General features: G+C 26.4%; 60 protein-coding genes and 2 rRNA genes. 38 read left to right on the plus strand and 24 right to left on the minus strand.

Annotation, left to right across the window (positions count from 1 at the left end; translation table 4 throughout):
* Positions 1 to 130 (minus strand): 16S ribosomal RNA (locus V2E24_RS01405); the annotation flags it as partial.
* Positions 131 to 528: 398 nt separating this feature from the next.
* Here V2E24_RS01405 and V2E24_RS01410 point away from each other — a divergent pair.
* The gene (locus V2E24_RS01410) at positions 529 to 2,622 is read left to right on the plus strand and encodes an N-6 DNA methylase (RefSeq protein ID WP_330500647.1); all 2,094 of its coding nucleotides are present in this window, start codon (positions 529 to 531) and stop codon (positions 2,620 to 2,622) included.
* A 44-nt stretch (positions 2,623 to 2,666) separates the two neighbouring features.
* Here the strand turns inward: V2E24_RS01410 and V2E24_RS01415 are convergent, their stop codons facing one another.
* The gene (locus tag V2E24_RS01415; protein ID WP_330500648.1) at positions 2,667 to 5,678 is read right to left on the minus strand and encodes an MnuA family membrane nuclease; all 3,012 of its coding nucleotides are present in this window, start codon (positions 5,676 to 5,678) and stop codon (positions 2,667 to 2,669) included.
* A 183-nt stretch (positions 5,679 to 5,861) separates the two neighbouring features.
* On the opposite strand from V2E24_RS01415, the gene V2E24_RS01420 reads away from it, so the two are divergent.
* The 3 genes from V2E24_RS01420 to V2E24_RS01430 all read left to right on the plus strand — a co-directional run bounded on the left by V2E24_RS01420 (position 5,862) and on the right by V2E24_RS01430 (position 13,459).
* Entirely contained in the window at positions 5,862 to 8,486 is a 2,625-nt protein-coding gene (locus V2E24_RS01420; RefSeq protein ID WP_330500649.1) for a type I restriction-modification system subunit M, read from the plus strand.
* Between the two features lie 73 nt (positions 8,487 to 8,559).
* On the plus strand, positions 8,560 to 11,721 hold the full coding sequence (locus V2E24_RS01425; protein WP_330500650.1) for a type I restriction endonuclease subunit R: 3,162 nt from the start codon (positions 8,560 to 8,562) through the stop codon (positions 11,719 to 11,721).
* Between the two features lie 121 nt (positions 11,722 to 11,842).
* Complete coding sequence (locus V2E24_RS01430; RefSeq protein ID WP_330500651.1) at positions 11,843 to 13,459, plus strand: ABC-F family ATP-binding cassette domain-containing protein; 1,617 nt, start codon at positions 11,843 to 11,845, stop codon at positions 13,457 to 13,459.
* 49 nt (positions 13,460 to 13,508) lie between these two features.
* On the opposite strand, the gene V2E24_RS01435 is transcribed toward V2E24_RS01430, so the two are convergent.
* Positions 13,509 to 14,930, minus strand: a complete 1,422-nt coding sequence (locus tag V2E24_RS01435; RefSeq protein ID WP_330500652.1) for an MFS transporter — start codon at positions 14,928 to 14,930, stop codon at positions 13,509 to 13,511.
* A gap of 115 nt (positions 14,931 to 15,045) precedes the next feature.
* Between V2E24_RS01435 and V2E24_RS01440 the strand changes: the two genes are divergently transcribed.
* From V2E24_RS01440 to V2E24_RS01455, 4 genes are read left to right on the plus strand one after another with little or no spacing between them, the layout of a single operon-like run.
* Positions 15,046 to 15,858, plus strand: a complete 813-nt coding sequence (locus V2E24_RS01440) for an alpha/beta fold hydrolase (RefSeq protein ID WP_330500653.1) — start codon at positions 15,046 to 15,048, stop codon at positions 15,856 to 15,858.
* Complete coding sequence (locus V2E24_RS01445) at positions 15,848 to 16,318, plus strand: MraY family glycosyltransferase (protein WP_330500654.1); 471 nt, start codon at positions 15,848 to 15,850, stop codon at positions 16,316 to 16,318. The genes V2E24_RS01440 and V2E24_RS01445 overlap by 11 nt, the downstream gene beginning before the upstream one ends.
* A 1-nt stretch (position 16,319) precedes the next feature.
* Positions 16,320 to 17,849 (plus strand): MFS transporter, encoded by a 1,530-nt coding sequence (locus V2E24_RS01450; RefSeq protein WP_330500655.1) that lies wholly within the window; start codon positions 16,320 to 16,322, stop codon positions 17,847 to 17,849.
* A complete protein-coding gene (locus V2E24_RS01455; protein ID WP_330500656.1) occupies positions 17,842 to 18,558 on the plus strand; it encodes a glycerophosphodiester phosphodiesterase family protein in 717 nt (238 codons plus the stop codon). Before V2E24_RS01450 ends, V2E24_RS01455 begins: the two co-directional genes overlap by 8 nt.
* Before the next feature lie 40 nt (positions 18,559 to 18,598).
* Here V2E24_RS01455 and V2E24_RS01460 read toward each other — a convergent pair whose 3' ends face one another.
* Positions 18,599 to 20,500 (minus strand): M13 family metallopeptidase, encoded by a 1,902-nt coding sequence (locus V2E24_RS01460; RefSeq protein ID WP_330500657.1) that lies wholly within the window; start codon positions 20,498 to 20,500, stop codon positions 18,599 to 18,601.
* 63 nt (positions 20,501 to 20,563) lie between these two features.
* Here V2E24_RS01460 and V2E24_RS01465 point away from each other — a divergent pair, with 63 nt between their 5' ends.
* From V2E24_RS01465 to rsmG, 4 genes are all read left to right on the plus strand, one after another.
* Entirely contained in the window at positions 20,564 to 21,391 is an 828-nt protein-coding gene (locus tag V2E24_RS01465; RefSeq protein ID WP_330500658.1) for a TatD family hydrolase, read from the plus strand.
* Entirely contained in the window at positions 21,391 to 22,158 is a 768-nt protein-coding gene (gene rsmA / locus V2E24_RS01470; protein ID WP_330500659.1) for a 16S rRNA (adenine(1518)-N(6)/adenine(1519)-N(6))-dimethyltransferase RsmA, read from the plus strand. Before V2E24_RS01465 ends, rsmA begins: the two co-directional genes overlap by 1 nt.
* A gap of 66 nt (positions 22,159 to 22,224) precedes the next feature.
* Entirely contained in the window at positions 22,225 to 23,196 is a 972-nt protein-coding gene (locus tag V2E24_RS01475; protein ID WP_330500660.1) for a ribose-phosphate pyrophosphokinase, read from the plus strand.
* A complete protein-coding gene (rsmG, locus tag V2E24_RS01480; RefSeq protein ID WP_330500661.1) occupies positions 23,189 to 23,869 on the plus strand; it encodes a 16S rRNA (guanine(527)-N(7))-methyltransferase RsmG in 681 nt (226 codons plus the stop codon). Before V2E24_RS01475 ends, rsmG begins: the two co-directional genes overlap by 8 nt.
* Before the next feature lie 14 nt (positions 23,870 to 23,883).
* On the opposite strand, the gene pip is transcribed toward rsmG, so the two are convergent.
* From pip to V2E24_RS01495, 3 genes are read right to left on the minus strand one after another with little or no spacing between them, the layout of a single operon-like run.
* Positions 23,884 to 24,819: a prolyl aminopeptidase gene (gene pip, locus V2E24_RS01485; RefSeq protein WP_330500662.1), complete on the minus strand. Its 936-nt coding sequence runs from the start codon at positions 24,817 to 24,819 to the stop codon at positions 23,884 to 23,886.
* The gene (locus V2E24_RS01490) at positions 24,806 to 25,636 is read right to left on the minus strand and encodes an alpha/beta hydrolase (protein WP_330500663.1); all 831 of its coding nucleotides are present in this window, start codon (positions 25,634 to 25,636) and stop codon (positions 24,806 to 24,808) included. The genes pip and V2E24_RS01490 overlap by 14 nt, the downstream gene beginning before the upstream one ends.
* The gene (locus tag V2E24_RS01495) at positions 25,636 to 26,616 is read right to left on the minus strand and encodes a lipoate--protein ligase (RefSeq protein WP_330500664.1); all 981 of its coding nucleotides are present in this window, start codon (positions 26,614 to 26,616) and stop codon (positions 25,636 to 25,638) included. The genes V2E24_RS01490 and V2E24_RS01495 overlap by 1 nt, the downstream gene beginning before the upstream one ends.
* Positions 26,617 to 26,694: 78 nt before the next feature.
* Between V2E24_RS01495 and V2E24_RS01500 the strand changes: the two genes are divergently transcribed.
* Entirely contained in the window at positions 26,695 to 28,683 is a 1,989-nt protein-coding gene (locus tag V2E24_RS01500) for a class III lanthionine synthetase LanKC N-terminal domain-containing protein (protein WP_330500665.1), read from the plus strand.
* 29 nt (positions 28,684 to 28,712) lie between these two features.
* On the opposite strand, the gene V2E24_RS01505 is transcribed toward V2E24_RS01500, so the two are convergent.
* The 15 genes from V2E24_RS01505 to V2E24_RS01575 all read right to left on the minus strand — a co-directional run bounded on the left by V2E24_RS01505 (position 28,713) and on the right by V2E24_RS01575 (position 51,380).
* Positions 28,713 to 29,885 (minus strand): trigger factor-related chaperone, encoded by a 1,173-nt coding sequence (locus V2E24_RS01505; protein ID WP_330500666.1) that lies wholly within the window; start codon positions 29,883 to 29,885, stop codon positions 28,713 to 28,715.
* On the minus strand, positions 29,869 to 30,345 hold the full coding sequence (locus V2E24_RS01510; RefSeq protein ID WP_330500667.1) for a hypothetical protein: 477 nt from the start codon (positions 30,343 to 30,345) through the stop codon (positions 29,869 to 29,871). Before V2E24_RS01510 ends, V2E24_RS01505 begins: the two co-directional genes overlap by 17 nt.
* A gap of 253 nt (positions 30,346 to 30,598) precedes the next feature.
* Complete coding sequence (locus tag V2E24_RS01515) at positions 30,599 to 31,456, minus strand: HAD-IIB family hydrolase (RefSeq protein WP_330500668.1); 858 nt, start codon at positions 31,454 to 31,456, stop codon at positions 30,599 to 30,601.
* A gap of 2 nt (positions 31,457 to 31,458) precedes the next feature.
* The gene (gene lysS, locus V2E24_RS01520; protein ID WP_330500669.1) at positions 31,459 to 32,925 is read right to left on the minus strand and encodes a lysine--tRNA ligase; all 1,467 of its coding nucleotides are present in this window, start codon (positions 32,923 to 32,925) and stop codon (positions 31,459 to 31,461) included.
* A 153-nt stretch (positions 32,926 to 33,078) separates the two neighbouring features.
* Positions 33,079 to 34,014, minus strand: a complete 936-nt coding sequence (locus tag V2E24_RS01525) for an ABC transporter ATP-binding protein (RefSeq protein WP_330500670.1) — start codon at positions 34,012 to 34,014, stop codon at positions 33,079 to 33,081.
* Entirely contained in the window at positions 34,014 to 41,849 is a 7,836-nt protein-coding gene (locus V2E24_RS01530; protein ID WP_330500671.1) for an FtsX-like permease family protein, read from the minus strand. The genes V2E24_RS01525 and V2E24_RS01530 overlap by 1 nt, the downstream gene beginning before the upstream one ends.
* Before the next feature lie 274 nt (positions 41,850 to 42,123).
* On the minus strand, positions 42,124 to 44,163 hold the full coding sequence (gene ftsH / locus V2E24_RS01535) for an ATP-dependent zinc metalloprotease FtsH (RefSeq protein WP_330500672.1): 2,040 nt from the start codon (positions 44,161 to 44,163) through the stop codon (positions 42,124 to 42,126).
* A gap of 43 nt (positions 44,164 to 44,206) precedes the next feature.
* Positions 44,207 to 45,079, minus strand: coding sequence for a tRNA lysidine(34) synthetase TilS (gene tilS / locus V2E24_RS01540; protein ID WP_330500673.1), 873 nt, complete (start codon positions 45,077 to 45,079; stop codon positions 44,207 to 44,209).
* Position 45,080: 1 nt separating this feature from the next.
* Positions 45,081 to 45,638: an aminoacyl-tRNA hydrolase gene (gene pth / locus V2E24_RS01545; protein WP_330500674.1), complete on the minus strand. Its 558-nt coding sequence runs from the start codon at positions 45,636 to 45,638 to the stop codon at positions 45,081 to 45,083.
* Between the two features lie 40 nt (positions 45,639 to 45,678).
* Positions 45,679 to 46,230, minus strand: coding sequence for a ribosome recycling factor (frr, locus tag V2E24_RS01550; RefSeq protein WP_330500675.1), 552 nt, complete (start codon positions 46,228 to 46,230; stop codon positions 45,679 to 45,681).
* Positions 46,230 to 46,949, minus strand: coding sequence for a UMP kinase (pyrH, locus tag V2E24_RS01555; RefSeq protein WP_330500705.1), 720 nt, complete (start codon positions 46,947 to 46,949; stop codon positions 46,230 to 46,232). The genes frr and pyrH overlap by 1 nt, the downstream gene beginning before the upstream one ends.
* Positions 46,950 to 47,047: 98 nt before the next feature.
* Positions 47,048 to 48,412, minus strand: a complete 1,365-nt coding sequence (mnmE, locus tag V2E24_RS01560) for a tRNA uridine-5-carboxymethylaminomethyl(34) synthesis GTPase MnmE (protein ID WP_330500676.1) — start codon at positions 48,410 to 48,412, stop codon at positions 47,048 to 47,050.
* A 26-nt stretch (positions 48,413 to 48,438) separates the two neighbouring features.
* Positions 48,439 to 48,654, minus strand: a complete 216-nt coding sequence (locus V2E24_RS01565) for an RNA-binding S4 domain-containing protein (protein WP_330500677.1) — start codon at positions 48,652 to 48,654, stop codon at positions 48,439 to 48,441.
* A gap of 13 nt (positions 48,655 to 48,667) precedes the next feature.
* Positions 48,668 to 49,771, minus strand: a complete 1,104-nt coding sequence (gene dnaN, locus V2E24_RS01570) for a DNA polymerase III subunit beta (protein ID WP_330500678.1) — start codon at positions 49,769 to 49,771, stop codon at positions 48,668 to 48,670.
* 139 nt (positions 49,772 to 49,910) lie between these two features.
* Positions 49,911 to 51,380 carry a helix-turn-helix domain-containing protein gene (locus tag V2E24_RS01575; protein ID WP_330500679.1) on the minus strand — a complete coding sequence of 490 codons (1,470 nt, stop codon included), beginning with the start codon at positions 51,378 to 51,380 and terminating at the stop codon, positions 49,911 to 49,913.
* Between the two features lie 261 nt (positions 51,381 to 51,641).
* On the opposite strand from V2E24_RS01575, the gene V2E24_RS01580 reads away from it, so the two are divergent.
* Positions 51,642 to 53,831 (plus strand): ATP-dependent DNA helicase, encoded by a 2,190-nt coding sequence (locus tag V2E24_RS01580; RefSeq protein ID WP_330500680.1) that lies wholly within the window; start codon positions 51,642 to 51,644, stop codon positions 53,829 to 53,831.
* A 45-nt stretch (positions 53,832 to 53,876) separates the two neighbouring features.
* Here V2E24_RS01580 and V2E24_RS01585 read toward each other — a convergent pair whose 3' ends face one another.
* Positions 53,877 to 54,200, minus strand: coding sequence for a hypothetical protein (locus tag V2E24_RS01585; RefSeq protein WP_330500681.1), 324 nt, complete (start codon positions 54,198 to 54,200; stop codon positions 53,877 to 53,879).
* 103 nt (positions 54,201 to 54,303) lie between these two features.
* Between V2E24_RS01585 and serS the strand changes: the two genes are divergently transcribed.
* The 6 genes from serS (at position 54,304) to rrf (ending at position 60,460) form a co-directional block, all read left to right on the plus strand.
* On the plus strand, positions 54,304 to 55,566 hold the full coding sequence (serS, locus tag V2E24_RS01590) for a serine--tRNA ligase (protein WP_330500682.1): 1,263 nt from the start codon (positions 54,304 to 54,306) through the stop codon (positions 55,564 to 55,566).
* A 261-nt stretch (positions 55,567 to 55,827) separates the two neighbouring features.
* A complete protein-coding gene (gene rpmH, locus V2E24_RS01595; RefSeq protein ID WP_330500683.1) occupies positions 55,828 to 55,974 on the plus strand; it encodes a 50S ribosomal protein L34 in 147 nt (48 codons plus the stop codon).
* Entirely contained in the window at positions 55,974 to 56,306 is a 333-nt protein-coding gene (rnpA, locus tag V2E24_RS01600) for a ribonuclease P protein component (RefSeq protein WP_330500684.1), read from the plus strand. The genes rpmH and rnpA overlap by 1 nt, the downstream gene beginning before the upstream one ends.
* Entirely contained in the window at positions 56,290 to 58,413 is a 2,124-nt protein-coding gene (gene yidC, locus V2E24_RS01605) for a membrane protein insertase YidC (RefSeq protein ID WP_330500685.1), read from the plus strand. The genes rnpA and yidC overlap by 17 nt, the downstream gene beginning before the upstream one ends.
* 110 nt (positions 58,414 to 58,523) lie before the next feature.
* On the plus strand, positions 58,524 to 60,335 hold the full coding sequence (locus tag V2E24_RS01610) for an alpha-amylase family glycosyl hydrolase (RefSeq protein WP_330500686.1): 1,812 nt from the start codon (positions 58,524 to 58,526) through the stop codon (positions 60,333 to 60,335).
* 19 nt (positions 60,336 to 60,354) lie between these two features.
* Positions 60,355 to 60,460: ribosomal RNA gene (gene rrf / locus V2E24_RS01615) — 5S ribosomal RNA — on the plus strand.
* A gap of 58 nt (positions 60,461 to 60,518) precedes the next feature.
* Here the strand turns inward: rrf and V2E24_RS01620 are convergent.
* Positions 60,519 to 61,067 (minus strand): hypothetical protein, encoded by a 549-nt coding sequence (locus V2E24_RS01620; RefSeq protein ID WP_330500687.1) that lies wholly within the window; start codon positions 61,065 to 61,067, stop codon positions 60,519 to 60,521.
* Between the two features lie 75 nt (positions 61,068 to 61,142).
* Here V2E24_RS01620 and V2E24_RS01625 point away from each other — a divergent pair, with 75 nt between their 5' ends.
* The 18 genes from V2E24_RS01625 to pgmB all read left to right on the plus strand — a co-directional run bounded on the left by V2E24_RS01625 (position 61,143) and on the right by pgmB (position 84,701).
* Positions 61,143 to 63,263, plus strand: a complete 2,121-nt coding sequence (locus tag V2E24_RS01625) for a HinT-interacting membrane complex protein P80 (RefSeq protein ID WP_330500688.1) — start codon at positions 61,143 to 61,145, stop codon at positions 63,261 to 63,263.
* Between the two features lie 5 nt (positions 63,264 to 63,268).
* Complete coding sequence (locus V2E24_RS01630) at positions 63,269 to 64,507, plus strand: HinT-interacting membrane complex lipoprotein P60 (protein ID WP_330500689.1); 1,239 nt, start codon at positions 63,269 to 63,271, stop codon at positions 64,505 to 64,507.
* Entirely contained in the window at positions 64,507 to 64,824 is a 318-nt protein-coding gene (hinT, locus tag V2E24_RS01635) for a histidine triad protein HinT (protein ID WP_330500690.1), read from the plus strand. Before V2E24_RS01630 ends, hinT begins: the two co-directional genes overlap by 1 nt.
* A gap of 92 nt (positions 64,825 to 64,916) precedes the next feature.
* Positions 64,917 to 65,231, plus strand: coding sequence for a thioredoxin family protein (locus V2E24_RS01640; RefSeq protein WP_330500691.1), 315 nt, complete (start codon positions 64,917 to 64,919; stop codon positions 65,229 to 65,231).
* Positions 65,232 to 65,524: 293 nt separating this feature from the next.
* Positions 65,525 to 65,971 (plus strand): hypothetical protein, encoded by a 447-nt coding sequence (locus V2E24_RS01645; RefSeq protein WP_330500692.1) that lies wholly within the window; start codon positions 65,525 to 65,527, stop codon positions 65,969 to 65,971.
* 19 nt (positions 65,972 to 65,990) lie between these two features.
* A complete protein-coding gene (locus V2E24_RS01650; protein WP_330500693.1) occupies positions 65,991 to 68,450 on the plus strand; it encodes a hypothetical protein in 2,460 nt (819 codons plus the stop codon).
* A gap of 6 nt (positions 68,451 to 68,456) precedes the next feature.
* Positions 68,457 to 68,963, plus strand: coding sequence for a hypothetical protein (locus tag V2E24_RS01655; protein ID WP_330500694.1), 507 nt, complete (start codon positions 68,457 to 68,459; stop codon positions 68,961 to 68,963).
* 2 nt (positions 68,964 to 68,965) lie between these two features.
* Entirely contained in the window at positions 68,966 to 72,100 is a 3,135-nt protein-coding gene (locus tag V2E24_RS01660) for an ABC transporter permease subunit (protein ID WP_330500695.1), read from the plus strand.
* 2 nt (positions 72,101 to 72,102) lie between these two features.
* Positions 72,103 to 73,041 carry a sugar ABC transporter permease gene (locus V2E24_RS01665; RefSeq protein WP_330500696.1) on the plus strand — a complete coding sequence of 313 codons (939 nt, stop codon included), beginning with the start codon at positions 72,103 to 72,105 and terminating at the stop codon, positions 73,039 to 73,041.
* A 3-nt stretch (positions 73,042 to 73,044) separates the two neighbouring features.
* The gene (locus V2E24_RS01670; RefSeq protein ID WP_407940490.1) at positions 73,045 to 74,271 is read left to right on the plus strand and encodes an ABC transporter ATP-binding protein; all 1,227 of its coding nucleotides are present in this window, start codon (positions 73,045 to 73,047) and stop codon (positions 74,269 to 74,271) included.
* Position 74,272: 1 nt separating this feature from the next.
* Positions 74,273 to 74,974 carry a hypothetical protein gene (locus V2E24_RS01675; protein ID WP_330500697.1) on the plus strand — a complete coding sequence of 234 codons (702 nt, stop codon included), beginning with the start codon at positions 74,273 to 74,275 and terminating at the stop codon, positions 74,972 to 74,974.
* 78 nt (positions 74,975 to 75,052) lie between these two features.
* The gene (locus V2E24_RS01680; protein ID WP_330500698.1) at positions 75,053 to 75,760 is read left to right on the plus strand and encodes a TIGR01906 family membrane protein; all 708 of its coding nucleotides are present in this window, start codon (positions 75,053 to 75,055) and stop codon (positions 75,758 to 75,760) included.
* 95 nt (positions 75,761 to 75,855) lie between these two features.
* Positions 75,856 to 77,199 carry a signal recognition particle protein gene (gene ffh, locus V2E24_RS01685; protein ID WP_330500699.1) on the plus strand — a complete coding sequence of 448 codons (1,344 nt, stop codon included), beginning with the start codon at positions 75,856 to 75,858 and terminating at the stop codon, positions 77,197 to 77,199.
* Between the two features lie 16 nt (positions 77,200 to 77,215).
* Entirely contained in the window at positions 77,216 to 77,890 is a 675-nt protein-coding gene (locus V2E24_RS01690; protein ID WP_330500700.1) for a winged helix-turn-helix domain-containing protein, read from the plus strand.
* Positions 77,891 to 77,982: 92 nt separating this feature from the next.
* Complete coding sequence (locus tag V2E24_RS01695; RefSeq protein WP_330500701.1) at positions 77,983 to 79,989, plus strand: alpha-amylase family glycosyl hydrolase; 2,007 nt, start codon at positions 77,983 to 77,985, stop codon at positions 79,987 to 79,989.
* An 8-nt stretch (positions 79,990 to 79,997) separates the two neighbouring features.
* Positions 79,998 to 81,647 carry an alpha-amylase family glycosyl hydrolase gene (locus tag V2E24_RS01700; RefSeq protein WP_330500702.1) on the plus strand — a complete coding sequence of 550 codons (1,650 nt, stop codon included), beginning with the start codon at positions 79,998 to 80,000 and terminating at the stop codon, positions 81,645 to 81,647.
* Between the two features lie 11 nt (positions 81,648 to 81,658).
* Positions 81,659 to 84,037, plus strand: a complete 2,379-nt coding sequence (locus V2E24_RS01705) for a glycosyl hydrolase family 65 protein (RefSeq protein WP_330500703.1) — start codon at positions 81,659 to 81,661, stop codon at positions 84,035 to 84,037.
* A complete protein-coding gene (gene pgmB, locus V2E24_RS01710; RefSeq protein ID WP_330500704.1) occupies positions 84,030 to 84,701 on the plus strand; it encodes a beta-phosphoglucomutase in 672 nt (223 codons plus the stop codon). Before V2E24_RS01705 ends, pgmB begins: the two co-directional genes overlap by 8 nt.
* Positions 84,702 to 84,960 lie beyond the last annotated feature (259 nt).

An 84,960-nucleotide genomic window follows, 5' to 3' on the forward strand; every position in this document is an offset into this window, starting at 1 on the left:
AGTCTAAAAGGTACGTTAAGTACGTGTTACTCACCCATTCGCCGCTAAGTTCCGAAGAACTCCGCTCGACATGCATGTATTAGGCACACAGCCAGCGTTCATCCTGAGCCAGGATCAAACTCTCGAAAAAATTGACTGTCATGTTTTGTATATCTAGTTTTCAAAGAACATAATGCTGTCATTATTTGCAGCTAAATTATTTTAGCACATTTTAAAAGAATTTCAAATAATTATTTTAATTTTTTTGCTATTTTATAAAGATACCTTAATTTAAAATGCTTCTTGATAAATGTGTAAAAAAATTATAGCAAAAAAATAAAAACACCAAATGAAAAAAATAAGAAACTTTGTGAGTTTGTTTCGTTCCGGAGTGTTGCTTGCTTTTAATAATAATTTCCGCTTATTAAAAATAATTTAAATTTCTGGCATTGTTTATAAAGAAATTAAAACATATGCTTACAAATTAATAAAAATTAAAAAGTATAATTTTAGTATGGTTTATATATTTATATTAATATAGGAGTATAAATGAATAAAAGTCAGTTAATATATGTAATTTCTAAACATTCACTAGAGTTTAGAAAAATTCTAAACAAAGAAGAGATAGGCGAACTTATTTTTGGTTTGATATTTTTAAAATATATTAGTGATAAGTTAGAAAACTATATTCCTGAGAAATATAAAAAAATATACAAAATAACGAAATTTAATATTGACCAAGAGCAAGAAGATGAATTTAATAATCAACAGGTAAAAACAAATATTCAAAACTTCAAAAATAAAGTTATTGAAAAAAGTGGATATTTTTTAAGTTCTAATAATCTTTTTAGCACACTTGTTTGTAAAAATAAAAATCTTGAAAACTTAGATGTGTTGCTGGTTATAAAAGAATTTAATCAAAATATTAGTCCGAACAAAAAATTTGTATACGCTAATATTTTTGACAAGTTAGATTTTGTTATTAAAAAAATTATTAATGTTGATGGATTTGAATCTAATTCGCTTAGTAACTTAATTCAAGTGATTAATAAAGTTAAGTTTGAAAAAACTGATCCATGTGATTTTGCTAAATTTGCTTGCTTATATTTATTTGATTTTTTAAAATTAGACCAAAACAAAATAAATTTAGGTTTATTGAATGCGCAATATCAAATAAGCGTGCTTATTAGTAAATTTATGCCGTTACTATTTAAGCAAGAAAATCAAAAAATCAAAGTTTGAGAAATTTTTCCAAATGCTGCTGAGCTTTCGCTTTTGTGTAATCAGGAACTTAAAAACAATGTTGAAGCAATAAATATAAATCACTTTATTAGTCCTGATGCTCAATGTAGTTTAAATATCTGCAAAATGCTTTTGATTATAAGTGGAATATATACTAACAACATTCATCAATTAGACAGTGAACATTTATTTAGTTGTGTTGTCTCACCAGATAAATTTAATATCGTAGTAAATAATAATTTTTTATGGATCAAACAACTTAATGATTCAATGCAAAATTACTCAAGCGCGGATGTTTTGGATAAATATTATGAGTTATTGAAAAATATAATTGAAAACTTAGATCAAGATGGTTATGCTTTTTTAGTAATACCAAATAATATTTTGGAAGATAAGTCATTTATATCTCAAAGCGCTAAATTTTTAATTGATAATAATTATCTAGAGGCTGTAATATCTTTAAGTGACAATATATTTGAAATTTCTTCTATACAAAATGCTCTTTTGATCTTAAACAAAAACAAACAAGAACAAAGAGTGATGTTTATTGACGCGTCCAAATATTTTATAAATCAATACGATAAAATACAATTAGGTCCTCATGATATTAAAAAAATAGTGCACACATATCAAAACAAAATCTTCGAAGAATATTTTTCAAATATTGTTCATATAAATACTATTCAATCAAATGATTACAACTTAAATCCTAATTTATATGTTTCTCAAGAAAGTTTAAATCCAACAAAAGAAATTTATAAACTTCTTAAACAATCTTTGCCGCAGCATGAATTTGAATGACATATGCAATTATTTGAAAATGTTCCTTTTATAAAACCTCAAGTTTATGCTTCATTAGACAAAAATATTGATCGCTTATTTAATGAAGATTTTTATGAATCGCTATTAACGCCTGAACAAATCAAAAATTTTATTGATAAATTTAATAAAAACAAAGGTTTTTTAAATTTTAAACTCGACCAAGAAATAAATGCACTTTTAAACGCAAAAGTTAAAAAATTAAAACTTAAGCTTGGCGACCAAAAAATAAATACCTCACGATCTTATTTTGAAGATTATGCAAGAATAAATAAAGAAATGTCGATTTTATTAGCTCACTCAAGAAAAAACCAAGAACCTATTAAAGATTATCAACCTAAGTTTTTACCTTTTGAATTAGCAAAAGATCCTGAATTTAGAAAATATATTGATCAAATTCCTGAACTTAAAGAAAAGATGAAAAATTATGATCAAGTAGAAAAAGATTTTCTTGCTAGTTACGATCCTAAAACTTTAAGAGGTTTTACTTTTGATTTTGAAACTAATTTTTTAAAAGTCGACGAAGATAAATTGCAAAAATGACTAAAAGAGCTTAAAGAATTAGAAACCAACAAAAAATAGCTATCAATCGCACAAAAAACACATCCACTAATGGATGCGTTTTTTTAGTATTTAACATCAACAAAAACTGGTGCGTGGTCAGAAATATAATTTCTAACTAAATTAATGTCGTTTATTTTTTCTTTGTTTTTAATTAATTCTATAGCTTTTTGCTTATCTAATAATGATTCATAAGCTTTTCAGATATCGTACATAAATGTAAATTTTGAATCAGCTTCGTCTTCTGAAATGATATCTACTTGGTGTTCTTTAAAAATAATTTTGTCATATGGTTGCGAATATTTGTTTAAGCTTTTAGAAAGAGAAGTTGCATGTTTTTGTTGATCGCCAAAAGCTAATGTATAACCGTTACTAATAAGCGGACTAAATATTGAAGAATTACCTTCTTTAATATTTGTATCTCCACCAAATATTAATGTTGAATCACCATCAATATTATCAAAATAATCCATTACTTTTTTTAATTCATAAGCTTCTGAGGATTCAATTTCTCCTGCTGATTGATTAAATACTACATTTTTATCTTTTATTTTTGTGTTTTTACTGATTGTTTTCTCACCACTTTTAGATCCAGGACTATCTAAATGAGCAAAAACTGTTGTTATGGTTTTTGTAGTGTTTTTAATTTTAAAATTAGCCCCGTACGGGTTTCTTTTATAAAAGATTTTTTGATTTGAGACTATATTATTAATACTTTGGTTAAAAGTATCACCAATTTTGTTGTTAGTGAATTTTTGTGGTTCAAATAAAGTAGATTTATAAAGTATACCTATGTGTTCATATGTTTTTTCGCTACTTTTGTGATTGTTAGACTCACTGGTTGGTTGATATAAGTATTCTCATTTACTTTCTGCATCTATTTCATTGAGTTTATTTCTTAAATCAATTACTGCCTGGTAAGAATTAAAATTTATTTCCGTTAAACCAATTAAATCAACATTTATATGTTTAATAATATTTGGAATTGTGTAATATTTAACATCATTTATCCCTGGTTTTAATTCAGATAGATTGAGTACATTTCAGTGACCTATTCTTAAAGTATTATTTGTTTTATTTAATGGCTTTGGCGCAGTTATATTTAATTTTTTTGGGTCTGTTAAATTATTGTTTTCTACAGAATCAACATTTATATTAGCTTTGTTTGGATTTTCATTGTTTTGTTGATCAAATTCTTCATTTTGGGCGCTCTCAAGCAAAATCTCTTTTACATCATCTTCAAGTGTTTCTTCATTATCTTCCAAAGTATTTGGACTAATAACATATTCAAATTGCTCGCTTTTTTTAGCTCTTCTAGTTGATTCATCTTCTAAATCATATATGGCATATCTTAAAACTAAATCATTATTTTTTAATTCTGCCTCAAAATAAAAACCGCCTTTTCTAGCGTATCCGCTAATAGGATAAGCACCAAAATTCTCTTTAATTTTTGCAAAATCAATTTTTTTGGAAATTCTTTTGTTAAAAGCAAAACCACTTAAAAAATAGTTACTTTTTTCAATATAAAAAGAATTTTGTTCATCAGAATAAAATATTCTGACTTTTTTGTTTGAAGAGTTTTGAGCCTGTTTTTTAAGGTTAAAAAATTCTTCTTGAGTTAATCTTAAGTCAAATAATTTATTTTTTTGTGCCAATCAAACTAAACGATCAAATTTAGAGTAAATTCTTTCAAAAGGCACATAATCAGGATCAATAATTTTTTCGATTTGCTCTTTTTGTTTTTCGCTTAATCTATTTCCTCTTTGGTTTTTTTCTATATTTTCTGTGTTTATAAATTGATTATTATCTTCTGTTCTTTTTTCGGGCTGATTTTCTTTATTTTGATTTTCGATATTTTCAATTTTTATTAATTCTTCTGTTGATTTTTTAGAATTATCTTGGGGATTATTATCTAAATTATCTTCTGCTTTTATCTCTGTTTCACTTATATTTTCGTCATTTTGTACATCTATATTTTTTTCTAAATTTGTTTCGGTATTTTCAGGTATATCAACTGATGAATTATCTTTTGGTAATTGATTGTTGTTTGTTGAAGAATCAGAAATAATAACTTCTTTTTGTGTATCCGAATCTATAGAAGTTTCTTCACTTTTGTCTGATTTTGTGTTTTGTGTGTTATTATCACTTAAGTTTTCTTTTTCTTCATGTTCTTTTATTATTTGAATATTTGTTTCATTATTTTTTGTATTATCTACGATCTCTTCACTAGTTTGAAGATTCTCTTGTTGAGTATTATTAGCTTCTTCAATAGATAAATCGTTTTCTTTTTGAGGATTAATTTCTTCTTTTGTTTGTGTATTAGGCTCTATTTTTGTATCTGGTTGATCTGTTAATTCTTGTTGATTACTATCGTATTTTAGTGTTGATTCTTCTTGTTTTTGAGTTGATTCATCGGTTTGTTTTTCTTTTTGATTATTGTCTTCCTCATTTTCATTATTTTGTACATCTAAATCTTTTTTATCTACTGAATCTTCTAAAGTATTGTTTTCTTCTGTTTGCTTTTGATTATTATTTTCATTTGACTTTTCTTGTTCATAAACTGTATCATTTGGATTATTATCACTTTTATCTTTTTCAGAAGTGTTTGATGATTCATCGTTATTTTTAATAGAAATAGAATCTACAACACTTTTATCGATAGTGCTTTCATTTTGTTCATTTTGTTTAAATTCCTCTGTTTCTTTAGAATCTTTTTTCTCTTTTTTTGTAGTTGAATTAGAATCTAAAGAACTATTTTCTTGAACCGAAATTTCATTAGTGGTTTGTGATTCACGTTCGTTTTCAGTGTTAAAATTTTGTGATTTCTCTTCTGTTTGTAGGGTATTTTCAAGATTATTATCATTCTTAGATTTGGCGTTTTGTGTTTGTGAATTTGAATCATTTTTTTGTTCGACCAAAACGTCACTATGACTGTTTTTATTTTCTTGATCAGTGTTAATATCGCTATCTTTTTTATACTCGTTTTTTGTTTGGGCGCAACCACTTATAAAAACCGATGTAGCGCACAACAATAACATAGATTTAATTAATAAAATTATTTTTTTAGAGCTCTTCATATATTAATTTTATTAACCTTAATTACTTATTCTAGAAATTTCCACATTTTGCAGTATTTGCGGAAAATTGGAAAAAATAGTTGGTCAATTTTAATTTCGTTAAACGATAGTCAATTTGCCTCTTTTTTAATGATTTATAACTTCTATTAAAGTATAATAATATTAATTTATTAAGGAGCATAAATGAATAAACAACAATTAGCTAGCAAAATTTGAACAGCCGCCAATAACCTACGTAAATATATTGAGGCTGATGAATACAAAGACTTTATTTTAGGTTTTATTTTTTATAAATTTTTGTCCGAAAAAGTTGAAAAGTTGTTTTCAGATGAAGATATAGAATTTTACAAAAATGTAGAAGATAAAAACTTTCCTGATTCCATTAAAGAATCCAGCAAATGAAATGAATTAAGCACTAAAGATAAAGAAGATTATGAGTTTATTTCTTCTGTTAGAGGTGAATTGGGATATTTTATCAGCTATCAAAATTTATTTTCTACATGAATATCTAAAGGTCAAACATTCAACATAAGTGATGTTAGGGTTGCTCTTTCAGCTTTTAACCGTAATATAAGCAAACACAAAAAGTTATTTGAAAATATTTTTGACACTTTAGAAAACTCATTATCAAATTTAGGTAAAACTGATGCAGATCAAAGTCGTGAAGCTTTATCAATTATTCAATTGATCAACGAAATACCAATGCAAAAAGTTCAAGATTATGACATGTTAGGTTTTATTTATGAATATTTAATTTCTATGTTTGCCGCTAACGCAGGAAAGAAAGCTGGGGAATTCTATACACCTCATGAAGTGTCTGTTTTAATGTCTGAAATTGTTGCTTCACACTTAAAAGATCATAATGAAACTGTTGATATTTACGATCCAACTTCAGGTTCTGGTTCTCTTTTAATAACAATTGGTAAAAGTATGTCTAAATACATAAATCCAGATAAAATTAAATATTTTGCTCAAGAAATTAAAAAGGCTACATATAACTTAACAAGAATGAACTTGATTATGCGTGGTATTTTAATAGATAATATCCACACTAGAAACGATGACACTTTAAGAGAAGATTGACCTGTTTCTAGTGATATTGATAAATCTCCTTTACATGTTGATGCAGTTGTTTCTAACCCTCCATATTCACTTGAGTGAGACAATGTCAACAAAGAAAATGACCCACGTTTTGCCGGTTATGGTGTCGCTCCTAAATCTAAGGCTGATTACGCATTTTTACTTCATGATTTATATCACACTAAGACAAGCGGAATCGTGACAATCGTTTTACCTCACGGAGTTTTATTTAGAGGAAACGAAGAAGGTAAAATTCGTAAACAACTTATCGAAAGTAATAACATTGACGCAATAATCGGATTACCAAATAATATATTTTACGGAACAGGTATTCCAACAATTATTATGGTTTTAAGAAAAAATAAACAAGATGATAAAGTCTTATTTATTGACGCTTCAAAACACTTTATAAAAGAAGCTACAAATAACAAATTACGTGCTAGTGATATTCAAAGAATAGTTGATGTTTTTACTGAAAAAGCAATTATTCCTGGGTTTTCTAATCTAGTAACAAGAGACGAAATTAGAAATAACGAATATAACTTAAATATACCTAGATATGTCGATTCTTCAGATAAAAAAGAAACTAGCGATTTATATTCTTTATTAAATGGTAACGTCCCTAATTCAGAACTTCAAAAATACCAAAATCTTTGAAATCATTTCTCTACCTTAAAGGCTGATTTGTACGAAGAAATTAATTCAAACTATTCTAAACCATTAATTAAAGATAATATTTTTGAAGTTATTTTAAATAATCAACAAATTCAAGATTACATTAATCAATTCAAAAAATCTACCGAAGATTTAGAAGATTTAATTGAAAAACAAATAATTAACAAATTAAAAGATAATATTGATCAAATAGACTTAAATAAAGATAAAAAAGATATTTTAGATAAACTTAAGAATTTACTTAAAGAGCATAATTTAATTGATTATTACGACGCTTTTGAAATATTAGAAAAACACTGAAAAGTGATTTCTACAGATGTTGAAAACATTAAACTTGAAGGCTTTGAATCAATAAAACAAGTGTCTCCAAATTGAATTTACGATTCAAGCAAAAAAATGGAAATCCAAAAAGGTTTTATCGGTAAAGTAATACCTTTTGAGTTGGTTCAAAAATTAAAAATGACTGACTTACTTGATCAGATTAAAAATCTAAATTTACAAATCGAAAATATTGATACTAAAGCCCAAGAGTTTTATGCTGATATAGATGAGGATTCAAAAGAAAAATACACTAGCTTATTTAACGAAGATTTTTCTAAATTAGACTATAAAACAGTTAAGAAAGAAATTAAAAACTTTGAAAAAGTTGCTGAAGAAAACCCAGATTCATTTGAATCAAAAGTTCTTGAAATTTACAAAAACGAAGAAAATAAAAAAGTTTTAAATAAAACCTTAAAAACAATTATTTTTGATTTAGAAAATCAAACAAATAAGCAGTATGATAGCTTAAGTGATTCAGACGCTTTAGAATTGATAAAAGATAAATGAATTACTCCTTTAATCACAGATTTAAACCAATTACCAAACAACGCTTTAGAAAATATTTCAAATGGCTTGGTTAAAATTCAAGAAAAATACGAAGACACTTTATTTAGTATTGATCAACAAATTAGACAAACACAAGATGAATTGATTGACCTTTTACAAGATTTAAATGCAGACGAATATGACAAAAAAGCAATTGATGATTTTATTGAATTATTAAAAAAATAAATTTAAAAATAACTTTTATGGCTTTATTGTAGTCATAAAAGTATTTTTATTTTTAGAGACCTTCGGAGGTTTAATGACTTTTAAAAACGAAAGAGAATTCCAAGATAAACTTATTGAAAAATTAACTCAAAGAGGTTGGGATAAGGAAGTTTTAAATTATCCAACCAAAGAAGATTTAATACAAAACTGGAAAAATATTTTATACAAAAATAATCGTGACATTGATCGTTTAGGCAATTATCCTTTGACAAATACTGAAATGGATCAAATAATCAGAAAAATTAACGAACTTAAAGAACCATGAAAAATTAACCAATTAATTAACGGTAAAACTATTTCTATAAAAAGAGATAATCCAGATGATAAATTACACTATGGTAAAGAGGTGTCGCTAAAAATTTATGATCGTAACGAAATAGCCGGTGGTAAAAGCACATATCAAATAGCTAAAGAACCTAGATTTTACTCAGCTGATGTTGGTAGAGATAAACGCGGGGATTTATTATTATTAATTAACGGTATGCCTCTTATTCATATTGAATTAAAAAAAAGTGGTGTCCCAATTTATAGAGCATATAATCAAATTGAACAATATTATCGCGATGATATTTTTAGTGGCATTTATGGTTTAGTCCAAATTTTTGTCGCAATGACACCTGAAGAAACACTTTATTTTGCTAACCCTGGTAACAAAGAAAAATTTAACAAGAATTTCTATTTTCACTGAGCTGATTCAGATAATAAAATTATGAATAAATGAGACGACATAGCTTCATTATTTTTATCAATTCCAATGGCGCACCAATTAGTTGGTTTTTATACAGTTGCTGATACACACGAAAAAACTCTTAAAGTTTTAAGAAGTTACCAATATTACGCATGCAATGCAATTAGCGATAAAGTTACTAAAATTGACATGGGGAATTTATGAGGAACATCGTCAATAAAAAATAAGGGTGGTGGTTATATTTGACATACAACAGGATCTGGAAAAACTATGACATCTTTTAAGACGGCACAATTAATTTCCAATTCTGGACGAGCTGATAAAGTTGTTTTCTTGACTGATAGAATTGAATTAGGGATCCAATCACTTAATGAATATCGTAGTTTTGCCGGTGATGAAAACGATGTACAAGGAACAGAAAACACTTATGCTTTAATCAACAAATTAAAATCTAAAAATCCAAATGACACATTAATAGTAACATCCATTCAAAAAATGTCAGAAATTAAACTTAGAGAAAATTTAAGTACAAATGAATTCAAAACAATCAATGAAAAAAGAATTGTTTTTATTGTTGATGAATGTCACCGTTCTTCATTTGGTGAAATGATGTTACATATTAAAAATTTATTTACCAAGTCGGTGTTTTTTGGTTTTACTGGAACACCTATTTTTGATGTTAATAATAACAAAGGAGCAACAACGAAAGATATTTTCGGAGAACCGCTACACAAATATTTAATAGCAAATGGAATTATCGATAAAAATGTTTTACCTTTTGATCATTACATGGTAGAAACATTTGATTATAATGATACAAGAAAAAAACTTGCAAATTATTACTCACGTTCATCAAGACCACAAAATGAAATGCCTGGCGAAAGACAACAAAAAACATATAAATATTGAGCTGAACAAGATAATATCATTATCGAAAAAACCATCAAAGATCTTTATGATGACGACCAAAATTTTGGTAAAAATCATAAAGATTGTGTTGTGCAAGATGTTTTGAATGATTGAAACAAAAATAGTTCTTTTAATACATTTCATGCAATTTTTGCTGCCAACAGCATTGATGATGCAATCACATATTATAAACTCTTTAGGGATCATTCTAAACTCGAACCAGATCAACCAAAATTAAGCGTAACTTGTGTCTTTGATTCATCTTTAGCATATGCAGATCCGAAAAAAAATGTTGAAAAAGAAAAAAACATTAACTTAATCTTAAATGATTATAATCAAAAATACGGTACTAAATTTGATTATAAAAGCTGAAACGCTTTTAGAAAAGATGTAGCCGATAGATTAGCACACAAAAATACATATGTTGGTATTGATAACCCTTCAAAGAGTCATCAGCAACTTAATATGGTTATTGTCGTTGATCAAATGCTTACTGGATATGATTCAAAATGAGTAAATACTATTTATTTAGATAAATTAATGGAATATCACACATTAATTCAAGCTTTTAGTAGGACAAACAGAATTTCGCATATATCAAGTAAAAAGCACGGAATAATAAAATACTACAGATATGTTTATAAAATGAAAGAAAACATCGAAAATGCCTTCGAAAAATATGCTTCTGATCAAAAACATAATGTTTTTGTTGATAGCATTGAGAAAAATATTCTTAAAATTAACTTAAAATACAGAGAGATTGAAGATATTTTTGATTCACAAGGTATTAAGGGCTTTTCAGAATTACCTCCAGATTCCGAAACTCAACAAAAAATATTAAGTTGTTTCAAATCATTGACATCTACGATTCAAACAGCAGTTTTACAAGGTTTAAAATTTGGTAACTATAATAAAAATATAAAAATTAAAATGTCGGCTCCAAATCAGTCACTAAAACTAGTTTTTGATGAAATAAAATACGAGACACTTAAATCAAGAGTTAGTGACATAGTCAATATCAAAACTACTGATGAACATGAAAAAGAATATTATGATTTCGAAATTATGAGAACAATACATGAAATAGACACAGGTAGAATTGATGAAGATTATTTAAATAAAATTTTTAAAGATACAATTAATGAAATTAAATCTAATAGTCAATTAATCTCACTTGAAAATAACAAGATTATTGAGGATTTAACTTCCGGTTTTTCTTTTTTAAGTTTTAAAGATCAAGAATTTGCCAAGCTAATTTTGCATGATATTATTAGTGGAAGATTTGAATATGATCCAAACAAAGAATTTAGCGAAATTTTAAATGAATACAAATACAAAAAAACTGAAAATAGAATTTCTAATTTCGCTAATACTTTTGGTTTAGATGAAACTAAACTTAGAAAAATTATCGATAGCTATCCTACAAAAGAAAATATTAATGAATACGGTAAGTTTGATGAAGTGTATAAAACAGCTAACGAAAATTCAATTGTTAACTACTACACAAACAAAGGAATAAAATCATCAGCATTCATGCTTAAAAGAAAATTTATTGAATTGCTTAAAAATTTTATTATTGATCAAGAAACAGAATTTTAAAATGTGCAAAAAGCACATTTTATTTTTTTGTGGGACTTAAATTTTTAAATTTGGTATATTTATTAATAATTATTAATTACTAAAATAATTATTTTAAGATAGATTAAAAATGGAGGTGTGAATGATTGAAGTAAATAATTTATCAAAAGTTTTTAGCGACAAAAAACTTTTTGAAAATGTTAATTTAAAATTCACAGAAGGTAATACATACGGAATTATTGGGGCTAATGGAGCTGGAAAAAGTACATTCTTAAAAATACTTTCAGGTCAAATTGAACAAACTAGCGGAAGTATCAACATCGAAAAAAACAAACGTATTTCTGTTTTGAGTCAAAATCATAATGAGTATGATGAGATTGACGTGACTGAAGTGGTTATAATGGGAAACACTGATTTGTACAAAATCAAGGAACAAAAAGATGCTATCTACGCTAATCCCGAAGCTACTATGGAAGATTACACATTAGCTGGTGAATTAGAGGAAAAATATGGGGAATTAGGTGGTTGAACTGCTGAAAACGATGCTCAAGAATTATTAAGTAACTTAAATATTCCCGCTGACAAGTGACATGTCAAAATGAAAGAATTAACAGCTAACCAAAAAATTAAAGTTCTTTTAGCTAAAGCTTTATTTGGTAATCCGGATATTTTAATCATGGATGAGCCAACTAACCACCTTGACTTAAGAAGTATTAAATGGTTAGAAAATTTTCTAATCGAATATCCTAATGTTGTTATAGTCGTTAGCCACGATAGCGAGTTTTTAGATAGTATTTGTACTCATATAGTTGATATAGATTTTAGCGAAGCTAGAATTTATACAGGAAATTATTCATTCTGAAAACAAAGTAGTGAATTAGCAAAAGAAATGATAAAAGCATCTAACGACAAAAAAGAAGCTCAAATTGAAAAATTAAAAGACTTCATTGCTCGTTTTTCAGCTAACGCTTCTAAATCTAGACAAGCCACATCAAGAAAAAAACTTTTAGATAAAATTACTTTAGATGAAATTAAACCATCAAACCGTAAATATCCATATGTTCGTTGAGATATGAATAGAGATCATGGTAAACAAATTCTTAATGTTGAGAACTTAAGTTACACAAACGAAAAAGGTCAAACATTATTCAAAAACATATCTTTTAGTTTAAACCCTGGTGAAAAAATGGTTATTATCGGAGAAGATGATATTGCTAAAACTAGATTATTACAAATTTTAGCAGGAGAATTACAACCAACTAGCGGAAGTGTCGAATGAGGACAAACTATTAAATTTAGTTACTTCCCTAACGATAATTCTAAATATTTTGAAACTAACGAAACTATTTTGGAATGAATTAGTAAATGACCACTTGAAAATCAAATAAAAGAAAATAAAGATAATAGCGACTCACGTATGCGTGGATTCTTAGGAAGAATGCTTTTCTCTAACGATAGTGTATTTAAAAAAGTTAATGTAACTAGTGGAGGAGAAAAAGCTAGATTAATGTTTTCAAGAATGATGTTACTTGAAAGTAACTTTATTATTTTAGATCAACCTCTTGATCACTTAGATAGCGAAAGCATTGACAGTGTTATCGAAGGAGTTAAATCTTACAAGGGTGGAGCTATCTTCACAACATACAATAGAGCTTTTGTTAACGAGTGTGCCGATGTTATTTTAGAGTTACAAGAACCAGGCAAAAGTTTCTTATTTAGAGGAACATTGCAAGAATACGAAGAAGCTATGGAATACTAATAAAAAATCTAATCCCACTAGGATTAGATTTTTTGTTTTAATTTTTGAATTAAAGTAATTCGTTTTCGGCTTTAATGTGGTGGTCTTTAGTAAATTTAATTTGTCTTGCCTTAAGTACAAAACTAAGTACAGTAGCCGCAATAACAAACACACCCACAATAACAGCATAGAATAAATAAGCACTTTGGAAATTAATTTTGTTAAAAATAACTGTAATAATAACTGTGAAAATAAGTCCCATTAATTGGAAAATAATCATAGTTAAAGCCGCAAAAAATGCATATTTATCGCTTGGTACTGTTCTATATGAATAATCAAAATAAACAGGTAAAAACATACTAAATACAAAGTATTGGATAAATGTAACAATTAAAAATACACTTAACATCACTGCTTTATTTTTGTGCGCTCATGTTATTACCGCTTGATCAAAAATCGCTTTATTATAATCTACACCTTTATCAGACTCTATTTTTCCAAATAAACCTACGTTTGTGCCTAATCCGCCAAAAGCAAAAACAAAGAAAATAGCTAAAGCAATTGTTATTAAAGCATAAATAACTGATGTACTAATTAAAATTTTCTTACCTAATAAGAATATCGCTAAACTTCCAAAACATAAAGCTGCACCAATTACAATTAAATAAATTGAAACTCAAAACTCAACATCAGGTGAGTTTTTGATTTCTAAAAATAGATTAATCATAAATTGTGTGTTTGTTCCAAAACGTGGGACAAAAGTAATAGATGAAAATATAGCTAATAAAACCAAAATTGATAAAGTATAAATAATGGTTTTTGAGTGTTTTTTAATTTGTGGTTTAGATGAAATTTCAACATTATGTTTATAAACAATTAAAGTTGAGTATAAAAACTGGCTAATTATGTAAAAAATACCTAAAATGACACAAATTCATGGGAATGGAACTAAACTTACAAGCCCTAAACTAACAAGAGCAGCTACTAAATAACTTATACTTGTAGCGAAGTTATTAATTCTGTTGTAAATGTTAATATTTTCTTCTTTTTCTGAAATTCTATAAACAATGTTTTTAAGAGCTAAAAATCTAGCTGAATTAAAAATGTTTCAAATAATAATAGCAATATATATAACTATAATAAGGGGAGTAATGGCTCTATCCTTATAATCAATTCCTTCAGTGCTAAAAGCTACAACTGCTACAAAAAATATTAAAATCGCGCTGACGTATTCACTCACAACAATAATAGATTTATTATTTATTTTTTTAATAATTATTGGAGCAACACCAAAAGCTATCAATGTAGGTAAATATCTAGCCGCCTGAACTAATACAGTAAGCCAAACACTACCAGTTGTTTTTAAAGTAAATAATGTAGAAGTTACATTAAAACTCTCAATCGCTGTTTGAGAAATAACCATTGCAACTGCGAATATAATCATATTTCACAAAATTGGTTTTGACTCTTTGAGCGCAAGTAATTTTTTCAAAATCACCCCTTTCTATAGGTTAATTATATTATATAAAAAGTAAATTTCGTAAATATTTCCATATTTCTTTTTATGTTGTTCTTTTTGTGTTATGATTTTCTATATTGGAGGAATGATGATTAAAAAATACGATTATGAAGGTACAACACTAGAAACACTTGAAATGCCTAACGGTTTTGATAAAACCATTTTCTTAATCCACGGTATTACAGCTGATTTTGATAACTTAAAAGATATTACACAAAAATTTAAAGATTCTTTTAATATATATTCAATTAACCTTCCAGCACATGGAAAAAGTGGTATGTCACCGCAACTTATGCATATCAAACAATTTGCTGATATTATCGTTAAATACATACAAGATAAACAGCTTACAAATATATATTTAATAGGTCACTCAATGGGTGGGGTGTTGGCGATGTTAATTAGTCAAAGAATTTATGACAGACTTAATAGAATATTATTAATTTCGCCAGCTAACTTAACAACTTTAGATATAAAAGATAAATTAGAATATGCTTTTTCTAATTCAACATTAATGTCAAAAATAACATTTATTAAATATTCATATCACAAACCATTTAAAGCTTTATTGAATAAAGAATTTAGAGCGAATTCAGCTAAATGAGCAGAAGAACACAAACAATTCTTTCCACAGTACAAAGAATTAGGAAAAGAGTTAATGGACGAATCCCTTTTAAAAGAAGAAGGTCGTTTAATTAAAAAATTTGATAAACCTCTTGGACTTTTATGTGGTAAAAGCGATAACATTATTAACCAGAAAAAAATTTACAGTTATTTCGAAACAGTAAAACCAAACACAGATATCTTAAAAGTTCCTAAATGTGGACATAATCCTTGACGCGAAAATAAAGAACAAACACTTGAAGCTATCGAAAGTTTTTTTAACAACTATGAAAAATAAAAAAAATCGTTTTTTTCTAACAAACGAAGAAATTCAACAAGACATTGATAAGATGAGAGCGCTTGAAAAAAGTGGTCAAATTCAACAAAAAATTATTCCTGATTATTGATGTAAAGGAGAAAACACTACCCTAAATAAAAAATTATTAGTTTTATTCGCGTTTTTAGGGTTTTTAGGATTAGATCGTATCTATTTAAAAAAATATGTTTCATCTGGGGTAAAAATATTTTTTACTCTTGTTGTCCCTATTATTTTTTCAGTTCTTTTGTACTGAGTATCCCAAAAAAATAATTTTTCTGGCGTTAACTCAAAAGAAACTGAATTAAGTTTTTTCTACTTAAAAGTTAACGTAATAATTTTTGCATCAATTTTTTATTTGGTGTTTATAGGTTTTTATGTGACAGACATAGTTATAGCGATCATTAAACCTAGAGATAACGAGTTTAGGTGTGTAATTTAATATGGAAAATGTAACATTAAAACAAAAAATTAAATCATTGGGTTGAAAAAAAATCGCGGCTTTAGTTATTTTGGCTTGTCTGGATTTATTTATTATTGCTCTTCCTTATTATATGAAAAGTGCAATCCCCAATTTTTATCAAAAAATGCATGTGGAAGAATCAGTTTTATTAAACGCAACAGCAATTATAGGTTGGGTTACTCTTTTAACTCAAATACCTGGTGGTTGATTAGCTGATAAATATTCAAACAAAAAATTATTATTAATCGGTGTGGCTTTAACTTTTATAGCTTCATTATGATTTGCTGCCTTAATTATAAGTGGTCACAATTATCAAGCAGAACAAAAATATTTACTTAACTACCAATATTATGCTATTTTCTTTATATGAGGAATAAGCACTACTCCATTTTTCTGAAGTCCTCTTTGAAAATTGGTTTCTCAACAAACTACAAAAGAAGAACAAGGGTTAGCTTATGGTATTCAAGGGGCTTTTGTTGGTCTTATTGGTTTTGTTTTTACAGGTATTATTGGTTTTGTGGTTTTAACATTGCTAGATACTTTTAAAGATAATGTTGTTGTATCAAGTTGAATTACAGGTTCATATATGCTATTGTTTAGTTTCAGCATGTTCATTTTATGATTTGCGTTGTTGTTTTTTGTAAAAGAAAACAAAAGTGACGTTAAGTCAGGAACATCACTAAAAAGTCTTGCTCAAGTTTTAAGTGACTGAAAAATATGAGCTTTAGCTATATTTTTACTTGGAATGTATACTTTTCAAAGTACATTTTCTTATTATTTAAATCAATTACTAGCGGCAACTGTCGCAGAAGCATTATTGATTCCTGCGTCTGTGTTAACTATAATGTTTGCTTTTAGAGTATATGGATTAAGACTACTTGTAGGTGGTTTAATATCTAAAGTTTCAGATAGATTTAAATCATTTATTTTATTATTAATCATTGCTAGCGGAGTGGGTATCATTTTAGTTTTAGTTTTCATGTTTATGCCCGGAATAGTTCAGGCAGGAAATGCAACTTTAGAAAATCCTTTTAATGCTATAGAGTATTATGGATTAGGAAAAGATGCTTCTACACAACGTAAAATTCTATTTTTCTTTTTATTTGTATTAATGAACATAATATTTTTTATGATTATTACTTGTTCTTGAATAATGGTAACACTAAGATACGCTCAACAAGGTGAAATCTATACACCAAAAAATTCATACGGAACTGTAACTGCTGTTTTTTCTTTAATAGGTTTTAGTTCTGATGCGTGATTAAGTCAAATCGGTTCTGTTGTAACAGAATCATATAAAGTTCCTACTTATCACTATATAACAAAGGAAAAAGATTACGGTATCGAAATGGTAACTGATCCATTTGCATATCAAATAATGATCATTATCGGCTGCGCTATAGCTTTAATCGGAATTTTAGCTGCCCTTGCTGTGTACATTTCAAATGTTAGATTTAACAAGAAATATAATATTCAATTCAGTCGTTGAAGAGAGGTTCAAAATGCGTAATCAACTATTTTTAGCGCACAGAGGTTATTGTGGAGTTTCTCCAGAAAATACAGAATTGGCTTTTGATTTAGCTCATCAATTTGGTTTTGATGGTGTTGAATTGGACATTCACTTAACAAAAGATAATCAATTGGTAATTATTCATGACGAAACCACAAAAAGAACTGCAGAAACTAATTTGAAAATTCAAGATTCAACACTTGCTCAATTACGAGAATTAAATTATGCTAAATGTTATAATTCAAGAATTCCTTCACAAAAAATCATGACATTAGAAGAATTTCTAGATAAATATATTAATGTTTTCAAAATGATTAATATAGAAATTAAGACAGACGATATTCATTATCAAGGAATTGAAGAACTTATTCATAAATTAATCCAATCTAAATATAAAAACCATATGAATAAATTAGTTTTTTCATCTTTTAACTTTAAAAGCTTACAAATTATGTATGAATTAGACAATAAATATATTCTAGGATTCTTATACTGAAGACAAAAAGATTTTAATTTGGTTTCAAAAGAAGAAATTTTAAAAATTTGTCAGTTTTTACACCCATCCAAAAAACTTTATAAAAAATATAAAAAAGAATATCAAAAACTAGGACTTAAATTCAACTTATGAACCATCAAAACCAAAAAATCATATGACGAATTTAAAGACGATGAACACGTACACTCTTTAATCAGCAACTATTTATATTAATAAAAAACCACTGTTTTACAGTGGTTTTTGTGTTTTTTTACTATCAAATTTCAACCATGTCTTTTTCGTCTAAAAACATTTTATCGTCTTTGGTTATATTATAAAATTCTTGAAACTCTTTACAATTCATTAAGTGAACGTTGGCTCTTAATTCTACAGGTGCGTGTACGTCTTCTTGAAGCAATCTTTCACCTCTTTCTTGAGTATAGATTCCTCTTCAAATGATTGCTCATTGTTTAAAGAAATCTTCAATATTAAAGTCATTTCTTTTTTTAGCAGCTTCTAAAGCACATTTAAAACCACCAATGTCAGCAATATTTTCTGATACAGTTAAGGTTCCGTTGCATTTTCCATAATCAGTTTCTCTACCGTCAAATAAATCAATTACTGCTTTTGTTCTTTCTTCAAAACGTTTTTTGTCTTCATCACTTCATCAATTATTTAAGTTACCGTTTTCATCAAAGTTTGCACCATTATTATCAAAAGCGTGTGATATTTCATGCGCTATAACAGCCCCAATTCCACCAAAGTTAGCTGAAGAAGAATTTTTAACTGAATACATAGGATCTTGTAAAATACCAGCAGGGAAGACAATAACATTTAACGTTGGGTTAAAATATGCATTAACTACAGCAGGAGACATACTTCATAGCTTTTTATTTTTCTTTTTACCGTATTGACTTAAGTTATATTCATAAATTATGTTTCAAAATTCCAAAATATTTTCTAAAACATCTGAACCTTGTTCATATGTTTTGGTTTTTAATTTTGAATAATATTCCTCTATAACTTCTGGATAACCAATCATAGGTTCAATGCTATTTAGTTTTATAATTGCTTTTTCAATTGTAGGCTGACTTAAAAAATTATTTTTTTGCAATCTTTCTTTGTAAACAGAAATCATTTCAAAAACCATGTTTTCAACGTCTTTTTTAGCTTTTTCACCTAAGTACTCTTTACCATATTCTAATCCTACTACCATATTAAATGGTCCAGAAGCTTCGTTAAATGTGTATTTTTCTAAATTTTGCGCTTCTTTAACACCATTATAGAAACGAGAAAATTCACCCGAAATAACTCTTAACTCATCACTTAAGTGTGCTGAATATGTAAATAAACTTCTAATGTAAGCCATTGCTTTGAATTTTTCAAAATTTTCGTCGCTAAAAATATTGTCAAAATGATCTAAAATTCTTTTATTTTCACAAATTAAATAATCAACTTTTTCATCTATAAATTGGCTTATTATGTTTTCTACATCGAAGTTTTTAACATTGTTTTGAATGTGTTCTAAAGTGTGAACATTATAAAAATTAAGAATGTTTGCTTTTTCTTCTGCTGAATAAGCACTTTCGATTAAAAGTTTATCAAACTCAATTGCCTTTTGAATCAATACTTCTATCTCTTGAGAACTTTTGTTTGTGAATGATAATAGCTTTTTAGCCACTTCACTTCATTTATCTAAATACTTTTGTAATTTTTCTTCGTCTGAGTATATATCTTTGTTCATTAATAATGAAGGTGTTGAAAATCATAACACTTGTTTGTTTGAGTCTTTTAAGTCTGAATATACACTAATCTCAAAAGGCATAAGTGCAGAAATTTTTCTTATTTCTTTATATTTTTTGTTTAAATCAGCAAAACTTTCTAAATTATCGATTTTTTCTAAAAATTTTAATGCCGGTTTAATTGATAACTCGTTTCTTTTTTCTCAGTCGTTGCACATTTTATAGAACTTGACAAACTCTTGCAATTCAGCTGATTTGACTTGTTTGGTTCCATTTGCTCAATCTTTAGTTAATTGAATTAATATTTTTTCTAAATCTAAATCTAATTCTACAAACGCACCTATCCCTGATCTATCACTTGGGATTTTAGCGTTTTTCATTCATTCTTCGTTTATGTGTTTATAAAAATTATCTTTTAATGAATACTTTTGCATGGTTCTCCTTTTCAATAAACTTATTATATTGATTTTAATTCTTTTTTATATAATAAAAAAGATATGTCAAAGAAAAATACAAAATTTATTGATGCTCATGCACATGTTACATCTAAATATTATTCATACGATGCTATGTATCATATCTTTACACAAATGTTAGAAAATGATATCGAATTCTTAATCTTAAATGGTGGACATCGACAAGAAAATAAAGAAATTATCGAACTTAAAAAAATGTTAAAAAATACCGATAACCCTTTAAACAAAGATCTTTCAAAATTAATTCAACCTTGTATTGGTATTCATCCTGAAGATTCTCAAGGGGCTGATGATTATTTACTAATAAAAGATTTAATTAATGATGATATTGTCGGAATCGGTGAAATTGGTCTTGATTATTACTACGCTGACGCGCTTTCTAGAGAAGAACAGATAGCTAGTTTTGAAAACCAAGTTAAATTGGCTAAAGAATTGAATTTACCTGTTGTGGTTCATATTAGAGATAAGGAAAATACTTGATTAGCTTATGAAGATGCTTTTGAAATACTAAAAAAATATAAAGTAAAACATATGTTGCATACTTTCGCTGGAAACACACAGATAGCTAAAAAGTTTTTAGAAATTGATTCGTACTTTAGCTTTAGTGGTGTTATAACATTTGGTTCTTCTCAACAAACAAGAGAAGTTGTTAAAATGATTCCGCTTGAAAGAATTTTAACAGAAACTGATTCGCCTTATTTAAGGCCACATCCATTCAAAAATGAAATTAACGAACCTAATAAAGTTATGTTTACAGCTTATTACATCGCTGGAGTTCTAAATATAGGTATGGATAAATTTGTTGCTAGAGTTAATAAAAACGTAAGGGAGTTGTTTAATATTAAATAATGAAGAAAAATGTTTATGCAAAGAAAAAATTTGGACAAAATTTTTTAACCGACACAAATGTTATTAACAAAATAATACAAATTAGTGATCCTACAAACAAAAATATTTTAGAGATTGGCCCAGGAAGAGGTGCGCTTACAAAAATATTAACGCAACTAGCTAAAAAAGTTGTTTGTTTTGAAATAGATCAAGATATGGTTGATGTTCTTAATAAAGAAATAATTTCGCCAAATCTACAAATCATTCACCAAGATTTTCTAGAGGCTAATATCAACGAATATCAAAATTACTCAATTATCGCAAACATTCCTTACTATATAACTTCAGACATACTTTTTAAAATTTTTGAACACAGAAATCAATTCGATAAAGCTTACTTAATGGTCCAAAAAGAAGTTGCTTTAAGATTAGTTGCACAAGTAAATTCACATGATTATTCTAAATTAACATTAACTACTAATTATGTTTGTACACCTAAAGTTGAATTTATTGTTAAAGCTAATAGCTTTAGTCCTGCTCCTAAAGTTGATTCTGCAATTATTAGCCTAACTTTCAATAAAAATCCAATTAACTATCAACAAATGAGTGAATTTTTTAAATTATGTTTTTTAGCCAGAAGAAAAAAATTATCTTTTTCGCTTAAAACTAAATATTCTCAACAAGCAATTAACGATGCATATCAAAAACTTTCTTTAGATGATAACATCAGAATTCAACAATTATCGCTTGAAAAAGTAGTTGAATTATTTAATCTTTTAAACCTATAAAATAGACTTTTTTTAAAAATAATAAGTTTATAATATTTAATATAAATACTAAAAATAAGGAATGAAATGGATAAAAAGAATGTAATAATTTTTGGTTTAGAAAATTCAAAAGAATTGGCTAATAAAATATCAAGTTTTATTGGTATACCACTTTCTAAAGTAGAAAAAACTATTTATGCAGATGGTGAAGTGATGATGACATCTCAAGAAACAGTTAGAGGTAGAGATGTTTTTATAATAGCAAATACATCTAGACCTGTTAATGATAACTTGATGGAGCTGTTACTTTTTATAGATTCACTTAAAAGAGCCAGCGCAAACTCAATAACTGTATGTTTAAGTTATTATGGATACGCAAGACAAGATCGTAAAGCAAGCGGAAGACAACCTATAGGAGCTAAATTAGTGGCTAATTTACTTCAAGTAGCAGGAGCTACAAAATTAATTTGTGTTGATTTACACAACCCTTCTATTCAAGGTTTTTTTGATATCCCTGTAGATGATTTAAGAGCTCAATACACCTTAGCTAAAGCTATAAAAGAATTAAATATGCCTTTTACAGTTGTTTCACCAGATCATGGTGGAACTGTCAGAGCTAGAAAATTAGCTGAATTAATCGCAGACACAGTAAAAATATCTATTATTGATAAAAGAAGAACAGGTGTTAATCAAACAGAAGTAATGGGATTAATTGGAGAAATTAAAGAGCAAAACGCAGTTATTGTAGACGATATTATTGATACAGGTGGAACAATTCTTAAAGCTGTTGATACATTACATAAAAACGGAGCTAAAAAAATTGTTATTGCTGCTAGCCACGGTTTATTTACTAAAGGATTTGAGCAATTTCAAAATAACCCAAATGTTCACAAAGTAATTATTACTGATTCAGTAGATAATCAGGAATTAGCTAAAAAATACGACAAATTAAAAATCGTTAGCTTGGATGATTTTTTAGGAGGAGTAATTTTGGCTTCATTAAACAATCAAAGTATTTCTGATTTATATAAAAAATTCAAAAAATCATTAAATGAATAACAAAGAATTTACCAAAAACCTTTGCATAAAGAACAATTGGGATTTTCAAGCTTTAGAAAAATACTTTAATTTAGTTAGCGAGCATAATAAATTTATTAATTTAACTGGTTTTAAAGATGATCGTTTGTGAGGTGAAGGTATATTAGAATCACTTATTTTTATGTCACAAATAACTAAAGATTTTGAATCTGCTAGTATTTTAGATATAGGTGCTGGAGCTGGGTTTCCTTCAATTCCTTATGCTATAGTTAATAAAAATTTTAAATTTACTATTTATGAACCAATTCAAAAAAGAGTTAATTTTTTGAATTTAGTAATAGATGAATTAAACTTAAATGATCGTGTATTTGTTTATTGCACCAGAAGCGAAGATGTTCAACAAAAAAATATTTTTGATATTGTCACAGCAAGAACAGTAGCTAGCGTTAGAGCCTTATTAATGAGCTCATTTCATTTGGTTAAAGTTAATGGTTTTATGAGATTAATAAAATCTAAAAATTATCAAGATGAAATAAACGAAGCTACAGATATAATTTCTAAGCTAAAAACAGAAATTAAAACTACTCCAATGCCAAATTATAATTTCGAAAAAGAAAGTTATATTGTTGAATTTAAAAAATTAAGATCTACACCTAAAGAATTTCCATATAAATGAAAAGATATTAAAAAATAAAGTTGGTAACAACTTTATTTTTTCATTAACTTTATCTCGTCCATAATATTAGTTAACTCGTCAGCAATATTAACTTCAAAGGCGCTGTGAGCTGCTATAACAAAGCGTAAATCGATATTTGGCTTCATTTTCTTAAGATCTCATGCTGCGCTCGGTAAACAAACATTATCAAATCTTCCGTGCACAACTCAAGTAGGTATATCTTTAATTGCATCAATTTTTTCTAATATTCAATTATCTGTTTCAAAAAAACAATTGTGATAGAAATAATAAGCTTCTAATAAGGCCATTTGGTAAATATCTTTATTACTTTCTTTTGTAAGTCTGGTTCTCATGTATGAAGCTGCTTTTTCAATTGAAGTAAAGTGTCTTGCAGCCGCGATTCTGTCTTTATTTGAACCATTAACAAGTGCTTTATAATATTTTTCGATATTTGAAGAACCTTTAATAGGATCGATATAATCAGAGTATTTATCATAAAGTTCTGGGTAAATTTCACCAACAGGACCTTCATATAGATAATTTATATCTTTAGGACGGCATAAGAAAATACCTCTTAATACTAATTTAGAAACGTTTTCTGGGTAAGTTATCGCATAAACTAAACTTAATGTTGAACCTCAACTACCCCCAAATAAAATAACTTTTCCTAAGTTGAATGTTTTTCTAATTGTTTCAATATCTTCAACTAACTCTCAAGTGTTGTTTTCTCATAATTCAGCATAAGGGGTGCTTTTACCACAACCTCTTTGATCAAATCTTATTATTTTATAGTACTCTGGGTCAAAAAAACTTCTTGATGCTTCGCTAGAACCAGCACCTGGACCACCATGCACAAAGATAACAGGTATTCCATTAGGGTTACCGCTAACTTCAACATAAATTTTATGAGGATGAGTAACTTCAATAAATCTCTCTTCTATTATTTTATGATTTTTATATTTTTTCATAAACATCCTTATTGGTATCATTTATTATTTTAATAATTGAATTTTTAACAATATCTTCAGCTTCATAAACTAATGCGTGACCTGCATTAGGAATGCAAACAATAGGTATATCAAAGTAATTTTGTTGTATATTTTCTAAAGAATCTAAAGTTACGTAATTGTCGTTTAAACCTGTAATTATGGTATATCTGTTTTGGTTAAAAAATTCTCTTATATATGAATGAAGATAAAACTCATTTAAAATTTCTTCATTTACCATTTTTGCAAAGTATTTACGTCTTAAAGGTTGTCTGTTCAAAATATTAGACGCTATTTTTTCTAAATTATTTTGACTCGCTTGTGGTATTTTGTAAAAAAGGTTAATATAAGATTCTTTAGCTTCTTCTAAATTATTTGGCAGTAGTCATTTTTTTAAATTTTCGTAATTTAAAAATGAATCGACTAATAAAAAATTAAATGGCGAAAGCAAAATAGCATGTTTAACTTTAAGTGAATTTTTTAGACAATATAACGCGCTAGCACTTCCTAAAGAATGACTAACAAGATAAATTTGCTTTTCATCCTTAAGAACAGTGTCTACAAATGATAATGCAACATGTTGAAAATCTTCAATTTTTATGTCAGATTTATGTGAAATACTTTTAGAACAACCTGGAAAATCTATCGCCGCACTTCTATATTCTTTAGCGTTAAATAATCTTGTAAAAGTTCTTAATGAATCATCAAAACCATGAAGAAATAAAACTAGTGGTCTGTTATCAAATTGATCTTCGTAAATATAATTTATTTCGAAATCACCAATTTTCAATTGATTCATTAACCAAAAACCAATTCTAATATTTCTCTTTTTTCAATTCCACCAAAATATTCTTCTAGTTCGAATCTTTCAAGTATTTTTGTAAATTCTTCTTTATTATACTCGCAACCAATAAGCGCCTTTTCAACATCACTAACGTCTTTTTTACTTAAAAAATCACCTTCAAAAACTATATTATCAATTATGTTATGCTCAACATTTATCTTTACGCTTAAAATTCCGCCATTAAATTTAGCTGTACTTTGAGCTGAAAAATCGGCTTTTTTATTATATATTCATTCATTACTTTTTCTTAGTTCAATAAGCTCTTTTAATTTTGATTGGTACTTATCTAAAGGTAACTCTTCATATGTTGCTTTATTATTTTCAACAAAAAATTTAATTAATTTATCTATAAATTCATTAACATCCATAGAATAGTCTAATTCTTTAGCTATATTAGTAACTCTTTGTCTTACTGATTGGATATTTTTGCTTTGGAACTTCAATTTAGAAGGATTTAATGCATTTGACAATTTAGTTAAATCAACATCAAAAAGCAATGTTCCGTGACTGACAATTCTGTTTTTATAAATAAATTGTGCGTTACCACTTATTTTAGCTCCGTTACATAAAAGGTCATTTCTACCATGAAATTCCGCTTTTAACCCAAGTGAGTTTAAAAATTCGATAATTGGGTTTAAAAATCTTTTATATCCACTTTTTTTATTGTAATCAGTTATAAAACTAAAATTAACATTACCTAAATCATGGTAAACTGCCCCACCACCACTTACTCTTCTGGCTAATTCAATGTTGTTTTGGTCAATATAATCTTTTTTAATTTCTTCGTAAGCGTTTTGGTTTTTACCGATGATAACAGCGTTATTATGTTGATAAATATATAAAATATCACCCTTCATATCAGGGTCGCTAACTAAACATTCTTCAATACTTAAAGTTACATAAGGAGATGTATTTTCACATTTAAAAATTTTCATATTGTAATTATAAAGATTATTTTTAAATAATGATAAAATTCCCGCAATTTACTATAATTTTAACTATAAAGAGGAAATATGTACACACAAACAATCGATAAAAATCAACTTTCAGACAAGAATATGTTTGAAGACCAAAACAGAATTTATTACCTTAAATCAAAAAATAAAGAGATCGGCAACAAATGAAAAATTTATATTAGTGCAAATTTAGATAATGCCCCATATATTATTAAAAGAGTGTTTGACTACATCAAAAACAAAGAGTATGATTTTAGTTTTTTTAAAAATCCGGATATTTTTAAAAAAACAATAACTGATGATTCTCCTAAAAAAAGAAATGGAGAATTAATAACAATTTACACTAACGAGCAGCAAAATACAATTAATGTGTTGTCAGATTTATACAAAATTTTACAAGGCTATGAAGGTATAAAAATAGATGATGTTCATGATTATCAAGATTCGCAAGTGATTTTTTATGAATATGCTAATCTAGGTAAAAGTTTTGATCTTTTTCCTAAAAATCCACGGATAATTTACAAAGATAAAATAAATAATGAATACGAAATTACAAAAGTTATTTCAGAAAATATCAGCACTTGTGTTTACGAAGCTAAAAAAGATGATGTAACATACATTTTAAAAAAAGCTAAAAAATTCACTTACGACTACACAGGTTATCTAGCTAGTGATTCACTCTTAAGAGGGATGAATAATTACACTCAAAACAGAAAAAAAGAACACTATCCACAATTTATTGATAATTTTTGATGAGATGATGATTATTATACAGTTTGACAAAAAATGAGTGGTTATAACTTAAAGGACTATATTTATGATGAATCAGGAAATATAGATCAGCAAAAACTTTATCAAATTGTGATGAAGTTAATCGATTTTTACGATTATAACAACACCAATTTTTCATTAAATGACCATAGTATAGATAACTTTTTATTCAATGATAAAAACAACATTATTTATTTTACTAAATTAGAAACTTGTTACACTTCAACAATGCCAGAATACATTTATTTTGAAAAAAATCCACTTAAAACAAAACCTAATTCAACATTTTTAACAATTAACAACAAAAAAGATAAAATCTGATTTCACGATGATCAAGAAAAAGTTAAATTTGGTTTATTAATAATTGATTTAATTTCTGGTATTTCTAAAACCTTGGACTACAACAAAAATATTTATTTAGTTTTAGAACAATTTAAAAATTATATTCTTGATAATGATTTAAATTATGGTTACTATGAAGTGGCAAACGATTTAACAACTGTTCAGAAAAATAGTTATTATCAATTAAGACAAAAAATAAACAAATATTTAACTAAATCACCAACCAAAGAACCAACACCAAAAATTAATTATTTACCTGTTTTACAGTCTTTTTTATCAAAAATAAATGAAGATAAAAATGATTATTCTTTATATAATTTATATCTTTGTTTAACAAAGAAAAAGACATTATTTGGGCCTAAAATAATAGTATCTAACGACAAACCAACAAATATTGATAAATTAATTATTAATAAAAATCAAGTTAATTTAATATTTGGAAATAACTTAAATAAGTTATTCAGCATCGTTTTTGACAAAACCTCTTCAATAAGTGATATAAATGAAGAAATTAAAAAAATATTACAAAATAATAGAGTAATTTACCAAGGTCAATATTTTTTAAAAGATAATAATGATAAATACGAAAATAGCTTATACAACGGTAGTGCTGGTTTAGTATTAATTCTCTTATACTTAAAATTAAAATTTTCTCTAAAAGAATATGACCAAGTAATTATCAATATCTCAAAAGCATTAATTAAATCTCAAAATACTAACTTGTCTTTTAAAAATGGAAGAATAGGAATACTTTTTGTTTTATTTATGGTTAATCAACACTTACAATTATTTACCAAATCTGATTTTATTAACTTTATTAATCAATTTAAATATTTTGTAAGCCCTGAAGAAGTACTTAATGACGAAGAAGGTAACATTTGAGAGGATAATTTATCAGTGATAACACTCAAAGACCTTTTAAGTAAAATTTAAAAACACAGCTTAGTGCTGTGTTTTTTTGGTTAATCTTTAAAGTATTTATTAAAAATTTCTGGTTTGGATTTTTTAAGATAATATAAAGCAACTTTACGATTAGTTAAAACTTCAACTATTTTACCAAGTGAAATATTAGCTTGATTTCTTTCATTTAAAGGTATAAAACTTAAAAGCATTCTATATTCGGCTTCAATCTCTGGATTTGTAACCTCAATTTTCAATTTCCGCGGAATAAAAATATTTAAGAATAATTCTTTAAAACTTTGTTCTCTTTGAGCTTTTATTTTTGGTAATTCTTCTAAATAAATTTTTTGGACAGCTTCTTCTTCAACAGGTGCTCCAATATTTTTAAAATATTGTCTAATTTGTTCTTTTAAAGCTTCGTATTCACCTAACATTAACTCTTCAGGAACGCTGGGTAATTCCATATTTTTGACAAAATATTTAATTATTAAATTTTTGTATTCTGCTAATTCCCTAAAAAATAATTGTTCTGTGACCACTTTAATAATATATTTTTTAGCATCTTCAACATTTTTAATGCTATCGATGTTTATATATTTAACAGTTTCATCATTAATAGGCATTAATTTAGTTGTTTTTACTTTTTGAATTGTGTAGTGTTTTTGATCAACTATTTTAAAATCGCCAGCTTTCATACCTTTAACAACTTCATAAAGATCAGATTGAGGATTCATTTCAATATTTAGTGTTTTTTCAACCTTTTTATTTTCGTCAAAAACATTTAAAGTTACTATATCACCATCAATAATTGGATCTGTAGAATCAATTTTAAAATTATATTCACTCATAAAAGATTCAATAAAAGGTTTCACGTTCGGATCATCTTCTAAATCATCTCTAAATGGAATGTCTAATTTTACATCGACATTAAATCTATCTAAATCATCAATATAATGAAATTTTAATAAAGCACTACATTCCTCAAGATTTACTTTTACATCTGTAACAAGCGGACTAAAGTAACATCTACTAAAATCACTAGAAAACTTTTTAAAATTTTCGGCTACTTTAGATCTAACAAATAAATCCGCAGCATGATTTAAAATATCTTTTTGATCTCATTTTTTATCTGTGGCGTTTGCCTTTAAATCGTCTAAGGCTTGTTTTTGAAATTTCATTCACTCATCTGTGTTTGAAACTACTTTTAAATCATAAAATTTATTGTCTTGATTCATTGAATCCTCCTAATACAGTGTTAAATTCGCTTTTTTGTGTACTATCGATCATTCTATATAAGACACTAACAAAAAAGAAAAAAGGTTCATTAACACTTATGCTCTCACCTGATAAATCCATAATACTATAAATACCACCGCTAAAAATTAAAGTTTTTACAAATAATTTTTCAATTATTTGTCTTGAAATATTAGGATTATTATTCATGTATGCTACATGTTGTTTAAAATACTTTAACAAATCTACAACATCTAAAGTTAAATAATTTTCTATTTTAGAGTTTGATATTTTAAAAAGAGTATTTATGTTAATCGCTTCATAGTGGCTTAAAATATTTAAATAATCCACTTTTATGCCTGTTTTCAAGGTATTTTGGTTTAAAGTTGTTATAAAAGCATATACTAAATAACCATATAAAATTAAACCAATACCTAAACTTACACTCGATGTTATTATCATCTCTTTTGAGTTAGAAAATAACGATAAAATAAATGAAGTTATCCCAAAAACTAGGTTAATAGAAAATAAAAAAATAAAATGTTTAATGAAGTATTTATAAATTATTCGAGACATTTTTGTTGTTAATTTAATTGAGAATAACTCAAAATTACGAATTATACCTTTTTGAAATTTTAATATTCACTTTACATTAATATAAAAAATGAATATTTCAAAAATTAACAAACAAGCAAAAAAGATTATTACAAAATTATTAATCATTTGAGTTTGTCATTAACTTTTCTAATGTTTTACCGATTGCGTCTGTGTTATGATCGCCAATTATTTCATCAGCTACATCTTTTGCCTCTTGGGTTGAATTACCCATTGCATAACCTCTTAAAGCTTCTTCAATCATGTGTACATCATTACCGCTATCACCAAAAGCTATTAAATCATCTTTAGTTTTGTTGAGCGATTTTAATAAATATTCTAATCCATTAAATTTTGTTGCACCCTTAGGATTTATATCTGTATAAACCCCATTTGTTAAAAATACTGAGTGCGTATCTTTTATGTTCTCTCTTACTATATCAGTGATTTTAGCGGCGATATCAATAGGATTTCTTAGTGCAATTTGTGTTATTTTCACACCTGGTGTGTAAACAATTTTTTCAATTTCTTCTAAAGTATATTTATTCAAAATGTTCATATCCATAACTTTTGAAGCTGTTAATCAATCAGGTAACTCACCATTTGATTTGTGAGGTAAAAAAGTACCGTTATATTTTGCTGTATCAACAGTTAAAACTAAATCATGTTTTAAAGCTAAATCTTTCATTAACTCAAAAACTTTTGGATTAACTGTCCCTAGTAATGTTTCTTTTTTGTTTTTAATGTCATATATTAATGCACCATTAGAACAAATAACATAATCAAAGTCATCAAAAATTCCTTCTTTAATTAAAGGTAAAACTTTTTGTAAACCTCTTCCGGTCGCTATAACATTTGTTGTATTAAATTCTTCTTTTGCTTTTTTAAGCATTTTTTGTGTGAAAGGATGAATTAAATTTTGTTGAGTTAACAATGTTCCATCTAAATCTGAAGCTATAACTTTATTTTTTAGATTCATAGTTATTTTTTACGTTTCATTGTTGGGAACAATAAAACATCTCTAATAGAACTTTTTTCAGTTAATAACATTGTTAATCTATCAATACCAATTCCACATCCACCCGCAGGAGGCATACCATATTCAAGCGCTTCCACAAAATCATAATCAATGTCACTAGCTTCGTCATTACCAGCATTTTTTTCTTCCAATTGTTTTTCAAAACGCTCTAACTGATCAATAGGATCGTTAAGCTCAGTATACATATTAGCGTATTCTTTAGTGTTAATAAATAATTCGGCACGCTCAACAAATCTAGGATCTGAACCTTTTGCTGCCAATGGTGAAATTTCAATTGGGTGCCCGTATACAAATGTTGGTTGAATTAGTGTGTGTTCAATTAATTCTTCAAATAATTCATTGACAATATGACCTAATGTAAAGTATTTTTCTACTTTAACATGGTGTTTTTTAGCAACTTCAATAGCTTCTTCTAAAGAAATCTCTCTAAAGTTAACTCCTGTAGCTTCACTTACTGAGTCTACCATATCTAAACGTTTAAAAGGTTGTGTTAAATTGATTTCAACCCCGTTATTTATAACTGTTTCTTTATTTAAGTTTTTAGCTAAACGTTTAAATAACTCTTCGGTACGATTCATCATACCTTCTAAATTTGAATAAGCTTCATAAAATTCGATAGAGGTAAATTCAGGGTTATGTGTTGTGTCAATCCCTTCATTTCTAAAAATTCTTCCTATTTCATAAACTCTATCAATACCACCAACTAATAATTTTTTAAGCGGTATTTCAGTAGCTATTCTTAAAACAAATTCTTGGTCTAGTGCATTATGATGTGTTTTAAAAGGTCTGGCACTAGCACCTGATAAATAATCATGTAAGAAAGGAGTTTCTGCCTCAAAATATCCTAAATCATCAAAATATCTTCTGATTTGTGAAATGATTTTAACCCTTGTTCAAAATACATTTCTACTGTCTTCATTCATGATTAAATCAACATATCTGTGACGATATTTTTCTTCAACATCAACTAATCCGTGGAATTTATCTGGAAGTGGTTTAAGTGATTTACTTAACATTTTTATATCATTTGCTCTAACACAAATTTCGTTTGTGTGTGTTTTCATAACAACACCGCTTGCATAAATAATGTCTCCTAAGTCAAACTGTTCAACCATTTTAGCAAGTTCTGGATGTTCTTTTTTATTAAAGTAAATTTGAATACGACTATGAAAATCTTGTATTAAAATAAATGGACCTCTCATAGTCATAATTCTTCCGGAAATAGCAACATTGGCATTTTTTTCTTCTAATTCTTCTTTAGAAAAACTTGAATATTCATTTTTAATATCATCGCTGTATGAAATATTATTTAAGCCATAAGCTAGTTTATAAGCGTCAATTTTATTATCTTCGTAAAATTGCAGCTTATTGCGTCTAATTTGTTCTTGTTCACTATATTTTTTACTCATTTTTACTCCTGTTATTAAATTATATAATTTAATACAAAAAATAAAATTAGATTAACACCTCTTTTAAGGTTGTTAAAATTTATTTTAACTTCGCATTTATTTATTGTTTTAATATTTAAAAAAGACACTTTTAGTCAAAAGTGTCTTTTTAATTTAAATTTCTATATATTTAGGATGAACTCTTTTTTGGTTAACTTCAATTTTACTGATGTTTCCTTCGTTAACATAAATAATTCTATCGGCCATCGGTTTAATTACTGGGTTGTGGCTAACCATAACGATTGTTGTGTTGTTTTTTTGGTTAATATTATATAAACTTTCTAAAACTATTTTTGTGGTGTTTTCATCTAAAGCACCTGTTGGTTCATCAGCGAAAATAATATCCGCATTTTTTGCTAGCGCACGTAAAATTGAAATACGTTGTTGCTGCCCTCCGGACATTTGGGCAGGAAATTTATCTTTAATATTTTCGATTTCGTATTCTCTAAAAAGTTCATTTATATCAATTTTTTTAGATTTGTCTTTTTGTAAATAACTACCTGTTTCGACATTATCATATCCGCTTAAGTGTTGTAAAAGGTTATAACTTTGGAAGATAAAAGAAACGTATTTTCTTCTAAATTTAGTTAATTGATCATCACTTAAATACGGCAAGTTATGATCAAAAACCACAACTTGTCCTTTACTTGGTCTATCCAGTCCGCTAATTAAATTTAATAAAATACTTTTTCCGCTTCCTGATTTACCAAAAATAATGATTATTTCACCTCTTTTAATTGATAAATTAACGTTTTTAAGAACTTTAGTTACTTTATTACCGCTTAAATAATATTTTGAAACATCTATAACATCAACTATATTTGACTCGGTATTTTTTAAAGAATAATTTTGGTCTTTTTTTCTTTTAGTATTAGTAGCTTTTTTAAGTTTACGTACAATGCTGTTTTTGTAAGTAGCTTCGTATGAGTGTTCATCGTTTTCAATATAGTCAAAAACATTTCTTGAAGTTATAATTTTAAAATTGTTTTTGTTTGCAACTTTATCGTCACTACTCTTTTTTACTAATTCTTCTAATTGATTTTTCTTCATTATTTACCTTTCAATAGGTCGATAGCTTTGATTTTATTGATATGTCATCATGAGTAAGCACTTGTTATAGCGAATACTAAAAATACTATAATAAAGGTTAATCCGACATTTAATGCAGTTAATGAAATAGGCAATGCTATACTTGCGATCGCAATAAGCAAGGCACTAAAGGCATTTATTATTAATAACGTGAATGGTATAGCTAAGAATATACTTATCAATATAAAAGGTAAGAATATTGAGAAGAATATCTTAACTTTCTCTTTTTGGGTATATCCTAAAATTGTTAAAATAGCAATATTTTTTTCGTTTTCAGCAACAATAATATTAGATAAAACAACCAAAATAATAACTGTAACTGATAAAGTTAAAATAACTATAGCCGTAACAATTTTTTCGACAGTTTGAGAAATTGTTTTAGTATAACCAATTTCAATGTCTCTTGAATCAATTTTATTAGCAGTTGGTATTAATAATTTATTATCATACACTTGCGCAAATTTATTAATATGAGTTTCAGGATTAGTTAAACCATTGCTATAAACATCTTCATAAGTGTTATTTGGGTTATTGCTTAAGAAGTTTTTGATTTCTTCTAAAGAAAAGCCTGAATTTACCATTGATCCGTTTTTACCAAAAATATTTTCATAAACTTCTCTTTTATCTTGCATATCAAAACTAGATACATCAAAACTACTTAAAGCTGGTCAGTATCCACTTATACTATATAAACTTGTACTTCCGGCTAATTGTTTAGCGTCAGCTGATGTACTTAAAATTCCGTTAAACACTTCATTATCTTTATAATTAAGTTTATTTAAGCCTGTAATTTCATCAGCAAATTTTTTCGCTGTTAAAAATTCAACATTAATATAAGTTGGATTTATTCCAATAACTTTAAATGTAACTTTGTGTTCTATATTTTTGTCTAATAATTTATTTCTATATCTATCAATGTTGTTTGTTATTTTTAATTCAAATTTAGAACCTACACCAATGTTAAATTTCTTTTGAGCAACAACATTAATAACAACTGGTATAAATTCATCTTTTGTTTGTTCATATTTAATATCATTAAGTTCTTTTAATCAATCTTGATTATCATTTCCAATTAACTTAACCATTTTTGAATCTGGTTTGTAACCGTAAATATTAATTATTTCATCTTTTTTGTTAGCTCCACTTATGTAAGTATAAACTTCATCAAATTCTTTGTTGAAGTAAATACCACCAAAACTAATAAAGAATTCACTAAAGTCGCCTCTATCGTGCATTTTTTTGTAACCATCTAATAAGAATTTTCTGTATTCATTTCTATATTTAGATGTTGTTATTTCATTGTTTTTTCACTGTTTTAAATCGTGATCATAAGTGAAATAAATAAATTTAGATTTTGTTATTTCGACTTTATTTGGTACATAAGCAAAGAAGTTTAATCCTTCTGGTATTTTGCTAAAGTCAATTTTTGTTGGATCTTCACTTGAATAAACTACACCTTCTTGTGTTTTAGTTAATTCATAACCTACTTTATCACGAATTTGATTGATTCTTGCTTTTTGCGAATCAGGCATCGAATTATATGCAATGCTTCATGGATCAATACTTATTGGCCCGTCTATTTTAACGTTGGGGCTAAATTGACTAATAATATGTGATGTAAATTCATCTGGGTAACCATTAGCACCTTCAAAAGCATTAATAACACGTGAATTACCAGGTTTAAAGTAATCATAAAAATTACGTTTGGCTTCAACAATATTTCCTAATGGGAAATATAAAGAATTTTCTAATTCACTTGCGTTATACCTGTGAATAGCTCCACCCTCATAAGTAGGAGTTTCTAAATCATATTTAAAAATATAAGATCTGTTTTCGTATGTTTTATCAACACTTTGAGTGAAAACATTAAAAGTAGAAAGTCCAAAAATTATTGTAAAGCTTGTTAAAATAATCGAAACTGAAAAACTTACTAATTTTCAAAAACTATTGAAAAATAATGATGCAGCAAATCTGGTTTTAACATTTTTCTTGTTAAACTGTTTTTGATAAATTGTTTTAAAATTACCAATCTTAATATCTGCTTGACCACTCATTAAATCAATTGACTTATGTTTAAGAGATATTAGTGAAATTAAAACTATTAATATTGACATCCCTAAGAATGGGAATAAAACAGTTAAAAAGAAACTTAAAATAGTGAAATTAACTGTTTCGATTGGTAATGTTCAATAATCGCTTAAGGCAGTCATAGCTGGTCCGTGTAATCCAAATCCAACTAAATAACCCGAAACTCCACCAATAAGCGCTGTAAAAAAGGCGAATACGGTAAATGATAATGATATCTGCAACCTTGAGTAACCTTGCGCTAGTAAAATACCTAAAACTTTGTTTTTATTACTGATATATCTTTTTACTATAAATGTAATAGACGAAGCAATTAAAACAATTAAGATTAATAAAAGTATAGTAGTAATACTAATAACAGATTTTAATAAACCTTCTATAACAGTGATTCTAAGCGATCTTTCAGGATTTAATAAATCAAGTTCATTATACCCAAAAACCCTTTCAAATCCTCCATTATCACCAGTAGCTTGGAAAACATAATCTTTTAATGTGTTTTTAATTTCAGCTGGGGTTTCAGATTTTAACGAATCTGTTTTAAGTAATAAATACTCTTTAACATTATTACCTTGGTATGAATATCTAACTCTATCAAAACCTTGTGTATTAACATAAACTATTGCTTGATCTTGTGTATTTACTTGAACATTAGCTTCATCAACGACTGGATATAAATAATCAGCTGTGATATCTTCACCAACAATAATAAATTTAATTCCATTTACATCAATTAAATATTCTTGAGGAATATTTCTTAATAATTTTTCAATTTCATAAGGATCATTTGGAATTAAACCATCATATATTTTTTTGTGATTTTTAAATAAATATGCATAATTAACTCTCGCTACATATGAACTTGGTGAGTTAATTTTAATAAAATCATCAAAGAATTTTAAATCAGTAATTTTATTTATTACCTCAATAATAAATTTGTTTAAATCTATATCAAAAAACTTATAACCATTTGGTCTTTCGCTGGCTTTCTTTGATAAAAACTCAAGAAAATTATGATCGATTGTTAGATACTTAATATTTTCTGTATTATTACTAAACTCAATAGCGTGTGATTTACTAAATGAATTAATTCATTCATAAAATAAATTATCATCACTCTTAATTAAATTTTCATAGTTAATTGTTTTATTTACAAATAAACTCGCTATATTCGCTTTATTTTTATCACCACTATTAACTCCATTAGTATCACTAACTAATCATAAAATTAAGTCAGGCATAAAACTTAAACTAATAGGATTAAGCAATAAATCAATTTGAATAAATGAATTTATTTGTTTAGAAGGTTTTAAGTTACTTGTAACAATAGAAAATAACTCAACATTATCTTTGAATGTTTGATTATTATTTAAACTATTAATAAAATTAAATGCCACTTGTGAATAAAGACCTTTAAAATCAGAATTTAAACCAAGATTATTTAATTCATTTTCAGTGAAATAATAGTATTTATTAGAATGATTTGCTAATGCTAGCATATCAGAAATAGTTTTTTTATTATCTTCAATTCAATCTTTGAAAATTGAGTGTTTTTTAACAAAATCATTCAATTCTTTATTTGTGTATTGATTATTTTCGTCTTTTTTGAAGAAATTAATCATAGCCATAAAAGGATCGGCGATTGATCTAGTTAAATAAAAATCTGTTTGTTCGTGTAAAGGTAAATTATTTGTTCTTGAATCAAATAATTTAGCATCATTGTAAAATGAAGTTACATTTTTGTTATTAGCCAATTTTAATAAATCAATTGCAAAATTATATTTTTGTTCTCAACTTACTTCAGTTTTTAAAGCAAAAATATCACTAAAAATTGATAGCAGTGGGAAAATCTGCTCACCTAATTTATAACTACTTACATCTTTGTTTACAACAAGAGTTTTTAGCACTTTGTGAATTTGATTTCAAATACTATTAGCTTGTGTGTTTTCAAAATCTAAATAAAGATCTGCTAAATTACCTAAACTTAAGTGTTCATTTAAATTATGACCTTTGTTTGGGTCAAATTTAAAAATATCAAATAAATTAATTAACTCTTGATATCTTTGGTCAATTAATTCTTTAGTACCTTTATTTTCTTCGTTAATTTTATAAAAATTATTAAGTATTAATTTATTTTCATAATTAAACGAATCATAGTCATAATAACCTAAATTATCAATTATTTGTTTGATTTTAGAGATTTTTAAAAGTGTGTTAACTATATATGAATCTGATGCTTTATTAGTATTATCGTTTGTATTAGAATCTACTTGCGTAGATTCAGTTTCATTTTGTTGATTATTTGGTGCGCTTAGTATTGATAAAAAGTCGTAAAAATCTAATTTATCTTCATCGGGTGCAGGAAGAGAAAAGTTTAAATTTTCATTAACTTTTAAAACATAACCTTTGTCTGATAAGTTTAAAATTTTTACTAATTCATTTTTTAGTGTTCTATCGCTTCCAGAATTTGAAAATAATGCAATTAATAAATTTTTAAAAATATCATTAGAATTGAAATCAAATTTATTAGTTATTTTAGCTTCTTCTAGTTGATTAATAATAGGTTTAGTAAATTCTTTGAAATCTAAATAATTAACAAAATATTTAACACCATTTAAAATATTGTCATAAGCTTTTTCTGGTTCATTTTTATAAGCATTTAGTTGTATAAATATTTGTTTAAAACCTTCTCTTAAATTATCAGGTAGTAAGTTAAAAATTAAATTTACTATGCTGTTTTTGTTATCAACGTTTAATATTATATTTTTGTCTAATAAATCAATAATATTATTGATTGATTTTTTAAATTGATTTTGATCGATATTATCAACAATTAAAATCAATATTAAATTAGGTGCAATCGAACCTTTTTTAAATATTGGCAGTTTTTGATACTCTTTGTATTTTTCGCTAAAAGTTTTAAAATCAACACTTAAAATCAAATTACCAATTTCTTTTATTGATTGTCTTGGATTTTTACTTGAATTAACTAGTAAATCTAAGTCTATAAAACCTGGAATATCTACTCCAGCAAAATCTTTTAAGAAATCAACTAAGTTTTGCAATTGATCTCTAAGTCATTTTCTCTGTTCTGTATCATCTAAAGAAACTGTCGAATATCTTTTCTCAATATTTGAGAATAATTCAGAAATAATTAAAGGTAAATAATTACCATTTTCACTATGTGTTAAGTTATAAATAACATCATAACCAATTAAAGGTAATATAGATAAATCAATTAACCCTGAACTTAAAAGTCCGCTTAAATTGTTATCTTCGCTAGCTTTTTTACCAGCTTTCATTATTTCAGAAATACTTTCTTTTGATAAGTATCCTTTTTTGTGTAAGTCACTCTCTAATAAAATTGACTCAACAGTATTCATTAAAAGATTTAAAGTATTGTAATTGATAGCTTCATTAACAATATCTGTTGAAATTTCTCTAAAACCTAATTTTAAGCTGTGTAAGTGTGAAAAATCACGATTAACTTCTGCTCAAGCTTGTGTGTTTAACGATTTAATTTTTATCGTTCAATTATTATTTAATAAAAGCTCAAAAATCTCTTTGGAATTATAATTAGGTTTATTTAAATTAGGTATTCTTAAGTTTTCTCAGTAGCTATTTGGATCATCTACCGAACCAACGCTTTTTACTAAATAGATTTCATTATCATTACGTAAATAAAGACCATATGAATTCGGAATATTTATTTTATCTAAATTATTTTCTTCATCTTCTATATAGTCGCTTAAAAGAAGAATTTTAGCATTTTTAAATACATTAACACTATTAACAGAAGGATCCTTAATATTAACTAAACCATAACGAATATCAAGTTCTAATATTTTAGAATCGGTTGTAAAGTTAAAAGAAACTTCTTTAATAATTTCTTCTAAGATTTTTGGAGGCAATTGCTTTGTTCTAAAGAACTTATTATAATCTTCGAAATTTAAATAAAGAGGGTTTTTTGTATATTCTTGATCATAATTAAATAATCTACCAACGTTAATTTCTACACCATTAACAATATTTTCTTCATTACCAGTATCAACAAAATTAAAAACATTTCTCTTTGAAGAGTTTTGGTCAAAAGAATCAACTGTTATGCTCTTTCTATAACCTATATTTTCTGGACCAATTAATTTTTTAACTTGATCAATAATCAATTGTTTTGATATTTTTAGAGAATTAATTTTTATTTCATTGAAAACATCATCTTTTAGTCTTGAATTATTATAAATATTCAAAATTTTATCATTAGCTTCTTTTCTTTTGTCTTCGTCTTCTAAGTTAGATAATGATAAACCACTTATTTGTTCAATAGTTTGAGGCTCGTCCATTTTATAATAATCATAATCAAATGCAGGAATTTGTTTTTCTTTAGCAAAAATATTAACCTTAGTTTTTAAATCTTCCTCAATTAAAGGTGAATAAACACTGTCTTTTAATTCTTCTTTTATTTTTTGACCTTGATCATCATAAATTGTTAAATAATTCGCTGACTTAATTCTTCAAAAACTAAAATCTTTAATGTTAGCAGGGATTTCACCATTTTCTCTAATTAAATTTTCAATATAAATTTTGTAAGATCCTGTTCACTTGTCTTTGTTTTTGTCATCGTAAGTGATTTTATAGTTAAATCTTTCGTACTCTTTTTCATTTCTTTTTAAAGAAACTCAAGATTTAGGTATTTTTATAATTGTATCATCACCACTTATTTCATAAAAACCTTGAGAATCATAAATAATATCTTGATCATGTATTAAACTTAAATTTATGCTTTTTTTGATAGTTGATTTTAGTGGATTTGATTCATCTAAATCTATTATTTTTGATTGCTTAATTTTTTCTAAATTAATTAAATATTCATTACTATTATTTGTTTTATCAAAATTTAAAGCGGCTGCAAATTCGTTTAAATCTAATAGATAACCATAACCTTCAGTTAATCAAACCTTACCTTTTGAAATATCAAAAGTTGCTTCTTTAGTTTTTAAATTAATATAAACTGATGAAATTTGATCAGCGAAAGTTTTATTATCAAGAAAACTTAAATTCATTAATTCATTTAGCTTATATGAATCATCAAATGTAATTAAAGCGTCTTTGTTAAATGAATCTCTATAGTATATTTTTTTAAATTCATTATTATTGTTTTTCTCGTATAAACTGAATTTAACATTGTCACTTGTAATCATATAAGGATTATTAATGTCATCTAAAACAAATCTTAGCGCAATAGATTTGTTAGTACCGCTAGGGTTAATTGAGTAAAATTTTAAAAGTTCAGATTTTAAAATGTATTTATCTTTTAAATTTATATCATCTACATTTAAACGAGAAAGTTTAATAAAATCTTTATCTGGTTCATTATTTAAATTCAGTATTTTAGTTTCGTATATATAATCTTTGGGATCAAAATATAAAATCGGTTTATTGTAGTTTTGTGATACATTCTCAATATTTTGATCTAAATTATTTATATAGAAACCACCATTATAAGCATTACCGTTTGTCGGTAAATTTAAATCAATTGTAAAGTCTTGTAATTTTGATCTTTGAGTGTATTTTTTAAATTGTGTGCTCATTGACTTACTTACATCATACATAAGTGTAAAAACACCAGAAGTTAAAAATATCAGTAAAGTTAATCCTATTACTGAAACTTTAATTTTGCTCAATGATTTAAAGACTTCTTTAAATAATTTTCACATAATAAACCTCTTATTAAATTAATATTATTAATTTTACAAAAAAACAAAACTCATAATAATTTTGCAAAGTTATAAATTTAATTTATGATTCCGCCACTATTTTGCTGTATTTGACTATAAAACAGCTAAATAGATTATTTTATAAAATCTAATTTAAACCTTTTGTTATTAGACGTTTTAAAAAAACTTCAGATTAAAAAAGAAAAAACACCATTTTTGGTGTTTTTTAGATAATTGATTTTTTTAGATATTTTTTAATAAAAAGTAAAAGATTTTATTTTTCATTTTCGTTAATTAAAGTGTCTAAATCAAATTCAGAAGAATCTTTAGATTCTGTATTTTTTTCTGATTTAAGTTCTTCAGATTTTTCTAATTCTTCTTCGTCTTTAATCATTTTTGAGTTATCTTGTGGATAAGCTAAGTTTTTGGCAATGTAATCAATTTCTTCAGAAACAATTGTTTCTTTTTCTAAAAGTCTGTTGGTAATCAATTCTAAAAGTTCTCTATTTTCTAAAATTGTTTTCTTAGCCAATTCTAAAGCATCATTAATTATTTTTCTTACTTCTAAATCAATTTCATGACCTATTTGGTTTGAATAACTTTTGTTTGTTGCTAAGGTTCTTCCTAAGAAAGGACTTCCTTCTTCAGCTTCGTATTTTACAGGACCTAAATCACTCATTCCAAATTGTGTAACCATTCTTCTTGCAATATTTGTAGCTTTTTCTATATCGTTAGCAGCACCTGTTGAAATGTTATCATCACCATAAATAATAGCTTCAGCAGCTCTACCACCCATAAAACTTGCAATAGTTGAAAGAAGTTCTTTTTTAGTCATGTTGTATTTTTCTTCTTCAGGAATAATTAAATTATAACCACCTGCATCACCACGAGGAATAATTGTAATTTTTTGAACTTTGCTTGCTCCTGGAATTTTAATACCTACAACAGCGTGACCAGCTTCATGGTAAGCAACCATTTGCAATTCTTTTTGAGTAATTGTTCTTGTTTTTTTAGCTGGACCACTCATTACACGGTCAATAGCTTCATCAATAATTTCTAATGTAATTAAATCTTTATTTTCTCTAACTGAAAGTAATGTTGATTCATTAATAACATTTTCTAATTGTGCCCCTGAATAACCTGGTGTTCTTTTAGCTATATTTTTAAAATCTACATTTTTTTCGAATCTTTTTCCTTTTGCATGTAATTTTAAAATTGCTTCACGTTCTTTAACGTTAGGTAAGGCAACTGTTATAGTTCTATCGAATCTACCTGGTCTAACTAAAGCAGGATCTAAAACATCAGTTCTATTGGTTGCGGCAAAGAATAATAATCCATTATTACCTTGAATTCCATCCATTTCCACTAAAAGTTGGTTAAGTGTTTGTTCACGTTCATCGTGACCACCACCTATACCACTACCTCTAGTTCTTCCTATGGCATCTAACTCATCGATAAAAATAATAGCTGGGGCATTTTTTCTAGCTTCGGCTACAACTTGTCTAACTCTTTTAGCACCTAGACCTACATACATTTCAACAAAACTTGAGGCTGAAATAAAGTAGAAAGGAACATTAGCTTCACCCGCAGTCGCTTTAGCTAATAAAGTTTTTCCGGTTCCTGGAGGACCACCTAATAAAATACCATGAGGCATTCTTGCACCAGAATCTTGATATTTTTTAGGATTTTTTAAATAATCTACTATTTCTTTAATTTCTTCAATAGCTTCTACGTTTCCGGCTATATCAGAAAATTTTTTGTTTGATATTATTTTTTGAGCTGGGCTTTTATCACCTAAAATTCCGCCACCTCCGCTCATTGATTTATATTGAGCTCTTTGGAATCAGAATAAGAGTAATAAAATAAGCACTAATGGCCCAAACGCGAAGAATAATCTAGTTCAAACGCTTTGAGTTTCTATTGCTGTTCCACTAACTACACCAGAAGCAAGTGTACCATCAACTGTGTATTTAATAGCTTGATCAATTAAAATTGATTGTTCTGGAAAAAGAACTCTAAATTCAGATATATTTCCTGCAGATATATAATTTTGGTTTTGGAAAGTTCATGATATTGTATTTGTATTTATATTTGTTTGAAGATTAGAAATATAAACATTATCACTTACAGATGCTGCAGATTTTGTGATGTCTTCAGCTAATTTAGATAGACTTGAGGCAATAGGTGTGCTACCGCTAAGTCTAGTTACTAAAAAATATATTGAAAGACCAAGAAGAAATATAAATAATAACAAACTAAAATAAAGTCTTTTTGATTGATATCATCTACCTGGTTGATTATTTTCGTTTTTCATGTTTCCTTTCTATTTTTTGTAATTAAATAATAAAATTATATATTTATTTTACTAATTCACCTTTATTTTTGAAAAGGTAAATATTTTCTTTTAATAGATATTTGCTTGTTCTGTTTTTTGACAAAATAAACTTCTTGAGCATTTCTAATTTGCCTTTAGTTAAGTTAATTTGATCAAAATTTTCAGTAATAAATCTATATATTAACTTTTCTTTATTTTTCAATTTTGAAAAAGTGTCTTGAGAAAAATTTTTATTTTTTCATTTTCTATAATCCATATTTAATGGAATATTTTTTATATTTTGTAATGTTTGCATCAATTTTATATGTACTAAAAAGACTAATTTAGACTTTTTTTGGACTAAAAAAGTACTTTTTCTGATCTTATTACGTAAATATTTATCATTTTGATTAGAAACATCAACAGCGTAAGGGATATTTTTCTTTATAACTAAATTTTCTATTTCTTGTTTTGTATATTTATATAAAAAAGGTCTGTAAATATTCATATTTTTGTATATATTTTTCTTTTTAATACCTAAATAATTAATTATTCTATTGTGTTGTTTTTGGATATGATAACTTTCAATAAAATCATCTAAATGATGAGCGATTAATAATTTGGAACAATTTTGTTGTTCATATATAGATTTAAAAAAGTTATATCTTTTTTCTCTTGCTCAAGCTTGAAAATTACCAATATGTTTTTCGTTTTTATCTATAATTAAGCCATAAAAAGGAATATTATTCTTTTTACAATAATCTTTAACTATATTAAAATCATAATCTGATTCTTCTCTTACGTTGTAATTAACACAAGCTACGATAGTGGAATATTTATTTTTTAGCTTATCTAACATAAACATACTATCAGGACCGCCACTAACAGCAAAAAGAGCTTTTTGTTTTTTTAACATGTTATTTTTTTCTTAGTTGATTAAAAGAATTCATTACTGTATTAATATCATTAAAAGCAAAACTAATTGCAGCTTCTGCAGCTAAATCTAAAACAGGTTCTAAAACTTTCATTTCTTCAGTTGAAAAATTTTGTAAAACATAATCTTTTAATGGAACGACATTACTTTTTCCTATTCCAATACGAATACGTTTGTAATTAGGGTTATTTAAGCACTGTGTAACACTTTTGATACCATTATGACCCGCATCACTTCCACCAATTTTGATTGACGCTTGACCAACATTAAAATCTTTTTCATCATGTATAACTAAAACATCATCTCATGATATTTTGTAAAAATTACACAAACTTTGAATAAATTCTCCTGATTTATTCATATATGTTAGTGGTTTTGCGATTATTAAATCATCTACTTTTTCAAATTCACCATTAAACTTATTTTTAGTTAAATTAATATTTAATTTTTTAGTTATTTTATCTATTACTAAAAAACCGACATTATGTCTTGTGAATTTATATTGTTCTCCTGGGTTTCCTAAACCAACTATTAATCTCATTATTTCTCCATTTTATACTTAAATAAAAAACGAACTTTTTTTAAAAGTTCATTAATTCATTTTCTTTTTCTTTTGTAAGAACGTTGATTTTTTCAACTAATTTGTCTACTTCTTTTTGAATGATATCTAAATATCTTTTTTGTTCATCTTCTGTTAATTCATCATCATTTTTGATTTGTTTATTAACGTCTTGTCTTGCGTTTCTAACACCAACTTTAGCAGCTTCTGTGTACTTAGAAAGATTTTTAACCATTTCTCTTCTTCTATCGGTTGTTAAAGGTGGGAATGTTAATCTAATTTGATGTCCTTCATCAACAGGCATAATTCCTAAATTAGCATTAGTTAAAGCTTTTACACAATCTTTAACACTTGAAATATCATATGGTTTAACTAATAATTGTTGAGGTTCTGGAACACTGATGTTTGCTAATTCTTCTAAAGGTGTTGAAATTCCATAATAATCAACTCTAACACCTTTAATTATCTGAGGATTAGCTCTTCCGGTAGAAATTTTTGATAATTCAAATTTAAAATGATTAATTGCTTTTTCACTTTGATCTTGTAACTCTAAAATATAAATATCTAATTCCATTATTTAGTAACCTCTGTATGTTTAATAGTTCCTTTTATTGCTCTTAAAATAGCATTTTCTTCAGCTATATTAAAAACAACTAACGATATATTATTATCTCTTGCCATGCTTGTGGCAGTAAGATCCATAACTTGTAATTTTCTCTCTAAAATTTCATCATAAGTTATTTTTTCAAAACGATGTGCATTAGGATTTAATTTTGGATCAGAATCATAAATTCCTTCAACTTTATTTTTACCCATCAAAATAACTTCAGCATTAATTTCTGAAGCATAAAGTGTAGCAGCTGTATCAGTTGTAAAATAAGGTCTTCCAGTACCACCAACAAATATAACTACTTCACCATCATTTAAGTATTTTATAGCTTTTTCATTAACATAATTTTCAGCAACTTTAGCATCAATATTGATTGAACTTTGAACTCTTGCTTTTAAACCTGCAGCTTCAAATCCACTTTGCAAAGCTAATCCATTCATAATTGTTGCTAACATACCTATATAATCAGCTCTATTTCTAGGTATTCCGTTTTTTTCAGCGCTAGCTCCTCTTCAGAAATTACCACCACCAATAACAATAGAAACTTGAACACCTTCGCTGACTATTTCTTTAAGTTGTCTGGCAATATTAGAAACTAATTCATAATCAATAGCTAATTTTTTTTCTTTATTTACTAACCCTTCACCTGAGAGTTTAATTAATATTCTTTTATATTTCATAATTCCAGTTAAATCCTTTTTAAAATATATAAATTATATTTATATAAATGCTAATTTATTATAACATTTTAAATTTAAATGCTTAAAAAGATGAAAATAAGTTATTTACCGAGGCAAAAATTCTTAAACATAACATCGAGTAAATCTTCTCTATTTACTTTACCTTTGATATTTTGTAATGATTCTCAAGCTTCATTAATATCAACAATAATTACATCAAAACTAAGATAATTATCTAAAGCTTCAATGGCATTTTCTAAACTATCTAACGCACTTTTAACAAGTGATATTTGTCTAGTATTTGACATTATTTTATCGTCATCAATATCGATGTTTGAATATTCTTTTATTAATTTATTTTCAAGTTCTTTAATATCATTATTTATAGCTGATGTATATATGTATTCGTCTGTTTCACAGTTTTTTTGGTCAATTATTAAATCTTTTTTATTTATAACTTTTATATATTTTTTATTATATTTTTTTGCTTCATTAGCGATTAATTCGTCGTATTCGTTGTTTTGTTGAGTAGGATCAATAACATGAATTATAAGTTGAGCTTTTTCTATTTGTTTAAGTGATTTTTCTATACCAATATTTTCAATTTTCTCGTCACTTTTTCTTAAGCCGGCTGTATCTATTAATTTAAATAAAATTCCATCTACTTGATAAGAAGCTTCAATTATATCCCTTGTAGTCCCTGCTATATCTGTAACAATAGCTTTATCATCATTTAATAACGCGTTTAATAAGCTGCTTTTTCCAACGTTAGGTTTTCCTAAAATAGCTGTATTTACGCCTTCAAAGATATATTTAGAATTTTCAGAAACTCTAATTATTTCTTTTAATTCTTTGATTAAATCTTTAATTTTAGGTTTTATATCTTCATCAGTTATAACTTCAATATCATTATATTCAGGGTAATCAATATTAACTTCACACAAACCAATTAAATATGCTAGTTTATTTGATAAATTATCAATTAAATCAGCTGTTTTTCCTTTAAAACGATTTACACTAGCTTGTGCTTGTTTATTTGTTTTGGCAAATATTAAATCATGGATAGCTTCAGCTTTTATTAAATCCATTTTTCCGTTTAAAAAAGCTCTTCTGGTAAATTCACCTGGTTGAGCTAACCTAGCACCATTTCTTAATAATAATTCTAATATTAAATTAGTTACAACAACTCCACCATGGCAATTAATTTCAACTAAAGGTTCTCCAACATAATTGTGATAAACAATTTTATTATTTTCTAAAGAACCTATAAATCACATTACTAAAACTTCATCAATTAATTTATCTTTATCGTAAATATGTCCATAACTTATGCTTCTATCTTTAGCTTTTTGTCCTTTGAATATTTTATTAACTATTTCTAAAGCATCAGGTCCACAAACTCTAACAATGCTAATAGCTTGATTTGAATTATAACCACTACTTATAGCTGCAATATTGTCATTCATATAATAAAATTAGTGCTATTTTAGCACTAATTATCTTCTCCTTCAATTTTAAATAATGAGTCATTAACTCATACAATATCACCTATTCTTATTTTGCTACTTCTACCTTCTACAAGTTTTCCATTAACTTTTACTTCATTATTTTTAATGAATTTTTTACTTTGCCCACCTGTTTCAGTTTCATTAACTTTTTTTAAGAATTGACCAACTTTAATTGAATCACCTTTAATTTTTATGATCATAAAACTCCTAATATTAATATCTTCTTAAAGCGGTAATTAATTGTTTATTATTTTTATTATTTTCACTAACAATTAACATAATAACACCTTCATTATTAATTAATAAATTAATATCATCATCACCGTATATATTTATAGCATCTTTAACAAAATTATAATTAAAATCAATTTCTATAGAATCACCTTCTAAGTGAAAATCGCTAGTTGAAGCTTGACTTATACCTACTTCACTAACTTCATAAATAAGCTTTAATTCGTTCTTATTTATCTTAAATTGTAATCTATTATTTGCTTTTTCTTGGTTAACAAAAACAACTTTATTAATTAAATTTAAAAGAACATTTTTATTTATAACTATTTTTCTTGAAAATTCTTTAGGAAATAATCCGCTTACATCTGTATAAGGAATATCAACTAATAATGATTGAATAATTGTGTCTTTATATATAACACCTAATTTATTATCATCATAAAATAATTCTACTTCTTCTTCGTTAGTTTTTTGAATCATACTTTTTAAATTTCTATTATTTATAGAAAAATTGAATTTTAAATTTTTTTCAATTTCGATAAATTCAGTGCTTAATCTATATCCATCAGAAGCGACTAAAATTATTTTATTGTCTTTACAACTTAAATTAATACATCTTAACATTAATCCTGAATTATCATCACCAGCAGCTACACAAACATCTTTTATTGCTGAATCTAACTTATCAAAATTAACTTTAAAATTATTTTCTGAAATATTGAAATTAATTAAAGGATAAACATGATTAATCTTATTTAATTTATATTCACTTGAAGAATCTTTAATTAATATTTTATTTTCATCGACAATAATATTAATAGTTTTATCTAACTTTTTAATAATATTTTTAAAATACGCACAGTTAATTAAAAATTCACCTTCTTTTTCAATTTTAGTATTTAAATCATTAACTAAAATTGTTTTTTTTGCTGATATTATCCCGTTAGATGCTGTTATTGTTATTGATTGATATGTAACATCAAATTTTAAACATCTAAAAGGAATAAAAGCATTTATTGAGTCAACATATTTACTCATAAATTCAATACTTTTATCTAAAATACTTTTTTCAATTTGCAATACCATAACAACCTCTTTTTCTTAATTAATAATAATTTTTGTGGATATGTGGATAAGTATAAAAAAGTTATATTTATACTTAAATTTTATTTATTTTTTAACTTTTTGATTAAAAGTTTTAAAAATTTAAAATGTTAATTTATGTTTATTTCATCCTATATAATTCTTCTTCAAAGAATTTAAGAGTTCTATTTATAGATGTGTCATTTTTTAATGAATCTATTTTTTTAAGGGCACTTAAAATTGTTGTGTGATCTCTATTAAAAAATGTTCCTATTTGTGTTAAGGTCATATTTAAATGATTTCTCAAAAGAACAATTGCGATGTGTCTAGATAAAACAATTTCTTTTTTTCTTGATTTTCCTAATATCTCTTTTTTAGATATTTTATAATATTTAGATATTGTTTCTATAACCATTTCAGGGGTTATATTTTTTTTATCTTTTACAACATCCTTGAAGATATTCATAACTAAATTATGTACATTTTTAGTTTCTTTTATTTCTTTTTTATAGTAACTTAACCTATTTATAGAACCTTGAAGTGTGCTTATTGATTGTTTGTGATTTCTTATGATAAAATCTTTGGTTTCTTTATCTAATAATTCATTATTTATTCCGTTAATATCTAATAAATGATTTAAAATGAATAAAAAATCATTATTATTAGGGTTTTTTATACTTGTTTGTATTCCCCCAGCTAATCTAGTTATTACGCGGTTATCAAAATAATTTTTTATTTTTTCTAATGGTAATTCACATGCGATTACTGTTGGTTTATTTTTTGTTATTCTCTCATCTATTATTTGGAAAAGAAAATCTACTGAAGATTTTTTATTACCTTTTGTAAAAATTTGAAAATCATCAATTATTAAAAGTTCAACACTTGATAAACCATTGTACATTTTAATTAACTTTTCTTGATTATTGTCAGCCAAAAGCACAACAACATCTCTAAAAAAATTATTTGAATTTAATAGATAACTTTCGTGATTGTTTTTTGTGAAATGATTTTTTAGTGCTAATAATATTTGTGTTTTACCATTTCCTGAGCTTCCTGATATATATAAAGGGTTTGCGTTTAGTAAATTTAATGATAAAGCTCTAGCCATTTCAATAGCTTCATAATTAAAATTAGATTTAATAAGATTTTCAAAAGTGATTTTTTGCGAAGAATCATTATTTTTTGTTAAAGAATCACTTAATTTTTTAGATTTTGTCGCCTTTTTGAGTTTTGGTTCATCTAAATTAATTTTAAAATCCTTTAAATTAGGAAATTCAATAATATTTATAGGAATTTCACGAATATTTTTAGTATTTTCAAAATCACTTTGATTTATTTGGTTATTTTCATCTTTATTTGTTAATTCAAAATCATATTTTTGTTCAAAAGTATTAAAAATAGCGTTTTTAATTTGAGTTTCATACTCTTTTTTATTAAAACTTTTGAATAAATTAAATGCTAAAGGTAAGTAAATAGTTAGTATATTATCTTTTAAATCAATTAATTGGCATTTATTAAAAAAAGTTTTAAAAATCATCGAATCATTAAGTTCAATATTTAATTCTTTTTTGAATTTATTTAACAGATTTTTGTTTTGTAAATCACTATACATATATGTAATTTTATTAAATTATTAACATATAAAAAATAACTATTTATAAAAATAAGTTATTAACATTTTATCCACAACTTTATTAACAACCAAATTATCTATTTTATTGATGTTTTAGTATTTATTAACATTGATAAAAAATAAATTAATTTTAATTTTTTATCCTTAGTTATCCACATCTTTTACACATGAAAATATCAAAAAAATTTAATTTAAATAAAACCTTTTATATAAAAAATTATGGTGGTATACTTTTAAAATATGATTAAGTCAGTTAGTGGTAAATTTACAAAATTAATTAAAGGTGGCGCCTCAGCTAAATGAGGTCTATATACTTTTTCTCCTAGTAGGGTAGAAACTAAAAAAGAAACATATCTTGTTTATTGTAAAATTCAACCTTTGCCTAATCTATATACTGAATATGATGTTCAATTAAAAGAAAGTACAAGCAGAAATTTTACAAGCAAAAGTTTTGAGTTAATTTCTTACGAAAAAAACAAATCAAAAAAACAAGATATTTTTGCTTTTTTAAAAAAGCAAAAACTTAATAAAGTAACAATCAATTATTTAAAAAATATTTACGAGAACGATCAAGATCAATTTTATAAAGATGTTAAAAGCAACAAAAAGTCATTGGTTGACTCAATTAGCGAAAATGATTTAAAAATAATAAAAAATAATTTGAGTTTTTTAGAAGAAGAAAAAATTGCTATTGAAAACGATTTATATCCTTTTCTTGAACAAATCAAAAAAAATAAAGACTTAAGAGATGTTTCGATTTTTGACTTTTTTAAATTGAATGATCCTTATTTATATTTTATTTACAACAGAAAAGTGAAATTTGAAGATGTTCAAAAATTGGCTGATGTTTTAGAATATAGCAGAGATAGTATTAACAGAAAATTATTTTTACTTGTTGTTAGTTTAAGAAATTTGGAAAACACACGTGAATTTTCTAACGATTCTTTATTTAGAAACAAATATGTCAGAAACGAACTAAATAAATTAATTTTAATTAGTGATGAAGAGTATTCAGATTTATTAATTTATGGAGCCAACAAAGAAGTTATCAAGTGATTTAATGATAAAAGTGGACTTTATTTATCGTTGGTAGAAATTTGAGAAAAAGAAGATTTCATTGCTAAAAAACTTATTTCAATTAAAAACTCTAAAAAAACAAAATTTACCTTAAACAACTATTTAATAGATAAATTAGACGAAGATCAAATTGAAGCTTTTCATTCGTGTTTAAAAAATAATGTTACTGTTGTATCAGGGATGCCTGGTAGTGGTAAAACTTTTTTAATCAAAACATTGGCTGAAACTTTTGATGAAAATGATTTAAAAAACGAAAAAGATTATGTTATTTTAGCTCCTACAGGTAGAGCAGCAAGTAACATAAGTATAAAAACAAACCACAACTCAAAAACTATCCACTCTTTTTTAAAAATAAATGATGATGATGGTGAATTGTTCTTTGATTATGATGCTTTTGATTCAATAAAAATATTGATTATTGACGAGTTTAGTATGGTTAATTTAAATATATTTTTTAAATTAATGTTAGTTTTAAATAAATTAGAAAAAATCATTTTAATAGGTGATTCGCACCAACTTCCATCTATTGGTGTAGGAAACCTTTTGGCTGATATCATAAAAAGTAAGCAATTCCCTGTTAATTACTTAACAAAAACGCACAGAAGTGAATTTGTTGAAATTTTTAACCATTTTAAAGCTGTTATTGAACCTAATGAAATTCCTTTCATTGACCAAAAAATAGTTGAATTTAAAAATACTGATCACACATTTTTATTAGAAAATTTAAAGGATTTATATTTAAGTAAAATTGACGAATATGGCGTTGATAATGTTGTAGTTTTATGTCCGATGTATCGTAGTTTAAATGGAATAAATAAAATTAATGAAATTATTCAAGATTCTTATAATCCTAACTCTGAATTGTTAGCAACTAAAAAAGACGGTAATAGCGAAATAAAATTCAAAATCAACGACAAAGTTATTCAAGTAGAAAACAGATACGAAGATAATGTTTTTAATGGTGATATGGGTTATTTAAGAGGTGTTTCTTGTGAAACAAATCCCAAAACAGGTGTTGCTAAAAAAAGATTTTTAGTTGAATTTGAATCACTTAATGGTGAACTTAGAAAGGTTTTATATACAGAAACGGAATTAAAAACACAACTGAATTTAGCTTATAGTATTAGTGTTCATAAATTCCAAGGTAGTGAAATTGATTGTGTCATTATGCCTTTTATTGATGAATTTAGTTTGATGTTAAATCAAAAATTAATTTATACAGCTGTAAGTAGGCCAAAAAAGAATTTATCATTAATAGGTGATAGTAATTATTATTTAACAACAATAAACTATCAAAAACAATTTAGTGAAGAAACAACAACTAATTTTTATTATTTATTAGCAAATGAATAAAAAAAGAACAAATTTAATTTGTTCTTTTTTTATTGTTTTATAGTATTATAAGTCAATCTTAATATCAAAATTCATAACTTTGTTTTCTAAAAAATCTTTTAAAATTTCAAAGTCTTTTTGTGATAAATTTAAATTTTTAGCGCTATTGAAGTGAACGTATTCAACATCTCATCTTAATTGATATTTATTAGATGCTAGAAAATCTAAAAAATCTTCAATAAATCATTCACAATAACTTTTAGAAAAGTGTAAATCTCTCAAAGTTTTTTTAATTTTGATCTCAAAATGTCTAGAAGTAAATTCCTCTATTTCAAAATCAAAAGATAAATCAATATCTTTAGAATCCACTACTTGATAATCCTTTAACATAAATTCTCCTATAATGCTTATTTACTTAATGATTATAATAATTTAATTTAATTTTTAATAAATTAATAATGTAAAATTTATAAATATAAAAACGGAGACATATATGTTAAATATTAAGTATATTTTAGAAAAACCACAAGAAATTAAAGAAGGTTTAAAAAATAGAGGTTTCGATTTACAAATTTTTGAAAAAGCTTATGAATTAGCTCAATTAAGAGGTAATTTAATGTTTGAAGCGCAAAATAAAAAAGCAGAACTTTCAAAAATGTCTAAATCTTTTGCTCAATTCAAAAATGATCCTGATAAATTACAAGAAGTTAAAAATCAAATTTCAGTAATTAAACAAGAGCAAATCTCACTCCAAAACAAAGCTGATAATGTTAATAATGAATTGAATGATTTACTTTTAAATATTCCTAATATACCTTTAAATGAAGTTCCTGTTGGACCAGATGAAAGCATGAATGTTGTTTTAAAGTATCATTCAGAATTAGGTAGAGGATTAGTTTCAAATGTTAAACCACATTATGTTGTAGGTGAAAAATTAGGTCTTTTTGATATTGAAAAAGCAGCAAAATTAAGTGGTTCAAGATTTGTTTTATATAAACAAAATGGATCAAAATTAGTTAGAGCATTAATTAATTTTATGTTAGATTTACACGAGTCAAAAGGTTATAAAGAATTTACTCCGCCAGTTTTAATTAAAAGCGAAATGCTTTATGGTACAGGTCAATTACCAAAATTTAAAGATGATTTATTTGAAATAAATAATTGAAATTTATATTTAATACCAACTGCCGAAGTTCCTTTAACAAACATTTTTAACAACGAGATAGTTGATTTAACTTCACCACAAAGAATTACAGCTTTTACTGAATGTTTTAGAAGTGAAGCTGGAAGTAGCGGTAAAGATACAAAAGGAATTTTAAGACAACATCAATTTAAAAAAGTTGAATTAGTTAAAATAACTTCTGAAGAAGATGCAATAAATGAATTTAATTTAATGCTAGAAGATGCTAAAGATGTTTTAGAAAAATTAGAAATTCCATACAGAGAAGTTTATTTATGTACAGGAGATATGGGATTTAGTTCTAGAAAAACAATCGATTTAGAATTATGATTACCATCTGAAATGCGTTTTAGAGAAGTTTCAAGTGTTAGCTACATGGGTGATTTTCAAGCTCGTAGAGCGATGATCAGATATAAAAAAGACGGTGAAACTAAATATGCGCACACTATGAATGGTTCAGGTTTAGCTATTGATAGAGTTGTTGCGGCGATTTTAGAAAACTATCAAAATGAAGATGGAAGCGTAAGTGTACCTGAAGTTTTAGTTCCATATATGGGTGGAAAAAAATTACTTTAATTTATTGAAAAATAGGTAAAAAACCTATTTTTTTGTTTAATTTAAAAGCATTTTTTTAGCACAAAAACACTTAATAAGTTCTTATATCAATAATTAATTTAAAAATTTTTTTAACTTAAATGACTGTTTAACAGTTATATTGGTAAATATTACACATTTATTTTGTCTCTTCAATAAAGCCACATAAAAATTTAAAAATAATTTATAATATAAAAGCTTATTTATTAATATTTTTATATTTAAAAGTAGAAGGAGGCAAAAATGAGCAAAAGAACATACCAACCTAATAAACGTAAACACGCTAAAGTTCACGGATTTAGAGCAAGAATGAAAACTGCTAATGGAAGAAAAGTTTTAGCAGCTAGAAGAGCAAAAGGTAGAAAATTCTTAACTGTTTCAGATAAATAATGAAAACTCAATATCGACTAAAGAAAAATTGAGAATTCGATAAGCTACTAAAATCAAATTCTCAATTAGTAAACAAATACATCATTGTTTATTACACTAAAAGCAAATCTTTTAAAGCTGGAATTACTGTTCCTAAAAAATTTGCTGGGGCTGTCGGTAGAAATTTTTACAAAAGACAAATGCGTTCTATTTTAAATGAACTGGATGTTTTTGATTTGAAATACAATTTTGTTTTCATTATCAGAAAAGAGTTTTTAAACACTGATTTTAGTGTTAAAAAGAATGCAATTGGCAAATTGATAGAAAAGTTAAAAAATGAAAAAAAACAATAACAACAGATCACATAAATTTGATTATTTCACTAAAGGTTTTGATCCAAAGGAACAAAAAAAAGAACGTTTAAAGAAAATTTGACAAAGTATTAAAATTTTCTTATACGTTGTTGTTTTTGGATTAACTTTAACAGGTTGTGTTCAGTCATTTGTAGTTACAACATCATCACACGTAGGTAATGGTTTAGAGTTATATCTTGATAAAGAAGCTATAGCACCTAAAGTTAATGTGTTTGATGAAAAAACAGAAACAATTAAAGCTGACCAACAAAGTGATGAGAAAATTGATTTGTCTACCTACGAATTAAATCCAGAAAAAAACATTTACATTGGAAATGATTACGAAAACGCTAAAAATGTTTTAAATGCACTAAGAGAACAAACCGCTTCACAAAAAGGTGAATACGGAAAATACGGTAGCTTTTCAAGTTCAATTAGTTTAAATAACATTGAAGAAAATCAAATTTTCAATGTTAATAACAACTACTTATTTAAAGCACAAAGCACTGAAGAATATATAAGTATTTACCACAACCAAAAACAAGTTTTAGAAGATCTTTTAAATTCTAAATTATATGTATTTGGTGGAGATATTTCATTTAAAGATGAAAATAAAGGGCAATTAACACTTCCTGCATTTAAAGGCGTAAGTAATACAATTTTCACTCAATTTAAATTTGATGAAGCTACAAAACAATATAAATTTAATCCAGTTATTGCAGAGGTCAAAGACTCTAACCAAGAATCTACTAGCCAAGTTAAAGAGCTTTTAGGTGGATTATACGAATTAAGTTTTGCTGATTCTATAAATTTTGCAAAAGAAGACTATGCAAATATTCAAAATCAACAAGATAAAATTAATAAAGCTAATGCTATTTACGCAAATGATTTATTAGTTACATTAATACATAATTCTGTTTATAAATGAGATGTTAAAAAATACTTTAATAATTTAAGTGTTTCAGAATTTATTAAACAAAATATTTATGATGTTTTAAAAGCTGATATTAACGCAGAAGTTACACTTACACAAGCGCAATATAATATCATTGAAAAATATTTAAATACAATTAATTCATATGCAAGCGTTACAGGTTTTGTTACACCTAGTGTGTTTTTACAATACCAACAAAAAGAAATTAACGCAAAATTTGCAAACAATAATGATGAATTAATTAAAGGTCTTAATCAACTAAAAGATCAATATTCAGGTGATGTTTCAAAAAACAGAATTCTTAAATTTGAATTCTTAGATTCACAAAATTCACCTTTTGGTTTACCTTTAAAAGGTGATTCGCCACAAAAAGCTATTACTTCATGAGGTGAATCATGAGAGTTAGGACCTTTCTATGGATTGTTAGTTTACCCACTTAACATTCTTATCCAAAGTACAAGACAAGCAATGCCTAATTTAGATGGTTGAGCTTCAATTATCTCTATTATTATTGCTGTTATCGTTACTAAAGCTATTTCTCTTGCTTTATCTTTTAAAGGGACAATGTCTCAATCTATCCAAGAGGATTTAAAAACTAAAAAAGCTGTTATTGAAGCAAAATACAAAGGTTTTGAAAATAATAAACAAATGAAAATTAAGAAACAACAAGAGATTTCTAATTTATACAAAAAACACAATATTAAACCTATAGACCAATTTGCTTCTGTTGTTTTAGCTATGCCTATATTCTTTGCTATGTGAAGAGTTATTCAAGGTGTACCCGAAATAAAATCAACAGTTTGATTAACAATTAACTTTGCCTCTGTTTCATGAAGAAGATTGTTTGCTGGTGAGTGACCATATTTCTTTGTTTTATTCTTTGCTGCTGGTTTACAGTTTGTTTCGCAGTTTTTACCAAAATTGTTGAACAAAAAACGTATGAAACAACGTACAACAATTGCTGAGTCTGAAGCACTTAAAAAATCAGAAAAAACTCAAAATATTATGATGATAGTATTCTTATTCATCACACTTATTTTTAGTGCCGGAGTTCAAATTTACTGAATTTTTGGTTCTATATGAGTAATAGGTCAAACATTAGCTCTTCATAAATTGAAGAAAACAGATTGATTTAAATATAAATATTCTAAAAAATTCGAAACAGATAATTAAAACCAAAAATACCAATTCATTTGGTATTTTTTTGTTATTTTCTTACTTGCTCGGGCAACATTATTTGATTATTAATGGATTAATAACCTAAAATAATAAAATTTAATTATATGAAGAAGAAAATTTTTAAAATTTTGGCACCCTTAAGCACAATTATGTGTACTGGATTATTAGCTGCCTCATGTAATACAAACACAAAAGTCGAAAAAAGCAATTGAAATGACCCCAAATTTGTTGATATTATCAAGAAAAATAATTTAAATAATTTATCTTATGATGATGAAGCAAAAAATGCTAAATTTATTGCACCTTTTAATGACAATATTAAATCTAATGTTATGTACCAATTAACAGTTTATAGTTTCGCTGATGGTAATGGAGATTACATCGGAGATTTTATTGGTTTAAAAAATAATTTAGATTATTTTGTTGATTTAGGAATTGATACATTATATTTATCACCAATTCATCCAGCGAGTTCTTATCATGGTTATGATGTTATAGATTATACTGACATAGCTCCTGAATTAGGAGGTATGGAAGCGTTTGATCAATTTCTCCAAGAAGCCCATAAAAAAGGTATAAAAGTAGTTATGGATATGATTTTTAATCATACTTCTTATGAACATCCATGATTCCAAAAAGCTCTTCAAGGCGTTGAGCCATATGTAAATTACTATAGATTTTTTAGCGACTCTAATTTAAATAACCTGAGCGCATATGGTAAAGATGATAAACACTTAAGAGATCTTTTTTACAATGTTGATAAAAACATACAACCCACTAATAAAACATATGTAGCAGAATTTTGAGGAGGTATGCCAGATTTAAATTTGGATAGCCCTGAATTAAATAAAGAAATAGAAAATATCCATAAATTCTGAACTAAAAAAGGTGTGGATGGCTTTAGATATGACGCTTTTTATCATTTTTACGGATCTAGAAACAAATACGAACCAACAAAAGATGCTTCAGAAACAGCTAAACTATTTGCTAATTGAAGAAACGCATCCAAGTCTGTAATTAACCCACAAGAGAAAAGAAGTTCTGATGATGTTTTAATGTTTGGTGAGTGATGAAACAACACACTTGATGCATCAGTTTATTTTAACTATAAAAACCAAAAAGCCTTAGACACAGTTATAGACGGACAATATTTTAAAAATAATAATGTTGGTTATATTAGTTATAATGTTGAGAGAAATATTATAAGTGAGTTATCAAAAGATAATCAAAACAGATTATGATTACCATTTTTAGATAATCATGATGTTGAACGTTTCATAAATAATTTAAAAGGAAGATATCGTGATGAACCTGAACATCTTTTGATGCATTATAAACAAATGTTATTAATACTTTTAAGCAAACCAGGTAAACCTATTTTATATGATGGTAATGAATTGGGAATGCATGGAGGTCCTAAATCTAAAGGTGATCATAAGGTAAGAGAAGCTTTCAATTGATCAGATAAAAATAAAATTGTAGATTTTTATGAAAGAAGAAGTGGACCAGATTCATCACATATTGTTTTAGGTGATTCACAAGACACAAAAACCATCGAAGAACAAAGAAAAGATAAAAATTCTTTATTCAACTTTACAAAAAAATTGATTCAAATAAGAAAAGATAATCCATTTTTAAGTGAAATGGACCCGGAAACTATAGTTGAACCCTTAAGTGTAGTAACACCAAAATCAGCTATGACAGACGGGCAAATTTATGTAAGAAAAAACAAAGAAGGAAAAACACTTGTTTTTGCGACATATTTAATTGGTAATGATTTTGATTTTACCCTTAAAAAAAACTATAAAAATGTTAAAATTTTAGACGAATTTAATACTCAGAAAATAGGAAATAAAAATTTTAAAATTTTAGATGAAAAAATTCCTTTTTCATATATAATATTAGAGCTTAGTTAGCAAGCCTAACAAGACATAAAATAGTGACTATAGCGAGAGGGCTCACCTGATTCCATTCCGAACTCAGTAGTTAAGCCTCTTAGTGCCGACGATAGCCGAAAGGTGAAAATAGGGAGTCGCTTTTTTTATTTTATTTAATGTTTTTTATTAATTAAAAAAGCCCTTTTCAGGCTTTTTTTTAATTTAATAAGGCAATTCGCTTCAATAATCAAACTGATATTCATCAACAATAATTTTTTTAGGATTTTTAAAATCAATGTAATTGATTCTATGCAATTCGTTTGATGGTTCATCATCTATAAGGATTCAAAATTCACCATTAGAATCATAAATTTCCTCGGCTAAAGATAAAACTTCTAACTCTTGTGTATTTTTTATATGAGTGATTTCATTTATATTTTTTACATCTTTAATAATAGATTCAAAAACTCTTAAATTACTGTTTTTTTGTGATGAACTAACAAGTAATTGGATGTATATTTTTGTGTTATTTTCAGCTAAAAAATAGGGCAAAAATGAATCACTAATATAGTCTCTTTTTAGTAAAAATTTGTCTGGATATTTATAATAAAGTCCTAAAAAATCCACGACAGAAATAGCTGTTTTTAAGGGAAAAATTTTGTCTAATTCCTTGTTTTTTAGCGATATTAGTGTCTTACCTGAAATAGAATAAGGAATACCATGTTTTTTAAAAATTTTAGTCAAATCTGAAATTATTTTAAATGGGTTCATTTAATTATTATAGATAAAAATAGTTTATAATTTAAAATATTATTTTAAATATCGTAAAAAAAGAAAAAGGTAAATATGGCAAAAAATAAACAATCATTTTTTGAAAAATTATCAGAAAAAAACGCTAAGCACGATGAAAAAAAAGTTAGCACAACTTCAAAGTCTAAAAAAAGAAATATAAAAGCTTATATTACTTTAGCAGTTTTAGCTGTTGGTGTAGCAGGAGCTATTACTATTCCTTTAGTTGTTTCAAACAAAAATGTTAAATATGTTGAACCTATTGCGGACGATCAAAAAATAATTAGCATCACTTCACCTGACTCAAATAAAAAAGATATTTCAGTTAAAGAGTTATTAGATGATTTAAATTTAAGTAAAAATCAAAATTCACAAAAAATTGAAGATGTTTATAAACAAGCGCTTTATTATCTTTATGAACAAGAAGTTAAAGCTTCTAAGAATTTTGAACTACTTTGAAACGCTTCTCTTTTACCTAGTGAAACTAAAAAAACAAATATTGCACTACCTACTTTAGATGAGGTTAAAAATAAACAAGAAAGTGTTATTTTAGATCTTGAGAGAAATCTAAAAAGTGTTTATGGTTTAGATAATTGAGAAACTAAATTCAATGAAGAATTAGCAGGTGAAAGATTTGGAAAATCTAAAACAAAAGAAGAAGCGGTTGAATTTTTAACACTTGAAGCTATTAAAAATGACGCTTTAAGAAGATTTACTTTAGAAAAAACCTCAGACTCATTTTTTAAAAATATTAACCAAATAAACAGAAGTGCTAATAATAATATCTACAAATCAGATGAAAACGATAAAATAGTCGGAAATCAATCGACTGGTCAAAGCGAAATTTTGTTTGCTAAAGGCGCAAAAGTTTTCCCTGAATTCGAATTAAACAAAAACTATTTCCTAGATCCTAATAGTGATAAGGTATATGTTTTTAAAACAAGAAGTTTTGATCCTAAATTATGAGACCAAGCTTATATTTTTAGTGATGAATACGTAAAACAAAACACACTTTTTGTTCCTGAACAATTCAAAATTGATATTAAAGCACCTTCGACAATTACAGGAGATTTTAAAGTTAACAAAAATTCTTATATTAATTACGTTTCATACACAATTAAGGATTTAAGTTTATTTAAAGTTTCTGATTATTTAAAAGAAATTAAGTCTGTGTCATCGTTAGTTATAAACGATCAAAGTATGGTTAAAGAATATAGTGATTTATACCAATCCATGTTATCTCTTTTAAGCAATTCTTCTGATAAAGTTAAAGAAAACTTAGGTTCATATGGAGTTTTAGACGCAAATTCATATGTACAAAATTCTGAAGAATCAATAAGTTTAAGTTCATATGTTAATGTTTTTGAAAATGATCAAAACAGATTGCCAAGTGTAAACTTTTTAGACTTGTTTAATTTCCCTTATAATGACGAAACACAAGCCAAAATCGATAGCTTAAAACAAAAAATATCCGAAGTTGAAAATAATTCACAAAAAGTAAATGAATTAAGTAATTTAGTTTTTGAATTAAATACTGTTATTAAAAATTACATTTCATCTTTAAGTGATCAAGAATTTGAAAAAATATTAAATACATTAATTAGAAAAATCTTTTATATTAATGTAAACGAATCTAATTACATATCTTTAGCATATAGAGCTAAAGATATTGACAATGTATATGTCATTCTTGATTCACAAGGTTTATCATTAGTTAAAAAACAACCAATTAATTCTGAAGACTTTAAAAAATTATTAATTAGTGATTTAAAAAACACAGCTAACAACGAAAAACTTAACTTTAATACTTTAAATATAATAGATAAAGCTTTTAGCTCTAAATCTTATGATTTAGATGTGTTGTTAAATGATGATGTTTTTGTAAGTTATTTAAAATATGATCAAGAAAAAATAACTGAATTAAAAAATATTAATACAAACTTTTTAGAAGCAAACAAATCACAACAAAGTATAAAAAGCTTTACAGATTTACAAAACAAAATCAATAAATGAAAATTAGATACAAGTATTTACAATTTTGCCTTTAAAGATGCCAAATTATTTATTGATTACAATAAACAAGAAAGTAATACTTTAAGTGAGAACGACGCCACTCAAACAATTTTTGATTACTTAGCTAAACTTTTAAATATTAACTATAAAACAGGAGCAAAATAATAATTATGAAAAAATGAAAATTTATTTTTAGTGCAAGTTTTGCTTCTTTAGCATTACCTATAGCATCTATTAGTTGTGCCAGAAGTGTTGAAACTCCAGCAAAAATAGCACAAGATCAACAATTTAAAGATAAAAACTTAACTCAAGTAGTTGAAAATATTTATGTAGAAAATGTTTTAGCCAATTTATACCAAAAAAATTACGCCGAATTAATAAATGACATTAATTCTAATTATTTTGAAGATGCTTACAAAGCATTCGAGATTTATTCAATTCAAGAATTAAATAAATCTCCTTTGTATTTTGTTAGTCAATTGAGTAAATTTACATCTGAAGGAATTTTTAGTGATCAACAACTTACAATTTTAAAATCTGCTGACAATATTGCAATTAATCAAATCCCTTCTAAAGAAGCATTCAAAATCTTTTTACAACAAAAACAAACAGGAATTTCAAAAAAAATTAATGAAATTTTATTAGTTTCTAAATACTTCGAAATTAACAATAAAGAATATTTAGAAAAAATCAACAGTGATTTTAAAGACAATCAAGATCAATATGATTTAAATTATTTTAACTTCATTAGTTATTTAGTTAAAAATAAACCTGTACAAAAATGAGGTTTTGAATCATCAGACAATATTGACATTTTTTCATACCCTATAAAAGTAATTCAAAAAGTCAGTGATTACCAAGATTTAGCAAGAAATTTAGCAAAAGAAAGTTTAAGTGTTGATCCTGCCTTAGTTTTTACTAATAACAAAGATTTAGAGGCTAAATTAATAGGATACCAAGGTATTTTAATCGATCAAGCATCAAAATATAATATTAACTTTAGTGTTTCTGATATTAAAGAACTTAAAAACGATGCTTTAAGTGGTTTTGTTGTCAATGACTCATCAATTTTTGATTTATCTAAAGTTGATCAAGAGGGAAATCTTGAAAAATCAATAAAAATATACAACGCTAAAGATAAAAAAGTTTCAGCTACTTATTTAAATGTTCTTTTACCATCTGTAAAAGAAATTAAAGAAACTGTAGAAGATAAAGAAGTAACTAAACAAATTCTTAGTGTCGAAAATAGTTATTTTGCAGATAAAATTCAAAGTTTAATTTTTGCTATTGCCTTAAAAGATGATAAATTATTCCAAACAGCTTTAGAGGCTTTCAAAAAATTAGGTTATTCAATTCAAGTAGATGACGAAACTCTTAAAGAAACACTAAAAGAAAGTAAATTAATATAATGAACGATATTTTTTTAAAAATTATTAATCGTGAAATTCCTGCAGATATAGTTTATGAAGATGAAAGAGTTATTGCTTTCAAAGATATCCAACCAGTTCAACCAGGTCATTTTTTAGTAGTTCCTAAAAAGCACTCTAAAAACTGTGTTGAAATGGAGCAAGAAGATTTTACATATTTATTATTAAAAGCTAGAGAGTTAGCTAATAACTTAGTTTTACAAAAACAAATCCCTGGATTTCAACTTATAATCAATACAGGCTCAAGCGCAGGTCAAACAGTTTTTCACACACATGTTCACATAATACCTTTTAAATAACTAAAATCAAAAAATGCATTTTTTACGCTTTTTTTAGCAAAAAAATGCATTTTTGCTATATAATTAAGAAAATCATAAAAGAGGTAAATAATATGATGAAAGATATTGTTAAATCACAAATAAACGAAGAAGAAATGAACAAAGGTTTAAAAGTTGTTGTTTTTTATGCAACTTGATGTGGACCATGTAGAATGTACAAAAGTTCATTAGAAATGTTATCTGAAAAAGATAGTGTTGACGTTTATCGTGTGAATATTGACGAAGATAGAGCATTTGCTCAAGAAATGGGAGTAAGCTCAATTCCTGCTACATTTGTTTATGAAGATGGAAAAATGATTAAATCATTCATGGGTTACAGACCATATGACCAATTGCGTCAAGAAATTGAAAAATTAAGCGCAAAATAAAAATTAAATCAAAACATAGTATTATGTTTTGATTTTTTAATTAACAACATTATTGTGCGTAAAATTGTGAAATATTTCCATATTTAAGAAAAATATAAAATATAATCAAAAACTAAAACAAAACATTAAAAAATGACTTTTTACACTGTTTTTAAGGTTAAAAAGTCATTTTTTATTATTTTTTATTTCTTGACTGGTCAAATGTGACGATTATTAATAAATGCAAAAAATAAAACTAAATTTTTGGCACTACAGAAACATAAAATTTAAATATTATATAATAAAATTAGTAAATGAAAAATAAAAAGTACAAACCCTTGCCTCTTAGGACTAGAATTAGGTACGTGTTTTTAGGCAAATACCCTTTAGAGAGAAAATACGCACCTAAAATAATTGAATTTATATTCATGTCTTTGACACAAGCATATATTTTGTTTGCGACAATTTTGATTTTTTATCTATTAAATAAGTATCAATTTTTCAAAGATAAAGAGGATAATCTTGAAAAATTTATACAAGAGATTAAAAGTTTTGAATATAGATTATTTTTTACTGCTTTATTTGTTTGTTATTTAGTGTTTATAGTCTTGGGAATACATGCGTTTTACATATTAGATAAAACCGAAGAAGGAAAAATTTTTACTATATTAGCTTTTGTTTTTGGTTTGCTATTCCTATCAATTTTTTCTATTTTATTTAGTTTTTTAGCTTACTGAAAAAATGAAATAGTTTATGAATAGGTTTTAAAAGGAGAAGTTTATGAAGATTAAGAAATTTTTATTACCTTTAGCTTTTGCAGGTTCAGCTGCCATAGCTGCTTTTACAGCTGCTTGTTCACCATCTAAAAGTGATACTCAAACACCCGAATCACCTAAAACACCTGAAGCACCTAAAGAAAAAACAATTATTTTAGCTGTTGATGGAGTACAAGAAAAATTCTACAACAAAGTTATTGAAGAATTTAATAAATCAGATTCTCACAAAGTTGATGGATTCGTGATTAAAACAATTAAAAAAGATGTTTGGTCAGCTAAAGACATTGGTGTTGCTGGTACAACTGACGAAAGTGTTCCAGATATTTTTTACGCACCAGAATTGGTTGATTTAGTTCAAGCTAATGCTGTTAGTGATTTAAATACTTTTGACCCTAAATTATTTGATGAAATTGCTAATATTGTTGGTGCAACAGATGAAGAAAAGAAACAAATGAAAGCATTTGGTTCTTTAAGTGGTGTTGTTAGAGCAACAAACAAAAGAGAAACAAGATTATTTGGTTTAAGACACAACAAAGAAGGAATTATTCTTGCAAGTAACAAAAGTTTAGAAGAAACCAAAAAACAATTAACTAGTCCTGACTCAGATACACTTGTTGAATTAGTTGAAAATGGTGAAGGATTTTTCAGAATCCAAGACTTATGATATGGTAATGGTGTATTAGCTGGAGCTTTCGAAAAAATTAAAAATGATTTAGTTGCAAAAGCACCAGAAGATCAAAAAGAAACAACTAAAGAAAAATATTCAAGATTAATTAACAAAATTGTATATACAGAAAACACAGATGGTAAACCAGTTGTTCAATCAGGATTTGTAGAAGATAACGAATTTAACCCACAATACAAACAAGCTGTAGACACAGTAGTTAAATTAGTTTACCCATTCTTTAAAGCTGCTTATATTGATTCTGCAGAAGAGTTTAAAACAACTATATTCCACGCTAAAAAAATATCACAAGGGGATATTCAGGCTTTATTAGATAAAGATATGGGTAACGTTCAAAACAAAATTTGAGAGTTATTAAAAGATAAAAAAATTAGCTACGCAATTATCGGAAGTTGAGATTTACAAAATACTGAAAAATCAGCTGATGCACAAACATTCTTAAATGTTATTAATGTTGATGAAGGTGTACCATACTTACAAGCTCCTGGTTCTTGATCATACATGATCAACTCAAGAAACAATGGTGCAGCACCAGAACGTAAAAAAGCTATTTCTACACTTTTAAAAGCAATCTTTAATAAAGAATCTTACGCAGCTTACTTTAAAGATGATTCTAAAATACCTTTTACAGCAAAAATGCGTTCAGATGTTCAGGCTTTTGTAGCAGCTGAGCAATTAGCAGAAAGTAAAGAATTAAATGACCAAATTAAACAAGAATTAGGTTATGAAAATATAAAAGAATTAGAAAGTGCTTACAACAATTACACTAAAAACAACCCATTAAAATCTTTATCATCATTTGAAATTAAAAAATGAAGTGTTGAAAATGATAACAATCCTTTAGATAGCAAAAACCTTCTTTCAGAGGAAATTGCTGCAATCAGCGGAATTCAAAAAGAAGAAGCGAAAGATATTAAAAATAAACTTTCAACATTAAAAACAACAGGTTTAAGAAATGTTGTTGCTGCATTATTAGGAATTCAATTAAATCAATTAGAAGGTAATGGACAAGTTTGACAAGTTGGTGTTGAAGTATTAAAAGATGGTGCAATACAACAACTTAAAGAAGCTCAACAATCAGAAAACTCATTACACGTAAGAAAAGTAGAAAAATTAATTTTTGATGTTAATGGGGATAACGCAGAAGAATGAAATGCTGTATTAAATAAATATACTCAAGCTATAAAATCTGAAAACCCAACAGAAGAAGTAAAAAAACTTGTAGATGATGCTTTAGCCAAAGCCAAAGATTTTGTTGCTAAAGCGGCTAAAAACACTGTTTCTGAAGAAGTTGTTAAGAAAGCTGTAGAAGCTTACACAAATACATTCTTACTTACTGCAGAAATAAGAGAATTTGTAAATAAATTCTTCCTTGATGAATCCTTCCCTAAAAAAGATGGTACTCCTTCTACATGAGAAGTGAAAAAAGTTTTATTTGAAATTAATGAATTTAATAAAAAATTAGCAATAAACAAATTAATGGACGTTATTAATTCAAGCGCGCCAATCACTGACTTAACAAACAATAAAGCTTTAGGTGAGTTAAAAACTCAAACATACCGTCTTGATAACTCTAACCCAGCATTCGGAAGCATTGCTTGAGTTTCATGAAATGACCAAACATTTGGAAATAAAATTAAATACGAAGAATTAGCTAAAAGCAAGCAAGTAACTAGCGAAGAAGAATTCAAAAACAAAATTGTTGAATTATTAAATGTTAACTACAGAGAAAAAGTTAATGCCGCATCAAAAGGTATTAAATCAGTTACATTTGAATAATATTTTATGAACTTAACAAAACCTAAATTAAACTTAGATAAAAATTATTTTTACACTCTATTAATAATGATTGCATTATTAACGTTTGTTAGTGTTTTGGTCATCCTAGCACCATTTACAATAGGTGTTAGACAAGATCAATTTATTAACCAAACAAATAAAGATGATTTATCTAAAATAGGTAAAGAATTAGCTCTAACGAAAATTTTTTCTTATGTTTCCAACCAATTAATATTGGTTGGTTTCGCTATCTATATAGTATTATTAAGACATAAGTTAAAAGCCGGTTTTGGCTTTTTCTTTATCTCTATTTTGATATTTGTTGCCATGGCATTTACACCTTATGTTAGAGGTGTTTCATACATGAGTGATGTGGAATATGCATTTAGTATTCTTCTGAGTATTCTCTGTGGTTTAGTTACCTTAATACTTTCTTCTCTTGCGATTAAACTATTTTTAAAGAGAAAAATATGACATTATGAAAAGTATAAAATACACAAACAAAGGAGGTAAAAATGGATAAAGAAATTAAATTATATAATTGATACGGCGAGTCGTTTGATCCCATAATTCCCGAAACTACACAAACTTTAAAAGCCTATAAACATGCTGTTAAAGTTGTAACATCAAGAAGAATTGATCAAATAAATACACGTCATAATATTGAAAAAGATCTTTATTTAAGAGCAAGAAATAAAATTGAAGAAAACCAAAAAAGAGAGCTTTCTAGCCAAAAAGTTGCTTATTTAAATAGAGTTAAAGTTTTCAAAGATTCTATTAAAAAATTAAAATATTCTGATTCGATTGAGACTTTAATTTTATTTGAGTTAAAAAAACTCAAAAAAGAGAAAAAGAAAATCCAACTATATACAAAAGATTTTCAAAATTCGCTTAAAACATCAGCGGACACACCTGAAGAAAAAGAAAAACTTCTTAGCAATCTTCAATTAAAAGTTCAAAATGAACAATCTTCTTTATTCAAAACTTACGCCATATATAACATATTATTAAAATATGTTAAATCACATAAAGATAATATAGCGAATATAACTAAAGATAATTTAGACGAACTTAAAAATTCTTTAGATAAATTCGAAATTAAAGTTATTGAAAAAAACCCAGATATTATCGAGAAATTAAACTTTATTCTTGAACAACTTAATAAAAGCGTTATTTCCTTACAAAGAAAAAGAAAAGAGTTATCAAAGGAGTTTAATGAACAAAAAAATCAAATGAAGAAAGAGTATTTAATAACAAGAAAAAATATTCGTTTGAAAAACGAACAAAATATTTTAAATCTTGAGTATTCATTTAACCAAAAAACACTAGACTCTAAAAGTGAAGTATTAGCGTACAAAAAAGAGTCAAAACAAAAAATTAATGAACATAAACAACAAATTTTATCAATTGAAAACAAAAACAAAAATAAACTAAAAAATCTTAAAAATAAAATCGAAAACACAAATAAAGCAATTAAACAATCTTATAAAAATGTTAAAAAAGAAATCGGTCATGAATCTATGAAATTATTGGTTTCAAACTTTAATAAATTTATCGAATCTAACCCTAGATTTTTTAAAGATTATAAAAAAATAGTTATACCAATTTTTAACTCTTGTGACGATTTATCAAAAAGAGCAAATAATGACACATGTGTGTGTTTTCAAAAAAACTCTAATATGAATTTTTTAGCTTTTAAAAAAGAAATATTGGACAAAATTAAAAATAGCGATAATGAAAAAATATTATTGCTAGCTTTCAAAGTATTTTTCTCATTTAATTCATATTTATCAGCTAGAAAAATAGCTTCAGATGTAGTTAAATCTAAATACAACTTAAAATTGTCAGAAAATAATTCTAAATTTTCTTACCAAGGAAAATATCAAAGAGTTGTAGCTGATGCTTTAATTGAAAAAGCTATAGCAAACCAAGAATTGCTATATAAATATAACAACGAAAAAGCAAATGCTTTAATTAGTATAGACGTTATTAAAACATCTAATTTACATATTGAACAAAAGAAAACTTATTTAGAAAAAGAAGCTTTAATAAAAAAAGAATATAAACAAAAAGTAGTCGAGTTCAAAAATAAAATTAAATCAAAAGAAATATCAAAAGCTGCTTTTAAAAATAAAATGATTGAGTTCAAAATTTTTAAAAAAGAATCTATTAATGAACTTAAATTAGATTTTGATTTAAAGAAAAACAAAAACATCTTATTTACACACTTTTTCAGAAAAATGAATGATCAAAAAATCATTAACAAAATATATGAAAGTAAGGTAAATGAAGCGCAGAAATCAATTCCAATAGAATACATTAAAAATATTAGATACTTAGCTTTATTTTTAGGAATAATTTTTCCTGGAATTCCAGAATTACTTATATTCAAGCAATATATTAAAGGAGTGGCTTTATCAGTTGTTTCTTTATTTATCTACAGTGTAATTCTTCCGTTTTGTTTTGGGGCTTATTGAGATAAAATGGGTGGAGTATTAGGTTTATATGATTTAGGATCACACCTATATAACAGTAGTTTAGGAATATTCCCTGACGCTAGATATTGACTTTTTGGTGGTGTTATATCTATCCTACTTTTATGTTTTTCACTTATATATTTTCTTGTTTCGGGTGTTGGTTCTTATAGAGTCGCAAAAGCCTTAGAAGAAGGTTCTAGACCAAGTAAATGATCACACACTAAAAGATGATTAAACACAAGTGGATTTCCATGAATGATTTCACTTGTTGGTTGAGCTTTAATGATCTTTATAGTTGCTACTCCTGTTATTACAAGTATTTTAATTTCATTTACTAACTACGGACTACAACACGAAGCACCTTCACAAACTGTTGATTGAGTAGGTTTAAAAAACTGAGGGTTATGATGAATATTTAGAGAGAACAATTTATTATTATCTTTAAGTAGAGTTATAAACTGAACAATAATTTGAACAATTTTATCAACCATAATTCCTATTTCATTAGGTATTATTATTTCCGTTTTAGTAAATAATCAAAGAATAAAAGGTAAAAAAATATTCCGTTTAATTTATATTTTACCTTGAGCTATTCCCGTGTTTGTTACTATAACATTTATTAAACAATCATTCCAAGCTGGTGACCAAGGATATATTAACCTTATTTTACTTAAATTAGGGCTTATAGATCAATCTATCGATTGATTGAATAATATAACTAGAGCTAGAGTTTTAGTTATTGTTGTGCAAACATGAGTAGCGTATGCGTGAATATTCATGTTGGTTACAGGTAATTTACAATCTATTCCAAAAGATATATATGAGGCAGGAAGTGTTGATGGTGCCAAAGGTAGACAATTATTTATTTATTTAACTTTACCTCAGTTACTTTTATCAATTGCTCCTATGTTAATTGGTCAATTCGTTTTAGCCTTTAATAACTTCACAACAATAAGTTTATTCACTAATGGTGGACCTGTTTATCCTGAAACCACAGCCTTTGGTGAGGCTTCAACTGATATTATCATTTCTTGAGTTTATAAAATAACAACAGGAACTGTAAAAGTTGAAGGACACTTATCATTTGCTGCTGCCTTAACCACATTAGCTTCATTATTCAGTATAGCGCTTGCAGCCAAAGGATTTATAAAATCAATGAGAAGGAGAGATTAGTTATGAGTTTCTATAAACGTATAGACGAAAATATTGATTTAGATATTACTAAATACACTAAAAAGAAAATTAAGTTTAATGAAACAGACTCAAAACCACCTACTCCTATGGAAATTGTTTGATTAATTTTCAATTACTTATTTTTAATTTTTTGAGCTGTAATCATTTTATTCCCGATCATTTCGTTAGTAATTTCAGCCTTTAATGTTAATAACCCACGTATTATTTCTATAACACCTTTTAAATTTGGTTTTGATAACTTTAATTACTTGTTTACAAGCGAAAGAAGTTATTTCTTAACCTGATATAAAAATACACTTGTTATTGCCTTTTTTACAATGGTTGTTGCTACTACAGCTGTTGCTTTAAATGGTTATGCATATTCAAGATTTAAATTTGCCGGAAGCAAACATTCATTATTAATTATTATGTTGTTACAAATGATCCCTGCAACATCAAGTCTTATTACTTTGTTTATTTTGGTTAGACTTGGAGGAAGTTTAGGGATTAGCCCTCAAATTATGTTAGTTATTATTTATGCTGGTGGAGCCGTGTCATCTAATACTTTCATGTTAAAAAGTTACTTAGACAGCATCTCCAACGAGTTAGACGATTCTGGTAAGGTTGATGGCTGCAACAACTGAGGTATATTCTTTAAAATTCTTTTACCCGTTTTAAAACCTGCGTTAATTATGGTTGCGCTTTGAAGTTTTTTAGTTCCTTTTACTGATGTTATTTTGCCAAAATTTATTTTGATTGAAAATACACAAAAAACATTAGCTGTTGGACTAGATTCGTTTATTTCCACAGAACCAAAACATGTAAATAACGGAGCTTACGCGGCTGGAAGTATTTTGGCTACACTACCTGCGTTTATATTATTTATGTACCTACAAAAATTCATTGTTGGTGGTTTATCTGATGGAGCTGTGAAAGGATAAAATATGTTTAAATTGAACAAAGATAAAAAAACACAAAATAAACATAATCTTGATTTAATGGAAAATGAACAAGATTATGAATTAGAGTCATTGGACTTAGATAAAATTATTTCTGAAATCGGTGAAATAAACAACACAAATGATGGCGCACACATAAAATTGGTAAATATTTCTAAAAAATACGAAGGTAACGATAAATATACTTTAGAGAATATTAATTTAGATATAAAACCAGGTACTTTCTGTATTTTCTTAGGACCAAGTGGTTGTGGTAAAACAACGCTTTTAAGAATGATCGCAGGTCTTAATTCAATTACTAAGGGTGATTTATTGTTTAACGATAAAAGATATAATAACCTTTTACCAAGCGAGAGAAATATCGCGATGGTTTTCCAATCATACGCTTTATATCCTCATATGAATGTTTATAACAATATTTCTTTTGGTTTAAGAATAGCAAAAGAAAGAAAAGATGTTATTGATAGACGTGTTAAAGACGTTGCTAAAATTTTAAAAATTGATGATTATTTATACCGTAAACCACGTGATTTAAGTGGTGGACAAAGACAAAGGGTTGCAATAGGTAGAGCTATTGCCAGAAAACCACACGTTTTCTTAATGGATGAACCTTTATCTAACTTAGACGCAAAACTTAGAGAAACAATGCGTCGTGAAATTGTCGGAATTCATAGAATGTTAAATACAACAAGTATTTATGTTACTCACGATCAGTTAGAAGCTATGACAATGGGTGATCAAATTGTTGTATTTAATGATGGTAAAATCCAGCAAAACGGAACAGGTAGAGAATTATATTTCAAACCAGCTAATATTTTTGTTGCTAAATTTATTGGTTCTCCAACTATGAATACTTTTGATGCTGTATACAAGCAAGGAAGAGTATTTGCTAAAGAATCTAATTTTAGCCTAAGTGTGGATGAAGAATTCAAAGATAAATTAGTAGAAAACCAAGAACTTGTAATTGGATTTAGAAGTGAAGATATTTATATTAATGACGCTCAAGCTTCGGAATTTATTGAAGCAAAAATTTCAAATATTGAGTTAATTGGTAAAGACCAACTTGTAGTGGCTAAAATAAATGATCAAATTGAATTTATCGTAAATGCCTCTAACTCAGTTGAATTTGAACTTTATCAAAACGTTAATTTAAGTTTTTCTTCTAAAAGAATGCATATTTTTGATGCTACATCAAAAAACAGAATAAATTAATATGATGCTAAAAAACCAAATAAATTCAGACACACAAACAAAACATAAATATTACATATCTAATTACAAATCAAGAAAAGTTTATCTTTTGATAAGCACATTATTTTTAATCATTTGTATAGTATTAATGGCAATTCATACATATAATTTCAAAATTCGTATCAATGATGAAATAAAGTTTTTAACTAGAACAGACGATATATCTTCGCTAACTCCGCAAGCGTTAGAAAAAGCATTAAAAATCAGTGAGACTTACCAGTTATTACATATTTATAGAGCCTTATATTCAGTTTTAGCTGTTTTAAACTCTTTAACTCTTATTTTTGCAGTAATTACTCAGTCTTTATTATATTTACACTATAACAACGGTAGAAAATTCTTTAAATTCATGATTGCCTTTAGTGTTATTAGTTTTGTTGTAATCTTTTTCATTGTGGCATTACAACCGCAAGCAATTCAAAGAACCGGTTCTTCATATATTGATGAAACAACAGGTGAAAAAGTATATGAAATTGAGCGTATGCAAGATTTTAGTTACATAATCCCTTGAATTACTATGTTTTTATGTTTCTTTACAATGGTATTTTTAATTATTGCTAAAGGTAAGTACGGACACATAGAAAAAGATTTTAAATTAAAAAAACAACTATACAATAACGAAAACTCAAAAGTTATTTTCAATCACTTTTTAGTTAGAAAATAAATTATAAACAAAGCGAAAGCTTTGTTTTTTTATTGCTGTTTTATAACCTCAAAAGAAAAATAAAAGTATAATAAAAATATGGTAAAAGCACAACAATTGACAACAAAACAAAGAAATATGTCTAACTTTTTAAACGTAATTTTAGGTGTGAGCATTTTCTTTTTTATTATTAGTTTTAGTATAAGCTTGGTTATATGAAGTAGAAGTTTCTTTTATGGTTATTTATCGAATATTAATTTAGATAATTTAAGTTTTAAAGTCGGTAAATTAAATTATGAACAATTAAAACAAGCTTATGATGAAGTTATGAATTATTTGATAGGTTACAAAAGTATTTTTTCAAGCGGCCTTTTAAAAACATCGCAAAACGCAATTGATCATTTTAGTGATGTTAAACGATTATTTATTATTAATTTTATTTTTTTAGCAATAACTTCAATTATCATTTTGACAATTACAATTATTAAGTTCAAATTTAAAAATTTAAAAATCCAATTTCTTTTAAGTGGTTTTATCGCAAGCATAACACTTTTAGTTTTTATTTTTGTTACCATTATTGTGTCTTCGATAAACTTTGAAAAAAGTTTTGCTGTTTTTCACAAAATATTTTTTCCTGGAAAAAGTAACTGAATTTTTAATCCAAGAGAAGATGAAATAATTCAAATTTTAACATTGGATTATTTTAAAGGTTGTGCAATTTTTATTGGTGTGTCTATTATCGCATTCACAAGCGGATTTATTTTTTCATTCCTTAGTTTTAAAGTGTTTAGGAAGTTTAAAAAGTAATTTTTTATAAAAAATCAAAATTCTTTGATTAAGCGGCGTTTATCGCTGTTTTTTAAATGACTTTAGTGTGTTAATTATTATATAATTTACACATTATGTTAAATTTTTTAGAATCTAGAATGCAAAAAGCATTAAATAAAATAAACAAAAAAACAATCATTAATGAAGAAGATTTAACTGAAGTAGCCAGAGATATAAGATTGGCTCTTTTAGAGGCTGACGTTAATCTTAAAGTTGTTAAGAAATTTGTTAATAACGTTAAACAAAAAACACTTGAATCTAACTTAATTGGTAAATTAAACCCTTCTCAACAAATGATCAAAATAGTTCATGAAGAGTTAGTTTCGGTTTTAGGTAATAAAGTTGTAGAACCTAAAATCGATTCTAAACCTTATGTAATTATGATGTGTGGTTTACAAGGTTCTGGTAAAACAACTGCAACAGCAAAAATGGCGTATTATTTCCGTAAAAAGAAATTTGTTGAAAATCCTATGGTTGTTGCCGCCGACATTTATCGTCCTGCAGCTGTTGATCAATTAGTAACATTAGCCAAAAGCATTCAAGTAGACTTTTATGAACAAGGGACACAAGCGCCAGTTGAAGAAATCGTTGAAAACGCCTTAAAACAAGCTAAAGAAAACAAAAATGACTTAATTATAATCGATACAGCTGGTCGTTTAGCTATTGATGAAAAACTTATGAATGAATTAGTTAATGTCAAGAAAGTAGCTAGACCAAATGAAATACTTTTTGTAGCTGATGCTATGTCAGGGCAAGATATCATTAATGTTGCTGAAGAATTTAATAATAAATTACATTTAAACGGAACAATAATAACAAAGCTTGATTCGGATGCCAGAGGTGGAGCTGCTTTAAGTATTAGAGAAATTTTAAACATACCAATAAAATTTATTGGAACAGGTGAAAAAGTATCTAATTTAGATTTATTCTACCCAGATAGAATGGCTGACAGAATTTTAGGAATGGGTGATGTTTTATCACTTATTGAAAAAGCTAGCGATGTTATCGATGAGAAAAAAGCATCAAAAATGATAAACAAAATGTTTTCTGGTGAGTTTTCTTTAGATGATTTAATGGAACAGTTGAATCAAGTTAAAAAGCTAGGTAAGTTTTCAAAAATATTAAAAATGCTACCTGGTAATATATCAAGCAAAATAAACGAAGAAGATTTAGATAAAGCTGAAGAAAAAATGAAGGTTTATGAGATTTTAATGTCATCAATGACCATTAAAGAAAGAAAAAACCCTAAATTATTAAAAAACGCTTCAAGAAAAGAAAGAATTATAAAAGGAAGTGGAAGAAGCGTCCAAGAATTTAACAAATTAATTAATGATTATGAAAATATGTCAAAAAGAATGAAGGAGTTATCAAGAAGTTTCAAAGGTGGCGGAGGATTCAATCCTTTTGGTGGCTTTTAACTTTTAATGAATTAATATGAATAAAATTGAATTAAAATCACCCAGAAAAACTCAGCAAATTGTTGAATACTTGATTGAATTAATAATCTCTAAAAAGGTACCCACAAATAAAATAATGCCAAGTGAACATGCTTTGATGATGAGATTTAATTGTTCAAGAAGTGTTGTTGTTTCTGCTTATAATAAATTAGAGGCTTTGGGTGCTGTTTATACAATTTCTAAAAGAGGGCACTTTGTTGCTGAAAATTTTCATAATTTAATCAAGCCGATTTCGTTTTTAATTGGAGCTGACACTGAAGAGACAATTTTAAAAAGTGAATCAGATTTAGAAGAGTGAAATGATGACAATCACATTATCTTTTTGGACGGGTATTACGGATTTGACAAAAAATTCTTCATTAAGAAAAAAATGGTTGGTGATGGTGTTGTTTATGTTTCTAAAAAACACTTACCTGATCCAAAAATGATGGAAGGTAATAAAGCTTTAATTAACTTTTTAATAGATAAAAAAGTAATTTCTAATATTGTTTATCAATTATGTTATGAAAAAGTAAAAAAATATGGACGTAGCGAATTAGTGGCTATAAAAATGTTTGGATATGATGATGATAGCATTTGCATTGCCGGTAAGTTTTATATAGATCCAGACCATTTTAAATTTTTTCACCAAGAATTTTCACTTACATGATAATATATCTATAAACAAGTTAAAAAAATTTTGACGCATCAAGAAAAGTGCGTCTTTTTTTCTATTTTTTTCTAAAAGAATACAATTAAATTAATATGAAATTATTACAAAAAAATAATCAATATTTTGAAAGTATTGATCAACAATATTATTATGATAAAGATGATTTGGGTGCTAGATTTAATGACGATAAATTTACAGTTAAATTATGACATCCTTTGGCTAAAGAAGTTCATTTATATATTTATAAAAATCAAGAACAGGATGAATTGATTACAACTTATAAAATGAACAAAAACACTCCTATTTTTGAAGTGGAAATACCAAAAGAATACGAATCATTTGCTTACAGATATTTTATAACTCAACAAGACGGAACACAAAATTTTGCGCTTGATCCATATTCTTTTTCTATGTCGCCTTTTAATTGAGAAGGTAAAGAAGATAAAGTTGGTAAAAGTGTATTTGTTAATTTAAACTCTCAAAAAATAAAATTTAAAAACGATTTTTGAAAACCAAAGACAAATAATAGTGTAGATCCTATTATTTACGAGTTGAATATAAGAGATTTTACTTCTTTAAAAAGTGAAGACAAAAAACACAGAAAAGGCACATTTAAAAGTGCTTTGGAATTTGGCGTTATTGATCATATTAAAGATTTAGATTTTAATTATGTGCAATTACTTCCTGTACATGAGTGTTATACATATAACAGTACAAAATTAGATTTAATTTTTAAACATCAAGCACAAAAGTGAACCACTAATTACAACTGAGGTTATGATCCACATAATTATTTTAGTGTTAATGGTTGATATAGCGAAAATCCTGCTGATGGATATTCAAGAATTAATGATTTTTTAGAATTTGTAAATCAAGCACACAAAAAAGATTTAGGAGTTATTGTTGATGTGGTTTATAACCATTTAATGACTAATAATATCCTAAATAATGTATTTCCTGGTTATTATTTTAGAGATGATGCTAAGACTACACCAGTTTCATATCCGCCGTTAGCAAGCAATCGTAAAATGGTAAGAAAACTGATAATTGACTCACTTAAATTTTACGCTCAATACTATAAAGTAGATGGTTTCAGATTTGATTTATCTTGTTTTATAGATAAAACAACTTTAGAGGATTTATCAATTGAATTAAGAAAAATAAACCCTAAAATTGTTCTTCATGGTGAAGCGTGAAGATGAAGCGATTTAGATTATTCTGATTCATGAATTAAAGGTGAAACAACTAATGATTATTCTTTTGCTTATTTTAATGACACACTAAGAGATAGTATTTCAAAATGTGAATTCAACAAATCAACTAAAGGGTTAATTATAGGAAACGATCAAAATCTTTTAGAAAAATACATTTCAAGTGTCGTAGGGAATTTAAAAGATTACGATTTTAAAAATATTAAACACGCTAACAATTCATACGATCTTTTTTGTTCGGATATTAAAATGAATTTAGCTTTTAATGCATGCCATGATTACTTTACTTTATTCGATAAAATAATAACTTCTGACGTACAAATGAGTTTTGAAGAAGTGTTAAACCGCTATAGACAAGCTTTAATTATGACTTTAGCTGTTCAAGGTAGAAAGTTATATTTAGCGGGTACAGAATTATTACAATCAAAACCAAATGACAAAAGTGGTATGGATGATGGTAGAGCCGAAAAAATGATTAATGACTTTTTAAATTTAAATCCAGATGATTTTAGCGTTTTACCTAACACATATAAAACTAGCGATTATGTAAATGGAATAAAATGACAAAACTTAGAATTACAAAATGTTAAAGAACATATTTATGAATTTGTTAAGGCAACAAATAAATTTAGAAATCAAACTAAATATTTCCGTTTTGACAATAACCAAGACATAATAAATAATATTCATTTTAGCCTTTGTGACTATGAAAAAGGTATCTTAATATACCAAATTAAGGACAAAAAAACATTAGAAGTTATACATAATTTTTCTGATCATGATTTTGAATACAACATCCAAAAAGATAATGTTTTATTTAATTCTAGAATAAATGATCATTCAGTTAATACAGTTAAAGCTCACACAAGTTTAATTATTGAAAAATAGGAGAAAACATGAAAAAAGAATTACTAAAAAATAAAGTTATATACCAAATTTTTCCACGTAGTTTTAAAGACTCAAACAACGATGGTGATGGTGATTTATTAGGTATTGTTTCAAAATTAGATTATTTAAAAGAATTAGGTATTAATGCGATTTGATTAACACCTACATACCAAACTAACTTTGTTGACGCAGGATACGACGTTTTAGATTATAAAAGTGTCTGAAAGCAATTTGGTACTATTGAAGATTTTAAAATTTTAGCTTCTGAAGCTAAAAAAAGAGGAATTGATTTAATTATGGATATTGTTTTAAATCACGTTTCTAATGAACATAATTGATTCCAAAAAGCTTGTGAATCACGTGATAACAAAGAACATAATTACTTTATTTGAAGAGATGAACTTAACGAACAAGAACAAAAAGCTATGAGTATTTTTGGTGGAAGCGCCTGAGAATATGTACCAAGTGTTAATAGATATTATTTTCACCTTTTTGCAAAAGAACAAGTTGATTTAAACTGAGCTCATCCAGATACTATTAAAGCAATGAGTGATGTTATTGATTTTTGATATGACTTAGGAGTTAGAGGTTTTAGATTAGATGCAATAAAACACGTTGCAAAAACTTTTGATAATGTTGAACAAAACCCATATTTTGCTTGATGTGATGGAGCGGTTGATTTCTTAAAAGAATTTCAAGAAAAAGCCTTTAAAAATAAACCAGACGCTTATACATTAGGAGAAGCTAGCGGTATTAATGTTCAAGAATTATTAGAATATGGTAAGGGTGCAAATAAAGTAAGCGACAATTACTATAATTTCTCATGATGATGAATAGGTTGAGGAACTAAAACAGGAAGAAATGGTTATGACGCTAATTGAGACTATAAACAATTTGCTTATCAACAAAAACCATTCCAAGAAAATGTTGAAGTTGAACCGCAAATGATTACAAACTTTTTATCTAATCACGACACAAGTAGAGGAGTGTCTAGATGAGGTAGCGAAACATTTTATCGTAAAGAATCACAAAAAACACAAGCGATGTTACTTTTTAGTTTAAAAGGTATTCCATGTGTTTATTATGGTGAAGAAATTGGGCTTTTAAATACTCATTTTGATAATAGAGAAGATTTTAGAGACTGTGATATTGTTAATGGATTTAGAGATTTAGTGGACGCATCTAAACCTACATATTCAGAAAGTGAATTTATTAAATACTGCAACATTAACAGTAGAGATGCTGGTAGAACAATAATGCCATGAAACAATCAAATAAATGCAGGTTTTAATGAATCTACACAAACATGAATTAAATTACCAAGATTTATTGAAGAAATTAATGTCGAAAAAGATTTAGAAAGCGAAGATAGCATTTATCATTTCTTTAAAAAATTAATTCACTTTAGAAAAGAAACTTATAATGATGTTTTAGTTGATGGACTTAGCGAAATTAGTGTTTTAGATAATGGTGCTATTTATGTTAAAAGAACATTAAATAATAAAGTTATTGAATTTTATATTAACTTTACTCAAAAAGACTTATTTATAGATGAATTAGAAAATTCTGAACAAATATTAAGTACATATGTTGATAATAAAAAAGTTATAAATCACTTAAGACCATATGAGTCTGTGATGTTAGTTAAAAATAATTAGAAAGAGATATTATGGATTACTTAAAATATAACATTGAAAATAAAGAAATATCACAAGTGAAGTTTTCTAAGAAAAACACAGGTAAAAGTGAAAGCATTTTTGCTTTAGGGAACGGATACATGGGATTAAGAAGTGTTGATGAAGAAAGAACTTCATACAACAAAGAAGACTTTTTTGTTAATGGTATTTTTAATAAAGATAACAAAGATGAAGTAAGTGAGCTAGCAAATTTAGCTGATTTAATTCAAACTCCTATTTATTTTGATGGAAAAATCTTTAGCGTTAATGAAAAAGATCAATATTTAAAAACATTAAAAATCCGCGAAGGTGTTTTGGAAAGAAATTTATTTGTAGAACGTAATAAAAATAAATTTGAATTAAACTTTGAACGTTTCGTTTCTCAAGATAATTTACACTTATACGGGCAAAGAATAGAAATAAAAGTTTTAGAATTAAATGACCAAAAAGACTATGTTAAAGTGACTTTAGAACCAGGAATTAATGCGCAAGTAACAAATTCAGGAACACAACACTTTAGCGAAGGTTTAAAATCTCGTCCAACAACCGAAAGCTTATACATGGAGCAAAAAACAACATTTAGTAAAAAAATGGTTGCTCACAATTTAATCACAAAACTATATTTAAATGGTGAATTAATTAAAGGTGGAAGCGATGATTATGTTATTGATATAAAAAGAAGAATGATTCTTTTTAAAATCAATGTTAACCTTAAAAAGGGAGATGTTTTAGTTTTAGAAAAATTAATGTCAGTTAATACAAGTGTTGATGGTAAAAGTAAATTATTAGACGATTCTCAAGTAAGAGAAGAATCTAAAAAAATGCATGAGTTATTATTGAATTCATCATATGAAGAACTTAAAAACGCTTCAATTGAAAAAATGCAAACTAATGTTTGAAATCAATTTTTTGTTGAAATTGAAGGTGACGAATCATCTAAATACGATCGTTTAGCGCTTGATTTTGCTATTTTCCACCAAAATAGTTTTGTACCAAAACACTCAACAAATTTAAATGTTGGGGCTAAAGGTTTAAGTGGAGAAGGTTATCAAGGTCACACATACTGAGATACAGAATTTTTCATCAACCCTAACTTCTTATTTACTAACCCTAAAATTGTACGTAACTTACTAGAATACAGATACAAAGGAATAAAAGGCGCTAGAGCTAAAGCTAAAGAAATCAAATTAAGAAATGAAGAAAGTAATTTAGAAGGAGCGCAATTCCCATGGGAAATGGCATGACCAACAGAAGGTGAAGTTTGTCCATACTGAGGTCAAGCAGACGTTGTTAGTGGTGAGCAAGTTCCAATCGCTTCTAGAAGACAAGAAATTCACGTTAGCGCTGACATCGCTTACGCTGTAAATCAATATTATCAAATAACAAAAGATGAGCAATTCATGAGAAAAGCCGGTTATGAAATGATCATTGATACAGCTTGATTCTACACAAATAGAGCTGAATTACAAGAGGATGGAACATATCATATTCGTGATGTTATGGGTCCTAACGAATATAAAGGAAATATTGATAACAATGCCTACATTAATTTAATGGCTAAATATAATATCGATTTAGCATTAAAAGTAATGGAACAATTAAAACAAAAAAACAAAAGTTTATTAAACAAAATATTAAACAAAATCCCTTACAAAATTAATGTTTCAAAAATGAAAACTGTAAGCAAAATGCTTAAACAGCAAAAACCAAATAGCGATTTAATTGTTGCTGAAAATGACCAATTTTTATCTTTACCTTTAATTGATGTTAAGCCTTTCCAAATGTTAGGTGATGCTGGTAAAAAATTATTTTCAACTAAAGAAGGACACAAAAGATTGTGTTCACAATTAGTAAAACAAGCTGATGTTGTTTTATTAATGCAAATTCTTCCAGAATACTTTAGCAAAGAAGTTAGAGATAAAAACTTTGATTATTACGAAAACATAACAACACATGATTCAAGTTTAAGCGCAGCAACTTACGTTATCGAAGGTGTTAGATTAAGAAAAATGAAACGTGCATATGAATTATTTAAATATGCCATTGATGTAGATATGGGTCCAAAAATGCACACATCTAATGCTGGAATTCATGCAGGAAGTTTATCTGCTATATGACAAATGATTGTGTTTGGATTTGGAGGATTAACTTGAGTAAATAATCAATTACATCTTTCACCAAAACTACCACAAAACTGAGATAAATTAACATATAGAATTCTTTTTGAAGGTGTGTGATTAGAAGTTAGTGTAAATCAAAACACATTCAGCGTACACACAGTTGAAAAACACAAAAGAGCTTATATTTACATCAATAATAAATTAACCGAAATAACCCACAATCCTTTAAGTTTTGAGGTAAAAAATGATTAAAGGTTTCTTATTTGATTTAGATGGTGTTATTACTGATACAGCAAAATTACATTATCTTTCATGAGCTAAAACAGTAGAAAAATTAGGAATCATTTATACTGAAGAAGAAAATGAAAAACTTAGAGGAATTCCAAGATTAGAAACCCTTAAACTAATTTTAAAATTAAAAGGAAAAGAAAATGATTATACTCACGAGCAACTTTTGGAGTTAGCCGATGAGAAGAATAACACTTATGTGCAGTTATTAAAGGAAAAATTAGACCCCTCTTGATTATTACCTGGAATTGAACAATTTTTAAAAGATGCTAAAGCTGATAATGTTAAATTATCTTTAGCATCAAGCAGTCATAATGCTAGATATATATTAGATAGATTAGGTATCACTGAATATTTTGATGCTTTTGCAGATCCTAAGAATATAAAACACGGAAAGCCAGCTCCAGATATTTTTATAGAAGCAGCTAAATTAATTAATGTAGATCCAGAGTTTTGCGTTGGTTTAGAAGACGCGTTAGCTGGTGTAGAAGCATTAAATAAAGCAAATATTAGAAGTATAGCGTTTGATTATAATTCAAATGTTGACTTTTCAGGAGCTGATTTAATTTATCATAATACAAGCGAATTAGACTACAAAAAAGTGAAAGACTTTTTCGACAATAAATAATGCAGAAAAAAATCCTAGAAAATTCTAGGATTTTTATTTTCAATTTCAATTTTATTCCGAGTTTCCAAGTTGTTATGTAATTTCCGAAAGATTATAATTTATAGCTGTTTTGGTTTTATTTTTAAATTACATAACAACTTGGAAACTTAGTAAAAATAATATTTTGAGGCAAAATCATTGTCTCTAAATCTAAGAGTAAACCAAAAATTAGATTTAATAATTTTGCTAACGCTTGGGAACAACATTTATTAGGTGAACA

This window comes from Mycoplasmopsis ciconiae (assembly GCF_036350065.1).
Classification (GTDB): Bacteria; Bacillota_I; Bacilli_A; order Mycoplasmatales; family Metamycoplasmataceae; genus Mycoplasmopsis; species Mycoplasmopsis ciconiae.